Raw genomic sequence first — 115,343 nt, 5'->3', positions numbered from 1 at the left:
GGCTAGGAATGCGATTATTTCGGTGGCCATGCTATCTTTAGCCTACTGGGTAAGGAGCAACAACATCATTCTCATTATTGCTCTATCTGGTATTTTGATACTATTGACTCTGAGAGAGAAACGTTACCGCTATTTGCTTTTGGTTTTGGCTTTCTTTGCCTTTCCTATGAGCTTGCATAAGGCGACGACCAGTTACTATGAGATTACCACCCATCAAAAAATTCCTGGAACACCTCAGATTGCTTGGCTGGCCATGGGCTTACAGGACAAACCCGATTCTAAACGCATGCCAGGATGGTATACCGGCTATGTCCGTGACATATACGCCAAGAAAAAGGGCAATATCGAAAAGATTGAAAAAAGTGCCAATCACCTTTTTGATAAGCGTGTTCAATATCTCCTAGCACATCCTGATGAAGCCAGTTGGTTCTTCAGTACAAAGTTTATCAGTTCTTGGACAGAGGGAAGCTTCCAGTCCATCTGGAATGGCCCAAGTAAAGACAAGTTTCAGCCCTTGTGGAATAGGTTTGCGACTTCTATCTATCACGATGGGACCCTGCATCTCTTTTTTGTAACCTATATGCAAGGCTATCTCCTAGTCCTATATCTTGGTGGTGTGTTCTACTACGCTTTCACTTATAAACGAATGGGAGACGGAGCAATCCTAGGCCTCTATGCCTTCCTCTATCTCTTTGGAGGTATCCTCTTCCACCTCATATCAGAGACTAAGAGCCAGTACACTTTACCTTATATTTACTTACAGATTCCAATGATTGCGGCGGGCTACAACCATATGACACAAATACTTAGTCGCTATCTAAAAAATAGGCGAAAGTCATCCTAGGATGGCTTTTTGTCATTGTTTCACAATTACAATCTTGTTATAATAGTTCTATGAAAAATTCATCGGTTGATCTTTTACGAGGCCCTATTTTGCGGTCTCTTTTAATCTTTGCTCTACCAATTCTGATATCCAATATTTTCCAGCAACTCTACAATACAGCCGATGTCATGATTGTGGGACGCTTTCTAGGGCCAGATGCCTTGGCTGCTGTAGGAGCTTCTTCTGCTATTTTTGACTTGGTTATCGGATTTGCATTAGGTGTTGGAAATGGTATGGGCGTTGTTATCGCACGTTACTACGGTGCTCAAGACTATAGGAAACTTCGTCAGTCTGTGGCGGCCACAGTTGTCATAGGCCTGGGCTTAAGCGCCTTGGTTATGATTCTAGGACATTTCGGGCTCTATCCTTTGCTACGATTTTTAGGAACTCCTGCTTCTATCATCGGGCAATCTTACCAGTATATTTCTATGGTTGTCTCCTGTGTTGGGGTTACTTTGGGTTATAATCTGTGTGCTGGTCTCCTCAGAGCAGTTGGTGATAGTCTGACAGCCCTCTATTTTCTGATTTTTTCAGCTCTGGTCAATATCATTTTAGACCTTTTCTTTATTACACAACTCCATCTTGGTGTTCAATCAGCAGGCTTGGCAACGATTATTTCTCAAGGACTTTCGGCAATTCTCTGTCTTTACTATATCAAGAACAAAGTCTGACTTCCTTCTACCAAGCAAGTCAGACTTTGTTCTTGATTCAAGTCTTTATTTGGACCTTTTTGGACAAGGAATGGCCATGGGACTCATGAATTCCATTGTTTCTATCGGTACCGTGACCTTACAGTATGCCATTAACGGCTTTGGTCCTCTCATCATTAGTGCTCAAGTGGCGGCAAGACGGATTATGTCCTTTGCTGTTCTCCCTTTGACTTCACTTGCTGCTGGGGTGACGACCTTCACCTCTCAGAACTTCGGGGCCAAACAGTTTAAACGCATAGTAGCTGGGTTAAAGCAATCTTGTCTTGTTTCTATAACTTGGTCTGTCATTGCTTGTGCCCTCCTCTATGTAGCAAGCCCCTTCTTGGCTGGTCTTATCTCTGGTTCAGATAATGCTGTGATTATTGATAATGCCAGTCGTTACCTCCGTATCAGTTCTCTCTTTTATCCTATTTTAGGAATGCTCTTCATCTTTAGAAATAGCCTGCAGGGTCTAGGTAAGAAACTGACACCTTTAACCTCTAGTTTCATTGAGCTTTTTGGAAAAATTCTCTTTGTTCTTTTGGTCATTCCTTCTATGGGTTACCTTGGCGTTATCCTATGCGAGCCCTTGATTTGGATTCCCATGACTATTCAGCTCTATTTTGCCTTGAGAAAGCATGTTAAACGCTTGTTTGTCAGTTAAACTTTTTTTGAACATAGAAAAACGACCGTCATGGTCGTTTTTAGTTTAGTTTAATCCCCATTCATCAGAAATCTGTTTCATAATAGCTTCTTGGGAGACAATCCCAAAGCCCAGCATGTAGGTTGAGTAATCAGCATAGATGACCTTGTTATTTTGAACAGCCTTAAGGCTAGTCCAGACAGGGCTATTTTTAAGTTTGTTATCTAGGAGTTCTTGAGAATCTGCTTGAACAATCAAGAGGTCCGGATTAAGATCTTTAAGCTTATCGATATCAATAACTTGGTACATATCCTCTGGATTAAAGGTTTGAGCACGATTGAACTTGTAAGTGTCATAGAGATAACCAAAATGTCCATAAGCATAATAACGAATGTCATTGTCCGTCACGCGCAGATACATGAGTTTTTGGTCACCAAACTTAGCCTTAACATTTTCGGCAAAAACAGCTTCCTTGGCGTCCATTCTATCAAGAGCATCTTTCATTTCATCACGCTTGTCAAATATTTCGGCAACCTTGAGCGAGGTTTCATGGTAATCCCAATTTTCATCTGTGTTTATGCGATAACCAACGGTTGGGGCAATCTCAGACAAATCCTCGTAAAGGTCTTCTTGCTCTACTGTCATAAGGATAAGATCTGGCTTGAGCTCTTTGATTTTTTCCAGGTCAGGAGTCTTTTGCCAGCCGACAGAGACCACATCTGCATCCTTGTAGTGTTTCTTAAAGAGAGTGGAAAACTCTTGACTCCCTTCCTGCTCTGTTGTGGCACCTACAGGTGTGAGGTCAAGTGGTTCTAGGATTTCACCGTATAGGTTGTCAAGGATAACAATACGCTTTGGCGCTTTTTTCAACTCAGTTGTTCCAAAATCATGAACAATAGTCTTAGCCTTAAAAGTATGACTGCTCTTACTATCATGAGCACTTTGGACAAGGTTCATACTCGGCAAGTAGTATAAAAAAAGACCTGAAATAATAGCTAGAATAGCTACTAAATAGAGAAGATTTGTTTTTTTCATTTAAACTCCTTAAATGTAATCAGGACTATCAGTTACCTTTAACGTTATCTTAAAATTTCTTTAATGTCAATGGCTAATATCTTGATTTAGAAGGCTATTTTTGATTTAGCTCCACTACAGAAGTTAACAGTAAACAATTTAGGGATTTACTAGTATTAACAAGGGCAAGTTAGGTCCTGAATCTATGTTATAATGATAAGTAACACTGGAGGGAAATTATGTTACATGAGCTTTCATTTAAGGGACAATGGCGACAGTATCAAAAGCGCATTCTTGCCAAGAGTGATACTTACATGTCTGATGGCAAAATCCACTTAGTAGCTGCACCTGGATCAGGGAAGACGACTTTGGGAATTGAATTTATAAGACGTTTTTGAAATCCTAGCTTAATTCTTGTTCCGACCGTCACCATCAGGCAGCAATGGGTTGATAGTATTAAACAGGCATTTTTAAATGATGTTAGTCAATCTAACCAACTAATATCTCAGGACTTGAAGCAACCCAAGATCATTACCGTTGCAACCTACCAAGCACTGCATAGTGCTATGAATCAACTTGAGGGAGATGCCCTATCTGAAGATACGGACGATACTGCTGACCAAGAACATTATGATTTTCAAGGCTTTGACCTTATAAAGACCTTTAAGGAGTTGGCTTTAGGAACACTCTGTTTAGATGAGTGTCACCACTTACGTAATGAGTGGTGGAAGAGTTTAGAGATCTTTCGTAAGTCATTTCCAAATCTCAAAGTGGTCTCCTTGACTGCGACACCTCCCTACGAAGGGGAGCCAGCCCTTTGGGAGCGTTACATCAGCATGTGCGGTGTTATTGACGAAGAAATCACAGTCCCTGAACTGGTTAAGGAAGGAACACTCTGCCCTCATCAAGACTACGTTTATTTTGCCTTTCCAACTAGGGAAGAACAGAAACACCTAGATCAGTTTGAAAAGCAGAAACACGACTGTTTAAATAGACTCTCGGCGGATGAAAACTCCTCTAGGACCATTCAATCTAGCTTGGCACTGACAAGTCAGATTACTGACGACGACTTATTAACCAATCCCAAATACCTTTCTGCTCTACTGATTTTCTTACGTTTTAAGGGTCTGCCTCTCCCTCAATATTTTCAAGAGCTACTTGGTGCCAAGTATGTTTGAAAGACGAAAGGATGATGCAACCGCCTTTCTTGAACGTATTCAAAAGAGCGTTGGTAAGTATGATCTGATTTATATTCGAAGTGCACAAGGACGTCCTATTCTTCTTGAAGCTCGTATCAAGGCACTTGGAAATAAGCAAGAACGTACGATTACACGTAAAAAAGTCATGTCCAGCTTGGAATGACGATTAGCTCAAAACTTACTATGACATTCTATCATGATATAATAAACAAACAACATTGTATTGGAGAATCATATGACATTTACACACATTTTCTTCGACCTTGATGGTACTCTTGTAGATAGTTCCGAGGGCATCCACAATGGTTTTGTCCAAACCTTTGAAAGACTGGGCCTACCTGTTCCTAGCGACCAAAAAATTCAAAGCTTCATGGGCCCTCCTCTCGAAGTTACCTTTAAAGAAGAAATTAGCGAGGAAGGTGCTGAACAAGCTGTTCAACTATATCGTGATTACTACGGCACTAAAGGACAGTTTGAAGCTCGCCTCTACGACGGTATAAAAGATGTCCTCGAAAAGCTGAGTCAAGATCCAAATAAGAAAATCTATATCACGACTTCCAAAAATGAGCCTACCGCTCTGGAAATGTGCGAGTACCTTGGCATCACTGAGTTTTTTGACGGCATCTATGGGGCCACACCTGCTGCTTTCCACAAGGCTGACGTCTTGCAGCGTGCTATTGCTGAAAATAATGCGAATAAGGACCAGTCTGTCATTGTTGGCGACACCAAGTATGACATGATTGGCGGAAAAACGGTTGGTGTCAAGACCTTGGCTGTTACCTGGGGATTTGGGACAAACGAAACCCTCTTGGCAGAAAATCCTGATTTTGTAGCTGATACTGTCCAAGAACTCTGGGATATTTTGAAATAATAACTAATACATGAAAAGAGCATGACCATACAAGCATGCTCTTTTTGTCGCTGGTCAACAGGGACAATCTCCTGTTGAGTTTTTTAATTCCCTCACCATCGCTTATCAAACTAAATCCCTAATCGGTCGGTTATGTTAAGATAGAAGTAGCTCATAGTTTTTCCTCGGATTCTGTTTGTGTGGTTACTTACAGTTTACACCAATGAAACGCTATGAGTTTTTTATTGCACTTATATTGTATATTCAAGAGATAAAAAATCACCAACATACAATGTATGACTACCTCATTACATATAAAGGATAAGACAAAGGTGGTAAAATGAAAGCGTAATTTTATGGTGATGTACGATTTTTGTGTAAAACATTCTACAGTACAATGAGAATATTTTGGAAAATTTGAACTCAACAAGTCTGATTTTGTGTTCGAAAGGTGGCTATTGTTTTTTAATGTATAGAGTAACAGTCATTATGCACCATACTCAATCACAATTGTATCAAGGTATTGAGAGATTTTAAAAGATTTTCTTTTTTTTTACAAGAAATCTTGTGCAGAAAAGGCAGATTTCTCAAAATTTAGAATCTGTCTTTCTTTTCTTAATATACTGTTCGTGTATGGACCCGCCCGTTTGGAGCTTCAAATTCGTATTCTAAGTAATCCTGATAGGTCCCTGGTGCAATCACTCCACGCACATCTAATACAGCCGTTCCCGCCTGTCCCACAATGGAATCTGCTAACAGGCAGCAATTCGTAGACAGAACAAAGTAAGATTTAAAACGCGAAGAAGTAAATTTATATAGCTCAGCCCCTAAATCATATTTCAATTTGTAAGCGTAGGTCGGCTGACCGTCTTCCAGTAACCTACTAGGTGGATCCCAAGGTTCTAACAACTGATCAATTTCAGCTAGACGCTTCTCTACTGCCTGATTCTCTTCTTCGGTAAGGGATAGGCTGTAGCCAAACAGCGTCTTTTGACTCTCTTTTTTACATAGTTCGATGTATGGTTCCTTATCCACTTTAAACAGTACGCCATCCCCAATCGTCCCAAATAGACGCTCTGAAAAGGGATCGTAACTTCCGTAAGAAATGACCTTCCCCTGATAACAAATATCTACATGCCCAATCGCTCCAAATAAGTTGCTGTCAGAAGTATGAACCAAAATTTCTAATTCCCTTGCCTCTTCTTCTTTTTTCACCAATCGATAAGGGCCTGTGTGTCCCGCCGAGCTCCCTTTTTGAAGAAACTGGTTAAACCGTTTTAACTCCTTAGCAGGGATAAAGGCTGCAAAGATAACCGGTAGGCTAATACGAAAGCGACGTTTTAACTCTTGGCCTTGTTGGTCTTTGTCAAATAAAATACCATCTCGAATATTAGAAATCCCCAACAAGACCAGATAAGCCCCCAAGAGGATAAATTGGAAGTGCCCATCTGAACCAGGTTCCAAGACAGTTGCTAGACCAATCCCACCGTTTAAAAGCGCATCCCATAAATAGAACCAGCCTCCTTTTACCCGATTGGCCTTATAAAGCCAAAATGTGATCCCATAGACAATGGCACTCCCCAACTGATATGCCCCTAAACAAATCACAACTAAGTTTACGGGCAGACTACTCAGTCGATTCAACCAGATCAACGCAAGTGAAAGAAAAATAAACCAAATAGAGTGGCTATAGGAAATAGACTTGCGACGCAACATAAAGCGCAGAAGAAAGCTTCCTAGTCCATCGACTAAAAAATAAACAGCTAATAGATCCAAGGAAAACTTGGTGAAGCCAACACCGTTTCGAAAAATGAGAATTCCAAAAATGACAGCAAGAAACCCAAACAATAAGGTCCGCCTTCTTGCAACTTCTTCAACAGATAATTTTTTCACCATGGCACCCTCCTTCATAGATCAAAGGCCTTAGACAAATACTATTTTATCAAGTATAACAGCAGAAATCATCTACTAGAATTTTTCTCATTAGTCAATCACAATCATAGATTTAATAGACTTGCGTTCATCCATATCTTTATAGGCCTGATTAATATCTTCCAATTTATAACTTGTCGTAAAAACTCGGCCTGGATTGATATCTCCGTCAAGCACTGCTTTTAACAAAACTTGTTTATCATAGGTTGTGACCGAGGCTGGTCCCCCACCAATCGTTGTATTTTGTACAAAGGTTGATCCAATGGCACGGTTTTCATAGTGTGGAACACCAACAAATCCCATGCGACCACCATTGTGAAGGACTCCAAGAGCTTGGTCCACCGCTGCTTCAGTACCGACACATTCGAGAGCTGCATCTGCTCCACCACCAAGGATTTCACGAACCTTGGCAATGCCTTTTTCGCCACGTTCAGCAACAACTGCTGTAGCACCTGACTCCAAAGCCATTTGTTGGCGGTCTTCGTGACGACTCATAAGGACAATTTGTGAAGCACCCCGCATCTTAGCTGCGATGACAGCACATTGACCAACAGCCCCATCTCCAATAACGACCACCTTATCACCTTTTTGCACATTAGCTACACGCGCCGCATGGTAACCCGTCGGCATAACATCTGCTAGCGTCAAAAGTGACTTGAGCATGCCTTCACTATAATCTGAAGGTTGCCCAGGAATTTTGACAAGTGCCCAATTGGCAAAGTGGAATCGAATATACTCAGCCTGAACGCCACCAGACCAGTTATTACCTGGGTGGTTGTCACAAGAGCCGTCAAAACCAGCACGACAGGCATCACACTGTCCACAACCGTGTGTGAAAGGGGCAATGACAAAGTCACCAGCTTTCACCGTAGTAACATCATCACCAACTTCTTCAACAATTCCGATAGCCTCATGACCGCTATTTCTGTGTCCTTCTTCCATTTCCGGATTGCGGTAACTCCAAAGGTCCGATCCACAAACGCAAGTACGGACAATGCGGATAATGGCATCATCTGCTGCCTCGATTTGTGGGCGATCAATTTCTGCCAGACCAACCTGCCCAGCTTTGGTATAAACTGTTGATTTCATTTAATAACCTCTATTCTTTCGTTTCTGATAGTATACACTTTTTAACAAGAAATCGCTCACATCAAACACTCCCTATTACGGTCATATTTAGTTACTTAATCATATTTTTTCCCATACTTCTTTTCAAGCATTTTCTTAACTAGATATGGCATCTTGACATTCTCTCGACCTTTTTTAGCAATCAATTTTTTGACGAAATCAGGCATCTGAATATCTTCTTCCTCTTCTAAAATCTGTCCTGTGTTTGAAGGGGCTTCCAACTCATCAAAAGTCTCTAGTAGAGGTTGATAGTAACGATAGTCACCGTCTATATGAGACTGAATGGTTGAAAGAAGGGCTTTAATCAAACGAGAATCGCTATTTGGCATAGGAGGACGGTGATAGGCCACACCAAGCTCATGACAAAGCTCCTTACACTCCACATCATTATCAAAAAGAACCTCAATATGCTCACTAATAAAACCTATCGGGACAAATATATAGTGGTCAGGGTGTTCCTTCTCATCACGAAGGTATTCTAAGACATCAGGCTTAATCCAAGGAATACCAATATCACTTTCACTCTGCCATGTATTGGTATACTGGTCTTCTTCAAGGCCTAAAATTTCCACAATCAAGCGAGTATTGTCATAAATCTGATCGATATAAGGATCGCCAAAATCAAGTGCCAAAACTGGGACACTATGAGCTGAAAAAATCACCTTATAGCTGTCATCTTCAATTTGATCTAAAATATTTCGAATCTCATCAGCCCAATAGTGAAGAAGTGAAGGTTCTTGGTACCAATCCTTGATAATTTGGAACCTAATCTGCTCACTTTCTAAAAATTTCTCATATCCCATGACAGAATAGTAAGAATAATGAGGCTCTAAAATCAAGCACAAACACTCTTCAATTCCGTCATTCTCCATCTCTTTAATCGCATCAATGATGAAAGGTCGGGAAAATTTATTTGCAAAGTAAACCGACACTTGTTCTCCAAGAGCGGAAGCAACCAAGTCAACTTCTTTTTTTGTTATCCTTTGGAGCGGCGTTCCACCGATTCGTAGGTAATGGTCATATAAGGTCTGAATTTCATGTGGTTCGGGACGAACTCCACGTCGTATATTTGTGAAAAATTCTGCTACTCCTTCATAGGTAATCTCTTCTGGGGACCCAAAAGTCATCATCAATACAGCTCTTTTACTCATAATTACTCCTTGTTCCACGTTAGTTCTATTTTATCATGAAAAGGCTTACTTTAGTTAACTTAGTATCAAAAAAACTCCTAGAGACAAACTCTAAGAGTTTAAATAACGTTTCTTAATGATGATGACCATTTCCTTGATTTTGACCCACTTCCAACTCCTCAATATTACGTTTATGGGCTCGGTGGGTGGCTAGGTCTTCATCTACCTCAATGGTGACGTTTTGAAAGCCACAATCTTTAAGCAAGGTGCGAATCGCTTCTTTACATACCTCCATGTGGTTGACATGCTCCAGACAAACATGGACAATGGCGTTTTTTTCCAGACCATCCATGGTCCAAAGATTAAGCTGATTGATACTAGCCACATAGTCCAACTTCTCCAAATTACTCTTAACCTGCTGGATATCCACTCCTTCTGGCACAGCGTCTAGAAAAATTCTGAGCGTGCTCCAAAAACGTGGAATGGCTTTTGACAGAATAAAGAAGGAAATAGCAAGGGATAAGAGAGGATCCAGGATATACCAGTCGGTAAATCGAAGAACAATGGCCATTAGGATGACAGCCAACCAACCCAAGGTATCTTCTAGAAAATGCAGGCTGAGAATAGATTCATTCTTGGTTTGCCCTTTGCGAATGACGAGACTTGCCAATACATTAATACTGACGGCAATAATTCCAAGCCAGAGAATCCCCTCATCATTGACAGGTTGTGGATGGAAAAGCTTGGATATATTTTCCAAAATCACAAGAACAGATCCTGTCATGAGAATCACAGCTGTTACCATGGCCCCTAAAAGACTAAAGCGCTTGTAGCCCAAGGTATAGTTGCTGTCTTCTTCACGATTGGAAATACTCTCCAGAAAGGCGGAGATCCCAATAGCGATCGCATCCCCCAAGTCATGGACCGAATCCGCAAGGACAGCGCTGGATCCAAAAATCCCTCCTGCAATAAACTCAACAATGGCATAGCCTAAATTCAAGAAAAAAACTAGCCAGACCGCATGTTTTGTCTTCATAATCCTATTTCCTTTGTTATAATAGATTCATGAACATCATGTTCATTATCATTATCTAACATTCACAACAGAAAGGATAGGGGCAAACCGTTTAGGGTGTACGTTACTGAACAGTTTGTTCTAAGTGTCCATATGACTGCTCAGGATCGTCGTATTACTAAGACTCGAAAAGCCATCTATAATGCTTTTTTACAACTACTCAATCAAAAAGACTACGAGGCCATCACGGTTCAGGAAATCATAGACCTTGCTGATGTGGGGCGATCGACCTTTTACAGCCATTACGAGAGTAAGGAGTTACTACTGGATGAACTCTGTCAAAAGCTCTTTCACCATCTCTTTGAGCGTGCTGAACACCTCTCACCACAAGACTATCTGGCCCATATCTTTCAGCATTTCAAGAAAAATCAAGACCATGTGACCAGTCTCTTGCTCTCTAAAAATGATTATTTCATCCGGCAACTACGAAAAGAACTAGAGCATGACGTCTATCCAATGGTAGCTGACGAACTGATTAAGGCCCATCCAACTCTCCCTCACTCCTACCTCAAACACCTGGTCGTCAGCCATTTCATCGAAACTCTCAGCTGGTGGTTGAAGAAAGGTAAAAATTATAGCGAACAAGAAGTGATCCAGTTTTATTTGGAGATTTTAAAAGTGGGTTCCAACTAGAAAGGCGTGTCTTCAATGTCCATCGTGCAATTTTATTTTCTTTTTCCAGCCCTATTCATGCTTCACGAACTTGAAGAAATCGTTTGGATGCCATCCTTTATCAAAAAAATATCACCCCAGTATCCAAACAATCAAATCCTTTCTTATTACACACCTTTTGCTTTCAATACCATTGTCTTGGAGCAATTTCTGATCCTAATGACGTCGCTATATCTTAGTTACCAGTTTAACAACTATAGCATTTACGCAAGCACCATAATCGCTTATATCTACCATGTCTTAGGACATCTGATTCAGACAATCGTTATTCGAAAATATGTGCCTGGATTGTTGACGGGAATTCTAACGAGTTTGTTTACTCTATGCAATATCAAAAATGAATTTCCAATTATACTTTATGGTTACTCTCTATTTACCTTATTGGTTATCGTTTTAAATCTTGTAGTATCATTTATGATTCTTAATAAAATCAGTCATAAAAAATAGCATTCAGGCAATCATATTTAAGAAAGGAAACATCTATGTCGCTTTATCTCATCTTTAGCATCATCACAGTCTTCTTAGCCCTTGATTTTGTCCTGATTCATCTTGCTGCAGCTGTATCAGCTATTCTAAAAGGCAAAAAAGTTTAGGAACTGGATTTATCATAATTGGTGCCATTCTTGGTATCTTAGCCCTTCTCCATGTTATGGTTAATCGTACCTTAGCATTTTATATATGGCTATTTGCTAGCTCGACAATTTGCGGGGGCGCCCTCCTGAATGGTCAAAATAACAAAAATTTCAACAAATCACACCACCAAATTCGTTTTGTGATTGACTTGATTATTACTTTTTTGCTATATGTTTGGCTCTATCTATTCCAATAACATGTAATTCTCATTTCTATAATACAATACAAAAAGGCCTAGAGTACCAATCTAGGTCTTTTTAAGGATTTAGGTAAACGTACATTACTATCTTTATTCTAAATGTGATAAGCATCGTCACTAGCTTCTACATAAGAGAAATAAACTCAAAAAGAGGACCCTACTGGATCCTCTTATTAATTGATAAACATAAGTACTAAGCTTTCTTAGCTGCCTTACTCCATTGGTACCAACCAACGAGACTGTTGATAAGGTAAATGAAACCAAAGGTTAACCACCAAAGTATACTAATTGATAGGTACTTGGTCCATCCAACCGTATCCAATTTACGAGCAACAAATTCCTGCTGTTCTTTTTTGAATTGGGCTTGATAAATCCAAACCAAGAGACCAATCGGCTGCATGATGGTGAAATAGAGAGTTGTCAAAACCTCACCGTAGAAGCCTTTTTGAAGGGCAAGCACAAGATAAATGACGGAATTGATCAAACCAAAGAGATAGTTACTGGCACGACCTTCAGCTTCTCAAAGAGCAGAAAAAAGGTTAGTAAGGCTTGAGAGATGAATCATTTTAAAGGCAAACAATTCCAACAAGACGTCATCATTGTCGCTGTTGGTTATTACCTACGTTACAATCTGAGCTATCGTGAAGTTCAGGAATTGCTTTATGACCGTGGAATAAATGTTTGTCACACTACGATTTATCGGTGGGTTCAAGAATACAGTATAATCCTCTATCATCTCTGGAAAAAGAAAAATAAACAGTCCTTCTATTCGTGGAAAATGGATGAAACCTATATCAAAATTAAGGGGCGTTGGCATTATCTCTATCGAGCGATTGATGCGGACGGTTTAACATTGGATATCTGGTTACAAAAGAAACGAGATACTCAGGCGGCGTATGCTTTCTTAAAGCGACTCCATAAACAATTTGGACAACCTAGAGTCATCGTAACAGATAAAGCACCCCCTATAGGATCTGCATTTAGAAAGTTACAGAGAAACGGATTATACACCAAAACAGAAAATCGAACTGTGAAGTATCTGAACAATTTAATAGAACAAGATCATAGGCCAATTAAGCGACGGAATAAATTTTATCGAAGTCTCCGGACTGCCTCATCCACGATTAAGGGGATGGAGACCATTCGAGGAATATATAAAAAGAACCGAAGAAATGGTATATGATTATGACCATGAAACAAAGTAAAATCAAACCGAGTGATCTGAGGAAGCACCCGATGATCATGAAACGTTATTAAACACAAAAGTCACCCATGTGAGTTCTTGCCAGAAGCTGAAGTTAATCCTTCAACCTGGAAAACCCGCAGAGGTGACTTTTTCTATACATCTCGATTTTTCTGGCAATAATCATTAACCGATAAATATGTCTGTGAATCACCCAGCGACTCCGCTATGTCCATAATCCGCGGTGGTAGTAATCCCACTCGCTGGACAAGTTCGTGATCGCTGAACAATTCCCGTGGACTGCCGGCGAAGCCAAACTTCCCGTGTTCCATAACATACACCGACTCAAACTCGGCGGCGACCCAATCCATGTCATGGGTGATGGTCACAACTTGGTGGCCCGAATCAGCCAACTGATGGAAAATTGCGGTCAACTTGCGCCGGCTTTCCCAATCAAGCGACATCATCGGCTCATCAAATAAATAAATCGCCGGATCCACTGCCAAAACTGTGGCAACGCTCAACAGCTTGCGTTCCGACAATGACAGGTCATATGGACTTTCAGCTGTTTTATCATCCAAGCCAACTCTTTTTAGAGCAGCTAAAGCCCGCCTCGTAATCGTGTCGTGGTCATCCATGACCTGCGCGACACTCCACTCCACCTCTCGTTGAACGGTCGGGTTGAAAAGCTGATCGTCAGGATTCTGAAAAGTAATCCCAACCTTCAGTAACTTTTCGACTGGTTTAAGATCATTAAAATTTTCTCCATCGATCTTAATCACACCGGTTTGTGGTGTCAGCAAGCCCGTCAACAATTTGAAGAGCGTTGATTTGCCGGCACCATTTTGGCCGACAATCGCCACCATCGGATCGGCGAAGTGTTTGTCTTCAACATCCAAGCTAAAGGACCGTTCCGGATAAGTGAACGTCAGGTGGTTCAGTTCAATTGTGGGCATAAAAAACCTCCTTCAGTTCAGCGTCATTCACCGGATACCGGCCATCAGCCAAGTGCCAATCCATTTTTTGAGCAAGTTGCTGGATTGTCGGGGCTGGAATCTGCCAGTCAGCTGCCAAATGATTAAACACCTCACCCGGCCTGCCCTGGGCTACCATTTGACCCTCGTGCAGCACCCACACAACGTCGGCGACTTCGCACAAATCGTCAATTTCACTGGTGACAATGAAGACAGTCGTCTCTTTGACTTGGGCCAGCCATTGGAAAAATTGTCGGCGGCCAAGGGGATCCATCTGACTGGTCGGATCATCCATAATCAAAACAGCCGGGTTAGCCACAATCGCCGTGGCAATTGCCAACCGCTGGCTCTGACCACCGGAAAGGCTCTCGGGACGCAAATTCAGCTGTTCAATCAGCCCCATTTGCATGGCAACTTCTTCAACCCGTTTTTGAATCAGTCCTTCAGCCATTCCCTGATTAATCAAGTCAAAGGCAATTTCATCGGCAACCGTGTCTGCCAACCCGCTTAGTTGGCCAGCTGGATTTTGCAGTACAACTCCATTCATGGCATTATAAACGGGCCATTTGTCGGACACTCGCTGGCCAAAAATGTGCCAGTCGCCCTCAATCTCAGCAGACACAATTTTGGGAATGACCCCTGCCAGCACACGGCACAAAGTCGATTTGCCGGAGTGGCTATTCCCGATAATCCCAACCACCTGGCCGGTATGAACCTCCGCGTTAATCTGACGCAGTTGTGGTTGCTCAGTACCCGGATAACGGGTAGTCAAATTTTCAATTACAATCCGTTTATCTTCGTCCATATCTTCCACCCAATCAATAAAATTGCCAATCCAGTCAGACCAATGTGCAGCGTCCGCGACAGGCGATACACGCGCTGGGAGGTTCTGACAGTCCGGTTGAGATTATCAAAACCTCTCAGTTGGAGAGAAATCGACCGCGCCATCGATTGATCCAAGGTCTTAATCACCAATGGAATTAGAACCGGCAGGACTGACTTTAATTTCTGAATCAACGTTTTTTGCGGATTGGTTCCGCGAACTTTTTGTGCCTGCTGGATTTTCCGCATATTTCGCATCATTTCCGGCAAAATATAACACACCGACATCAGAACGTAGACGGTTTTATAAGACAATCCGGACAGTTCCAAATAGGCCGCGTTTTCTGAAATACTCGTGGTCACCATAAAAAAGCCACTGGTCAAAATAATCACCAATACTCGACAACCCAGAGTGGTGGCGTAAATCAGGCCTTCTTTGTAGAACGACACCCCAAGCACAGAAAACAGCACAGTTTGATTCCGACTGTAAAATAACCCTTGGATGATCAGCATGGTGCAAATCAGAAACAGGCTGAATCCCAGCGCCTTAAAGATGGTAGAACTCAATTTGGAAAATAACAATAGCAGTGTTGCGACAAGAATTAATCCGGCCTGAAGCAATAAATTCATACTGGTAAAGCTCAACAACGTCATGTCCAAGATGAACAAGAGCTTAGTAATCGGATCGATCACCTGGTACCACTTGAGCTTGACCCGTGGCGCTCCAGAAATCAATGTTTGATCAGTCATCATTTATCACCGCTAAAGAAGTGCACCATCCGCTTCGGCAGCTGACGATAGATGAAGAATGCCAGGTAGGCCACGCAGACTTTATCCAAAATATCCAAGACAAACTCATCGGTAAATGAGGCCAGCCACACTGGTACATGATTGGCGACCATTACCGCAAACAATGAGTCACCCCAAGCGATACCGGTCTGACCACCCCAAAAGATGACGTTGAGTGGCGTTGAAATGACAGCTGAAACGAAGGCAATAATAATAGCAGAAACAAATATTCGTCGCGCTGACGAGAACCACCCATTGGCGTGCAAAACTCCGACAGCAATCCCAATTCCGATGCTGGTAATCGCATACACGGTTGAAATTGGCGATAAGGTCAGCCCATAAATCACGTTGTTGATGAAACCACTGATGGCACCGGCAACCGGCCCAGCCAACATGCTGGCAAGAAAGGTTCCCAAAGACCCCAGCCAAACGGGTAACTTTAACCCCTCCGCCAAGGCTTTGGCAACATAGTTAATCCCCACGGCAGCGGGAATCAAAGTCATGGTGGCAGCACTTAACTTAAATTTCCACATACTGGTACGATGAATCGGTTCTGTTTTCATAATCTTCTCCTTTTGTTTTTAAAGAGCCGTGTCAGGAATGACTTTCGGACGCAACGCTCTATAGAATAGTTATTAGAACCATATAGTCACTTTACCATACCATCCGTAGTCGACATGAGTTAATATAGTAAAATTACTATTTTTAAAAGTTCATAGTCTTATAATACGCTTATTTTCAAAATTGTCAAGTCTTTTCTGAAAATTCTTTAAAAAATGTTGTGAAATTTAAAATGCCTAGCTGAGCTAGACATCTTTCGACTGAGATTTTGTTTTCATTACTGTCACTAATACTTCTACGTTTTCGTAATCGACAGAAATTTAGTCCATGACATAAATTTCACCACGACTATAAAGGGCAGCTTTACCTGCAAGGTAAATCCTATCTCCTGCTAGACGACAAAAGAGCAGTCCACTCCTTTCAGAGGCTTGGTAGGCCCTAAATTCTGCTTGTGCCAACTTATTAGCCCACAAAGGAATGACATGACAGTGTCCTGATCCACAGACTGGATCTTCCTTAATTGATAATTTTGGAGCGAAACTTCGTGTGACTGTATCGTATTTTTCTCCTCTAGCAGTAATATTCAGGAGGAGCCCATCTAAAGCTTTTACTTTATCAAAATCTGGATTTGCATTAATGACATCATTTTCATGAGGTAAGACACAGACTAGATCTCTTCCAAGCCATGCTTCAAGCGGATGGACACCGATTGCTTCTTCCATCTCACTTGTGACTGCAACCTGTTGCATGGAGTATGCTGGAAAATTCAGCTCATAGTACTCATCTTTTTTTGGTAACTAAAAGTTCCCCACTCTGTGTTGCAAAAGTTAAACTTTCAACATCCTTTTCAATAAATCGAAAGAGAACAAAGGCTGTTGCCAAGGTAGCATGACCACACAAATCGATTTCCCCACCGGGAGTAAACCAACGTAATTCATAGTGGTCACCATTTTTAACCGTAAAAGCTGTCTCTGAAAGATTATTTTCTTTAGCAATATTCTGTAAAGTATCATCTGACAACCATTTATCTAGAAGACAAACAGCCGCCGGGTTCCATTTGAAAACAGAATCTGTAAAAGCATCGACGATAAATTGTGAAATCGTATATTGACTAATTGGCATGAAGGGCTCCTTAATTTGTTATCTTTATTATATCTGAAAATAGGATAGAAAACAGACAAATAGTAACTAGAAAAGTTAATTGAAAAAGTTACTTTTTGTGCAAATTTTTCATTATTTCTTGATAACACCTTCTTTTACCAAGAAATCATGTGCGACTTGGGCAGCCGGTTTACCTTCTACTCCCACTTGGTAGTTCATCTGGCTCATTTGCTCTGCTGTGATTTTACCAGCTAACTTGTTTAGAATGCCTTCCAATTCTGGATGTTTCTTAAGAAGAGCTTCTTTCATGAGGGGAGCTCCTTGATAAGGTGGGAAGAGTTGTTTGTCATCCTCTAGGGTCACAAGGTCATAGCGAGCAAGCTCGGCATCCGTTGAGTAGGCATCTGTTATCTGGATTTCACCAGACTGGATCGCCTGGTAGCGAAGGGCTGGCTCCATGGTGGAGACTTGTAGATTAAGACCATAGACTTTCTGCAAGCCCTTGTTCCCATCCTCTCGATCATTAAACTCTAGCGTAAATCCCGCCTTGAGTTGTCCTTCCACCTTTTTCAAATCTGAAATGGTCTTAAGTCCATACTCTTTGGCAATTTTCTTAGGCACCGCGACAGCATAGGTATTCTGATAAGCCATGGGTTTGAGCAAGGCCAGGTTGTCTTGTTTCTTGATCCCATCTCGAGCCGCTTGATAGACTGCTTCTGGATCATGGTCGACTTGCGGCGCCGGCTTGAGGAGACTTTCGGTCACGGTCCCTGTAAACTCTGGATAGATCTCAATATCCCCTTTTTTCAGAGCTTCATAGAGGAAAGTGGTCTTGCCAAAATTTGGTTTAACAGTCACTGCCATGTCCGTGTTTTCTTCGATCAAAATCTTGTACATATTGGCTAGAATTTCCGGTTCAGGACCCAACTTCCCAGCGATGACCAGATTTTCTTTTTCAGGTTTAGGAAGAAGACTTGGCGTATAAGATACTCCCAATCCGATAACCATTACCGCAAAAGCTACAAAGATGGTCCGCAATTTGGCCTTTTCCATCCATTTGAGAAGAAGGTTAAAGGCGATGGCTAAGAAGGCTGAAGACAGGGCACCGATCAAAATCAGACTGGCATTATTGCGGTCAATCCCCAGAAGGATAAAGGAACCGAGTCCCCCAGCTCCAATCAAAGCAGCTAGAGTAGCCGTCCCGATAATCATCACAGCTGCTGTCCGAATCCCAGACATGATGACGGGCATGGCCAAGGGAATCTCAAACTTCTTCAAGCGCTCCCACTTGGTCATCCCAAAGGCGATTCCCGCTTCTTCAAGGCTTGGGTCAATCCCTTGTAAACCGGTGATGGTATTTTGAAGGATGGGGAAAATAGCATAGATGACGAGAGCTGTCAAGGCCGGAAGTGTTCCAATTCCCATGATGGGAATGAAGAGCCCCAAAAGGGCCATGGAAGGAATGGTCTGGAAGATCCCAGCTACCTGTAAAACCCAGTTGCTGGCTCTCTTACGTGTACTTAAATAAATAGCCAGAGGGACCGCTAGAAAAATAGCAAGGAGCAAGGTCAGTAACGACAGTTGCAAGTGTTGGCCAAGGGCTGTGAGCCAGTCTCCAAAACGCTCTTGAAAGGTTGTAAGTAGTTTAGACATGGTGAGCACCTCCAAACAAATCTGCCACAAAGTCGTTGGCTGGTTGGGCTAGAATGGTATCAGAATCCGCCACCTGCACAATCTCTCCTTCTTGCAACACTGCAATCCGGTCCCCTAATTTTAAGGCTTCGTCTGTGTCATGGGTCACGAAAATAGTCGTCATACCAAATTCTTTGTGCAAGCCTTTGGTGAGAGCCTGTAGCTGTTTGCGAGAAATGGCATCCAAGGCTGAAAAGGGCTCGTCCATCAATAGAATCTTTGGTTCTCCAATGATGGCACGCACAATTCCAATCCGTTGTTGCTCCCCACCAGATAACTCACTTGGCTTGCGATTTGCATACTCTGCAGCAGGCAGACCTACCTTGTCCAAGAGTTCTTCTGTTTTAGAGGCTATTTGGCTTTTAGTCCACCCTTTCATCTCTGGAATTAAAGCAATATTCTCAGCGACAGTTAGATTTGGAAAGAGAGCAATGGCCTGCAAAACATAACCAGTAGAAAGACGTAACTCTCGCTCATCATAGTCCTTGATGCGTTTTCCGTCCATATAAATATTGCCATCTGTCGGCTCCAAAAGACGATTGATCATCTTGAGCATGGTGGTTTTTCCAGATCCTGAAGGTCCCACAAGGACCATAAATTCTCCATCTTCAATACGGAGATTGACATCTTTTAAAATATCTGTATCCGTGTAGCGCAGGACTACATTTTTATATTCAATCATATTATTCCTCAATTTTCACAATTACTTTCCCGAAGGACTGGCTACTTTCAAGATAGGTGTGCGCTTCTTGTATCTCTTCTAGCCTATAAACCTTCTCAGGCCGGACATCCACTTGATACAATTCCACAAAATCGATCAACTCTTGGAGCTTTTCATTTGAAACATTCCCCGAATAAAAGGTCGTTAAATAAACATTCTTCGACAATTCAACAATTGGATCAAAATCAGCCAAGGTCCACTGGCCACCTAATTGACCACAAGAGCAGATAATTCCTCCTTCACTTAAGTGATGGATACTATCTTTGATATGGCGAGGTCCCACTAGATCTAGAATTTTTGTGAAAGACTCCTCACTTTGCAAGACGCCATCCTTCTCCAAAATCACCTGATCAAATCCGACCGCCTTCAATTGGTCTTCCTTAGCTAAATTTCGGCTAGTTCCTACCAAGTGAATCTCAGGAAATTTTCCTTTAAGCAGTCTAGCAAAGGCAATTCCTACACCACTAGTTGCCCCGCGAACTAACACGCAATCTTTCTCCTCAATTTTGAGATTAAGAAAAGAGCCAAAAGCTGTGTAATAGGTCTCAGGAAGGGCAATCAAGCTTTCCAAATCAAGTTCTGTCTTGATTGGATAAATTTGCTCATTTGGGAGAAGTGTATACTCTGCATAACCTCCATCAAAAGCTCGCCCCATCTCCCCCATAATAGAAATGATTTGCTGTCCAAACTTCAAATCCGGTCGTGTCGTTTCTTCCACAAGACCGACACATTCAATCCCCAAAACTCGTGGAAATTGAACTGACGTCGATAGCCCCTGACGGGTAAAAATTTCACTGTGATTGATACCAAATCCTTGAATTTTCACCAAGGTCCAACCGGCCTTCAAAATTGGTTTTTGTCGTTCGACAACTTCTAATACCTCTGGTCCACCTGGACTGCTCACAACAACTGCTTTCATAAGGTACTCCCTATTTTTTTAAAGTTCTTTCTCTTTAGCTTTTAGATTTGAGATTATACGCTCTTGATACTCCTCAAATTCTTGGATTTCGTTATCCGAAAAGCCTTGGTAGAATATCTCTCCCAGTTCCTGACTAACGCGATCTCCAATTTCTTTTTGCGCCCAACCTAATTCCGTCAAGACTACAAACTTCTTGCGCTTGTCCTGGTCACTCTGTTCAATCTTAACCAAGCCTTGCTCGACCAATTTCTTTATCATGCTGGTCAATGTGTTATTAGCTAGTCCCGTCGCTAAAGCAATATCAGTTGCAGTTGCCCTGCCTTGCTCTTTTTGCCATAAGACTGTTAAAATTTTCCCTTGTTCACTTCTGTATTGAGCATCTGGTTCCTTGCTCAAGAGTTTTTGAAAGATACGCCCGTTCAACAAACGTATCTGTAAAGCTTGGTAGCCCCCTTGCATCTTGTCCATTTTGTCTCCTTTTTATTTCTATATCGAAATATCACAGTCATTGTATCACTGTTCGTTACATCCGTCAACTACTTCGATATATAAGTACCTTAAAAAACAAAAAAACTTCCCTAATCATCTAGGAAAGTTCTTTCTATGATTTTTGATGTCTTAAAAAATTTTATTCAGCCTTAGTAATATCTTCACGCATCTCATCGACATTGAATTTAGCAAAAAGATACTGACGGTCTTGAACTGGGAAACGTTGATCGAGTTGGTCAACTGGTCCAACTTCGATAATACCATTTTCAATAACAAAGTCCATAACGTGACCACCGAATGTCAAGTCGTCTGAAATAAAATGAAGGTGATAACCAGCAACACTCACACCGTGAAACATTTCTGGCGTCCAAATACCAACGATGGTACCTGAAATATCATCTACCTCGTACTCAGGTTGGCGAGTGGCAACATCAGCAAACTTAATATCCGCATTTGATTTAGGAATCATGCGGACATGCATGTGTTTAAAATGACCCTTAATTTTGATAGAACGGAAGAGATTAACCCCATCATAGTAAGATTCAATACGATCCTCAAGTTCTTTATCAGTCATTTCATAACGTTGACGGAAGATAACTTCAGCTTGGTGAGGTACGACTGCTGCATAGGGAACTTTTTCATCTGGAGAAACTTCTACCACTTCGACTTTACCTTCAGAGCCTTTAGCTTGATAGGCTTTACCATCAAGAACAATCAACTCCCCATCAATAGAATCTAATGTTCCAAGACCCAAGTCTCCATGCTCCAACAATTCACCAACTGTTAAAGTACCTCCATAAAGCCCAGCCATCAAGGCTCCCAAAGTATTATATTGAAATAATTTTATGGCTTCAGACATGTCTACACCCTCTTTTTAGTAAAATTCATCTGGCAAAATAGTTTCGCCGAGTTTAATATTATCTTTATAGTCGATTGGAACATCAATAAGGACTGGTCCATCTACAGCTTGAGCCAAGGCTTCTTGGAGCAAGCTAGAAAACTCCTCTTTACTTGTTGCACGATAACCTTTCGCTCCAAAGCTCTCAGCATATTTTACAAAATCTACAGGACCAAAGTCAACCCCTGAAGAGCGACCATACTTCATTTCTTCCTGGAATTCCACCATATTGTAATGGCCATCGTTCCAGATAATATGAACAATTGGCAATTTCAATCGAACTGCTGTCTCCAATTCTTGTGCTGAGAAGAGGAAACCACCGTCACCAGAAACAGAAATGACTTTTGTCTTAGGACGAACCAAAGCTGCAGAGATGGCCCACGGAAGAGCAACCCCCAAAGTTTGCATCCCATTTGAGAAAAGCAAATGACGTGGTTCATAAGATTTGAAATAACGAGCCATCCAGATATAGTGACTACCAACGTCAACGGTAACTGTCATATCATCATCCGTTTGTTCTTGTAAAACTTCAATTAAATCGAGTGGATGGACGGTACCTTCTTCAGGCTGACGGTCAAATTTAACATCTTCGACGACTGTATTTTTTAACCCTTTTAGATATTCAACTGATCCTTCAGGTAATTTGTAGCCTTGAATAGCTGGCAAGAGTAAGTCTAAGGTTGCTTCTACATTGCCAATCAATTCACGTTCTGGCTGGAAGTAAGTATCCACCTCAGCAGGTTCAACATCAATTACGATAATACGTGCTGAAATTTCAGCATTCCAGTTACGTGCTTCATACTCAATTGGGTCATAACCAATGGCAATAATCAAGTCCGACTTCTTAAGCAACATGTCCCCCGGTTGGTTACGGAAAAGACCTACACGACCAAAGAAAGTATCCTCTTCAAGGTCACGTGACACGATACCAGCACCTTGGAAAGTTTCAACAACTGGTAATTTAACATGTTTCAAAATCTGGCGAATAGAGTAAGTTACAGCTTCTGATGAAGCACCGTTCCCTAAAAGTAAGACCGGCAATACAGCATTTTTTATCGCCTGTGCGAGATAGTTAATATCAGAAACAGATGCTGAACCAAGTTTTGGATCTGTCATAGGCTTGATAGCCTTAACACTGACCGGAGCATCGGTCACGTCTTGAGGAATTGAAATAAAGCTTGCACCCGGTTTCCCTGACTTAGCATGGCGATAGGCATTAGCAACCGTTTCAGAAAGGGTATTAGCATCATGTACTTCAGCAGCATACTTGGTAATCGGTTCAAGCATAGCAACGTTATTCATTGATTGATGGGCACGTTTCAAAAGATCTGCACGCTTAACCTGACCACCAATAGCAAGAACAGGATCTCCTTCATCTGTCGCTGTTACCAAACCAGTAGCCAAATTTGAGACACCTGGACCAGATGTTACCAATACTACACCGGGTTTCCCTGTGATACGTCCAACACCTTGAGCCATAAAAGCAGCATTTTGCTCATGACGGGCAACAATCAATTCAGGTCCCTTATCTTCCAAAGTATCAAAAACCCTATCGATTTTTGCACCTGGAATCCCAAAGACATAATCAACATCATGGTTGATCAAACTATCAACCACTAAATCCGCACCATACAATTGCTTTTCTTCTGACATGAACACAGTCCTTCTGGCCCTAAAATGATAGAGCCAATTTTCCTTTCAAGTATAAGTCACAAAGTGTCAAAGTCTGCTCGTTTTTTCACAAACTTTTATCACTTCACAATTCTGTTACCATTATAGCACAGTTTTCAGACAATCTTGTGAAAAAAAGATTGTGAAATTTTGAACTTCTATCACAAAAAGAAACACCTGATTACTATCAGATGTTCATGTATTTTTTACCTTAGCAAACTCTCGATTAAGATAATTTTGCAAGCCTTCAAAATCTCTATTAACTGGAGATAATTAGACAAGCTTGAGCGACCAGGGATATCTACGACATCCAAAGAAATGCGTTCCAAGTCCTTTTCATAGAGAATGCGGAAGGATACCACTGCTTGATTAGAAAAATAATTCTCCCCTGCTAAAATAAAGCACTCATAGATGATGCCAACAGGATTAGCAACCTTCAATTCAATACGAACTGCGCCTAATCCCAAGGCCTCCACTTGCTGAAAACGCTCCAGAATAGCCTGTCGCTGACTGGGGATAAAACTCATGATATCCATAGTGGCCCTCCCAAGATTCCTTTTTGTCTATTATAGCCTAAAGCTGAAAAAAATGCTTGTAATGGGTTTCTTGAAAAGACTAAAAGCCCATGAATCCTTATTTAGCTTCTTTATAATCTCTAAAGTCCGATTTTATAGTGTTATCGTAATCATGTTTATCTACCCACTCCTTAATATCAGCAAACGAATGAATTTCCTTCCTAATACCAGCACCGTCCTCTACAGAAATTACAATTGCTTGCTTTCCATTTGTCCCTAACCAATGTAAAATATCATTTGTTTGCTCTTCAGGAGAAAAATAGATTTGTGATTGTCTTTCGTACTCTCTATCTCTATAAGACTCATATTGAGCTAATTGCTTTTTATAGGCATTATATTCCCTATCGTAATCCTTTTGAACTTTTTGACGTGCTTTTTCGTAAGCCCGATAGTCTTTCTGATAGTCTTGTTGAGCCTTTTTGTTAAGAATCTCACTGAAACTTAAAGTTTTAACAGGAAAAATAGAATCAGGAAAAACATTTAATTCTGAAACTTTCTTTGGTTCACTTGGCTTATCAGGTCCTTTCCTTTTCAATGGCTCAGTTGGACCAGCTGGGAAATCTCCCTCCTTGCCTTGACGGGTCAATACTTTAAATTTCTTTATTGTATTACTATTTGTTGGTGTCTGATTTACAACTACTTGGTAAATATGCTTGACTCCAGGATTGTTATTAAATAGATTAATCTGACTCTCCTCTTTGGCAGTATCCACATTATCAATTTCTATGATAAGGTTTAGCTGAGCAGATAAATAGCTGTCCTTTGGGGCTGGTGACTTACTTAAAAGCTCATCCAAGTTTCCTTCTCTCTTTAAATATCCCCACATGGTGCTATCATTCATCTGATTACGAGCAGAACTCTTATCACCAAAATAAAGCAATTCATCCTTACTATAAGAATAATCTGGTAAATTGCTAGTTAAAAATTGGTTCGTATCCAAATTGTAAGCGAATTGCTTGTCGCTTCGAGTATTCCTCAAGAAAACATAATCATAACCATCAATCGTTCTTAAAGACACAGTCAACTCTTTGATTTCCTTAAAATCCTTGGCTTTCTTCAAATATGGAGTCAAATTAATAATTTTCTTTTTAAAATCTTTGTTAACATCATAAACTACCAAATGAGCTTGATGCAGACTACTCATGGTATCGTAATAGCGAACAAAATGATTTCTACCAATCAACTCAGTCGCTACGTTATCTTCAGAATTATAAAAAGTGGGTTCTTCCTGACTAATGGCAACATACTGATGGCGACTACCGAAAATCTCATTGTCAGTTACCTTATCCGCTTTTAGAGCAGTCTGTAATTCCTCTACAGCTTTTTCATGAAATTTATGTTTGACATAAGCATTTCCTAAAAAGAAAAGTGTGAGTAAAGTCGCAGTATAAATCCTTCCACGCTTCAAGAAGGGAAATTTTAAAATCTTCTTTATCATAACTTTTTTACAAAAATAGCCAGAACATCACATTCTGACTATTACTTTTATTTCTCATCTTCGTCCATTGAAAGAACTGACAAGAAGGCTTCTTGTGGTACTTCAACCGAACCGATGGCTTTCATACGTTTCTTACCGGCTTTTTGTTTTTCGAGAAGTTTACGTTTACGTGAAACGTCACCACCGTAACACTTAGCCAAGACGTTTTTACGAAGGGCTTTGATATCTGTACGGGCAACGATTTTTTGACCGATAGCCGCTTGGATTGGCACTTCGAATTGTTGACGTGGAATGATTTTCTTAAGCTTATCAACGATAAGTTTTCCACGCTCGTAGGCAAATTCCTTGTGAACGATGAAGCTGAGGGCATCGACCTTGTCACCATTAAGGAGAATATCCATTTTCACCAATTGTGAACGACGGTATTCTGACAATTCATAGTCAAAGCTTGCATAACCACGTGTTGATGATTTCAATTTATCAAAGAAATCAAAGACGATTTCGGCAAGTGGAATTTGATAGATAACGTTCACACGATTATCATCGATATATTCCATGGTTTCAAAATCACCACGTTTACGTTGTGCCAACTCCATAACTGCACCTACGTATTCTTGAGGAACCATGATTTGAGCTTTAACATATGGCTCTTCAATAGCATCAATACGTGTAGGATCTGGGAACTCAGAAGGGTTAGACACTTCAAGCATCTCACCGTCAGTAGTGTTAACATGGTAAACTACCGATGGTGCTGTCATAATGAGGTCGATGTTAAACTCACGTTCCAAACGTTCTTGGATAACATCCATGTGAAGAAGACCCAAGAAGCCACAACGGAAACCAAAACCAAGGGCTTGAGACGTTTCAGGCTCAAATTGAAGACTGGCATCGTTCAACTGGAGTTTTTCAAGGGCTTCACGCAAGTCGTTATATTTATTTGACTCAATTGGGTAAAGACCTGCAAACACCATTGGGTTCATTTGCTTATAGCCATGGAGCGGCTCTGCAGCAGGATTGTCTGCAAGTGTTACGGTATCACCGACACGAGTATCCGCAACAGTCTTAATTGAGGCTGCGATATAACCAACATCACCTGTCGCAAGGTAATCACGTCCAACAGCTTTAGGTGTGAAGATACCAACCTCAGTAACATCAAAAGTCTTGCCATTAGACATCATTTGAATCTTATCACCTGGTTTAACCATTCCGTTAACCACACGCACTTGGAGGATAACCCCACGGTAAGCATCGTAAACGGAGTCAAAGATAAGGGCTTGGAGAGGCGCTTCAACATCACCTTGAGGTGCAGGAACTTTCTCAACGATTTGTTCGAGAATCTCTTCGATACCAATACCGGCCTTAGCTGACGCAAGCACAGCCTCAGAAGCATCTAGTCCGATAACATCTTCAACCTCTGTACGAACACGCTCAGGATCTGCAGCTGGAAGGTCGATTTTATTGATAACTGGTAAGATTTCCAAGTCATTATCTAGTGCCAAGTAAACATTGGCAAGTGTTTGCGCTTCAATTCCTTGAGCTGCATCTACCACCAAGATAGCACCCTCACAGGCAGCAAGAGAACGTGACACCTCATAAGTAAAGTCCACGTGTCCCGGGGTGTCGATAAGGTGGAAAATGTATGTTTCACCATCTTTAGCTGTATAGTTAAGCTCAATGGCATTTAGTTTAATAGTGATTCCACGTTCACGCTCAAGGTCCATGCTATCAAGGAGTTGCGCCTGCATCTCACGACTTGACACTGTTTCAGTCTTTTCCAAAATACGGTCAGCAAGGGTTGATTTCCCATGGTCAATATGGGCAATAATAGAGAAGTTACGAATCTTCTCCTGTCGTTGTTTTAATTCTTCAATATTTGGCATTTTTATCTTTCCTAGTTCTTACTTGTGATTATAAAAAAACTAATCGTTACTTTCTATTATACAAAAAAGACAGGCGTTTGCCTATCTCTAATATCTGCTTTCTGACTTCATTTAGTCCTTCTTATTTCTTAAAAGTATCGTTGTAGTGCTTATTAATAATTGCAGAGCGCTTGTTTTCTGTTGAACTACTTGAAAATGGCCCTAAACCACAGGCTAGTACAACAACACCTAATAGAAAGAGGCAATAAAATGGATGCTCAACAATATAGTGTAAAATATCTGACATAGGAAAGCTCCTCTCAAATCATAATTAATTACGATTATATTATCAGAAATATTATGTTTTATCAAGCAAAAAAAGAGAGCCTTTCGCTCTCCCTTTCAATCTTAATGGAATTGCATACCACCATCAACGATGATAGTTTGACCTGTGATGTAGTTTGAGTCAGGTCCAGCAAGGAAGCTAACTGCTGCTGCTACGTCTTCAGGTTCAGACAAACGTTTGAGGGTAATATCTTTAGCAAAAGTTTGCATACCCCATTCATCATCTTTACCAGCATTTTTACCAACTTCGTGGGCAATGTCAAACATCATTGGAGTCTTAACGATACCTGGTGCATAAGCATTGACAGTGATGCCTGAATCAGCCAAATCACGCGCCAAAGTTTGAGTAATACCACGCACTGCAAATTTAGTACCACCATATACAGTCAAGTTAGGGTTACCAACGACACCAGCCTGAGATGTTGCATTGATGATTTTACCACCATGACCGAGTGCTTTAAATTGTGCTTGTGCAGCTTGAGCACCCCAAATAACACCACCGACATTGATGTTAAATGTACGTTGGAACTGTTCTTCAGTAATTGTATCAAGAGGTGTTGTTGGAGCCACACCGGCATTATTAACAACAACATTCAAATCGCCAAAGTGATCAACAACTTTTTGGAAAGCAGCTGCTACTTCAGCTTGTTTAGATACATCAGCTACAACTGCAAATGCTTTATCTGCTGACAATTCAGCAACCGCTTTTTCTGCAGTTTCAGCATTGTAGTCCAATACTCCGACTTTAAAACCATCTTCAACCAAACGTTTTGCAATCGCAAAACCAATACCTTGACCTGCACCTGTAACAATAGCAACTTTTGACATACGAAATCCTCCTCTACCAATTAGAGTCACTAGCTTAATAAGAAGCCTTATCTCAATTGGAATACGCTAAGTTAGTCAAGTTCTGGCAAAGTCATTTTTCATAGGCTTTGTCTTAACTCAATTAAAATTCTACCCCTTTATGAAAACGTTGTCAAGTAATTATCAAACTTTTCTGAAAACAAATAAGACCACCTTGAGGTGACCTTATTTCTATTATTCTTCAAATTCAAAACCTATTGCTTCCATATCGTCCAAGCCACCTAGATTAGTCACCTTAGTATAGCCTCTCTCTTTAAGGACCGATGCAGCAAATTCTGCACGAGGGCCCATTTTACAATAGAGGTAAATGGAAGCGTCTTTTTCAGCTGGAATGTCAGCAGAGAAAAACTGGGTATGAGGTATTAAGAGGGCATCCTTAACATGTCCTTCTGCATACTCTTCTGGACTCCTGACATCAATTAACAGTCCACCCTTGACTAGATCTGATTGAATCTGTGCTAAATCCATCCTACTCACCAAACCAAATCTTAATTTCTCGAGCCGCAGATTCTTCTGAATCAGAGCCATGAACGATATTTGGAATCATGTCACCATCTGGTGCGGTTGCAAAGTCTCCACGAATCGTTCCAGGAACAGCATCGCCTGGATTGGTTGCTCCCATCATATCACGCCATGACTTGATAACACCTGGACCAGAAATAATACCAATAACGGATGGACCACTCATCATAAATTCTGCAATGCTAGGGAAAAAAGGTTTATCAACCAATTGAGCATAATGTTCTTTAAGACGTTCTTCGTCAAGTGTCAGCATTTCCATTCGTTCAATAATGAAGCCACGACGCTCAATACGATCAATCACTTGTCCCATCAAGTGTCGTTTTACAGCATCTGGTTTAATAATAAAAAATGTTTTTTGCATGTTCCCAACCTTCATTGTTTTCTTTTCATTTTACCATAGGAAGTATCATTTTGCAGACCAAAACTTTATATAGTCTTAAACTATACCCACAGAAAGAAATTAACTATTTTTCATTAGTCTAGATAAGAAGTACTATAGACATAAATAGACATTTCGAGGTAAATACAATGACAAAATCTAAATTCCAATTAGTCGGTTCTCTTCTTCGTCCTGCGGATCTCCGTAAATATAAGGACGAAATCGAGCATCGTGACGACATCCAGTATCCTTTCTATGATGCCTTTCCTGGTTATCAAGAAACTGAAACTGCAGATATTAAGCAAATTGTGGCTGACCAAAAAGCTAACGGTATTGACATCCTTACTGATGGTGAGTTTGGACGTTCTATGTGGCATTTAGACTTTGTCTGGGGATTTAAAGGAATTGAACGCTACATTGCTGAGCATGGCTACACTTTTAAAGACCATGATGGTGGTCAATATGAAACACGTAAAGATATCGGTATTCGCATCACTGAGCCGCTCTCAGGTAAGAACCACCATTACCTAGATATCTATAAATTGGTTAAGGCTGAAGCTGGTGATGAAGATACCAAACAAACTATCTGGGGTCCTGCTCATGCCTACACTGAACTTGCTATCTTTGACCGTTTGGCTGGTCCTGGACAAGTCTATGAAACAAATGAAGACCTCAGAAAAGGTATCATTAATGCCTATAAAGAATTCTTGGAAGAATACAAGGCTGTCGGTGGAAAAATCGTTCAATTTGACGACTGTCTCTGGGAACTCTTTGACCCATCAAACCCTGCAAGTTTCTTTGCGGAAGGTAATTCTGATTTGGCAGAATTGGCTGATGAGTTTGTAGCTATCAATAACGAGGTTGTAGACTATGCTCACGAAATTGGTTTAACGGTTTGGACACACAACTGTCGTGGTAACTATGAAAGCCGTTCTGCTGCCGAAGGAACTTACGAAGCCATTGCTAAGAAGTTCTTGGCAGAGCAACACTATGATCGTTTCTTCCTTGAGTGGGATAGCGACACCGCTGGTGATATCAAAGCTCTCGAAGCCCTCAAAGACAGCAAAGCTGAAGTTGTACTAGGACTTTTGTCTTCTAAAACTACTGACCTTGATGACGAAGAACGTGTCCTCGATTTGCTTGAAAAAGCGAGTCAAATCCTTCCAAAAGAACGTCTCTTCCTCTCTCACCAATGTGGTTTCGCCTCATGTGACTCAGGTAATGAGTTGGCAACACCACAACAATGGACTAAAATAAAACAAGGTCAAGAAATCGCTAAGAAATTCTTTGGTTAATTGAATACTTTTAAACATTAAAATCCCTTGCCGTATTCGGTAAGGGATTTTAATGTTGTCTATGCTTGAATAAAAGGTTGTAAATCTTTAAGAGCTCGCTCAGCAATTTTTTCATAGCGCTCTTTCTTGTCACGAATACGTGGCCCTTCCAACTCTTTGATAATACCAAAGTTAACATTCATTGGTTGGAAATGTTTACTTTCAGCATGTGTCACATAATATGGCAGACTCCCGATAGCTGTTGTGTGAGGGAAGATAACCTCATCTTCACCCATAAAGAGACGGGCAGCATTGATGCCGGCAACCAAACCTGAAGCAGCCGATTCAACATAACCTTCAACACCAGTCATTTGTCCCGCAAAGAACAAGTTAGGGTTTGATTTTGATTGGAAGGTCTGTTTAAGCAAGTTTGGCGAATCCATGTAAGAGTTGCGGTGCATTACCCCGTATCGCACAAATTCAGCGTTTTCAAGACCTGGAATCATTTGGAAGACACGCTTTTGCTCTCCCCATTTGAGGTGGGTTTGGAAACCAACAATATTATAGAGACTACCAGCCGCATTGTCCTGACGAAGCTGAACAACCGCATAAGGTGTCTTGAAGTCACCATCACGTGGACCCTTATAATCCTCAGGATACTCCAAACCAACTGGTTTCATAGGACCATAGAGCATTGTCTTGATACCACGTTTAGCCATAACCTCGATAGGCATACAGCCCTCGAAATACTTTTCTTTTTCAAAAGAATTCAAAGGAGCTTCTTCAGCTGTTGTCAAGGCCTCGTGGAATGCCATGAACTCTTCCTTGGTCATTGGACAGTTTAGATAAGCTGCTTCACCCTTGTCATAGCGTGACTTAAGGTAAACCTTGTTCATATCGATAGTCGATTTATCAACGATTGGTGCAGCGGCATCATAGAAATAGAAGCCATCTCCACCGTTAAGCTCATGAATTTTTTCAGCTAGAGCATCAGAAGTCAATGGTCCTGAAGCAATAACTGTAATGGCATCATCAGGAATTTCTGTGATTTCTTCACGGATAACTTCAATTAATGGATGATTTTCAATTTCCGCTGTCACTGCTTCTGCATAACCTTCACGGTCTACCGCCATGGCGCCCCCTGCTGGCACACGGTGAGCTTCTCCATTACGCATAATGATAGAGTCCAAACGTCGCATTTCTTCTTTAAGAAGTCCTACAGCATTGGTTAAGCTATCTCCACGAAAAGAGTTAGAGCAAACCAATTCTGCAAAATTTGTTGTCTTATGCTGTGGAGTTGCTTTAACCCCACGCATTTCATAAAGTTTTACTGGAATACCACGTTTGGCAATCTGATAAGCCGCCTCGGATCCGGCCAAACCAGCTCCAATCACGTTAATATAATCTGCTTTTGATTGAGACATGACACTAATACCTCTTCGAGAACAAGATGAAATCCTGTCCCCACAAATCTTTCTTCATTTTTACTCTTAGTAGTATAGCAAAAAACTCCTCATCTGGCGACTAGGAGTCATCTGTATTTAAAGGGGTAAAATGATAGTCACTTTAGCACCGCCCGTACCATTGTCATTTGAAAGAGAAAGACTACCATGATGTAAGCGAATAATATCATTAGCAATAGTCAGACCAAGTCCACTATGATTGCGGCTCTGTCTACTTTTATCCTCTTGATAAAAGAGCTGAGTGGCCTTTTCAAGTGATTCAAGGGAAAATCCTGGACCAGAATCAAGGCAGATAAACTTGAATTCATCAGATGCGATTTTGGTGAACAAGGTTAACTGACTGCCACTAGGTGTATGCTCCACCGCATTCGAAACGATATTCATAATAGCTCGATTCAACAAGGGCCTATCCCAATTGCCTATGGTTTCTTTCGCAATGTCCTTCTTGTCAAATACCACATTGATTTGTTTCGTTTGAGCTAATGACAAGGTTTGATCGTAAATGTCTTCAACAAATTCCTTAACTGGAACTTCTTCAAGCGTCAAGGTTTTCTTCAAACTCGCTTTGTTGAGTTCGGCCAACTCTTTCACATAAGCATCAACTTGTGCAATACCTTTTTGAAAATGCTCTAACAAATCCGTCTGTTCTGCATTTAAGGGCGTCATAGCTAAGAGCTCAGCATTCCCACGAGCAACTGTTAGGGGTGTCTTTAAATCATGTGTCAGAGCAGAAATTTGATTTTGTTTATCTTGCTCTGCCTTCCAATTTTCCATCAAAGACTCACGAAGTGCTACACGCATATGATCCAAACCACTTAAAACTTGATTGAATTCCTTAATTGTAGACTGAGAAGTTTGAAAATCCAAGTCTTGCTCTGCAATTCTCTCGGTTGCTCTCAGTATAAGTCTAAGCTGCTGGCGTAATCTACTTGCGTATAAGAGTGTTAGAGCCATAAATATAAGGATGACCGACACAATCATTGAACCAATCATCAGAAGGTTAGCATTGGGGAAATGCTGGTTCATCCACTCATTACGATACCGAGGTGATAGTTGGTAATTGACGATGACAATGCCATCTGATCGTTCAAAAGACTGAAAATAGCCGTATCTTCCACCATGAGCATTCTTGAATTGGTAATTTAGTAAGGATTCTTCTTGCAAGTTAACAGGCATGTTAGACTTCTTAAGCTTAAAATCCCTAGTCAAAAAGACATAACTAGTACCATCAGGCAATTTATCTGGATTAAAGACTTTAGAAGTTTCAATTTCATTCCGCACAGCAGACAAATCACTTTCTACCTGATTTGCCGGAATCACAATACCAAAACGATACCCAAAGGTAAAAAGATACAAAATAAGAAGACTACTGATTACCGAAAGAACTGTAAGGCTGACGACATAAGATAATAATATGGTTCTCAAAGAGTGTTCTCGTTTTTTTATTAATGCCACTTGTAACCAATCCCCCAGACTGTTTCAATAGGATTTTGCCCAACATCTTTGAGCTTTGCACGGATATTTTTGATATGTTCAGCCACTGCTGTCGGACTCCCTTTATCCTCATAGCCATACAAATGCGTGTAGATTTGTTCTTTGGAAAAGACTTGGCCCTTATTTTCAGCCAGAAACTGACAAATACTATATTCTGACTTAGTCAAATCTAACAACTGATTCTCAACATAAAGCTCCTGAGCAGACAAATCAAACTGAATATTTCCAATTAATAGCTTATGGTGGCGCTCACGATGTTCACGTCTCAAGTGAGCAGCCACACGCGCTTGAAGTTCTTTAACCCCAAATGGCTTGCAAATATAATCATCAGCACCATAAGTCAAGCCTTGGACAATATCTGCCTCCTGCGTTTTGGCTGTAATAAAGAGTATAGGACAATCCACCTGATCACGAATCTCATGACAAAACTGGAGACCATCAACATCAGGCATCATGATATCCAGTAAAATCAAGTCAAACCGTGGCAACGAGTTCTTATCCAAATCTAAAACACTTGTAAGTCCAGTCACCTTATGATTTTGGATCTCCAAAGCCTTTACAACCAATTGAACAATATCTTCCTGATCATCAACAACAAGTATCTGAGCCATAATCTTTCCTTTCGTACAAAGTTACCCTTATCATATCATCTATAGAAGAGAACTGACAAGGCGTAAAGTAGATAAATATGAGTAGGGTAAAAGACATAGAACAAATATTTTGACCCTTTACCTCTTTGACCGTTATAACAAAGCATTAAGGGAGCTGCAAATATTTCCATCCATTCAATGTATCTAAACATTAAATCCTGAAATGAAGGTCTACTTAGAACAATCCCCATCAGTACCCAAACAAGACTAACAGTCACAAAAGCAAGCACTTCTTTCTTAAGATTCTTGTGACAAAGATACATAGCGATACCAGTCAAAAGCAACCATGTTCCTCCATCGCTAATAGATGTATGAGTTGGCAACACTGTAAAATTGAGTAAATTTAGTAAAAAACCTAACATAGGTTTGTTCACACTTAGCAGATAAAAAGGCACCATTAACCATGGAAGCAACAATGGGAAAAGTAATGTTGGTATCCCTTTAAGGTATTTCTGTTCTTGAATCCAAGCAATGCCTTGAAGAGCAACGAGCAAGATAGCGAATGACGACAACATCATATTTTGTGGAAAGAAACCATCTGGCCTTACAAGAGGATGTAGAAAATTATAGAATCCAAACTGAATCAATCCCATCAAAATCGCTAAAGCATAAATCTTTAGGAAGTATTTTTTTCGATTGTGTGTATGGACGAAACCTTCAATCACAGCAAATAGGAACAAGGGAGCCGCTAATCTCCCAATCATAGTAAACCAAATAGGTATTTTCCCTGTATAGTCAAAAAAGTAATGAATATGGTCAAATACCATAGTAATAAGGGCTATATATTTGAGTTGGAAACCTGATAGACTTAAACGTTTCATAATAACTCTCCTTTCTTTTCATCCTTAGTATAAAAAACAAATTTAAGGAAAGTATCAGTTTTTTGGATAAAATACAAAAAACTATCCCAAGTCTTAACTTGAGATAGCTATGTCTTTATTTAACAACAGATTCTTTGTAATCACACTCTTCGTTACTACAGATGACTTGTTTGCCACCACCACGTACTTTCTTCTCGACGAGGTAATCGCCTGATTTAGGACAGTTACGTCCAACAGGAATATCCCACGACGTAAATTCACAGTCAGGATAGCGATCACAACCATAGAAGACACGATTACGTTTTGTCTTGCGTTCGATGACCTGACCTTTACCACAGGTTGGACAAGTAACGCCAATTTCTTTAGTAATGGCCTTGGTGTTATGACAGTCTGGGAAATTACTACATGCGTAGAACTTACCGTAGCGACCAAGTTTGATAACCATTGGGTGACCACAGATGTCACAATCAAAACCAGCAGGCTCATCCTTAATTTGGATTTTTTCAATACCTTCTTCAGCTTTTTCCAATTCTTTTTGGAAAGGTTTGAAGAATTCATCAATTACCTTCTGCCATTGTTCCTTACCAATTTCAACCTTATCGAGTTTACCCTCCATTTCAGCGGTGAATTTAACATCCACAATATCTGGGAAGAATTCGACGATCAAGCTATTGACGATTTCACCAAGTTCAGTTGGTTCAAAACGTTTTGCCACCAATTTGACATAGTAACGACGTTGGATAACATCAAGTGTTGGCGCATATGTTGACGGACGACCAACACCATTTTCTTCCAGCGTCTTAATCAGTGTCGCTTCAGAATAGCGTGCAGGTGGTTGCGTAAAGTGTTGTTCAGGCGTTGTCACAACCTTCTTAACCGTATCACCTTCAGCCATATCAGGAAGCATTTTATTTTTATCAGAGTCGTTGTAAACGGCCATATAACCGTCAAACTTGATTTGGCTACCATTTGCTGTGAAAATGACTCCGTTTTGAGACAAGGTCACCTTCATCGTATCAAATACAGCAGCTGTCATTTGACTGGCCACAAAACGATTCCAAATAAGGGTATAGAGCTTGAGCTGATCCTTATCCAAATACTTGGCAATGCTTTCTGGTGTTTGGAAAACATTTGAAGGACGAATAGCCTCGTGGGCATCTTGCGCCGCTGAGCTATTTTTCACCTTACTACCATGCTTAGAATACTTAGAACCAAAGCGTTCTGTAATAAATTCAGCAGCTTGGTTTTGAGCAACCGGACTGATACGTGTAGAGTCCGTACGCATATAGGTAATCAAACCTTGAGCTCCTGAACCCAGATTAATCCCTTCGTACAACTGTTGGGCAACCATCATGGTCTTACGTGTACGGAAGTTAATCTTATTGGCAGCATCCTGTTGGAGAGAGGAGGTAGTGTATGGCAATGGTGCATTACGACGACGTTCTTTTTTCTCTACTTTATCTACGTTGAAGTCGTCACTTGTAATACGAGAAAGAACAGCTTGAACATCGTCATTATTGTTGAGCTTAAGCTTTTTACCATCCAAGCCATAGAAGCTAGCTTGAAACTTCTTAGCCCCCTTCTTAAAGGCACCATCAATAGTCCAATATTCTTCTGGTTTAAAAGCCTTGATTTCATTCTCACGGTCTATAATAAGCTTAAGAGCTACCGATTGCACCCGACCTGCAGAAAGACCTTTCTTAACCTTCTTCCAAAGAAGTGGAGAGATTGAGTAACCCACAATACGGTCCAAGACACGACGAGCTTGCTGCGCATCTACCAAGTCCATGTCAATGGCGCGTGGCTCCACAAAGGCATTCTTCACCGCGTCTTTAGTAATTTCGTTAAAGACGACACGATTTTTTTCCTCTGGCTCTAATCCAAGAATATGTGACAAATGCCATGAAATGGCTTCCCCTTCACGGTCCGGGTCACTTGCGAGAAAGACTTGCTTGGCTTTTTTAGCCTCTTTCTTCAATTCATTGATAAGAGGTCCTTTACCACGAATATTAATGTACTGAGGTTCGTAGTTGTTTTCAAAATCAATAGACATACTTGATTTTTTCAAATCACGGATATGTCCAACAGAGGCTACAACTTTATAATTGCGCCCAAGGTACTTTTCAATGGTTTTTGCTTTGGCAGGAGACTCCACGATAACCAAATTTTTCTTTGGTGTCGCCCTCTTTTTAGTCGTCTTTTTAGCCGTTGTTTTCTTTGTTGTTTTAGTTTTTGTTGTCGTTGCTGTCGCCATAGACTATTTCCTTATAATGTTATAAACTGGCTGCGCCACTAATCTGTCTAAAATCTAGTCACAAGACATTAAAAAATGTAACATCTTGGACCGAGCAACTAACATGATACCGTCCTTTTCTTTAACTGTCAATAAAAAACTTTTTCTCTATAGGAGAAGTTTGATTTTCAAGAAAACTCTGAAAGGATGTCAAACCCTGTCGTAATGCACTTTGCACCCTCTTGAATCAAGTGATGACATCCATCCGATTTTCCGTCTAAAATATTTCCAGGTATGGCGAAAACATCTCTTCCTTCTTCCATTGCACGCTCACAAGTAATAAGACTTCCCGAGCGAAGCTTAGCTTCAACCACCATAACCCCTTGACACAATCCAGAAATTATCCGATTTCGTTCAGGGAAATGGTATTTAAGTGGCTGTTCACCCGGTCCATATTCTGAAAGAACTAAATGATTTTTGGCCATATAGTCCTGCAAAGCTTTATTTTTTTTTGGATAATAAACATCAAGTCCTGTCCCGATAACTGCAATGGTCTTACCTTTATTTTTCAAGGCCTCCATATGAGCACAAGTATCAATCCCACGCGCCAAACCACTCACAATAGTAAAGTGATTCCCAAGTTCACTAACAATTTTTCGAACAGACTGTTTGCCTATTTCGGAGCACTTTCTTGCCCCAACAACAGCTAGCTTTGGTTTACTTAGCAAATCAATATTCCCTTGATAAAAGAGGAGGACAGGTGGATTATAGCTATGCTTCAGCTCAATGGGATACTCCTTATCAAAAATTGATAAGGTAGGAAAACGTTGAAAATCTTCCTTAAGCTGCTTAATATCTAAATTCTTGTATTTTTCCATAAAGAGAACTGCATTTTTAGACTTAGATACCACTGCCATATCACGTAAGCTCAGTTTTTTATCTTGATTTTTTTGATAGTCTAAAATATTAAGAATATTTAAATTTGTCAATCCAGCTGCTTTTAGTTTAAAAAGTTCAAAGTTATTCATGTAACTACCTCCATTTCATTATTCGCAAGAGAAATAGAAAAAAAGCCCCTTCATGGAACTTTTGTTAATTATAAGGCATTTTCAGAAGTAAAATATGATGCCGCTCCTAAGAGGTTACTGTCGTTATGGAAATGACAAGCTTGAATTGTTATCGGCTCAAAACCTAATTCTGGCTTTTCGTTAAATAACTCCTCATAGGCATCGCATATTCCTTCAATTAAAGTACCTTGCCTACTGATACCACCGCCGATAACAACTCTGTCCAACTTGAATAAACTCTGCAAATTAAGAATCAGAACAGCAATTTCATGACAATAGTCCTTAAATAGACATTTTAGTTGTTCAGAGTGATTTTCATCTAAAGCCGAGAAAACTACTAAACTATCATCCTGTTCTAAACCAAGTATTTGACTAGCTTCATGAACGAAACCTACCGCAGAACCTTTATTATCGACAAGACTAATCAGTGCTTGCTTAAACAAGGTCCACTGGAAAGGGAGAGTCGTTTGACTCTTGCTTTGGGGACTTGGAGAACGCAAATATCGGGTAACCGACAGAGGAGTTAACAAATCTCCCTGTGAGACAATGCCTAAGCCAACTCCGGTACCTAAAACCAAGGCAGCACCACAATCCAAATCCTGTAAGCTACCATATCTTGCTTCAGCTAAAGCTGCCGCATCAGCATCATTGATAACCTTTACAGGCAGTTGAAATGTTTTGGACAAGCGTGTCCCAAGAGGAATGGCTGTCAAATAAGGAATAAGACCACCCTTGAAAACAAAACCTCGTTTACTATTAATTTCGCCCGGGCATGCAATGGCAATACCAGAAATACCATTCTTAAATGATGAAATAATACTCTCTAAAGTTATCCAGAAATTATCTAGGGACGATGGTGTCGGCACTTTAGATTGGTTGCTAATTCTAAAATCATTATCAACTAATCCAAATTTGATAAAGGTCCCTCCAATATCAATAGCTAAAATCACGCCACTTCACCTATTTTTTTATGATTGACTTTATTGGTTCGAAGCTTCTTCTATGAATTGGTGTAACACCAAATTTATCTATGCCAGACAGATGCTCCTTGGTACCATAGCCTGCATTTTTGGCGAATGCATATCCAGGAAACTCCTGATCATAGTCAGCCATCATCTTATCACGGGTTACCTTTGCTACGATCGAAGCTGCTGCGATAGATAAAGAATTAGCATCCCCTTTTATGATTGATGTTTGTCCTATTGGTAGATCCAAGCTCAGGGCATCAATTAACAAATGTTCTGGTTTGGGACTCAGTTTTTCAATAGCTTCAGCCATAGCAAGCTTGGTTGCTTCATAAATATTGACGTCATCAATCACATGATTATCCTTAATACCAATACCGACAGCTACTGCTTCCTCCATTACCTGCTTATAGATAGCTTCATGTTTAGATTTTGGAATCTTTTTACTGTCATTGAGACCCTTTATTTTGCAAAGCTTTGGTAAGATAACCGCTGCAGCTACAACTGGGCCAGCCAAAGGGCCACGTCCAACTTCATCAACACCTGCAATAAGTTCAACTCCCCGAGCATAAAGCAATTTTTCGTAACTGAGCATCATTTCTAAGCGTTCTTCCTCAGCAATCTCAGCAAGGATAGCTTTGCGACGTTGCTTGATGGCAGTCTGTACACCAGATCGACTATCTTCCTCAAAACTTGCCCATCGGTAGTCATCAAGATCTGTCAATGCTGCCAATTGCTCCTTGACTTCTTTAATTGTCGCCATCAGTATCGACCCCAACAATATCAAGTGTGTAACGGCCTAGTTTTCCATCACGAACTTCTTTGACAAATAGATTATAAAAACGGTCATAATCTTCACGGAAGCCAAGTTTTCGAGTCATTTCCATAATGATTTCTGGTGCCTCTTCTTCAAGGTCAATCCCTTTGAAGCGTTCCTCTAAACGTTCAGGATAGTAAGTTTTAAAATAGTTGAGTCCAAATATCGTCACTTCATCCATTGGCAATAGCTGGTCCTTGATGGCACCAGTCAAAGCGAGTTTCAATCCAACCAATTCATCTTCAAACTTAGGCCACAAAATACCTGGAGTATCAAGAATTTCCAAGTCTTTATTAGACTTCAACCACTGTTGACCTTTTGTAACTCCGGGTTTATTTCCTACAACAGCAATCTTTTTACCAGCTAAGCGGTTCATCAAGGTAGATTTCCCTGCATTTGGAATCCCAATAATCATGGTTCGTAAGGTCTCTTTCTGAATACCGCGTTCACGTAGCCGTTGAATCTTGTCAGCCATAAGACTCTTAGCAGCATCTGTTACCAATTTAACTGTAGATTGTTCCTTGGAATTGATGGCCAAGGTTTTAATCCCTTGACTCTTAAAATAGGTACGCCATTCTTTCGTACGATTACTGTCAGCGAGGTCAGCCTTATTGAGAATTAGAAGCTTAGGTTTATCGCCAACAATTTTGGTCAACATAGGGTTCTGACTCGAAAGTGGCAAACGTGCATCCACTAAAATTGTAACAAAATCAACATGTTTAAGGTTCTCCTGAACCTGTCGACGGGCCTTAGACATGTGGCCTGGAAACCATTGAATAGTAGCCATATATGTTTCTCCTTTTGTATTCTTAGCAAAATATCATTTAAAATCTTTAAAAAAAGCCAAATCATTGGCTTTGCTTTACTTATTATTATAACAGATTTAATTTGAGATGCCCAATTGATAAAAGTTGCCTACCCCTCAACAGGCATAAAGTTACCAACAATCTTACCAATGATTCGAGGATCTTCGTCATAGGGTGCAAACTTATCACCATAACGTTTATTGAGAGAAACTAAACGAAGGCCCTCTTCCTCACGATAGACCTTTTTGATATAGGTTTGACCATCCCAGTCTACAGCATAAACAGCTCCATCATAATCAAAGCCCGTTTGTTTGATTAGTACTACTTCTCCATTTAGGTAGGTAGGTTCCATAGAGTCTCCAAATACCCATGACGCAAAATCATGATCTAATTCTTCATCATAGAAAACTTCATCGTAATTGCCATCACCAAAGTAAGTATAACCTGTTCCGGCTGACAAACGCTCGAAAACTTTGTAAGAATATAACGGAATAACAGGTGCCTTCTGCTTTTCTGCTTCTTGCTCCTCCAAGAGAGCCTTAGTGAGTCGCAAAGCTTCCTGACGATTTTCCTCATTTAATTCCAAGTACACTTCTACAATCTCATGTTCAGATAGAAAATATGTCTCAGCTACACCAAAAAGTTCAGCCAATACCGATAGATTCTTTTGATTTGGTTTCGTCTTACCATTTTCCCAGTTAAAATAAGAGGAGCGAGAAATTCCTAGATGCTTAGCCACTGCTGCCTGACTCATTCCTTGTGCTTCTCGAATTTCCTTAAGTCGTTGTCCTGAAAACATAGCTACCTCCGTAAGTTAATAAACTAACATAAGTTTATCAAAAAAAGCAGTTAACTTCAAGTGAAACTAACTACTTTTACAATTCTCTTTTGTATTATTCTTTAACTAAAAATCCTAGATGGTTTAGTGCCTCTTCTATATAAGCCATATCCTGTTCACTATCTGCTTCGACAAGATGGTAATGAACGCCATTTGTTAAATCAGATAAGGGGCAAAAGTCATTTGACGATGATTGATCTAAAAAATGACTAACATCTCGACGACAAGTCAATTTCAACAAAGTCTGAATTTCTCCGTAAACTGGATGATCTATCATGATATTTTGAATACGTCCTCCATTATCAACAATAGCCAAAAGCTCATCTTCCATATCTGACACAGTATGATTCACCTTAAACAGTCTACGTATATAACAATTGTCATCGCTACTTTTATAGATATAGCCCCTATTAGTTGAAATAATCTGGGCACCATCTGCACGTAAGAGGGCAATATCTTGAACAATGATTTGACGTGTCACACCAAAATGCTCCGCCAAACTTTGTCCATTCATTGCTTCTTTAGCTCCCTTTAAGAGTGCCAATAATTCTTCTTTTCGATTTGAAGCCATAGACAAACCCTCCCTCTTTCAACTAGCGTATTTTTCGAATACTTTTGAAAATCGTTAATGCTATAACATAGTCTATCATACTATGGACAATAGTGCCAAAACCAACTAAAACAAAGAGAACATAGAACAGTTTTTGGAAATCCTCTCCTGTTACGGAATAAAAAATCACGCAAGCAAGAACTTCACCTATGGCATGGATAAGTCCTAAAACAAAGTTGAAAAGTAATGATGATTTATGGTTTTCTATCGTTTGTGGAAATTTTTTCAAATAGAGTGCGCCTAAAAAACCAAATATAATATGAGAAAAGGCTCTAAAAACAACCACAATCGGATAGCCAGCCATAAAGTATCCCAAACTAGAAGCTAAGATAACAAAAGCAGTTACCCAGGGAGATATAAACATAGCTAGAAATATTGGAACATGACTCCCCAAAGTATACGAAGCCGGTGGGATGATTAGTTTAATTGGCATAATACTTGGGATAAGGATAGCAATTGCAGTTAATAAAGCTGCAAAGGTCATTTCTTGAATTCTCTTTTTAGGTTTCATTATTTACTCCTTTTACTGTATATACATTAGTATATTACAGTGTATAGTTATATAAGTCAATAATTTTCAGAAAAAAACACTAGAGCAAAGTGCCCTAGCGTTCTAAGTTTCTTATTTACGTTTTTTCTTAGCTTTTTTCATCTTGTTAGCTTGACGCTTCATCGCGTGTTTCATGGCAAAGGAACCGACCTTACCTTTAAGACCACCACCAAGCATTTGACTAAGGTCCATATTACCAAGGTCTGGCATACCTGCGCCACCCATCATGCCTTCAAGAGCAGACATGTCCATATTCCCCATATCAGGCATATTTGGCATGTTTTTTGGCAGATTATTTGGGTTCAGACCCATTTGACGCATCATTTGCTCCATATCACCAGACATAACACCTTGCATCATTTGTTTGGCTTGGTTGAAGTCTTTAATAAACTTGTTTACTTCAATAAAGGTATTCCCTGAACCATTTGCAATACGGCGACGACGACTTGGTGTCAAAAGATCTGGATTTTCACGCTCTTCCGGTGTCATCGATGATACAATGGCACGCTTGCGTGCAATCTGTTTCTCATCTACTTTAACATTAGCCAAGGCTGGATTGTTAGCCATACCTGGCAACATCTTAAGCAAATCCTCCATAGGACCCATATTTTGCACTTGGTCTAATTGGTCGATGAAGTCATTGAAGTCAAAGGTATTTTCACGCATCTTTTCAGCCAACTCAAGAGATTTTTTCTCGTCGTACTCTTGAGAAGCTTTTTCAATAAGGGTAAGAAGGTCACCCATACCTAAGATACGACTTGACATACGGTCTGGGTGGAAAGTCTCAATATCTGTGATTTTCTCACCAGTACCTGTGAATTTAATTGGCTTGCCGGTAATCTCACGAATAGAAAGAGCCGCACCACCACGTGTGTCACCGTCAATTTTAGTAAGAACGACACCTGTGATATCTAGTTGTTCATTGAACTCCTTGGCAACGTTAGCAGCTTCCTGACCAATCATGCTATCTACAACCAAGAGAATTTCATTTGGATGAGCAAAATCCTTAATATCATGCAACTCTTGCATGAGAGTCTCATCAATCTGCAAACGACCAGCCGTATCAATCAAGACATAGTCATTCTTATTGGCACGTGCTTGTTCCAAACCATTTCTGACAATCTCAACCGCCGGTGTCTCTGTACCCATATCAAAAACAGGAACATTGATTTGTTGTCCCAAAGTCTTCAACTGGTCAATGGCTGCTGGACGATAGATATCCGCAGCAATCATCATTGGACGGGCTTCTTGTTCTTTAATCAGCTTATTAGCCAATTTACCAGCAAAGGTTGTTTTACCAGCCCCTTGGAGACCAACCATCATTATGATAGTTGGAATCTTTGGAGATTTCTCAATTTCAGATGTTTCAGACCCAAGAATATCTGTCAATTCTTCATTAACAATCTTGATGATTTGTTGCGAAGCATCAAGAGTATCAATGATTTCGTGACCTACAGCACGTTCACGAACACGTTTAATGAATGTCTTAACAACTGGTAGGGCTACGTCTGCTTCAAGAAGTGCCAGACGAATCTCTTTAGTGACTTCTTGAACTTCTTTCTCTGAAAGTTTTCCTTTACGTCTTAAATTTTTGAAAACGCCTTGCAAGCGTTCCGTTAAGCTTTCAAAAGCCATATATCATTTCCTCTCTTACTTTCTGCTTGGGTCTAATCTCTATTATCGATACTGCTGAGCACAGCAATTTGTTCCTGAAGATAGCTATCGTCTGGGTATTTTTCCATGATATCATCAAATATTTGGCTACGAACAATGTAATCTGAATACATATGTAGTTTCATCTCGTAAGCTTCTAAAATCTTCTCAGTACGCTTGATGTTATCATATACAGCCTGACGACTCACACCAAATTCCTCGGCAATTTCTGCCAAACTATAATCATCTGCATAATATAGCTCAATATAGTTCATCTGCTTATCTGTTAACAAGGCTGCATAGAACTCAAACAAGGCATTCATGCGATTGGTTTTTTCAATTTCCATAAGCTCCATTTTACCATAAAATCATGGTGTTAGCACGATTCTTGTGCAGAAAAAAGCCGTGACTGTTAATTGTTCTCCAAATAAAATTCAAAACGGTCGCCAACATAGTAACTTCGTACATATTCGAAAGCCTGCCCGTCTTGGAGGAAGGAAATTTGTGTCAGACTCAAGAGAGCATCGCCAGTCTTAACCTTGAGGTGCTTGGCCAAACTACTATTGGCCAAACTAGCTGATATGGTCTGCTGACTTTTCCCTATTTCATAACCGTTATCAGTCAGTGTCTTGAAGAAATGTTCCGTAATTTCTGACTCCTTAAAACCTCGGATAATTTTCTCAGGGATACTGGCAATCTCATAGGCAACTGGAAGATCGTCCGCAAAACGAACACGTTCCATACGAATCACATAGGACTGTGGTAAGACACCTAAATTTTTGATTTCAAATTCATTGGGATGCACACGTTTATATGAAATAAGCTCACTAGACGGTTTCTTGCCTTGGGATTTAACAATCTCTGTGAAACTCGTGGTTCCACGCATCTTTTCCTTAACTCGACTGCTAGCCACAAAAGTACCGCTACCTGGTTTACGCTCTAAAATTCCCTCGTCTACTAAAAGTGTTATAGCCTGACGCACAGTCATACGACTCACATCAAAAGTCTCGCAAAGATCCCGCTCGCTAGGGAGACGTTGCCCGATTTTCCAAGTGCCGTCATCAACATCTGCCTTAATCTTATCATGTATGCGAATATATGCTGGTAGCATCTAATACCCCCTTCTTTACCCCTATTTTACAAAAAAACTAATAGAATTGTAAAGGTGACGACAAGTCTTACAGTTTATCGTATAAATCTAGGTGCTAAGTCCTTAAAATTGTGATACAATGATTGCATAAGAGTCCATGTGTGACGTAAAAAGAAAGGGTAATAATGACTGACATTTCTACTTTGAATGATGTGCAGAAAATCATTGTTCTAGACTATGGTAGCCAATACAATCAGCTGATTGCACGTCGTATTCGTGAATTCGGCGTTTTCTCTGAATTGAAAAGCCATAAAATTACCGCTGATGAAGTCCGTGCCATCGATCCTATCGGTATCGTACTTTCAGGTGGTCCTAACTCTGTTTATGCCGAAGATGCATTTGGTATTGACGAAGAAATTTTTGAACTTGGTATTCCAATTCTTGGTATCTGTTACGGAATGCAACTGTTGACCCACAAACTTGGTGGTAAAGTTGTTCCTGCTGGTGAAGCTGGTAACCGTGAGTATGGCCAATCAACACTTCGCCTTCGTGCCCAATCAGAACTCTTTGCAGGAACTCCTGAAGAACAAGTCGTTCTTATGAGCCACGGTGATGCTGTTACAGAAATTCCAGAAGGTTTCCATCTTGTTGGTGACTCAGTAGATTGCCCATTCGCCGCAATGGAAAATACTGAGAAAAACTTCTACGGTATCCAATTCCACCCAGAAGTTCGTCACTCTGTATATGGTAACGATATTTTGAAAAACTTTGCTTTTGGTATCTGTGGTGCCAAAGGTGACTGGTCAATGGCTAACTTCGTAGATATGCAAATTGCACAAATCCGTGAAACAGTTGGTGACCGAAAAGTCCTTCTTGGACTCTCAGGTGGGGTTGACTCATCTGTTGTTGGTGTCCTTTTGCAAAAAGCAATCGGAGATCAATTGACATGTATCTTCGTTGACCACGGTCTTCTCCGTAAAGGTGAAGGCGATCAAGTTATGGAGATGCTCGGAGGAAAATTTGGCCTTAACATTATCCGTGTTGATGCCTCTAAACGCTTCCTAGACCTCTTGGCTGGAGTTGATGATCCTGAGAAAAAACGTAAAATCATTGGTAACGAGTTTGTTTACGTCTTTGATGACGAAGCAAGCAAACTTAAAGGTGTAGACTTCCTAGCTCAAGGGACACTTTACACTGATATTATTGAATCAGGTACTGAGACAGCTCAAACAATCAAATCTCACCACAACGTTGGTGGTCTTCCAGAAGACATGCAATTTGAATTGATTGAACCACTTAATACCCTCTTTAAAGATGAAGTTCGTGCCCTTGGTACTGAAATGGGAATGCCTGATGAAGTCGTTTGGCGTCAACCTTTCCCAGGACCAGGACTTGCCATCCGTGTTATGGGTGAAATCACTGAAGAGAAACTTGAAACCGTTCGTGAGTCTGATGCTATCCTTCGTGAAGAAATTGCCAAAGCTGGTCTTGATCGTGATGTATGGCAATACTTCACTGTTAACACAGGCGTTCGTTCTGTCGGTGTTATGGGTGATGGCCGTACTTACGACTACACTATCGCTATCCGTGCTATCACTTCAATCGACGGTATGACAGCTGACTTTGCGAAACTTCCATGGGAAGTTCTTCAAAAGATTTCTGTTCGAATCGTTAACGAAGTTGACCACGTCAACCGTATCGTCTACGATATTACAAGTAAACCACCTGCAACAGTAGAGTGGGAATAAAATATAAACCTAATTTAAAGTGACTTGATTGTTTTAACAGCATTTTAAATTGTTTTAAAACGCTAAAATCTAATTACTTATATTTGGTTCCCCACCAAATACCCCACCAGAATTTCTTTCTGGTGGGGATTTTTTATATCTTAATTACAAAAATAGAGCAATAAGCAATGATATGGGGTCAGAAAAATTTTTCCTTTTCTGATGTTCAGTACTAACTCTTACATCATACCTAGATAATGGGGTAAAATCAAAACTCTCTGATTATTATTTATTTGTAAAAAAAATTCACTTTAATCATTTGCTATATTTCCTTCGTTCACATTTAGTCCATAAATTTCAAAATCATGATAGAATCCATTATAGAACTCGAATTGGGAGATTTCGCTTTCCTTTTTAAAACCTAAACTGATTGGTATAAACTTACTTTTAACATTATCAACATCTATATAAATCAGAAGCTTATCAATTTTAAATTTGGATGGAATGATTGTTATTAATTCTTTTAATCCCTGCTTTACAAAACCTTGATTTTCATATCTTTCTGATATCCAATATCCAATTTCGGCTTGATGTTTTTGTAAATCAATATTATGTATATCTATCATCCCTACTGGTTTCTGATTGACGCAAATTGTTAACATAAATAACTCATTATGCTCCATTTTTTCACGTGCATACTTTATAAACGCTCTTTCATTTTCAATACTTTTCATCTCATCCACCCAAGGAAGCCACTTAGCAAGACGTTCTCGTTCAGTAGAAACAGTCTCATATAACCCTTCACTATGGCTATCGGATATATAAAAAAGTTGGCATCGTTTCCCACGTGATTTAAACTCTATGAATAGTTCCGAGTCCAAGTTGGTAGAATCCATTTCATACTCCTTGTTATAAATGATAATATTCTTTAACTCTTTATTTACGAAATCATTATATAACTTTTTTACTACTTTTCATATGAATTAAATTTTGTCTATCTTTTTAAGGTCAGAGCCTATTACAACAACAAACGATTTAAGGTAAAACAAAAGGACTTAGTCCTATACAGTAGAAAACTAAATCCTTCACTAAATTATTTGTCTAACTTTCTGGTATCAGTACAAGTTTACATCACTCGAGTCTCCACATAGTCAGGATAGCATAGATAGATGCTTTCTTACTTAGTGAAATCAAGTACTTTACGTCCTTGAATTTCACCTTTTTCCATTTGATCAAATACTTCCACCGCTGTATCAACAGGAACAGTTTCAACAACCGGTACTACCAATCCTTGTGCACCAAAGTCGAAGGCTTCTTCCAAGTCTTTACGTGTACCTACAAGAGATCCAACAACACGGATACCATCTAGAACTGTTTTGACAATTGAGAGCTCCATATATTCAGATGGGAGACCAACCGCAACGACTGTTCCACCAGCACGTACACTATCGATAGCCTGATTGAAAGCAACCTTAGAAACAGCGGTTACAACAGCACTGTGTGTACCACCAGTTTTTTCTTGGATATAGCCTGCTACATCTTCAACTTCTTTACCGTTCACCACTAAATCAGCACCAGATTCTTTAGCCAAATCAAGTTTATCTTGGTTGATATCAACAGCCACTACTCGTGCATTGAAAACTTTCTTAGCATATTGAATAGCCAAGTTACCTAGTCCTCCGGCACCATAAATAGCTACCCATTGACCAGGTTCAACTTTAGCTTCTTTAATAGCTTTATATGTTGTAACTCCCGCACAGGTAATAGATGAAGCTTGAGCAGGATTAAGTCCTTCTGGAACTTTCACAGCATAGTCAGCGGTAACCAAAGCATAGTCACTCATACCACCATCAACACTATAACCAGCATTTTTTACAGAACGACAGAGTGTTTCACGACCAGTTGTACAGTATTCACAATAACCACATCCTTCGAAGAACCAAGCGATTGATACACGGTCACCTTTTTTAAGTGTTTCAACCCCTTCGCCAACTTCTTCGACAATACCAATACCTTCGTGGCCCAGTATACGACCTGGTACTTGACCAAAGTCTCCATGAGATACGTGAAGGTCAGTATGACAAACGCCACAGTACTCAACTTTAACCAAAGCTTGGCCATGACCTACTACTGCTGGTTTTTCATGATCAACAACTTCAACACCTGTGCTTGCTTGATTAACAACAACTGCTCTCATCTTAATTACCTCCATATGATAACTTTTAACACCTTCATTATAGCACTTACAGAGGTAATATCAACGCTTACATAAAGTTTTTCTTAGCTTGCGAAAACTTTCTTGAAAAGTCTCTATACAAATTCGATAAGTACTATTTTTTCTGCTGATATAGCTATATTTCAATCATTCCCAAGATATCTATACTGTCTCACAAGTGTCTTGGAATCCGGTAGGCTGACTTCAAAATGGAAATAATGATTGCGTCCATCTCTGGCATTCTCTTTATTTAATAAAAAATAATTCTTTTGACTGATGGCCATCTCCCTTATAATATCATCCGTCAAAAAGGTTAAGGGAATATCCATAGCAGAATAGCGATAAAAGTCCTCTTCAAATTTTAAATAGCTAGCAGAAAAATAATCAATTTGAAGTTTATCATCATAAATTTTTCTCTTCCTCATCTATGTTTTCAACCCCCAAACTAATTTCTAATATATCCTTTGTTAGAATACATTTATGTCGCTTGCAAGATTTTATAGTAACTTGATTAAAATCCAAGTCAACCACATAGCCACTACATCTACAGCACCTACCTTGATCCTTTATCTGGAAATTTCCCAATAATTGACCTGAATAAAGCTGGTTTAATAAAGTAAACTTCTCTAAATCATCCAAATGACTCGTAAGATTTTCTTTAGTCTTATCTTCATGTAGGGAACTTGTGTGTTCCGACAAGAAAAAGCCCATCCACTTCATCATTCCCCTATCTTTATGTTCCCTAGCTGATTGAAAGGGAAGGTAACTACGGTCTATCATTTTAAGCCATCTAATCCCCCAGCCGAGTGTCCACCAATAAGCTTACTTCGAGCAAGACTCCTAGATGCCTCCTGTAAAGAAGTTGCTTTTTGAATGGTCGTAAAGCCAAATTCCTGACGAATACTATCTATAGCTGCTTGAAGCCTTTCTTCTTTATCAATGTCATCTGGATTATCAAATAAAGAAAGAATTTGAAGCCCTTCATCTACAAAATTTGCATAAGAGACACTCACACTTCGAACAGCCCCTCCTTGATATTTCTTCCTAAAGAGTGCAATGACATGTCCTATTAATATCCTTGTGTTATTAGCAGGTTCAATCTTCATCTGTGCTTGTAGTGAACGCTTGCCCTCTAACTTTGAAAATCCAATGCTAATGGAAACTTGACAAGCTTTCTTATGAGCTCGTCTTAACCTAATGGCTACCTGTTCCGCCATCTCTCTTAGAATCAATTCAATATCAGCTTGACGCTCATAGTCTCGTGGTAAGATTTGAGAATTTCCTAAGCCATGTGACTTTGGTTTATAAGGTTTATGAACATTACTCTCATCAATACCGTTAGCATGAAAAAAGAGGTCTAAACCTACAATACCTAACTCCTTTTTAAGAATATCAGGATTGCTATTAGCAAGTTCTCGAATGGAGCAAATTCCCAACTTGTTTAGCCGCTTCTCCATCCGCTTACCAATTCCCCAGAAATCAGTCATATGGGGAATACTCCAAACCTTAGTCTCGACATCTTCATAGGACCAGTTGGCTCTCATAGTAGCCGTATGTTTAGCCTCATTATCAAGAGCTAACTTAGCCAATAAGGGATTGCTGTTAGACATTCCAACTGTCGAGTAAATACCTGTCTCCCTCCAAATATCTCTTTGAATACGCCCTGAAATCATATCTAACTTATCTTTTCTAGTAACAGTCCTATCGGGAATAAAGTAATTCAGTGACGACGTGAGATCAATGAAACCCTCATCAATGGAATAGGGAAGAATATCTTCAACACTGGCATAATTCTGGAAAATGTGTTGAATCTGGATATTCTTTTTTATATAGAGATCCATTCTAGGAGGAACGATAAAGGTAACCTTGGCCCAAGATTCGATGTAATCTACAAAATCTCTATCCGTTGGAAGTCCCTGCTTTTTGGCATTATAATAATGAAACTTACGAGAATGAATGTCAAAAGGTAAGTCATAAGAACGACTAACATTTGACTTGCCAAAAACTTGCTTAAATATAGGGGAAGAGGCTAGTATCAAACCATTCGCATTTTCAGCCCTACTCATCACACATAGAGAGGTCTTAAGAGGGTGCAGTCCACGTTCAACACACTCCACACTTGCATAGAAAGATTTCATATCTACAAAAGCAATATCACTTTGCGGTTCTCTTGAATAATCAAAATATCCCATGCTTGTCCTTTCGTTAGTTTATAAACTAACACTAGTATAAATTATAACTTCTTATATTTCAAGTATTTTCCATAAAAAAATAACAACATCCCTTCTAGAATGTTGTTATCCTTCTATTTTTTCCCTTTAACTTGGTCTGTGGCAACATCTTCGCCAAACCACTTGTTAGATATCTTTTGGAATTCTCCTTTTTTATAAAGGGTTCTAAATCCTTGATTGATTTTTTTGATCAGTGTCTTATCTGCTTTACGAGCACCTACAGCAAAGCTTTCACCTTCATAACCAGCAGGCATAACATTATACTGATCCAGAACCCCTGATTTTTCTAAGTAGTAATTAGCATACACACGGTCAATCAATAGACCGTCAATACGTCCACTATCAAGGTCAATCAAGGCTTGAGTAAAGGTCGAATATTGGACTGCTTTTTGGTTGGCAACGATATCCTTCAAAATCTTCGGAGAAGCATTGAAAGCATCATAACCGGAAGACCCTGCTTGGGCACCTAAGGTCTTACCTGACATTCCAGCAACAGAATCAATTCCCGAAGACTTTTTGGTTACCAGTACTTGTTCATTGACCATATAAGGTTCCGTGAAGTCCGCAGACTGCTTACGCTCATCCGTGACCGAGTAACCATTCCAAATGAGGTCAATTGTCCCATTCTTCAGTTCTGTTTCTTTCATATCCCAGTCAATAGCCTGCCATTCGACATCGATACCATACAATTTAAAGACTGCAGTTGCAAGATCAATATCAAAACCAACATAGCTACCATCCTTTTCCTCATATCCCATAGGAACAAAGGTTGCATCAAAACCAATTTTGATTTTCTTTTCTTTGGTATAGGTTTGCCACTGATCTTTCTGAGTTGCAAAATGTGAGCGCGAGCTACAAGCTGATAGCGCAAACAAAGGCAAAATGACAAGACAGCCTAGCAAAATCGTTTTTACTATTTTTTTCATGGAAAATCCTCACTATTTTGGATTGATAGTGACAATCTCATCGGCGATGTGCTGTGCAAACTGCATATCGTGAGTGATAACGATTTGCGTAATCCCAGTCTCACGATTCTGCAAAATCAATTTCTCCACTTCTTGACGCAACTCAGGGTCAAGAGCTGATGTTGGTTCATCATAGCCGACAATTTTCGGATCAATCATCATAGCACGCGCAAATGCAACACGTTGTTTTTGTCCCCCAGAAAGAGAGTAAGGATAAGCATTTCCATGAGCTCCAAGGCCTAAACGGTCAAGCAGAGCTTGAGCTTTTTTCTGAGCATCCTCCTTAGACATTCCCATCGTCTTAATTGGCGAAAGCGTTAGATTGTCTAAGACTGTTAAATGTGGAAACAGTTGGAAATCTTGGAAGACAAAACCGAGCAAATTACGGCTTTCCATCTGATCCAAAGGAATCTCTTCATTTTCATAAATAATTTGTCCTGAATCAATGGTTTCAAGTCCTGCTAGCATACGCAAGAGAGTCGTTTTACCACCACCAGATGGTCCGACAATAGCCAAGATTTTTCCTTCTTCTACTGTCAGATTATACTTATCAAAAATTTTGTGTTGACCAAATTGCTTGGAAATATTTTTTAATTCTAACATAAGGTCTCCTATTTATAATAGTTGAATTTCTTTTCGATGTTTTTCGAAGCCACAGTCACAACACCCACAAGGATAAGATAGATAGCTCCGGCCACAAACATCGGTGCTAAGGTCGCATCACGGTTCGCAGCGGTACGACTTTCCAAAAGAAGGTCTCCAACCCCAAGCACATAAACCAATGATGAATCCTTAACCAAGTTAATAATCTCGTTAAAGATACTTGGCAAGACAATCTTGACCACCTGAGGAAGGATAATGTAGCGGATGGTTTGGAAAGGACTAAGTTTAAGCATTTTTGCTGCTTCGTATTGTCCTTTCGGAATAGCCAAGATTCCACCACGGAAAATCTCTGCGAAATAAGCTGCATAATTAAGCGTAAAAGCAAGAATAGCAGCTGGCAGACGGTCAAAGACAATCCCAACACTTGGAAGAACGTAATAAACGAAGATCAATTGTAAAAGGAGAGGCGTTCCACGCATAATCCAAACGTAAAGGGTTAATAACCAATTTAAAGGTTTGAATTTAATCTGCATTAAGAAAGCAAGTACAATCCCTAATGGAATCGACAGTACGATAACAATGAAAAATACTTGAAGTGTGACTACCGCACCGTTCAAAAGGGCTGGTAATACTTCCAAAACGTATGACATATAAACTCCTATAATTATTTAGTATTATTGAATATTATACCAATTTTTTTGAAAAAATGATATAAGATTTTGAAAATAGTAAAAAGGAGTGCGACTAGACCCAATTTTCAAAATGAGTTCATAATCACACTCCTGGGAGACTTAAATAGTCTGTCCTGAGAAACAAACAATACTTAAGTCTAGCATCCCTAAAGCTTATTTTAGATTTTCTTAACAAATTCAGATTTAAGTTTCATAGCGCCAAAACCATCAATCTTACAATCAATGTTATGGTCACCTTCAACCAAACGAATATTTTTAACACGTGTGCCTTGTTTAATATCTTTTGGCGCACCTTTCACTTTCAAATCTTTAATAACTGTAACAGTATCACCGTCAGCAAGACGTGTTCCATTGCTATCAAGAACCACAAGTCCTTCTTCTTCTGCAACTTCGTTTGGATCCCACTCATAGGCACATTCAGGACATACAAGCAAGATTCCATCTTCATAAACATACTCTGAGTTACATTTTGGACAATTTGGTAATGACATAATTCTCTCCTAAGATTGTGATATAGATATTATTCTACTTTAGATTCTCCAATTAAGCAAGGGTAAAAAGGATAAAAACAAACAACATCTCTTACACTGTAAGAGATGTTAGTATTTTTATTCAACAGTAACTGATTTAGCCAAGTTACGTGGTTTATCGACGTCAAGTCCACGATGAAGTGTTGCAAAGTAAGCAATCAATTGTGTCGGTACAACCATTGAAATTGGTGACAAGTAAGGGTGAACATTATTAAGAACGATGTCATCACCTTCTTTAGCAACATTTTCCTCAGCAATAGTCAACACTTTAGCACCACGAGCAGCTACCTCTTGAATATTACCACGAGTGTGGCTAGCAAGAACAGCGTCAGACAAGAGCGCAATAACAGGTGTACCATCTTCGATCAAAGCAATCGTTCCGTGTTTCAACTCACCTGCTGCAAAACCTTCACATTGGATATATGAGATTTCTTTCAATTTAAGACTGGCTTCCATAGCAACATAGTAATCTTGACCACGACCAATATAGAAAGCGTTACGTGTTTCTGCAAGAAGAGCTGCCACTTTCTCGTCAATGACTTCTTTTTCAGAGAGTGTTGATTCGATAGATTGTGCTACAAGTGACAATTCATGTACCAAGTCGAAAGCTTTAGCTTTTTCATTACCATTAGCCTCACCGACTGCTTTAGCCAAGAAGGCAAGAGCCGCAATCTGAGCAGTGTAAGCTTTAGTAGAAGCTACGGCAATTTCTGGGCCAGCATGAAGAAGCATTGTATGGTCAGCTTCACGAGAAAGGGTAGATCCTGGAACGTTTGTCACTGTCAAACTTGGAATACCCAACTCGTTAGCTTTAACAAGAACCTGACGGCTATCTGCTGTTTCACCTGATTGGCTAATAAAGACAAAGAGAGGTTTCTTGCTAAGGAGTGGCATACCATAACCCCACTCAGAAGAAATACCAAGCTCAACTGGTGTATCTGTCAACTCTTCGAGCATCTTCTTAGAAGCAAAACCAGCATGATATGATGTTCCTGCCGCAAGGATATAGATACGATCAGCCTCTTGAACAGCCTTGATAATATCAGCATCTACAGTCACTTGTCCCTTGTCATCTGTGTAGGCTTGGATAAGCTTACGCATCACTGTTGGTTGCTCATCGATTTCTTTGAGCATGTAGTAAGGGTATGTGCCTTTACCAATATCAGAAAGGTCAAGTTCAGCTGTATAGCTATCACGTTCTTTAACAGTACCATCATAATCTTGGACTTCGACACTATCAGCTTTCACGATAACTAACTCTTGATCGTGAATTTCCATGTACTGATTAGTTTCGCGAATCATAGCCATGGCATCTGAGCAGACCATGTTATAGCCATCACCAAGACCAATCAAAAGTGGTGATTTGTTTTTTGCCACGTAAATTGTTGAGGCATCTTCAGAATCCATAAGAGCGAAGGCATATGATCCACGGATAATATGAAGAGCTTTCTTGAATGCTTCAAGAGTTGACAAACCATCTTCTTCAACAAATTTTCCAATCAAGTGAACTGCAATTTCAGTATCAGTTTGGCCTTTGAAATGGTGACCAGAAAGGTATTCTTCCTTAATTTCAAGATAGTTTTCAATAACACCATTGTGAACCAAAACAAAACGTTCTGTTTCTGAGCGGTGTGGGTGAGCATTATCCTCTGTTGGTTTACCGTGAGTTGCCCAACGAGTATGTCCGATACCTGCTGTTCCTTCTACTCCTTCAGTTTTAGCAGCAAGTTCCGCAATACGGCCAACAGCCTTAACCAATTGACTAGATGCATCGCCAGCTACAAAGATACCAGCTGAATCATAACCACGGTATTCTAGCTTTTCAAGTCCTTGAATCAAGATATCAGTTGCATTTGTGTTACCTACAACACCAACAATTCCACACATATTTTTAATAATAACCTCTGATCAAAGAGGTCATGTCTCCTTCATTTAAAATTGGTATAGTCAATAAGCTCTTTAAAAAGCTTAACGAGGACAGTATATTCGATATATTTGACATTGTCAAGCATAAAAATTGGTATAGTCCTAAAAAGACCTTTTACTTGCCTCTTATCCTAAGGAATAATCCTTAAAATATGCTATAATAAGGCTATGCGAATTCAACAATTACATTATATTATCAAAATCGTCGAAACCGGCTCAATGAATGAAGCTGCAAAACAACTTTTCATTACGCAACCAAGTCTTTCAAATGCTGTTCGTGACTTGGAAAGAGAAATGGGAATTGATATCTTTATCCGTAACCCCAAGGGAATCACTTTAACCAAGGATGGAGTTGAATTTCTCTCTTATGCACGTCAGGTAGTGGAACAAACGAATCTCTTGGAAGAACGCTACAAGAGTCACACAGAAACACGTGAATTGTTTAGTGTTTCCTCTCAACACTACGCTTTTGTTGTCAATGCCTTCGTCTCACTTCTCAAGAGAGCTGATATGACACGTTACGAGCTCTTCTTACGCGAAACACGTACTTATGAAATCATTGAGGACGTTAAGAACTTCCGTTCAGAGATCGGCGTTCTCTTCCTTAACAGCTATAATCGAGATGTCTTAACTAAGATGTTTGATGACAACCGCCTCACATATACCAGTCTCTTCAAAGCTAGACCCCATATCTTTGTCAGCAAGTCAAACCCATTGGCTAAGCATGAAGTTGTCTCTTTGGAAGATTTAGAAGAATTTCCATACCTTAGCTATGATCAGGGGATTCATAATTCCTTCTACTATTCTGAAGAGATTCTCTCTCAGATTCCCCATAAAAAGTCTATCGTAGTTTCAGACCGAGCGACACTCTTCAACCTATTAATCGGCTTGGATGGTTACACCATTGCTACAGGTATTTTAAATAGTAATTTGAATGGTGATAATATTGTCTCTATCCCACTTGATATTGATGATGAAATTGATATTGTTTACTTGAAGCATGAAAAGGCAACCCTCTCTAAAATGGGGGAAAAATTCCTTGATAACCTCGTTAAAGAAGTCACTTTTGACAACTAATAGATGTTAGTCCCCAGCACATAATGTTGGGGACTTTTTATTGCCAAAACTATCCAATTCAAAGCACAAAAAAGAGCCTTTCGACTCTCATCATTATTTATAATTTTTATAGCTTGCCCAGGCCTCATCTATAGATAAGGTCTCAGCATCTGTGTATGAGCCTCTATAGCTGTTCCAAACAAGGCCACTTGTTGAACCAGTTGCTTGGGTAACTGGAGCTTGATCGTAGGCAGTCAAACCATAGTATGCAATAATGCTATTTAATTTAGAAGCGTAAAGACTATCTGTAGCATAAGTCCCTGTCAGTGCCTGAGTGGCATCTGCATAACTACTTGTATTTGATTTCCAAGTACCTGCATAAGTAGATGACGTCATCAAAGCAGCATAATCTGCTAGGGAATCACTCAGACTTCCATAAGAACGGAAAGGTTCATCAATCTCATAAGTCTTCCCTGTACCATCGTCTTCCCAAGTACGCATAGTAACGGAGTTTCCATTATAAGAGCCCTTAATCCCAAAGAAGTTGTAATAAGGAGCTTGACTCAAACCTGACTGACCTGAATTTGATTCCAGAATAGCTTGAGCAATTAGAACAGAAGCATAGATATTGTAATCTTGACCAATCTGTCTCGCAGTCTCTCCGATACTATCAATAAAAGCCGTCGTAGTTTGATTGTAGGCAGCTTCAGCTTTAGCATTAACACTGTTATCATTTTTTCTATCTGTTGTAAAAGCTAGAACCAAAAAGAGCGAACAAACAAAAGCTCCCACGATAAAAATCATATACTTCTTTAAATGACGATACATACAACCCTTCCTTCATAAAATTTTCAATTATAATATTTTAATACTATTCTATCAGAAATAACACTCCTTAGCAAGTTATAGGGATAGTTTCTCCTCAGAACTATCCCTAACAACACCTTTACATATCCTAAATAATAAGATACAATGTGGGTAATTTTTAAGGAGATGAAAAATGAAAATCAAATCATTCTTACCTGGTATAAGTATTGCAATACTTATTTCGCTTGTAGCCTGGACTCTTGGAGTCTTATTTCCTATTATTGGAGGACCTGTCATTGGTCTTTTCATTGGCCTCTTATTTGGCATTGTAGTGACAGACTCTGAAAAGCTCAAAACTGGGATGCAGTTTACATCAAAAAAAGTATTACAATACGCTGTTATTCTTCTTGGATTTGGACTAAATCTTTCTCAAGTCTTTAAGGTTGGCGTAACGTCACTTCCCATTATTCTACTGACTATTACTACGGCACTGCTTACTGCTTATGTCGTCCATCGTGTGTTCAAGCTAGATAGTGAAATTGCTACTTTAGTAGGTGTTGGTTCTTCTATTTGTGGGGGATCTGCTATTGCTGCAACTGCTCCTGTAATCAAGGCTAAAGATGAATCTATTGCAACAGCAATCTCGGTAATTTTCTTTTTTAACATCTTAGCGGCTTTAATCTTTCCTCACTTGGGATCTTGGTTGGGACTTAGTAATCAAGGCTTTGCCATATTTGCTGGAACAGCTGTCAACGATACTTCTTCTGTAACTGCTACAGCTAGTTCTTGGGATAGCTTACATGGAACATCTATCCTAGAGCAAGCAACAATTGTTAAATTGACTCGAACACTTGCTATCATCCCTATAACTCTTGGTCTATCTGTATGGCAGTCACGAAAGGATAATACAAAGGAAGCATTCTCGCTAAGCAAAGCAGTGCCTAACTTTATCCTTTGGTTCCTTTTGGCCTCACTGATTACAACTGTTGCAATGTCACTCGGTGTAACACCTGCCGTCTTTTCACCATTAAAAGACCTTTCAAAATTTATGATTATTATGGCAATGACAGCTATCGGTTTCCAAACAAATCTCAAAAAACTAATCACTAAAGGAGGCTCAGCACTTCTAGTGGGAGGAGTCTGTTGGTTATTAATTAGTCTTGCTTCTCTTCTCATGCAAAAGATATTAGGACTTTGGTAAAAGACATCTAAAAAACTCACAATCTGGCTAAGACTGTGAGTTTTTATTATAGAATCATTTTTTATACTCAAAGACATAGGTTTGGATAACCTTATCCCCATCGTTTGTTACTTTCAAATCTACATTGTAGCTCTTAGTTTCACCACTAATATCCTGAACCTTATAATCACCATCTTTTTTTACAGAAGAGGTGGTCTGTCCTGAATAATGCCTAACTTCAAGGCCTGAAGCTCCATCTAGAGAAAAAGGAATGAGCCCGTTTAAAGAATATAGCCCATACAAAATAAGACATAAAAAGCTCAGCGACACAAGGCTCACCAAATAATATTTAACAAAATCCCCCAATTTAAACCCCTGCTTACTCACTTAGTTATTATTTTCCTTTAACTTAACGTTATTTTTATTAGAGTATTTTCAAATTTTATTTTACACACATTTGGGTATTTTGTCAAATTATTTGATATTTAAAATAGAGCCTAATTTTTCTATATACTAAAAGCCGTTAGTCATCTAACGGCAATTTTTTATTTCTGAAATAACGTATTCAAGACGGCTATAGAGACCAAGTAATAAGTCGTAACTTCGATTTTCATTTTCTTTCAAAACAGTGAAAACTGTTGTACTATAGGTAAATTCAAAGAAGTCATCTAATTCCTTGAGCCAGTCATCAATAACCCCTAAATTTTGATCAATGATTGCAAACAAACTTGGCTGATACCAGATTGTACCTTCGATATAAAGGTTTTTGTCAGATAATTTAGATAGGGATACTTTCAAGTCAGCAAGCTCTCTTTTAGCAAGATTTGGTTCAATCTTTAAATCAAAAAGCAAGCGTGCATCATGATTTAGAATATCGAGTTCTGCTTGAAGCAGTTGAATATAATGTATCGCTACTAAATACTGGTTCATGGGTCTCTCCTGATCATCTGAAAATCGTACTATTATTGTACCACTAAAGAATGAAAAAATGTAGTAATTATTTAATTTTTTACAGGATTTTTTTAGAAAAAATACGATGCTTTAAATTTCTGTTTAAAACTAATGACACTAGAAATTTTCTAAGAGTTTAAGAAATGAAAGATTTTTTTAAAAAAGAAAAAACACTCACGAATGAGTGCATTTCTAGTATTAATGGCTAACCATTTCTTGTGCAATTTCAAAGCCACTAAGTTTTCCAGGATAGTAAGTTGGCCAATTATCCATTTCTTTTAGAATCTCATCTTGGCTACTATTTCCAAAGAAAATATGGAAATGTGCTGAAGTTGTTGGATCTATTTGATGATCTGAAAATTGGACATACTGGTAAGGGTTATCTGCTGCTTGACTATCAGTTGCTGTAAAGAGATAACGAACACCTTTTTTACCAGAAGCATAGGTTAGAATCTTATAACCATCATAACGATAAGTGTGTGTCACACTACTTCCATCATTCTTTATGAAAGTCATGGTCATCTTTTTACCATCAATGGCAATTTTAGAAACATCTGTTTGATAGCCCTTAGTGTAGTATTCTTTGTACTCTTGTGCAGTTTTATCTTTATTTAATAGAGATTTGTATTCAAATACTTGATCTAAAGTACCATCTTGAAGATAAGGATAAACCGATTGCCACTCACCAGACCAATCCGAAAGTTCTCTATCTTTAACATCTTTGTCATCGAAGTAACCATTTTGAACCGTTTTCTTGTCATCACTTCCCGTTTCAGGTTGAATAGCTTTACCTTCAACGTCCGTTGTTAAACGAAGATTTTTTAGGTTCTCAGTCATAACACTGATATAGTCTTCACCTTTTTTCAACTGTTCCTTAGTTAGTGATTCAATTGGATTTAAAACTGCTGTCTTAACTCCTACTTCGTTAGCTAAGGTTTTAGCAACACTACTTGAAGCATTTTCCTCAAAATAGATATAGTTAATATCATATTCTTTGACATACTTAGAAAGGCTAGCGATACGTTTTGCAGAAGGGTCGGACTCAGCTGAAACACCTAAAATTGGTACCTGTGTCAAACCGTAATCTAAGGCAAGGTAGGCAAAAGCTGCGTGCTGAGTAACAAAACTTTTCTGTTTTGCTTGACTAAAGGCTTCAGTATACTCCTTATCCAAAGTCTTTAATTTTTTAAGGTATTTCTCGGCATTGGTTGTAAAGACTGCTTTTTTATCTGGATGCTGAGCAATCAAACCGTCTCTAATAGTTTCAACTAATTTTTGAGAACGTTTAGGTGAGAGCCAAACATGGGGATCATATTCGTGGTGATGTTCTTCTCCACCATGATCATGATCTTCTTCCTCTGTTCCAGGTAAAAGAACCATGCCTTGACTTGCCTTAATGACTTTTGTATTTTTTGTGTTGATAGACTTTTCAACTTTTGGAACCCAGGTTTCCATATTTTCATTTAGGTAGACAAAAGTGTCTGCTTTTTCAATGTCAGCGACATTCTTAGTAGATGGTTGGAAATCGTGGGCTTCACTTCCAGCAGGAATGAGATAAGACACCTCTCCCTCATCTCCTACAACCTGCTTGGTAAATTCATAAACAGGGTAAAAGCTCGTCACAACTTTCAAATCACCATTTCCTTTTGAACCGTGGTGACTAGTCGTATAATAAATACCTGCACCAGCAGCTAAAACAACTGCTGCTAATCCTGCTAGGCCAAAAATGCGTTTCTTTTTCATGATATTCCTTTCAAAATACTTAACCAGTTAATAGTTTACTGGTTAAGTATATCACACTTCATTTATTTTGCAAGTCCTAAAATAAAAAAAAATGAAATATTTCGACGAGAAAGAATTATTTGATATACTGGAAATATCATTTGGAAAGTAGGTTATACATGTTTCGAAAATTAATCCTATATCTTTTTTTATTGCTTTCAGCCATAGGCCTGACTTATGATACGCAATCATACACTTCAGGCGCTTTGTCTGGTTCGGCATACGGTATTATTGGACTATCAACACTGATTGCCTTATGTTATATCGTACCAGGAATATTTCTGATTCTGTACTTAGGCAAGAGATGGCAGGTGAAACCACTTGTTCTCATATTTGCTCTAATTGGTGGAGTCTTTATCACAGGATGGATAGCTGGTTATGCCAATACCATTTCTCACGACTGGGTGACTGCTCATCTTTCTTCAAAGAGTTTCTTCTACCGCTTTGAGGATGCTCTTATGGCTCCCCTAGTTGAGGAACCCCTAAAACTAGCAGCTTTTCTCTTTGCTATCTATATGGTGCCAACGAAAAGTTACAAGGGGCTCTTGCTTGTCGCTATTACGGCGGGTCTGGGCTTCCAGATTAGTGAAGACTTCTCCTATATTCTTTCAGATTTGCCTGATGGTTTTTCTTATACGATTTCAGGTATTCTTGGTCGAACTATTGGTGCTGTATCGTCTCACTGGCTTTACACATCCTTCCTTGCTATGGGGCTAGTCCTTATATGGCGTTCCCGTCAAAAACTCATTAATTCTAAATACAGTCTTATTGGTATACTTTATGCTTGTGGTGCTTTTGCTGCACACTTTGCTTGGAATTCACCTCTTCGAAATTTAGAAAGCGATTTGCCATGGGCATCAGGCCTTCTCATTTCACTCAATCTTTTCTTCTTTATTACGCTTTATCAGCTCCTCTCGAAACTGGATAAAGAAAACAAGTAATGTTTACAATACTAAAAAACCTTTCCAATTTTATGGAAAGGCTTTTTTGATGACTTTAATCACTCATAGAAAAACGATTGGTCATCAAATTACTTGCATCATCTAAGACTTTTGCCAATAGTTTATCTGTTTCTGACTGAATCTGGTCACTAATCTTTTGATTTTCAGCTTTAAAATCAATACTCTCACCATTTGCTAAAGCAGTATCTACATGATTAATCATAGCATGGCCAAGAGCCATAGTTGTTTCTACATAAGCATCCAAATCAGATTCATGCTGTTGGAAATGAGGATCACAGATAGCAGCAATCAAGCGATTACTCCAGTAGAAATTACCTGTATCCACTTTATCAGTTGTTTGACGGAAATAAGCAGGTGTTGTTCCGACTTGAGTCCAGAATGGCACCATTGTACCAAATGGCATTGATCCATAGGCTAACCACTGAATTCCTGTCGTTTCTGATGGTTTGTTAGGACGCATTTGCAAGAGAGCTGTTTGACTAGTACGGTTGATACCGATTGGACGGAATTGGCGTTGACTCACCGCATCTCCTTGAGGTCCATAAGGATCGTAAGGTGTATCTTGGTAATGAAGACTCAAGACATATTTAACATCTTCAACTGTAATTTTGCGGTATGGTTTTTGACACCATGGAATAAAGAATGATTTTGGATCATAATCTTTTTCTGGGTTCAAGAATTTCTGGATTGCCCAGGCACGTGGTGTATTATAATGACGATCCTTATCTCGTTGGCTACCAAAAGCATAACGTGGATTAAAGTGTTCATTAGAATAAGTCAAATCCAAGTGATGTTTATTAATAAAATCTCGAATGTCTGGTGAGGCTAAATAGTCGTCTGGATTTTCAAACTCATAGTGATCGATGCCAAGTTGGTTTGGGTTAGTGACATAGGCATCATCTGGAACACGTCTTGCAATCCAATGGTGACCACCAATGGTCTCTAGCCACCAAATTTCTTCAGTATCTGAGAAAGCAATACCATTAGATTCGTAAGTTCCGTAAGTTTCAAGAAGTTGCCCCAAACGAAGGACACCTTCACGCGCCGTCTTGATATATGGCAAGACCAATGTTAACATATCCTCTTCTCCAATACCATCTTTAACAAGAGGGTCTGCACCGAGTACACGCGCATTGGTGGTGATTGTTTCTGTTGCACTCATGGCAACATTAGCTGAGTTAATACCAGCTTCACCCCAGATACCGTCTTTACCAAGTGCATCTGGAACAGAAGTATAACGTAGAGGATTATCTGGCAAATCAATTGAAAAATTGCTAAGCACAGACTGGTAGTGACGCGGTTGGTCTTCAGGGGTCACGACGAGAAATTCTTTGGGCGTAAAAACGCCAGATTGAGAATCCTCAGTACGTGCAATCATGGTAGAGCCATCATATGAGGCTTTCTTACCTACTAAAATCGTTGTACAAGCCATAAAAGCTTCCTTTCTACTTACAAATCGTCCGCAATTTTATTGATTTTTCTGAGACGATGATTGACACCACTCTTGGTCAGAGGAGGTTCTATACTATCTGCGATTTGCTGGATAGAGTAATCTGGATTGGCAATACGGAGTTGGGCAATTTGGCGCAGCTCCACAGGTAAAATCTCCAAGCCAACTGTATCCATAATCTTGATAATATTATTAATTGTTTTCATACTAGCACTAATCGTTCTAGCAATATTAGCTGTTTCCGCATTATTGGCACGATTCAGATCATTTCTGGTCTCTCGCATAATTTTGACCTCTTCGAAGGTATCCTTAGAGTTCATTGCACCAATAACAAGGAGGAAATCCATAATATCCTCAGCTTTTTGAAGATAGGTCACAAAACCATTTTTATGACTCAAAACCTTGGCATCGAGCATAAATTTTTTCATTAGAGAAGCCAAGTCCTCTGCGTGGTCTTGGTAAACGGAAAAAATCTCTAATTGATAACGGCCTTTTTCAGGATCACGAACTGTTCCAGTCGCCAAAAAAGCACCTCTTAAATAGGATCTTCCAGCTTCGTCATCTTCCATTACTGATGTTTCAATGCCTGTTTCAAAGCCAAAGAAAGAATCCGCCAATTGTAAATCGGACAAAATATCATTGACATGGTCAGCTACAAAAACCGTGTAAACACGATTTTTCTTGAGATTAGTCTTGTTGTGATGTCTCAATTCAGGATTACTCTGATAACGACTTTCCATTAATTGGTAGATATGTCGCGCAATCTTTGCATTTTCTGTTGAGATGGAAAGAGTCAATCCTTGGTTGGTCAATCCAACAGAACCAGACATCTTAATAAATGCCGACAATTCAGCCTTGTCTTTGCTTGAAGCTGCAATTATCTCTTCTTTAACCTTAATTGTGAAACTCATGACTTATTCCTCACTAGATGCATGAGCTCATCCACTACCAAGTCACCATGGTGGAAGGCACCACCATTTTCAAGTCGCAAAAAATTAGAAGACACAACTGTCTTTGCTTCACGACGTAAGCCCTCAAAATCATGCTCAACCTGAACAAGGTATTCATCAAATTTATTACTTGCCATGTATTCCTTAGGCACTTTCTTGATATTAACTAAGACATTGTCAATCACATCGGAGCCAAGATGACGATTAAGAACAGCCACATGGTCGGCATCTGAGAATTGCTCAGTTTCTCCGTACTGCGTCATAATATTACAAATGTATGTGACATCAGCCTTGGTCTCAATAAGAGCCTGACGAATCTCTGGTATCACCAGGTTGGGCAAAATCGATGTATAGAGAGACCCAGGACCTAAAACAATCATATCACTATTCATAATAGCATCAACAACCTTACGACTGGCCTTAGGCTCTTCATCATTATAGGTATTGGTCACATAAACGCGCTCAATCATGCCATCGTACTGAGCAATACTACTCTCACCTGCTACTTCATGACCATCTTGAAAAACAGCATGAAGCGTCAAGGCAGTCTCACTGGCAGGATAAATCTTACCTGTGACGTGGAAAAACTTCGTCAGAAGCTGCATGGCATTATAGGTAGATCCCTGCATTTCAGAAATTCCAGCGATGATTAGATTTCCAAGTGGATGACCGGCCAAAGCGCCATCGGTTTTATCAAAACGATATTGAAAAACTCTTTCATAAAGTTTAGGCATATCACTCATAGCAACCAAAACATTACGCAAATCCCCTGGAGGTGTCAGTTGCATGATATCACGCAAATCTCCTGAAGAACCGCCATCATCAGCTACAGTTACCACAGCAGTGATATCAACATCCTTATGACGTAAACTACGAAGAATGACTGGAATACCAGTTCCCCCACCTATTACTGTAATTCTTGGTTTTTTCATGAACGATTCACCGTCTCCTTACGTCGATCCTTATCACGATGTGTTTCATTGACTGTCCAATCATTTTTTAAATCTTGGGCTAGACGATGTGCAAAAGCTACACTACGGTGTTGACCACCCGTACACCCAACAGCAATAGTAAGAACAGACTTACCTTCTTTTTTGTAGCCAGGTAAGATTGGTTTAATAAGCTGTGTCAAATGATTGTAAAAGTCTTCTGATTCCGTATGCTTCATGACGTAATCAAAAACCTCTTTATCCAAACCTGTGAGGTTACGAAGGGCAGGATCATAATAAGGGTTTGGCAAAAAACGGACATCAAAAACCAGATCTGCATCCAATGGCAGTCCATATTTAAAACCAAAGCTCAAAACTTCAATACGGAAAGAAGATTGGTCTTGCTCAGATGAAAACTGTTCAGAAATAGCCTTACGAAGTTGGCGCGGAGTCAATTCTGTCGTATCAACTACGTTTTGACTCAAACTCTTAAGCGGTGACAAAAGCTCACGCTCTAACTTGATGCCATCCAAAACACGGCCATCTGCCGCCAGTGGGTGACTACGACGTGTCTCTTTGTAACGAGAAACCAATTCACCATCCGTAGCGTCCAAGAAAAGAATCTTGAAATTAAGTTCCTCATTGCTTTCTAATTTATCCAAAATATCGTTGATTTCATCGAAGAACAAGCGACTTCGCATATCAACGACAAGAGCAATCTTATCTGTCTCTTCACTATGTTTTACCAATTCGATAACCTTTGGTACCAAAGAAGGTGGCATATTATCAATAGTGAAGTATCCAATATCCTCAAAGGATTGAATCGCTACAGTCTTACCTGCTCCGCTCATCCCTGTTACAACAACTAAATTAATTTTTTTCGTTCCCATGAGACTCCCTTTCTAGTCTTTCTTCTTTCAAGACACGAATATCGTCTGACATTTTTTCAACTTGTTGGCTAACCCCCATAATCATTTCTGTCTGCAATTTTTGAATAGTAAGCAAATCTGATTGGTCTTGTTGCACCAAGTGATCAATTTTTTCATGTAAAAGTCGGATTTCTTCCTTTGATTGTTTATTGACGTTATAGTCATTTCGTGCTTGCAATCGATCGTAATCCGATGCCCGATTCTGACTCATCATAATCAATGGTGCCTGAACGGCAGCTAGAGTGGACAAGGCCAGATTCAACAGAATAAAAGGATACTTATCAAAGGCAATCCCAAAGGGTTGGATGACATTTAGCCCCATCCAAATAGCCATGAAAGCAATGAATGACAAGATAAAAGTCCAAGATCCACCAAATCTGGCCACTTCATCCGCCACTTTCTGTCCAAAAGTAATTCGACTATCCAATTGTTTCTGGACATCCTGGTCCTCGTAGAGCAAACTCTTGGTCACATCATGAACTGTTTCACGCACGTGCTCATTTTTCTCATTAGCATTTGCGATAATCTCGTCGAGAAAAACTAACCTATAATCCAAAAGGCTAATATTACTAATGAAATCATGTCCTTGTAAATCAGGGTAATCTTTTTTCAAAAGCACCTGCAAACGACTATTTAGTCGTTCAAAATAGGAGCCATCGGTTTCATCGAACCACTCTTTAGAGATATAATCCTGAACTCTCTTAACCTGCATATTTTCGCCTTCTTTCTAGGCTCTATTATACCATATTGAAAGCTTAAACGTTCAATAGATAAAGGAAAAGAGTCCAAGACTAACCTCAGACTCCTCCATTATTGGGACAATTAATTTAACATCTTCTTATTGGTAATTCAAAGTCCAGTAGTAAGTACCATCACCTGCGACAACACAAGCCACTGCAGCTTGAGTAGCATCTGGACTCATGAGAAGTTCACGAATACCACTGCTCAACCATTTATTTGCAACAACTGAACCATCAGATTCACGACGGTAAACAATACCGTCACTGTTGTAAGTATGTGAAATATCTTTGGCATGTGGAAGAGTTGTGCTATTGTAAAGATCATCAGACCATGTAAGCGCTGGTAAACCGGCAGCTGTACGTTGAGCATTGATTTCATTAAAGGCAGCCTTAGCTGAATCAACTTCAACATAATCAGAATTTTCAGTTGGTTCTACATGATAAACAAATTTAACATAACCAAATTCAACATCACTATATTTTTTGTCGTCAACACCGCTCTTGAGATTAGCTGTAATCACATAGTCACGTGCCCAAGCACTGCCCTTAGAAGCGTTGAAGTTGTCAACATCTTCAATTTCCCAAGTTACATTACAATCCCAGCCAGCATTGTCTATGAATTTTGGAGCAAGATTATTAATGACATAGTCTTTGAATTCATCCACATTTTGGAATGGAAGAGCTTCTCCCGCTTTACCAGTACCAACTACATTTTCAGAATACAACTTAACACTTGATGCGTTGTCATCGTACATGTATTCGTCGTTTCCTGCTGGTTTATGGAAATCTGGATCAAGCTCAGGGTCATCATTGGCAGTACCATTGTAGAGTTTCCACTTACCATCAACCCATTTGTAATAACCATCGATACCACGCGCATTTTCCTCATCAGTCATTGCGACACGGTAGTAATACGTACCGTTGTCATCTACAAATCGTGGGTCTGAGTGCATGCGATAATCTGTTGGTGGCAATGTTGGTTTTGGCAACTTATCATAGTCAATGTTTGTTTCAGGCGCATATGGTGGTTTTTCAAGTTCAGGAGCTTCAGAACTTGTTTCTGATGTTGAACCTGTCTCTGAAGTTGCTGTTGAAGAAGATTCAGAAGTTACAGTCGAACTTGAGTTACCAGTTGAAGCTACTTCTGAACTTGCAGACGAAGTTGAATCTACAGTTGACGCTGCTTCTGAACTTGCAGACGAAGTTGAATCTACAGTTGAAGCTACTTCTGAACTTGCAGACGAAGTTGAATCTACAGTTGACGCTGCTTCTGAACTTGCAGACGAAGTTGAGTCAACAGTTGAAGCTACTTCTGAGCTTGCAGACGAAGTTGAATCAACTGTTGATGGTGCTTCTGAAGTTGCTGATGACGTTGAATCTACAGTTGAAGTTGTTGGAGCTTCAGAATCTGTGCTTGAAGCCTTAACAAGCACCCACTTACCATTTGAATAATAGTAATAATCGCCATTATCTTTCAAATAATAGTGAGTACCATTTTCATAACGGTAGTGAGGGTCATTTCTCAAAACCTCATAACCTGTCGTTGGTGTATTGTTAGAACCACTATTGTTGTTATTATAGTCACCACCACGAACCCAACGACCGTTATAGTTAACATAGTAGCTACCATCACTCAAAATGTAGTACAAATAACCATTGCTATAGCGGTAAGTACCTGATTCGTTGTAGTTGTTGTAACCAGGATTATAGTTGTTATAGCCATAATTATAGTTATAATTATAGCCATAGTTATAGTTTGGATAGTAATTATTGTAACCGTAGTTATAGCCATAATTGTAAGTATAGCCTGGATAATAGCCATTGTAGCCGTAGTTATAACCATAGTTTGGATAATAGTTGTTATACCATGAGTTATAACTATAGTTATTAGAATAACCACGTCCATAATAACTATCGGCCTGTGCATGATTGTTGCCAACTACCGTTGGTGCTAAAATAGCTGCCCCTAGGACAGCACATGAAAATAATCGTAAACTCTTTCTCATTGTCTTTTCCCCTTTTAAAAAAATATACCTTTTATAAGCAATCGCTTACATTTCCATTTACACTTTAATTGTAAGAAATAAAACTTCTATTGTCAAATTATTTTAATAATAGAAGTTTCTCAGACTAAACCAATAGAAGACTAACAAAGACCTAACTTTCTTTGTGAAAAACGGTTAGGCGGACCTCTTTTAGGGCTTAAAGGCAAGTGTTTAAACAAAAAAGCCCTCTATTTGTATAAGGACTTTTAGCGTAACATTAACGATTATCAATATTTTCTGGGTAAAGATCGTGATTAAAGAGACGTTGCTCGGCCATCTTCTCATACTTTGTTTCAGGACGACCGTAATTATAATAAGGGTCAATCGAAATACCACCACGAGGTGTAAATTTACCCCAAACTTCTAAGTAACGAGGGTTCAAAAGTTTCACTAAATCTTTACCAATGGTATTAATACAGTTTTCATGGAAGTCTCCGTGATTACGGTAACTAAAGAGATAAAGCTTTAGAGATTTAGACTCAACGCAGAGCTGGTCTGGAATATAAGAAATATAAATACTTGCAAAATCAGGTTGCCCAGTAATAGGACAAAGTGATGTAAATTCTGGACAGTTGAATTTGATAAAGTAATCATTATCAGTATGACGATTATCAAAAGACTCCAAGACTTGTGGAGAGTATTCAAAAATATAAGGTGTCTCCTTATTACCAAGGAGAGTGAGGTTTTTCATTTCTTCTTGTTGTGACATTTTTCTTCCTTTGTTGTTAATTTTTCTAGACCTTTATATGGTCAATTTTTAATCTAAATTTCTAATGTTAATCATTAAAAAAGTAAAAATACTATCAATTCTAAGCTTATAGAATGTGAAGATTAGACACCGCGCTCATTATCGTAGAGTAGGGTATGAAGCTGAGGGAGAACACGCACATTTCCCCACGAGTCATCAGCAGCTACTGTCTCCCAGAGCTCTTTGAGGCGATCTAATTGATGTTGGACAATATTACCTTCTGCTTTCGGTTCAGGATTACCAGCCGAAAGAAACATGACATCTGGCTGATAACGTTCCTGAATCATTTTAGCAAAGGCTAAATCATCATCGTCAAAAACAGGAACTTTGAAGGTAACTTTATCAGGATCAAGTTGTGAAACAATAAAGTCAAGGGTTTCCATATTGACTTCCATCTTGGATGATGGTGGTTTAGGACTTAAGGTTACTTGATCAATATCCTTGAGCCACTCCTGCCAGCGAGAACCCTGAGTTTCAACGGCCAAAGTCACTCCTCTAGCCTTGAGTTTTGAAACGAGTTCAGCCATATTTGCCGCTAAAAGAGCTGGGTTTCCTCCAGACAGAGTAACATAGTCATAAGTTCCTAGCGCATCTAAAGCCTCAATAACTTCATCAGCTGTCATACGTGTTGGCTTCTCTGACCCATCCCAAGTAAAGGCAGAATCACACCAATCACAATGGTAATCACATCCTGCTGTCCTTACAAACATGGTCTTTTGACCGATAGCTCGGCCTTCCCCTTGAAAAGTCGGTCCGAAAATTTCAAGCACTGGCAGTTTGAGTACACGTTCTCTAGTCATCCAACCACTCCCGTCTAAACTCTGCGAAGGCTGTTGGTGTTTCATAAAGACGCACATATTCCAAACGAAGTCCTCTCTCCTCTGGCAGATGTTGACTCGTCGTCTGGAAAATCCAGAAAACCATATTTTCCGCAGTTGTATTCATATAAGGCAGAGTCTCATTGAGATAACGGTGATCTAACTGAGGTTCCAAATGATCCTTATAAATGCGCTTAAGGTCACCAAAATCGTAGGTCATGCCACGCTCATCCAAGTAGCCACTAACTGCAATTTGAAGATGATAGGTATGGCCATGAAGTGACTTGCATTTTCCTTCGTAATTAAAGAGATGGTGGGCAGCATCAAAAGTAAACTCTTTAGAAACCATTGTACGGTGAGGATTATAAACCAAGGACTCACCTGTTTCTTTCTTGATTTCTTTCGGTGCAAAGAACATTAAGCTTCTCCTCTTTCTGCTAGATATTTTTCAAGACCTTTTTGACGCAAGTGACAGGCAGGGCATTCCCCGCAACCAGTTCCAATAATACCGTTATAGCAAGTTAGCGTTTTTTCACGAACATAGTCAAAAGCTCCAAGTTGGTCAGCCAAAGCCCAAGTCTCAGCCTTATCTAACCACATGAGAGGGGTTTGGATAACAAAATCATAGGCCATGGCAAGATTAAGTGTGACATTAAGCGATTTGACAAAAACATCACGACAGTCTGGATAACCAGAAAAGTCTGTCTCACAAACACCCGTAACAATATCAGTAATACCACGTTGCTTAGCTAGAATAGCTGCAAAAGAAAGGAAAAGATGATTACGCCCGTCCACAAAGGTATTAGGAACTTCACCTTCTTCTGCCTCAATCTCAATATCAGATGTTAACGCATTTTCAGTGATTTGACCAAGCAAAGACATATCCAAAACATGGTGTTTAAGCCCTTGCTCTTGCGCAATCTCTTTAGCTACTTCAATTTCCAAGCTATGACGTTGGCCATAAGCAAAAGTAACTAATTCAACTGTTTCATAATGTTTAAGAGCCCAAAATAGGCAAGTAGTAGAATCTTGACCGCCACTAAAGACGACCAAAGCTGATTGACGTTTCATAATATTCCTCTTTATTCGTGATGTCTGAGACACATAAAAAGGCCCCTTGGGGGAGCCAAAAAACGCCAGTAATGGTTTTTTTTAGCGATGGTGTCTCCCAAACATCGAAAATGATTTATCCTTAATAGTCTATCATAGTTGAGAAAAAAAGAAAAGAGCCAAGGCTCTCTTCATTAATCAATCTCAGCGATAACTTCGATTTCAATTTTAACATCTTTTGGCAAACGTGCCACTTCTACCGCAGAACGTGCAGGGAAATCAGATGTAAAGGCAGTTGCATACACTTCATTAAATGGAACGAAATCGTTAATGTCACTTAGGAAGCAAGTTGTTTTAACAACGTGATCAAAGTCTGTACCTGCTTCTGCCAAAATAGCACCAACATTTTTAAGAACTTGTTCTGTTTGTTCTTGAATTGTTTCACCAATGATTTCACCTGTTTCTGGTGACAATGGCACTTGACCAGAAGCAAACAAAAGATTGCCTACGATTTTACCTTGAACATAAGGTCCGATTGCTGCTGGTGCTTTATCAGTATGAATAGTTTTTGCCATGATAGTTCTCCTTTGACTAATATGTTGCTATTATAACAAAATATTCTGAAAATTGAAACATATAATTCCAAAAAGAAAAGAATCAGCGCTAGGCTAATTCTTCTCCTACTATTTCAGATACTTTTTGACATAGCTATAATAGTCTGGTTTGTCTTTTTTATTAAGTGCAAAGAGCATTTGACCCTTAATGGGTTCTTTCTCATCATTTGGTTGTAGAAAAAGAGCAACCTCTTTGGATTTAGTTGGGAAAAATAATGTATAAGACGTTTCTTTTCCCTGATCTTTTACTTTTAGCGAATAATAGGTAAAGTCATCTTTAGACTTGGGACCATCCACTGTATAGTTATAATCCTGCTCACCAATCTTGACCTTATCTTTCTTGAAGACAATCGTATAATCCTTCTTTAAGGCATCTTGTGCCTGCCATTCACCCTCTAGTGAGGGAGCAGACTTGCTGCAAGCTACCATTGAAACCATACAAAGCAAGACCAACAGACCAAGTAACCATCTTTTCATACTTTTGCACTCCTAAAGAATTTTTCTTATGGTTTGATACGGTGCAACATACGTGGGAATGGAATAGCTTCACGGATGTGTTTTGTTCCAGCTACGAAAGTAACCATACGTTCAATACCGATACCAAAACCACCGTGTGGTACTGAACCATATTTACGAAGGTCAAGGTAGAATTCGTATTCTGAACGATCCATTCCGAGTTCATCCATTTTAGCTACAAGAGCATCGTAGTCATCTTCACGCATTGAACCACCGATGATTTCACCATAACCTTCTGGAGCCAAAAGGTCTGCACAAAGAACGCGCTCAGGATTACCAGGAACTGGTTTCATGTAGAAGGCCTTGAAGCTTGCTGGATAATTAACAACGAATGTTGGAACACCAAAATAGTTTGAAATCCAAGTTTCGTGTGGTGAACCAAAGTCATCTCCATGTTCGAGGTGCTCGTAATCAGTATCTTCATCATTTTCATGTGCTTGAAGAAGATCGATAGCTTCATCATATGACACGCGCTTGAATGGCTCAGCAATGTATTTCTTAAGAAGATCTACATCACGTTCAAGGATTTCAAGAGCTTGTGGCGCACGATCAATAACACCTTGAATAAGAGCTTTAACATAAGCTTCTTGCAAATCAAGTGACTCATCATGTGACAAGAATGAATACTCAGCATCCATCATCCAGAACTCAGTCAAGTGACGACGAGTTTTAGATTTTTCGGCACGGAAAACAGGACCAAAGTCAAAGACACGACCAAGAGCCATGGCACCAGCTTCAAGGTAAAGCTGGCCAGATTGGCTTAGGTAAGCAGGTGTACCAAAGTAATCCGTTTCAAACAATTCTGTTGAATCTTCAGCTGCATTTCCTGACAAAATTGGACTATCAAATTTGATGAAACCATTTTTATCAAAGAATTCGTAAGTTGCGTAAATAATCGCATTACGAATTTGTTGGACAGCCATTTGTTTACGTGAACGCAACCAAAGGTGACGATTATCCATCAAGAAGTCAGTTCCGTGTTCTTTTGGTGTGATTGGATAATCATGTGATTCACCGATGACTTCTACTGCTGTCACATCCAACTCGTAACCAAATTTTGAACGTTCGTCTTCTTTGACCACACCAGTCACATAAACTGATGTTTCTTGGCTAAGGCGTTTAACAGTATCAAATTTTTCAGTACCTTCTTCTTCACCGTATTTTTCGATGAAGTTAGGTTTGAAAGCTACCGCTTGGAAGAAGGCAGTTCCATCACGCAATTGAAGAAAGGCCAATTTCCCTTTACCTGATTTGTTAGCTACCCATGCACCGATAGTGATTTCTTCGCCCACGTGTTTAGGCACATCAATAATTGAAACTAATTGTTTAGACATGTAATTACTTCTCTTTTCTTTTGATCTATATTAATTCTATTTTTCCATAAAGGCTTTGATTCGGCGGACTGCTTCTTTCAAAGTATCCAAGTCTGTTGCATAGCTAAGTCGAATATTTTCAGGCGCGCCGAATCCTGCACCTGTTACCAAAGCGACTTCAGCCTCCTCAAGAATAGCGTTTGTAAAATCATTAACATTTGTGTAGCCTTTGATTTCCATCGCTTTTTTAACATTAGGGAAGAGGTAAAAGGCACCTTGAGGTTTGATGACTTCAAAGCCAGGCACTTCAGCTAGGAGTGGATAAATCGTATTCAAACGTTCCTCAAAGGCCTGACGCATTTCTTCGATAGAAGATTGATCACCTGTTAAGCCTTCAATAGCAGCATATTGAGAAACTGCTGTAAGATTTGATGTCGTTTGACTGATAATCTTAGCCATACCTGAAATAATTTCTGGATCTCCGACAGCAAAACCAACACGCCAACCTGTCATAGCATAGGTCTTGGAAACACCATTAATCACAATTGTTTGCTTACGAATGGCATCTGAAAGACTTGAAATTGGAGTAAAGGTATTGCCATTATAGACCAAACGGCCATAGATATCATCTGCTAAAATCAAAATATCGTGCTCAACCGCCCAGTCACCGATTGCTTGCAATTCTTCCTTGCTGTAAATCATTCCTGTTGGATTTGATGGAGAATTAAGCAAAACAACTTTTGTTTTTTCAGTACGAGCAGCTTCAAGTTGTTCAACTGTTGCTTTAAAGTGATTAGCTTCAGTCGTTTGGAAAGTGACCGGAACACCTTCAACCATTTTAACTTGGTCTACGTAAGAAACCCAGCAAGGTGTTGGAATAATGACTTCATCACCAGGATTAATAACCGTAGCAAAGAAAGCATATAAGATAAACTTCGCACCAGTGCCGACAACAACCTCATTAGGTTTCACAGCATAGCCATAGAAATTTTGCATGTAGGTGCTAATCGCATCCTTGAGTTCTGGAAGTCCAGAAGCCACGGTATAAAAACTTGCTTTACCATTTTCGATAGAGGCAATGGCCGCATCTTGAATGTTCTTAGGTGTTACAAAATCTGGTTCACCAAGTGTCAAACTCAAGATATCACGTCCTTGAGCTTTAAGAGCTTTAGCACGCGCACTGGCAGCTAAAGTAACACTTTCTTCCATTTGTAATACACGATTTGATAATTTTGTCATTTCATTATAGTCCTTCCACTTTAATAACCTGACCTGAGATAAAATCAACCAGATAATACTGGGTTCCTGACTTCACTTCCCAAATAGGAGTTTTGCCATATTTCCCTAGGTGGACATAGGATATCTCCTTAGCACCATAGGCTTTAGCAGCTTTCTTAGCCACTGACTTACTAATGCCATCAGCTTGCTTGTAGATATCAACCTCACCTGAATCATGACTCACGATAACAGCTAGTTTCTCACCTTGACCAGACTTTCCAAGAAGTCCGTAATAGGTAGACTCACCATGGTAGATATCAAATTCAGTAACAGTCCTTATGTCTGCTTTGCTCTCTGCTATGGCAATAACCTTCTTTTCAGCGTCTACGTAAGGCTTAGTCGCTACAATAAGAATAGCAGTCACAGAGGCAATTAAGGTCACAACGATTACAATTATTCCAAAAATGAGCTGTTGCTTTTTTGTCCAAGGTGAACGTTGTTTACGCATAATGCCTCCTAAAAAAGTTTCTGAATTTATTATATCAGAAAATGATAAATCTTTACATAGCAATATAGCTAGTATTGAGCAATTAAGTCTATCTTTTTTATAACTCAGTAAAATTCATAAAGCCTGAGTAATCTTAGAAAAGGTTTGTTTTAAAAAGTTAACTTTCTTTTTCTAAGAAATCCTTAATATCCTCTTTGACTTGCTCAAACTTAGCATACTTAAGCGCCACTTCTTGTGTGACTTCTTTTAGAAATAGTTTTCCATAGCTCTTAACGAGTGGGCGATTATCCATAAGAAGAATAGCTGAACGCTGTTCTGGGCGTCTTTGGGCACGTCCGATAGCTTGTTTGAAACGTAAAACCGTCATTGGAAGACTGTAACTCTCAAAGGTACTCTTTCCTTGCTTAGAAAACCAAGATTCAATCTTTTGATAGAAAGGATCCTTAGGATTGTCAAACGGCAGACGTGCAATAACCTCAATTACCCTATCTTGTTGAGCAAAGTCAACACCTTCCCAGAATGACCCCATACCAAGAAGGAGATTGGTCTCACCTCTATCAAAACGTTTTTTGACATTAAAAGCTGTCCCATTTTTCTCTTGAGTTAGGTGACGAACTTCCCTATGATCCAATAAATCCGAAACAGCCATCATACTCTTTCGAGACGTGAATAGTACTAAAATTGGATATTCCATTTCAGATAGCTTCTGGAGACGCTTTGCAAGAGCAACTTCATACTCCTCCTCAGAAGAAACTCCAATCATAGGCATGCTTTGATCAATCCAAATAGCTTGATTGGGTAAAGTGTCCATTGGAAGGCTAACCTTACGTACCTGTTTTAAGCCCAACAAACCAGCCACATCAACATCAGGTCCTACATCAATAGTTGCTGAAACAATTATCACTTTTTGAGCACTTGGTAGATAAGCTGAAAGTTCTAAGAGTTCTTGACGTGACGCCTTTAAATAAGTCACACGATGTTCCTGATAATAGTCTGTTTCAAGCCAAAAATGGCTGTAAAGGGGTGTCTTCAGTGGAGACAACATCTCCATCAAATCACTTTCACCTTCCAGTTCAGAAATGGTTTGTAGCAAACGATCTAATTGCTGGCGATTATACTGCTTCTGAGGAAATTGTTGGTGTTCTTGGATTAGATGGCTAACTTCAAACTGCAAATTTTCGAGCAAGCGTTGTTGAAGTAAGGTTTGATTACCACTATCAAGAATACGATGGATATGTTGCAAAAGCACTGTAAGATTGACTTGATGACGTGAAAATTGTTCCAAAGCCAGAACCATCTTTTGTCCCTCATCAATCACAAGATTTTTTCCTCGAACAAAATCATGATCATCTTCCATACGCGTCAAAAGATAAGCATGATTGGTCACAACTACCCTAGCTTCTTGGGCTTTTTGGTAGGACTGTTGCCAAAAATCATATTCAGCAAAAAGACTATCCACCTTTAACTTACCATCGTGCTTAATCTCATCAAAATAGGCCATATAGCGCTGTTTTTGTCTGATTTCATCGAGATCCCCTGTCTTCGTTTCAGTCAACCAAACTAAGAGTTGCATTTTGTAACGATTAATCAAACGGTTACTGTCCTGACGAAGTAAGGTCTGGTAAAAGGCATCTAACTTGATATAATTCTGAGGTCCTTTGAGACTATGGAAGTTAATATTAAAGACATCCGATAAGGCTTTGGCTTCCTGATTCATAATCTGATTTTGAAGGAGCTTGGTCGGAACAGCCACCACCACTTTATCTACATCAGACTGTGCCAACAAGGGAAGCAAATAGCCATAGGTTTTCCCGATTCCAGTCTGAGCCTGAATCATGGAAATATCAGTATTATCAAGCTCCCTTCTTACTGCCTCAGCAAACTCTCTTTGTTTAGGTCTTGATTCCAAATCTAAGAGAGCAATATTGGTATCAAAATCTTGAGACAGTTTTCGTTCTGCCTTATAAGTCAAAGGTCTACGAAGAACAATTCCAGATTCTTCAAGCGTGACATATTCTTTTGATAGACCTAAATTTTGACCTCTTATAGCATCACGAATAACCAACTCAGTTTCAAAAAGAAGATTATCTGAAAAGGTCAAAAGCATCTCAATTGTCTGTCTAGGTAAGCTAGCAATCTTATCCATCAAATGAAACAAAAGCTGTCCGGTCGCTCTCGCATCTTCAATAGCGGTATGGGCCTGAGCTAGGTCAAGATTAAGAACCTTGGATAAATGAGATAGCTTATATTGTTCTAGCGTCGGATAAAAAACCTGAGCCAATTCGACAGTATCCACACGAGGAGCCCTTAGTTCGAAGCCCTCCATGAAAAGTGCCTCTGCAAGCAAATTGGCGTCAAATTTAACATTATGGGCAACAAAAATACAGTCCTCAATCAGTTCAAAAATGGTTCTAGCAATTTCCGAGAAATCTGGGGCTTGAGCCAACTGCTGATCGGTAATCCCTGTTAAATGAATAATGTGATCATCTAGTTCTTGGTGTGGGTTAACATCACTCGCAAATTCGTCAATCACCTGACCATTTTGCATGATGACAATTCCCACCTGTATAATACTAGCCGTTGACGAAGCGGAGGTTGCTTCCAAGTCAACAATGGCATATTTATTCGTGTTTTTTTCACTCATAGTGACCTTATTATAGCATATCCAAAGCCCCAAAAAAAGACAAAGCCATCATTCTGATATTGGAAAAAGCCTGAAATTCGTGCTACACTAGAGCTATGAAAATAAGACGAATTTTAAATCCTGTTGCTCAGGAAAATACCTATATTTTAGAAAACGATACAGCCTGTCTAGTCATTGATCCAGGAAGTGATACTTCTGCTATCTTAGCTGAGCTTAAAGCAAGTGATAAACCTGTTGCTGCTATCCTCTTGACACATACACACTACGATCACATTATGAGTGTTGAGGCAGTCCGTCAAGCTTATAATTACCCTCCTGTTTATGTTGCAGAGGCTGAAAAAGACTGGTTGATGAATCCTATTGATAATTTATCGGGACTTCCACGTCATGACGATATGGAAGACGTTATTGTCAATCCAGCAGAATACTACTTCGATTTCACTCAGGACTATAACATCGAGGATTTCCAGTTTAAAGTTGTTCCAACCCCAGGACATTCTATCGGAGGCATTTCTTTAATTTTCGATGAAGAAGAAATCGTCTTTTCTGGTGATGCCCTCTTTAAAGAAACAATTGGACGCTGGGACCTCCCAACAGGAAACCACGATCAGTTACTCACTAGTATTCGAGAGCAACTCTTCACCCTTCCTAACCACTACAAGGTATTCCCCGGACACGGTTGGGACACTACTATAGGCCACGAAAAAAACTTTAACCCACATTTTTCATAAAAATAAAAGCTCAGCAAACTATAAAGCTGGGCTTTTTACATGCATAAAAAAGAAGGTCTAAAGACCTTCTTACTTGAAATACTAGATTGTATTTATTTAGATTTGATATAGTTAACACCATCAGCTTTTGGTGCTACTGCTTTACCAAAGAATGCAGCCAAGACAATAATTGTCAAGACATATGGTGCAATTTGCAAGTAGACGTTTGGTACATGTGAAATAAGCGGAAGTTGTTTCCCGATAATTGCCAATGATTGTGACAAACCGAAGAATAAACTTGAGAGCATAGCTCCAACTGGATTCCAACGACCAAAAATCATAGCAGCCAAGGCGATGAAACCAGGACCTGCAATCGTCGTAATAGCAAAGTTGTTAGAGATGGATTGAGCATAAACTGCACCACCAACACCACCAAGGAATCCTGAAATCATGACACCATAGTAGCGCATACGGTAAACATTAATACCAAGTGTATCCGCTGCCTGTGGGTGCTCACCTACTGAGCGAAGACGCAAACCAAAGCGAGTCTTGAAGATAACCCACCAAGACACAACTGAAACCAAAATCGCTACATATGCAATCAAGGAAACGTTCGTAAAGAAGACTTTACCCAAGACTGGAATGTGGCTCAAAATTGGAAATGATACAGTTTTAAAGTTATGGCTAATAGCTGGTGTTTGGCCGGCACCAAAGATAACACGTGTCAGAAAGACTGCTAAAGATGGAGCAATCAAGTTCAATACCGTACCAGAGACAACATGATCCGCACGGAAATTAATGGTCGCAACCGCGTGGAGCAATGAGTAAACAAGACCAATAAGACCTGCTACAATTGCGGTAATCCAAGGAGTTGCATCACCAAAACTATCTGCAAAATTCAAGTTAAAGAGAACACCTGCGAAGGCTCCAATAACCATGATTCCCTCAAGACCGACATTTACGATACCGCCTCGTTCAGAGAAAGTACCACCGATACTTGTGAAAATCAATGGTGCTGAGTATTTCAGCATAGAGGCAACAATCAAGGCTAAAATTGTAATGAAGTCCATATTAGTTTTGTCCTCCTTTAGCTTTCACTGACTTTTGACGAGGGCGAACCCAATATCTAATAATATAGTTAGCACCGACAAAGAAGATAATCAAAGCAGATACAACGTCGATAACTTCAGGAGGCACACCAATCATACCACTCTTACCTACAGACAAGACACCATAAAGAAGGGCAGCAAACGGAATACCAATAGGTGAATTAGTAGCCAAAAGAGCAACCGCCATACCGTTCCAACCAATTGCCAATGAAGAGTTTTGAACAAAGGCATTTTGGAAGGTACCAAGTCCTTCTACTGTTCCTCCAAGTCCACAAAGGGCACCTGAAATAATCATAGACATGATAATAACACGTTTTGATGACATCCCTGCATATTCAGATGCATGAGGGTTAAGACCTACAGATGTAATTTCAAAACCAGTTGTTGTTTTCTTGAGCATGAACCAAACAAGGAAAACTGCTGCAAGAGCAAGGAAGAAACCAATATTAAAACGTGAGCCACCGGTTAGAGAGGATAAGAATTCTGTTTGATAGCTTGCAGAGGCTGCGACCTTATTAGATGCTTCTGATGAACGTAACATGTCGGCTGTAAAACCAAATCGAACAATATTGTTTGCTACATACAAAATGATGTAGTTCATCATGATGGTAACAATGACCTCACTAGTTCCCAAGTAAGCACGAAGAATACCCGGAATTGCACCAGCGATACCACCAGCTACTAGACCGATGATTACTGTACAGAAAACTGAAACTACTTTTGGTAATTCTGGAAATGATAATGCAAACCATACAGCCGAAGTCCAACCTGCTAAAGCCTGACCAGGCAAACCAACGTTAAAGAAACCAGCTTTAGATGCTACAGAAAATCCGAGTGCGATAAGAATCAAGGGACTCATGGCACGAAGAATTTCACCAATATTTTTCAAAGAACCGAAGGCTGTACTGAAGAGATCATAGTAAGCCCAGAATGGATCGTAACCAAAGATTAACATCAATACAGCCCCGATCAACATTCCCAAGAGGACAGCAATCAAAGGAACTGCCCAATTTTGTGTTTTCTTAGACATTTGCTTCCTCCTTATTCAATTGTCCACCAGCCATTAGGATACCAAGATCTTGCTTATTCGTTTCAGCAGGATCTAGGATACCTTGAATTGCACCATCGTAGATAACTGCAATTCTGTCTGACATATCAAGAATTTCATCCAATTCAAAGCTGACTACAATAACAGCCTTACCTTTATCACGCTCTGCGATAATACGTTTACGAATGTATTCAATGGCACCTACGTCAAGACCACGAGTTGGTTGACTGACAATAAGAAGCTCTGGGTCACGGTCAATTTCACGGGCGATAACAGCTTTTTGTTGGTTACCACCAGACAAGTCACCACCAGCAATCAACTCTCCAGCACCACGAACGTCAAATTCTTCCATCAATTCTCGAGCTTTAGCATTGATAACATTATAGTTCAAGATACCATTTTTCGAATTTGGCTCCTTGTAGTAGGTTTGAAGGGCAATATTTTCAGCTACTGTCATTTCAAGAACCATACCGTCACGGTGACGGTCTTCAGGAATATGACCAACACTCATCTCTGTAATCTGACGAGTTGTCTTATGAATAATAGATTCACCCTTGATAGTAATGTCACCAGACTTAACTTTACGTAGTCCAGTAATCGCTTGAACAAGCTCTGTTTGACCGTTACCATCAATACCGGCAATACCGATGATTTCACCCGCACGAACATCTAAAGATAAGTTCTTAACGGCAGGAACACCACGGTTCTCATTAACCACCAAATCTTTAATAGAAAGAACAACTTCTTTTGGATTTGAAGGAATTTTTTCTGTTTTAAAGGAGACATGACGACCAACCATCATTTCAGCCAAGTCAGCATTTGTTGATCCTTCAATTGTCACTGTATCAATTGATTTACCACGACGGATAACTGTGACACGGTCAGAAACCGCACGAATCTCATCCAATTTATGGGTGATAAGGATAATTGACTTGCCTTCTTTGACCAAGGTTTTCATGATGTTTAGAAGTTCAGTAATTTCAGACGGAGTCAATACCGCAGTCGGTTCATCGAAAATCAAAATATCAGCACCACGATACAGAGTCTTAAGGATTTCAACACGCTGTTGAGCACCAACAGAAATATCTGCCACCTTAGCTGTTGGATCTACCGCAAGACCATATCTTTCAGAGAGCTCAGTAATTTCCTTAATAGCCTTCTTCATATCAAGGACACCACCAGCTTTGGTTACCTCACTACCCAGGATGATATTCTCAGCAACTGTAAAAGCTTCAACCAACATAAAGTGTTGGTGAACCATCCCAATCCCCAATTTCGTTGCTTTCGAAGGTGAATCAATCGTCACCTCTTGTCCATTAACCTTAATAATCCCGCTTGTTGGCTGTAAAAGACCTGCAAGCATGTTCATTAAGGTTGACTTACCAGCACCATTTTCACCGAGGAGGGCATGAATTTCTCCTGGTCTCACATCAAGATTGATATGATCATTTGCCACAAATTCACCAAATTTTTTGGTAATATCGTGCATCTCAATGACATTTGGCTTCGTCATACAATCTCCTTTCAAGAATTATTTTTATATCAGCAAAGGGAAATATAAACTGCTTCCCTTTGCTGAGACAAAAATTGTCCCAGTTTAGATATTATGGATTATTTGCTAAGACCATCAGTTGGTTTCAATTCACCATTCTTGATTTGTTCTTTAGCTTTTTCTACTGCATCCTTGATATCAGAAGGAAGCTTAGATGTTACGATGTCAACACCACCATCTTTGATACCATAAGTCTTAGTAGAACCACCTTCAAATTTATCGCCTTTAAGTTGTCCGTTAGCGATATCTTTAACAACTGTACCAACTTTTTTGATTGTTGAAGTCAAAACAAAGTTAGATTTTTTCTTGTCTGAAGATGTATAGTTACCTTCTGCATTTTGGTCACGGTCAACACCGATTACCCAAACTTTCTTATCGCTGTCAGCATCAAGTTTTTCGTTAACTTCTTTAGCTGCTGTGAAGACACCAGTACCAGTACCACCAGCTGCTTGATAGATTACGTCAACGCCTGAAGCGTACATAGTTGAAGCAATTGTTGTACCTTTAGCAGCGTCTGAGAATGATTCAGCATATTGAACTTGTACATCGATGTCTGGTTTTACAGATTTAGCACCTGCTGTGAAACCAGCTTCAAAACGTGTAATTGTATCTGATGTTTGACCACCAATGAAACCAACTTTATTTGTTTTTGATTGCATTGCTGCTGCGATACCTGCAAGGTAAGCACCTTCGTTATCAGCAAACAAAACGCTCTCAACATTCTTTTGGTCTTTGATGACATCATCAATGATTACGTAGTTAACATCTTCATGTTCCTTAGCAGCATCTGAAACAGCATCATGAAGGGCAAAACCAACACCAAAGATGAGGTTGTAACCTTGGCTTTGAGCAGCTGACATATTGTTTGCAAAGTCAGACTCTGAGTTTGATTGGAAGTAAGTAAAGCCAGAATCTTTTTTAAGTTTGTTAGCTTTACCCCACTCTTGGAGTCCTTCCCATGCTGATTGGTTAAATGATTTATCATCTACCCCACCAGTATCTGTAACGATAGCAGCTTTAACTTTAGAATCAGCTGATGATCCACCGCGTCCGCCACGAGCACATGCTGCAAGACCAAGTGCTGCTACGGCAACAAGGCCAAGACCGATAATTTTCTTGTTCAATTTCATCTTGAACACTCCTCCTATAACTTGCAAGAAAACTTGCTTAATAAAGAATAAAACAACTAGACTATTGTAAGTCTGTAAAAGAGTATGGTAACAACTCTCCGACTGTCATCTCGACTGTCGATTTATCTTCAGCGATAAGAATCACTTTAGAATCGGATTTAAAAAACTCAGCCATCACTTGGCGACATGCACCGCATGGTGATATAGGCTCTTTGGTATCACCGTAAACAGCGAGACACTCAAAATCACGGTGTCCTTCAGATACCGCTTTAAAAATAGCCGTTCTTTCTGCACAATTGGTCAATCCAAAAGAGGCATTTTCTATATTGCAGCCTTGAAAGATTTCTCCATTTTTTGTAATCAAAGCCGCACCAACTCTAAACTTAGAGTAGGGAACATAGGCATTTTCTGCTGCCAATCGAGCTGCTTCTATCACTTTCTCTTTGTTAGTAACTGTCATGGCTTTCTTGACCTTTCATAATGGCCACTCCTGACGAAGTACCAATACGGGTTGCACCAGCTTTGATAAAGGCTTTAGCCGCCTCAAGTGTACGTGCTCCACCAGATGCCTTGACTCCCATAATAGGACCAACAGCTTCTCGCATAAGTTCAATATCTTCAATGGTAGCACCACCAGTAGAAAACCCTGTAGATGTCTTCACAAAATCTGCACCTGCCAGTTTTGCTAATTGGCAAGCTTCGACCTTTTCTTCATCAGTCAATAGACAAGTTTCAATAATAACCTTCACAAGTTTTCTTCCACTAGCTTCAACAACAGCTTTAATATCGTCTTCAACTAATTTAAGATTTCTAGATTTAAGAGCACCGATATTGATTACCATATCAATTTCATCCGCCCCATTGGCAATAGCATCCTTGGCTTCAAAAGCCTTAACTGCAGAAGTCGATGCTCCCAAAGGAAAACCGATAACCGTACAAACTTTAACAGAACTATCTTTTAGCAATTCAGCTGCCGTTTTGACCCAAGTTGGATTAACACAGACGCTGGCAAACTCATACTTCTTAGCCTCATCAATTAAGGAAAGAATCTGTTCTTTATTAGCATCAGCTTTTAGTAAGGTATGGTCAATATAGCTATTAACATACATAAACAAACTCCTTGATTAGAATTAAATTAAGGGTTAGTGAATTATCTTTAATATTTCTGTCGTTTCTTTACATTCACTACCCATAATAACATTTTTTTCGAATTCAGTCAGCATTTTTTCAGATAAAATTTCTTGGCTATAGACCTTGGCAATAAGGTCTCCCTGAGTCACAGAATCGCCAACTTTCTTTTCAAATACAATTCCTGTTTCATAATTAAGACTATCTGACTTCGTAGCTCGACCTGCTCCTAATTGCATAGCAAATTTTCCAAATGCCATTGCAGGTAACTCTTTAATGTAACCTGTTTCATGAGCATGAATATCTGTCACGACAGGAGCACTGCTATGACGATAAAGATCAGTCAAATCACCACCTTGAGCTTGAATGAGTTCTTCAAACTTAGCAAGGGCTTTTCCACCCACTAAGTGCTGACGAATCTCTTCCTGACTAGCTTCAACCTGAGCCAAATCTAATAGAATCTCAGCCAACTCACAGATAAAGTCAGTGATATCTTCACGTCCCTTACCTTGCATAATTTCAATAGCCTCTGTGATTTCTAAACGGTTACCAATAGCCTTACCTAGTGGCTGGCTCATATCTGTAATAACTGCAATCGTTTCACGATTGACCTCATGACCTAGTGCAACCATGGTTTCAGACAACTTCTCAGCGTCAGACATATTTTTCATAAAAGCGCCTTGACCAACAGTAACATCCAGTAAAATCTTATCAGCGCCTGCTGCAATCTTTTTGGACATAACAGAGCTTGCGATTAGAGGAATGGAATCTACTGTTGCAGTGACATCACGCAAGGCATAAAGAAGTTTATCAGCCTTAACCAAATGCTCAGACTGACCAATAAGGGAAATCCCAATGTCTTTAACTTGCTGAATGAATTCTTCCTTACTACGCTCAACCTGATAGCCTTTGATAGACTCTAATTTGTCAATCGTTCCACCTGTGTGTCCGAGACCACGACCACTCATCTTAGCCACTGGAACACCAAAGCTAGCTACAAGCGGCATCAGAATGATGGTTACCTTATCACCAACGCCTCCGGTCGAATGTTTATCTACCTTAACACCTGGAATTTCTGACAAATCATATTGTTCACCTGAAGCAACCATATCAGTGGTCAAATCATGGATTTCACGAATAGACATACCTTGATAATAAATCGCCATCGCCAAAGCAGCTATCTGATAGTCTGGTATTTCCCCAGACACATAGCCATTAATGAGATATGAAATTTCCTCTGTGCTTAACTCGCCACCATCTCTTTTCTTTTCAATTAAATCAACTGTTCTCATAATTTCTCACTTCTAAGGATATAATATCCTTTAGCCTTTTTAACGACTTCAGCATTACCAAACACATCCTCCATCTTAGCCTTAGCTGACGGAGCACCTTGTTTTTTCTGAATAACAATAGTTAGGTTACCACCTTGATTGAGATAATCATATGCCTCCTCGATAACTTGATGAACCACCTTCTTGCCCGCACGGATAGGTGGATTAGAAATAATATAGTCAAAACTTCCAGTGACATTTTCATAGATATTTGATTGGAAGATAGTAGCTTCAACCTTATTTCGTTGAGCATTTTGTCTAGCTAAATCAATCGCCCTACTATTGATGTCAATCATAGTGACTTTAACTCCTTGGACCTTGGCTAAACTGATACCGAGAGGACCATAGCCACAACCCACATCTAAAAGCGTTTTGCCAGCTTCCAAATCTAATGCACTCAAAAGCACTTGACTCCCAAAATCAATCATTTTTTTAGAGAAAACCCCAGCATCTGTATAAAACTGAAAACTTTCTCCTAATAAATTAACCTTTAAATCATGAATATCATGAGCCGCATCTGGCGTCTCAGCATAATACATTTTTGACATTATTTTTTCCTTCTAGATAGTACTTTTTCTTTATCGTATCATAAATACTAAAGTAAGGCTAGTGAAATGACAAGGCTTACATTCGACCTTTTTTTCTGCTATAATGTTATTTATGCTAAATGAATTTATCAATTTCGAAACGATATCACGCAAGGAATGGCAACGCCTTCATAAAGAGGACAATGCCCCATTGACTTCAGAAGAACTGGATTCCATTCGCAGCCTTAATGATAAGATTGATGTGCAAGAAGTTAGTGACATTTATCTTCCCCTTATCAATCTCATTCGTATCTATCAGAAAACTGCCAACGATCTAACCTTTTCTAAGAGTATCTTTTTACAAAAATCACAGACTAACCGTCCATTTATTATTGGGGTATCTGGTTCAGTTGCTGTTGGCAAATCCACTACCAGTCGTTTGCTTCAACTCTTGTTGCAGCGTACCTTTCCCCAATCTAATGTTGAACTTGTGACAACTGATGGCTTTCTCTATCCTAACCAAACCTTGAAAGAAAAAGGCATCCTTAATCGTAAGGGCTTCCCTGAGTCCTACGATATGCCACTTCTTCTCAACTTTTTAGATACTATAAAAAATGGTGGTGATGTCAATATTCCTGTTTACTCTCATGAAATTTATGATATTGTACCAGGACTTACCCAAGAAATCAGACAGCCCAATTTTCTAATTGTCGAAGGGATTAATGTTTTCCAGAACCCTATTAACCAACGACTTTACATGAGTGACTATTTTGATTTTTCTCTCTACATTGACGCTGAAGTTAATAATATCGAATCCTGGTATCTCGAACGTTTTCAAACCCTTCTTGAGCTCGCCAAAAAAGATGAAAATAACTACTACCATCGTTTCACTAAATTTAGTAAGGATGAAGCTTTATCTTTAGCACAAAAAACCTGGCGTGATATCAATTTGGTTAACCTGGAAAATTATATCGAACCTACACGAAGTCGAGCTGAACTGATTCTTCACAAGGGAGACAATCATAAAATCGACTTCATCCACTTAAAAAAATAGAAAAAGCTTGCCAAGGGGCCTAAAATAACGTATAATGACATAGTTAGATAAATTTTGGAGGTGAAAACATTGGCAAATATTAAATCAGCTATCAAACGCGCTGAACTTAACGTTAAACAAAACGAAAAAAACTCAGCTCAAAAATCAGCTTTGCGTACTGCTATTAAAGCATTCAACGCTAACCCAACTGAAGAAGCTTACCGTGCTGCATCAGCTAGCATCGATAAAGCCGCTTCTAAAGGTTTGATTCATAAAAACAAAGCAAGCCGCGATAAATCACGTCTTGCAGCTAAATTGGCTAACTAATTGAAAGCTCCATTTAGGAGTTTTTTTATTACCCAAAAAACCTGCTAGCTTATCGCCTAGCAGGTTTTCTTTATTAATTAAACTCCAGTAATCTTAACTTCAAAAATCGTTCCCTTTGGTTGATTATCTTTAACAACAATTGTTCCTTTTAGGGCTAAAACAATTTGTTGCGCTAGGGATAAGCCAAGTCCAAACCCACCTTTTTGTCTGGTTCTAGCCTTATCTACGCGATAAAAGCGATCAAAGATTTTTTTCTTATCACTATCTGATATTCCAGGACCATTATCAGCTACAGAAATATAAAGATGGCGGTCATTAGTGCGAACAGTAAAGGTAACATGTCCATCATCTTCCGTATATTTAATAGCATTATCAAATAAGATGGTCATTAACTGTTTCAATAACGTTTTATCAGTCTGGATTGGACGACCAACTTGGTTTTGAGCCGTGAAACCTTTCTCATTTTCTTCTGCAATCATGGCATAGTTGGTAAAGACTGTATCAAAGAAAGCAGGTTCTAAGGTTTCGATTTCTGGTTTAATACCATCGTCACGACGAGCCAAGTTCAAAAGATTAGTCGTCAAAAGACGCATGTTGCGTACTTCATCAAGGCTTGAAGCAATATTCTCTGAATTATCTAGAATGGTGCTCTCAGGCTTGCGGAAAAGAACTTCTAATCTGTTTTGAATCACAGCAAGCGGTGTCCGTAACTCATGGCTAGCATTCTCAACAAAAGCCTTCTGCTTCTCCAAGCTTTCCTGGATAGGACGTCTTGACCACTTAGCCAAATACATACTAGCCGCAACAGATAAAAGCCAGAAGAAACTCATCATGATGACAATTAGCTTAACATAACGTTCAGTGGCTTCTTCCAATTGAGTTGTATTAATCGCAATAACAAGGTACTTAGCATCAGGATAGAGGCTATTATCTACTTTTTCAGTAATCAGACGGTACTTTTCCGTTTGATCGAAATAATTCTGAGCACTTCCCTTGCTGATAACATCAATGTTATTTTTGTCTATTGGTAAATTGGATAAGCTTGAAAATTTATCAACGACATTGAGGACTTTTCCACTCTTATCAAGTACCAAGACACTGGTATTTGCCGCAACTGATAAATCGTGAGGAGCATCTTCTATCTTTGATTTCTTCTTAGGCTCTTTCTTAGAGTCACTCGAGTCAGATGTTTCAGCTGTCGACTCATTAGTATCATAGGCTTGGTAAATGGTTGTCGTATTATTTTGATCTACCTCAGAAGTCAGAAAAAGTTCCCGTTTTAGCATTTCCATTTCTAAATAAGAATTGGTTTTAGTGGCTGCCATTTTCAGACTAGAGTCCACATTGGAATAAACGCCGTAACTCAGAATCTGTAAAATCATGACAGTCATGATAAGGAAAATACCAGAAAAAGTGGCAAAGAAATGAATGAACGACTTAAATCCGTCTGACTTGATTCTCCTAAAGAGATAATTGAAAAATTTAGTCAGCATTCTTCAAAATATACCCCACACTTCTCAAGGTTTGGAGATTGGCAGCAAAGTCTGTTCCTTTAAGTTTCTTACGAATTTTAGAAACATAAACCTCAACAACTGATACTGTGGTATCACTATCAAATCCCCAAAGACGGTCAAAAATTTGTGACTTAGGCAAAATCACGTTTTGATTTTGTAAGAAGTAAACTAATAAATCAAACTCTTTACCAAGAAGTTCTACTTCTTTATCCCCCACAAAGATTGAATTTGTAGCAAGATTGACACGAACATCACCAAAAGAAAGTGTGTTTTGGTCAAATTTACCAGATCGTTTCAAAAGTGCTTGAATACGCATCTTCAACTCTTCTAAATAGAAAGGTTTGGTTAGATAGTCGTCTGCACCCAGTTCAAAGCCATGACCCTTATCATCTAGACTTTCCTTAGCCGTCATGATAAGTACAGGAGTTGTTACACCTTTTTCACGTAATTCTCTAAGAACCGTGAAACCATCTTTTTCAGGTAACATAAGGTCTAAAAGAATCAAATCATAGACGCCACTTTCAGCTTCGTAGAGACCTTCATCTCCATCAAAGACTTGCATCACATCAGCAAAGTCATCTAAAAAATCAAAAACTGAGTTCGACAAACTCAAATCATCTTCTACTAGTAGTATTTTAATCATAGTTATCCCCCTTGTTAGGTGTCAAAGATACAAATAACACTTTGACTAAGTTTTATCATTATATCTAAAATAGACGTAATCATCTAGTGCTTTGATCTTCTTTTATTTAGATTTAGTCTACTAAACTTTCCTTAAGTTTTTCATAACTCAAACAAAAAACAGCACCAATAGGTACTGTTTTATATCGATATTTCTTCTTAGAACAAACCAACAGCTGTTCCGTCTTCAGCTACGTCCATCTTGAGGGCTGCTGGTGCTTTTGGAAGACCAGGCATTGTCATGACGTCACCTGTAAGAGCTACGATAAATCCAGCACCTGTTTTAGGAACAAATTCACGAATAGTGATATCAAAACCTTCTGGTGCTCCAAGTAAGAATTGGTTATCTGAGAAGCTATATTGTGTTTTGGCCATACATACTGGCAATTTATCCCAACCGAATTCTGCAAATTGTTTGAGTTGGTTCTTAGCTTTTTTCTCGAAGACAACTGATTTACCACCATAGATTTCAGTAACAATCTTAGTGATTTTTTCTTCCAAGCTATCATCATCAGAATAAAGACGTTTATAGTTGGCATTACCATTTTCAACAGCATCAACTACTGCGTTGGCAAGGTCAATACCACCATCAGCACCATTAGCCCAAACGCTAGCCAATTCAACAGGAACATCGATTTCTGCACAAAGTTCTTTAAGGGCTGCAATTTCAGCTTCAGTATCAGCAACAAATTCGTTAATAGCAACGACTGCTGGAAGACCAAATTTACGAACGTTTTCCACATGACGTTTCAAGTTTGCGAAGCCATCACGAACGGCCTGAACATTTTCTTCAGAGAGGTCAGTTTTGGCTACCCCACCGTGCATTTTGAGGGCACGAAGTGTCGCAACAATAACAACGGCATCAGGAGTTGTTGGGAGGTTTGGAGTCTTGATATCAAGGAATTTTTCAGCACCAAGGTCAGCACCGAAACCTGCTTCAGTAATCGTATAATCAGCCAAACGAAGAGCTGTAGCTGTAGCTAGAACTGAGTTACATCCGTGAGCGATATTGGCAAATGGACCACCGTGTACCAAGGCTGGTGTTCCATAAATTGTCTGTACCAAATTAGGTTTGATGGCATCTTTAAGAATAAGGGTAAGCGCACCTTCAATTTCAAGATCACGTACATAAACTGGTGTACGGTCATAACGGTAGGCAACTACAATATTAGCCAAACGTTCTTTAAGGTCATTAATATCAGTAGCCAAGCAAAGAATCGCCATGATTTCAGACGCAACAGTAATATCAAAACCATCTTCACGTGGAATACCATTAAGTGGTCCGCCAAGACCAACATTTACATGACGAAGTGCACGGTCATTAAGGTCAACCACACGTTTCCAAATGATACGACGTTGGTCAATGCCGAGAGCATTTCCTTGATGAATATGGTTGTCAAGAAGGGCTGACAAAGCATTATTTGCTGTAGTAATAGCGTGCATATCCCCTGTGAAGTGGAGGTTGATATCTTCCATCGGAAGCACTTGAGCGTAACCACCACCTGCAGCACCACCTTTGATTCCCATAACCGGACCAAGAGATGGTTCACGAAGGGCAATCATTGTTTTCTTACCAATTTTGTTAAGAGCGTCTGCAAGACCAATTGACATGGTTGATTTCCCTTCACCAGCTGGTGTTGGGTTGATAGCTGTCACCAAAATCAATTTTCCTGGCTTATTGTCTTTGACTGCATTGATTTTATCAAATGACAATTTTGCCTTATATTTTCCGTAGAGTTCCAAATCGTCAAAGCCGATTCCAACTTTTTCAACTACTTCTGTGATTGGTTTTAATTCTACACTTTGAGCAATTTCGATATCTGTTTTCATGAGACACTCCTCTATATTTTTCTAGAATCTATTATATCAGAGTTTGATAAAAAACGCATTATTTTTGGTTAATTACTTTTCAATGTTCGGTTTTTGTTTTGTTATAAATCGTTATAACTTTAATTTATAGGGGTACACCCCAAAAATACCTACTATTATTTACAAAAGACTCAATTTTTAGTACAATACTACTATGAAAATTTTGATTACATCGGGTGGTACCACTGAAAAGATTGATGCTGTACGTGGAATCACAAACCATTCAACAGGTTATCTAGGAAAGGAAATCGCTGAACTTTTCTTAGCTAAGGGTCACCAAGTAACCTTAGTAACGACCAAGACAGCGGTTAAACCAGAACCGAAAGAAAATCTAAAGATTACAGAAATTACGAACGTAGAAAGTCTTCTCAGAAAGATGGAGCCACTCGTCAAAGAGCACGATGTTCTTATACATAGTATGGCAGTCTCTGATTATACTCCTATTTATATGACGGATTTTGCTGAACTGGAGGACACCGAAGATCTCGCTCAATTCTTGCATAAATCTAACACTGAAAGCAAGATATCATCGGCTTCTGATTATCAGGTTCTTTTTCTAAAAAAAACACCGAAGATCATTAGCCTCGTCAAACAATGGAATCCTGATATTCAATTGATTGGCTTCAAACTTTTGGTTAATGTAAGAAAAGAAGAGCTTTTTGAGGTTGCTCGTGCAAGTCTGAAACGCAACAAAGCTGATATTATTGTTGCCAACGACTTGAGTGATATTACTCCAGATCAGCATATTGCCTATCTTGTTGACGAAAAAAACGAGGAGAAAGTTACGACTAAATCTGCAATTGCTCAAGCTTTATTTGAAAGGATATGCCATGACTAAACGTATCATCCTTGCTGTTTCAGGATCAATATCCGCCTATAAAGCAGCTGATCTAACAAGTAGGTTAAAGAAAAAAGGTTATGACGTTCACGTCATTATGACTGAAGCTGCTCAAGCCTTTATCACCCCTCTGACACTTCAAGTCCTTTCGAAGAATCCTGTTCACACTGATGTCATGGAAGAAAAATTGGCTGAACGTATTAATCATATTGACTTAGGTAAAGAAGCTGACCTCTTTGTTGTAGCTCCATCTTCAGCAAATACCATTGCCAAATTAGCACACGGCCTAGCTGATAATATGCTTACTGCTACTGCTTTAGCTTTACCTAGCACCACACCTAAACTAATTGCCCCTGCAATGAATACGAAAATGTATGAAAATCCACTGACTAAGAAGAATCTAGATACTTTGCATGACCTTGGCTACCAAGAAATTCTTCCAAAATCAGGTTTACTGGCTTGTGGAGATACAGGACGTGGTGCCTTAGCTGATATTGATGACATTATTGAATCCATTGACAATGCTTTAACAAAATAGCCTTGCAGAGAATAAAAAGGAGTTTATGATGAATAAGAAAAATAAAGCAAACCAAACGGCTCAGTTATCCCTCTTGATAGCTACAATGGTTGTAATCGAAGTACTCAGTCAAACCATCTTTGCTGCTTTTGTACTTCCAATCAAACCAACCCTAACCCATATCCCAGTTATTATCGCTAGCATCGTCTACGGTCCTAAGATTGGAGCTTATTTGGGTGGCTTCATGGGAATTATGAGTATTATTCGCAACACTGTTATCTATACGGTTAGTAGCTATCTCTTTAGTCCTTTTGTTGAAGGGGGAACTTGGGCATCAGCAGTCATTGCCATCGTCCCTCGTATCCTAATCGGTATTTTCCCATACTTTGTCTACAAGTTACTTCAAAACCGTCTAGGTCTGGCTCTATCTGGGGTTTTAGGTGCTTTCACAAATACATTTTTTGTACTTCTTGGTATCTACTTCCTAATTCCTAACTTCTACACAGCAGGTGGCAAAACACTAATGGCAACTATTTTCACAACAAATTCGATTGCTGAAATGATTATCGCCGGTCTGTTAACTCTAAGTATCACACCAGTGTTACTGCGATTGAAAAAATAAAGAAAAAACATGGTAATTACCATGTTTTTTTTCTTTAATTATGGTATAATGTAAGCGTTTAAAAATATAAAGGAGATTGCTATGTCTTACACTGAAAATTATCAAAAATGGCTCGACTTCGCTGAATTGCCTGCTTACCTTCGTGATGAGTTGGTCGCAATGGATGAAAAAACGAAAGAAGATGCCTTCTATACCAACCTTGAATTCGGTACAGCTGGTATGCGTGGATTGATTGGTGCTGGTACTAACCGCATTAACATTTACGTTGTTCGCCAAGCAACTGAAGGTTTGGCCCAATTGATTGACTCAAAAGGGGAAGAAGCTAAAAAACGTGGTGTTGCTATTGCTTACGATAGCCGTCACTTCTCTCCTGAGTTTGCTTTTGAATCTGCTCAAGTTTTGGCTGCTCATGGTATCAAATCTTATGTATTTGAAAGCCTACGTCCAACACCTGAATTGTCATTTGCTGTTCGTCATCTCCACACATTTGCTGGTATCATGGTAACAGCTAGCCACAACCCTGCTCCGTTTAATGGATACAAGGTTTATGGTGAAGACGGTGGACAAATGCCACCTGCAGATGCCGATGCTTTGACAGATTACATCCGCGCTATCGAAAATCCTTTCACTGTACAATTGGCTGATCTTGAAGAAAGCAAAGCTAACGGCTTGATTGAAGTTATCGGTGAAAACGTCGACGCTGAATACTTGAAAGAAGTGAAAGGCGTTAACATCAACCAAGACTTGATCAATGAATACGGTCGTGACATGAAGATTGTCTACACTCCACTTCATGGTACTGGTGAAATGTTGGCACGTCGTGCTCTTGCGCAAGCTGGATTTGAAGCTGTACAAGTTGTTGAAGCGCAAGCTGTACCAGACCCTGACTTCTCAACTGTTAAATCTCCAAACCCTGAAAACCAAGAAGCATTTGCTCTTGCTGAAGAACTTGGTCGCAAAGTAGACGCTGATGTATTGGTTGCAACTGACCCAGATGCTGACCGCCTTGGTGTTGAAATCCGCCAACCAGATGGTTCTTACCTCAACCTTTCTGGTAACCAAATCGGAGCTATCATTGCTAAATATATTCTTGAAGCTCACAAAACAGCTGGTACCCTTCCTGCCAATGCTGCCCTCTGTAAATCAATCGTATCAACTGAGTTGGTTACTAAGATTGCAGAAAGCTACGGCGCAACTATGTTTAACGTCTTGACTGGTTTCAAATTTATCGGTGAAAAAATTCATGAATTTGAAACACAACACAACCACACTTACATGCTTGGTTTCGAAGAAAGCTTCGGTTACCTCATCAAACCATTCGTACGTGACAAAGACGCTATCCAAGCTGTTCTTATCGTTGCTGAAATCGCTGCTTACTACCGTTCACGTGGCATGACTTTGGCAGACGGTATCGAAGAAATCTACAAACAATATGGTTACTTCGCAGAAAAAACTATCTCTGTTACCCTTTCAGGTGTTGACGGAGCTGCTGAAATCAAGAAAATCATGGATAAATTCCGTGACAATGCTCCTAAACAATTCAACAACACAGACATTGCTAAGACAGAAGACTTCTTGGAACAAACAGCAACTACTGCTGATGGCGTTGAAAAATTAACAACTCCTCCAAGTAACGTGCTTAAATACATCTTGGCTGATGATTCATGGTTTGCCGTTCGTCCTTCAGGTACAGAACCAAAAATCAAATTCTACATCGCTACAGTTGGTGAATCTGAAGCAGATGCTAAAGAAAAAATTGCGAATATCGAAGCAGAAATCAATGCTTTCGTAGGCGAATAATATTTAAGACTTAGAGCTAAGCTCTAAGTCTTTTTTATACCGACAAAACTTGGATTACGGAAGCAAGCTATCTTTTTTGCTACTAGAACCAATAAACCACCTATAGATTAAACTATAGGTGGTAATTTTATGATTCAATTATAGAGCACTAACTTGTGAATGATGCTTAAATAAGGAATGAGTCGCTTCGTGAATATGACGAGCAGTTTCTGCATTATTCATGGTGTAGAGGTGAACGCCTGCAACATCTTGCGTAACAAGGTCGACAATCTGGTCAATAGCATAGGCAAGACCTGCCGCTCTAAGTGACTCAGGATCATGTTCATACTTATCCAAAATGGCACGGAACTTACGTGGTAAATGGATATTTTCACAAGTCTCAAGCAAACGTAGAGCTTGGTTACGATTCAAGATAGGCATAATTCCAGCATGAATTGGTACGTCAATACCTGCCAAGGTACATTTATCTTGAAAATCATAGAAACGTTCATTGTCAAAGAAGAGTTGGGTTACAAGGCTAGAACAACCTGCATCAACCTTTTTCTTGAGGTTTTGGATATCAGAGATTTGATTTGCTGAATCGGGATGCCCTTCAGGATAGCAGGCACCGATGATATCAAATTGAGGAGCTTGGTCCTTGATAAACTCAATCAAATCAGTGGCATATCTAAAATCTTTAAGAGGTTCCACACCTGGGATAATATCGCCACGTAGAGCTAAGATACGGTGTACACCAACAGCATCCAAGTCACGTAAGGTATCAGCAACCTTTTCTTTACTCAAATAGATAGCTGGAAGGTGGGCAATCGTTGGGATGGCTAGGTCATTTTGAATATGATCTGCCAAAGGAACCGTCGTCTCTTTGATATTATATTTGTTATTACTTGCTGTCACACTGATAAAGTGTGGGGCCAATCCTTGCATATCCTCGAGGGCACGTAGAATTTTTTCATTACCCACTGCTGGGTTGGGTGGAAATACTTCAAAAGAGAGTGATGGTGTTTGGCTTGTCATATTTTATACCTTCTTATTTTAGATTTTTGTTAAGACAAAAGCAGTTTTAAGTGCCTACTGACTTCATAAGTAGCGTACACTTGTTAATCATAGCCTGCTTGCAAAAATCTTTAGAATATTATTAGCTATTGAAAACCTTCTACACTTAAGGAAGAAGGTCTTCAACGTATGATAACTTCTGCTTACAAGTTTTCGCGAGCTGCTTTTGCAGCTTCTACAAGCTTGATCAAGCTTTCTTTAGTTTCTTTGATTCCGCGAGTCTTCAAACCACAGTCAGGGTTAATCCAGACTTTACCACTTGGTACTTTAGCCAAGATTGCTTCGATAGTGTGGTCAATTTCACCGTCTTGTGGGACACGTGGTGAGTGGATATCGTAAACCCCAGGTCCAACTTCTGTTTGGAAGTTTTGTGCTTTAAGTTCATCCAAAATTTCAAGATTTGAACGACTAGCTTCAAATGAGATAACGTCAGCATCCAAGTTGTCGATGGCTGGGATGATATCTGTAAATTCTGAGTAACACATGTGAGTGTGGATTTGTGTGTCTGGTGCTACAGTTGAGTGTACCAAACGGAAAGCTGGAATTGCCCAGTCGAGGTAATCCTCATACCAGTCACTACGACGGAGTGGCAATTTTTCACGAAGAGCAGCTTCGTCAATTTGGATAATTTTCACACCTGCAGCTTCAAGGTCAAGCACTTCGTCTTTGATTGCAAGAGCAATTTGAAGAGTTGAATCCTTAATAGAGATGTCCTCACGTGGGAATGACCAGTTAAGGATAGTTACAGGTCCAGTCAACATACCTTTAACAGGTTTGTCTGTACGGCTTTGAGCGTAGCTAGACCATTTAACAGTGATTGGGTTAAGACGAGTGACATCACCCCAAATGATTGGTGGTTTAACCCCACGCATACCGTATGATTGAACCCAACCATTTTTAGAGAAGAGGTAACCTGACAAGTTCTGACCGAAGTACTCAACCATGTCATTACGTTCAAACTCTCCATGAACAAGAACGTCAAATCCAACTTCTTCTTGCCATTTAATCCATTCATCAGTGATTTCAGCAAGGAAAGCATCGTATTCTTCTTGTGACAATTCATTCTTACGGAAAGCCAAACGTTTAGCACGAACTTCCTTAGTTTGAGGGAATGAACCGATAGTTGTTGTTGGAAGCAATGGAAGTTTGAAAGCATCCTTTTGAATCGCTTCACGTTCTGCAAACGCTGGCAAACGAGTGTAATCGGCTTCAGTCAAACCTGCAATACGAGCACGAAGCTCAGCATTTTCACCAACACGCTCAGTCGCAAAGAGTTCTTTGTTAGCAGCAAGTGCTTCTGCACCTTGACCATTGCGGATGGCATCCAAGTCACGCAATTCACCCAATTTTTCAACCGCAAAGGCGAAGTGGTCCAAAATAGCTGGTTCAAAATCTTCATTAGCAGTTGTAAATGGTACGTGGAGAAGTGAGCAAGAGGTTGTCAAAACAACATTTTCAGCTGGAACTTGTTCAAGAATTGCGAGGCTCTTCTCGTAGTTGTTACGCCAGATGTTTTTACCATTGACGATACCGGCATAGAGAATCTTATCAGCTGGGAAACCACCTTTAACCAATTCAAGTGTTTTCTTACCTTCAACAAAGTCAAGACCAATACCATCAACTGGCAAGTTCACAAGGTCATTGTAGACATCACGAACATCACCAAAGTAAGTTTGAATCAAAACTTCAAGGCCTTTCTTATCAGCCAAGAGCTTGTTGTAGAGGTTCAAGAAGAGAGCTTTTTCTTCAGATGTCAAATCTTTAACAAGAGCTGGCTCATCAAGTTGAATACGAGTAGCACCAAGCTCTGCCAATTTTGCAAAAACATCTTGGTATGCAGAAACAAAGCTATCTACGAAGTCTTCAGCTTTTACACCATCTTCAAAGTCAGACAATTGAAGGAAAGTGAATGGTCCAACCACAACTGGACGTGTATTAAGACCCAATTCTTTTGCTTCTTGGTACTCATCAAAAATCTTGTGACCAGCAAGTTTAACTTCTGTTGTTTTTTCAAATTTAGGAACGATGTAATGGTAGTTAGTATTAAACCATTTTTTCATAGGAAGGGCACGAACATCCCCTTTTTCACCTTGGTAACCACGCGCCAAAGCAAAGTAACGTTCAAGATCTGTCAAATCCAAGTTTTGAACAGATTCAGGTAGGACGTTGAAAAGGAAAGCTGCATCAAGGAAGTTATCGTAATGTGAAAAATCATTTGAAGGAATTTCAGTGATACCCTTCTCTTTAACAATATTCCAGTGTTTTGCACGCAAGTCTTTGGCTGCTGCTAAAAGTTCATCTGCAGTAATTTCATTTCTAAAGTATTTTTCTGTTGTAAATTTTAATTCGCGGAATTCACCCAAACGTGGGAAACCAATGATAGTAGTTGACATCTTGTGTCCTCCTCTTTGTTGTTGAACTTATCTTACCAAAGAAATGGGTAGCTGTATAATTGCTATTAGTTTTCTCTATATATAGTTTTAGACTATATCCTATAAAATAAAGGGTTTCCGACTTCTGTTATCTCCTTTTGCTTAGATATCATTATAGCTAATAACTATATATCGACTTACTAAATCCCTTTTTATATCAAAAAATCCCTAGACTTTTGTCTAGAGACTCTATTATTTACTAGGATTAGAACACTAAGCTCTATAAGTGCTCAGTACCCTCTCTTGAAGCCAAGATGATGTATAAGACATATTCTCACTATTGTAACTATTCCAAATAAAATAACCAAAAATAGCCAATACTAATAAGAAACAAATTCCCAAGACGGCTAACCATATGATTTGTTTCTTTAAGCTATCATACTCACTCATATAGCCATTATGAAGTTTAATGAGTTCATTTCTTTTTTTGTTACTTGACTCTTTAGCAATAGCTATTTCTAGCTCGTACATCTGGTGCTTCCATGAATTCTTAGAAGTGCCTTTTTTCATTTTATTGTTTGAAAGGGTGCTGTTGCCTTTCTCAAAGTTATTTTTTTCAGTCATATTTCTCTCTAAAATCTTCTTTTAGTCCCTATCATTATAACATATGTAAAACTATCTGAAAAGTTCATTTGTGATTAAAATTTTGAGAAAGATAATTAAAACATGAAAAAGAACCAGAGGGAAACTTCTTATGTTATACTCTAAGTATGCATAAGAAAACTGTTATTGATTTTAAAGAACTTGGTGTCAGACAAATCTTTACAGACGCCATTAAAGAACTAAAAACAAAGGACATTAAGGAAGTCAAACCCCTTTTAGATGAACTCGAAGCCTATCAAAATGAAGGTTATTATGCAGTAGGTTATATTTCCTATGAAGCAGCCCCTGCCTTCGAGACAAAATTTCAGGTTATTGATGGTCCATTAATGTCTGAGTATCTCCTCTACTTCACTGTCCATGAAACTGTTCAAACAGAGCCTATTCCACTTACTTATGACCTTATTACCTTACCAAAATCTTGGCAAGAGCTAACTTCTGCTGAGGAATACAAGGCTGCTATTGAGCATATACACCACCATATTCGACAAGGTGATACTTATCAGGTCAATTATACTGTTCAACTTCAACAGAACCTGACAGCTGATCCCTTTGCCATCTACAATCGATTGGTTGTTGAGCAAAATGCCCATTACAATGCCTTTATTCAGCACGATGATGTTTCTATCATTTCTATAAGTCCAGAACTCTTCTTTAAAAAAGATGGCGATAAGTTGACTACTCGTCCTATGAAAGGTACTACCAATCGAGGTTTAACAACTGAAACTGACCTTGCACAAGCAAGATGGCTAGCTCAGGACCAGAAAAATCGCTCTGAAAATATGATGATTGTCGATCTTCTTAGAAATGACATGAATCGTATTTCTAAAATAGGAAGTGAAGATGTCAAGAGCCTTTGCCAAGTTGAACAATACTCTACAGTTTGGCAAATGACTTCGACAATTGAAACGCAACTCCTGACAAATAGAAGTTTATGCGATGTCTTCCAAGCACTTTTTCCATGCGGATCGATTACAGGTGCCCCCAAAATAGCAACCATGGAGATTATTAAGAAGGTTGAAAAACAGCCTCGAGGTGTTTATTGTGGAGCTATTGGAATCTTGGTGCCACAGGGACCTAGTATTTTCAACGTAGCCATTCGGACACTACAAATGGAAGAAACCAAGGCTATCTATGGTGTCGGAGGGGGGATTACCTGGGACAGTAACTGGGAATCCGAATACGAAGAAACCAAGCAAAAAGCTGCTGTTCTATACCGTCAGGACCCAAAATTCGATCTCATTTCTACCGGTCGTATTCATCAAGGAAAACTTCTCTTTCTGGAGGAGCATATAAAACGTTTACAAGAAAGTAGCCAATACTTTGACTATCCTTTCAATGCAGAAAAAGCGCACTATCAAGTCGAAGCTATGTGTCAATCACTAGACCTTAACACAGACTACCGTCTTAAAATATCCCTTGCAAAAGATGGTGAACTGAAGTTTGAACATAGCCAATTAACAAACTTATCTGATGACTTTTGCCAAGCAAGGTTAGTTGAGCAAAGACATCCGTTGGATAGCCCCTATACCTTCTTTAAAACAAGTTACCGTCCTCGCCTTAGTATCGAACCTCACGAACAAATCTATTATAATCACGAGGGACAACTCCTAGAAACCTCTATCGGTAACATCGTTCTTAAAATCGAAGACCAACTCTACACACCACCAGTTCACCTCGGCCTCTTAAATGGCATCTACAGACAAAGTCTTATAGCTGTAAATAAGCTGAAAGAAAAAGTCCTGACTGTAAAAGATCTGAAACAGGCTCAGGCCATCTACGGATGTAATGCGGTGAGAGGGTTGTATGAATTGAAGGTGGAGGGAAATAATTATATCTAAACAAAAAAAGCGAGTTCTTTGTTCTCTCCTACTCTTACTAAAGAAACTTCAATATTCTATTGGTAAAAAAATCAACCATTTAGTAGTAAAATAAAGTATAATACTTACTGATAGTTATTCCAGTTATCTTGACTGAAATGACGAACTATTTGGCTTTAAATTTATTAGCCTTAAAACCGAGTAACAATATAGAAAGGATACAAACCCTAAATGAAAAAATTTAAAGGCTTGACTTCTGCTGAAGTTCAAGCAAGTAAAAACGCTCATGGCGATAATAGGCTCTCTAGTAAAGAGGCTAACTCGCTCCTCTCAATCTTTATCGAAGCCTTCCAAGATCAATGGATTCTTATCCTCTTGGCTGCCTTAGGATTAAAAATCATTTTCAACTTTGTTGGAATGATTTTCCCTGCTATTGGTGAAGCTAATTGGTATGAGGCTATCTCACTAATTTTCGCCATTTTGATGTCTACAGGATTCTCAGCAGTTTCACAATACCGCAATGAGCAAAAGTTCAACACTCTTCAAGAAGAGGCTTCGAAAACTAATGCTAAAGTTTATCGTGATGGTAAACTTAAAGAGGTTCTCGTTGATGATATTGTAAAAGGTGATCAGATTCTCCTTCAATCAGGGGACAAGATTCCAGTTGATGGTATCATCTTGGAAGGTGAGTTAAAAGTCAACCAAGCTGTCCTTAATGGTGAAAGTGAAGATGCTAAAAAACTTCCTCTTGGTGATCAAAAAGAGCCAGACTCTTCGGATCTCTTTACAGAGCTCAAAGTCTTCCGTGGTACAGTTGTTACTTCGGGTGAAGGTGTTATGGAAGCTACACAAATTGGTGATAACACCGTTCTTGGAAGCATCAATACTTCTCTTCAAGAAGATAGTAAAGATTCACCATCTAAAGAGAAACTTAACAAGCTTGCTGGTAATATCGGTGTCCTCGGTTATAGTGCAGGTGCTGCATACTCAGTAATCAACCTTGTATTAGGCTTTATTGCACTTAATAAGGCTAATAACCTCAATGGTGGTTCAATCTTCCTTCTTATCATTGAAACAATTCTCTTTGCGGTTACAATCATCATCATGGCCGTTCCAGAAGGTCTTCCAATGATGTTGGCACTCGTTTCTTCAATGAACTCAGGACGACTTTTAGCTCAAAATATCCTGGTTCGCCATCCTGATACCATTGAAACAGCCGGATACATGAATATCCTCTTCAGTGATAAGACTGGTACTATCACTGAAGGTAAACTATCTGTAGTTGACTTCTTCCTTGCTGATGGAACACTTTATGCAGCTACTGGTGAAACTGACGCTCCTGATTTTGACACAATGTCAGATAGCCTTAAAGCTGAAATGATTAATGGTATCGGTCTTAATAACGACGCCATGGTAGCTGATGGCAGTGCTGTTGGTAGTAACGCCACTGACCGTGCACTTCTTGATTTCCTTATCGGACGTTCTCAACTTGATTTTGATACAAATACAATTACTGAGAAACAACAATTCAACTCAGCAACAAAATTCGCAAGTGTAACGACTAAGGACGGAAAAACTTACATCAAGGGTGCTCCAGAATTCATCCTAAATGACTGCTACTACTATCTTGATAAAGATGGTAATAAACAAAACTTTACAGATGATATTAAAGCTCGCTTCCAAGATTTATCATTGGAACAAGCTAACCGTTCAATGCGTTTGCTTGCTATCCTAAATACAGATGGTAATGATAAAGTCTTGATTGGTATCGTATGTATCCGTGATAACGTTCGTTCTTCAATTAAACAAACTGTTGAAACAATGAATTGTGCAGGTGTTCAAGTAGTTATGGTAACTGGTGACCGTAAAGAAACCGCTGTTGCTATCGCTAAAGAAGCCGGTATCGTTACTGGAGAAAATGACCTTGTTCTTACTCACGATGAACTTTCTGCCCTCTCAGATCAAGAACTTAAACAACAATTACCTCACTTAAAAGTGGTCAGTCGTGCCCTTCCAATGGATAAAAAACGTCTTATTGAAGCAGCTCAAGACCTCGATATGGTCGCTGGTATGACAGGTGATGGGGTCAATGACTCACCTGCCCTCAAATCAGCTGATGTCGGATTCTCAATGGGTGATGGTACTGAAGTCGCACGTGAAGCCTCAGATATCGTTATCTTGAATAACTCATTGACTTCGATTGAGAAAGCCGTCCTCTATGGACGTACTATGAGTAAGTCAGTAAGTAAATTCATTATCTTCCAGTTAACCGTAAACGTGACTACAATTGCTATGTCACTTCTCTCACCACTCTTGGGCCTCAAAGAACCATTTACAATTATCCAAATTCTCTGGATTAACCTTATCATGGACACACTTGCTGCCCTTGCCTTTGGTGAAGAGCCTACCCTAGATCGTTACATGAATGAAAAGCCAGTTGCTAAGAAGGCAAATATTCTTACTGGCTATATGAAATCTGCTATTGGTGTAGCTAGCGTCTTCATTACTCTTGTATGTTTAGCTATTCTTAAAAATGTTGGTGGTATCCAAGACTTTATCACAAATGGAACTGGCAACTTTGAAATGGTAACAACATTCACCTTTACAGTATTTATCTATGCTGTCATTTTCAACTCACTTAATACACGTAGTAATGGATTCAATGTTTTTGAACATATCGGCGAAAACAAGAAATTCTCAATTGTAATGATTTCTATTGCTGTCGTTCAAACCTTGATCATCCAATTCGGTGGTAAAGTATTTAGTACCGTTCCAATGGACGTTCAACACTATATTGTTGCACTTCTTATCGCAGTTTTAATCATCCCTGCAGATTTAATTCGAAAAGCTCTAACTAAAAACAAATAACTATCTGTTTAACGTATTATAAAACTTAAAAGGATAAAAAGGATTGGGAGTTATCCCAATCCTTTTTAATAATTTCCGAAGGTAATACCGTGGAAAGATCATAACATAAAAAGACTTTAACAAGCCTTTTTGATTTATTAAGTAATGCTACTTAAACTGACTAGGAGCCCCTGTATAACCTGCCCAATCCTTACTATAAAAGCGGTCGTTCAAGTTATAGCTAGGTGCAGGTGTTGGATTACTTACAAATGGATCAACAGCCTTGTCAAAGGCTACCCAACCTTTCCATCCCATATGAATGGTATCTTGCATGAAGTAAGGTTGATCTCCATCTTTTGAAAAATCGGCAATATTGGTAAAGCCTTGACTTTCCAATTGATAACGGATTTTAGAAACCGTAGCATCATACATTTCCTGACTTAGTCCCGTATAAGCCATCCACTTGCTATTAACAGGTGGGATGACAAAGATGACGTTAGTATTTGACTTAGCAAATTGATTTAGCACCAACTGCAGATCACCGTATTCTTGTGAAACTTCATACGAAAGATTCTTTTGGAAACCTTTAAGTTTACCAATCTTTTTAGCCAAACGTTTCTTATAGAAACGGTCATCGATACCAAAGTCGTTTGACTTGGTATGGGCTTCTGCATCTCTTACGGCAACCTGGTCAAGTGCCTCATAAGAGAGAGTATCTGGCAACTCTTTAAGATAAGGAAGAACCTTCTTGTCGTAATTTGCATTATTTGATGCTGCAAAAGGACTGAACAAGGCATCTTCTCGCTTATTAAGCTCTGCCATAAATTGAATATAAGTCTTATCAAGAGAATTTAAATCTTGCCCATTAGCCACTTTAGAAAGTTGAGATTTCATAGTAATCTCAGGTTTCATCTCTAAGATACGCTGAGCGGCATATTGAGAATTTGCATCCGTCTGATTTTGACTTAAGAAACTACTAAGTTGGTCGTTATTGTAGAACTGCTGGAAAGCCGCAGAATTGTAACCTTTTTTAGTAAACCACTGTGGTGACAAGACGTAGACTGCTGTCCCATTTTTCAATTCGGGAAGCATTTGTTGCATTCCCAAATATTGGTTTAGAGAGGCAGCCCCACGTTGTCCAATAAAATATGGGCGATAGTTACGGTCGTATTTTTCAGCTAAAACAGCTGGATGAAGGGCATCAAAACGCAACCACTCACTAGACCCAAAGAAAGGGACAAATCGATGATTCTTATCAGAAAGAGCTGTCGTCTTATTAATACGGCTCTTAAAGTTCTCATTTGTCAAGGTTACTGCGCTACGTTTTTCAACCTCATAACTATGTTTTCTGCCTTGAGGGTAGGAAAAAATAACTACTACTACCAAGACTAAGGCACAGATTATAGGGCCAAAAATTTGCCATAAACGCTTAAGCATTGCGAAGCTCCGTTACCCCTTCAACAATCTTATTAGCTGTGTTCCAGTCATCACGACCAAATTCTGAAACTGGCACACGAATATCGAAACGTGATTCCAATTCAACGATAAGCTCAACTGTTCCCATAGAATCGAGAACACCAGCATCGAAAAGATCTTCATCCATCATGTCTGAAACATCTTCCATGAAGAGTTCATCAATAATTTCAATAACTTCTGATTTTACATCCATTTTTATAATTCCTTTACTTATTTTTTAGTGAACCAGAGATCATTCAAGAATCCAGAGAAAATCAAGAATGACAACATAACAGTGTTAAATGTAATAAAGATTCCCAAAGCCTTCGTCCATTTATTATCAGGAAGTGGCTCAAGACCAGCTTTCTTACGTTCTTTATTAATGGTCTTCTTCTTACGTAACCAGGCATCATTAATTCCTAGACCAATACCATGGAAAATACCATAAGCAATATAGTACCAAGTAACTCCATGCCAGAATCCCATAACCATCATATTAATGACATAGGCCACATTTGATGTCGTGTTACGGTTTTTAAAAACTTTGTTACGCATCAAAACCATAACCAAACGCATAAAAACAAAGTCACGGAACCAGAAAGACAAGCTCATATGCCAACGATTCCAAAATTCTTTCAAGTCTCGTGAGATGAAAGGTTTGTCAAAGTTGATTGGGCTCTTAATCCCCATAAGGTATGATGCTGCCAAGGCAAACATCGAGTAACCCGCAAAGTCAAAGAAGAGATCAAAACCGAAAACATACATGACACCAAGTGTTGGTAAATTAAAGATACCACCCTGAGCCAAAGCTTGTGCTTTCAGTGAAGGCAAGAGCATACTTCCGAAAATCTGAGCCAAAACAAACTTATAGAGGAAACCAAGCATGATATATTTGACAGCTTGCTCCAACATATTCATCAGCTCGTCTCGCTCAGGAATCGCTTGGTAATCTTCGTTAAAGCGTTTGAAGCGATCAATAGGACCACTCGTAAAGGTTGGCATAAAGAGCATGAATCGGAGGAATTCTCCAAGTGTAAACTCTTTTAAGACACCATCCCGCATCTCGATAATCATACCAACTGATCGGAAGGTCAAGTAAGAAATGCCAAGAAAGTTTAAGAGTGACTGAGTACCATTTATCGCAGGCTCTACCTTAACAAAAATCAAGGGAAGGACTACAAGAAATGAGTGTAAATAGAAAACCCATTTATTGTCCTTTTTACTACGGTAATGTTTGTAGGAATAAACCCAGATGATTTGCCAAACGATATAGAAAAGTAAGGCTAGTAATTGGCTAGCATGTGTTCCTGTCAGAGCGAGAACAATAAAGGCTAGACTGACCAAACATTCATAAATCGCAAAACGCTTTTTAAAGAAGAGACCCACAAAGATTGGCAATAGAGCTAATCCAAGATAGATAAAATAGAAGGGATTACCGTAGGCTTCTAAATGGGGGAGCTGTTTCAAGAAGTCAATCATCGGTTGTTAACCTCACTGATAAGACCCTTGATATCGATTTTCCCATTTGGTGTTAAAGGCAAGCTCTCACGATAGAGGAACTTAGTAGGCATCATGTAAGACATCATAATATCTTCTAAGTCAGCCTTAATCGCCTTGGTGATATCAATTTCACGTTCAAACTGCTCACGAACACCATCCTTAAGAATCACATAAGCCAAGAGGTTCTGAACCTTATGGTCTTTATTGTAACGTGGCACAGCTACTGCTGAATCAATATACTTAGACTTATTAAGGTTTTGTGAAACATCCTCTAACTCAATACGGAAACCATTAAATTTAATCTGGAAGTCCATGCGTCCACCGTAAAGAAGGAGACCTTCATCAGTCATCGTTCCCACATCACCAGTATGGTAGGCAGGAAGGCCATTAAACTCGAAGAAGGCTTCAGCAGTCTTTTCAGGATTATTCATATAGCCTTTTGAAACTGCTGGTCCTGATACGATGATTTCACCCTGTTGACCATTTGGAAGGATATTGCCATCCTCATCGATAATATAAGTTGGTGAATCTTCCTTGGTATAACCAATCGGCAAACGCTTAAGGTTAGCCAGCATCTCATCAGTTACTGCTACTGCTGATAAGGCTACAGTTGCTTCAGTTGGTCCGTAAGCATTAATAATACGTGCTTCTGGGAAACGTTGGCGAAGCTTTTGAGCAGTCTTGACAGTCAACTCTTCTCCATCAAAATAGAAATGCGTAATTTCTGGCATCTTCTCTGCATTGAAGTCTTCAGACAACATTGCCATATCTGCAAAAGATGGTGTTGATGTCCAAATGGCAATTGGAAGTGAGAAGATCGTTTCAAAGAGCTTCTTGAAGTCCTGTGTAATAGCTGAAGGAAGAGCATAAAGTGTTCCTCCAAGTGCCAATGTAGGTGCCCAGTACATTACCGATAAGTCAAATGAATAAGGCGGTTGAGCCAGCATTTGTGGACGTGTTGGAGTCGCAAATTCCTTGTCCGTAATCATCCAGTTAGTGAAACTGAGGAGATTATTGTGTGAAATTTGTACCCCTTTAGGCTTACCTGTAGTTCCTGATGTAAAGATGATGTAATAAGTATCATCCCCCTTAACAGGATGAGTCACTTCGTAGCTAGTCTTGCTTTCAAAAGCTGCTATCACTTGGTCCAATGTTAGGATTGGAGCTTGGACATCCTCAAGTGGGAAGTCATTGATAGCAATAATCAGACTAGGCTCTGCTACTTCAACAATTGCCGTCACGCGCTCAAGAGCTGAGTGACTGTCTATTGGAATATAGGCGTGACCAGATTTAGTCAAAGCGACAAAAGTTGCCAACATTTCATACTCATGACCGCCATAAACCACAACAGGTGATTTTTCTGGAATATCAAGACTATCAATCTTGGCAGCTAGGCTATCCGAATCAGCTTTTAAGTCACCGTAAGTATGAACTTCCCCTAAAATATTGTAAACAGGAAAGTCAGGTTGTGATTGAGCAAACTGCTCAATCGTTTCGATCATATCTTTAATTTTTGTATTCGTCATTATTCTTCCTAAAATTCGTTATAGATAAAATTACCTTGACCTTGTCCTAGGTAATTGTAGAGATAAATTAGGGCCATAAAAATGGCGAAATAAAGCAAGGTTTGTCCTAAAAATACCAGGACGTTTTTATGTTTTAACATTCTAATTTTCGATACCTTTTTTTATATAATATCCTCTTTAGTTTACCATCTTATCAGTATTTTTTCCAATAAAAAAGAAAAAATAACTAAATTTCATTTCTTTTTCATTAATAAGTTTCCGTGATAAATGATTGGCTAAAATCATAAAAAAACAGAGCTTAAAAGCTCTGTCGGATTTAACTATTTTGTGTCTTTTGGGCCGTCTGCATACGATAGTACATTCCCTTAGCTTGCATCAGTTGTTCATGGGTTCCGTGTTCAACGATATCTCCATTATTCATGACCAAAATAAGGTCCGCATTTTCGATGGTAGACAATCGATGGGCAATGATGAAACTTGTTCGACCTTTCATTAATTTAGCGAAGGCCTCTTGAATGAGGAGCTCTGTACGGGTATCGATACTAGAAGTGGCTTCATCCAAGATTAAGATTTTAGGCACATTGACAAATATGCGAGCAATGGTCAAAAGCTGACGTTGTCCCTGAGAAAGGGATTGCCCAGCGTCATTCAAGTAGGTGTCATAGCCTTGAGGCAACTGCTGAATAAAGAAATCTGCGTTGGCAGCCTTGGCCGCTGCTATAACTTCTTCACGACTGGCTTCTGGATTACCATAGGCAATATTATCATGAATAGTGCCAACCTCAAGCCAAGTTTCCTGCAAGACCATCCCAATCTGTTTCCGAAGACTCTCACGAGTATAATCGGTAATAGGTCTACCGTCCAGTAGAATGTTCCCCTTATCCAAATCATAGAAACGCATAAGTAGGTTTATCAAGGTAGATTTTCCCGCTCCTGTAGGGCCAACAATGGCAACAGTACTTGCTTCAGGGATTTCAATGCTCAAATCCTTGATAAGAGGTTTATTAGGCAAATAGCCAAATTGGACATGATCAAATTGAAAACGTCCCTGCACATCTGCTTCTTCCAAGACCGCCTTACCTGTTTCTGTTATTTCCTCTTCATCCAATATCATATAAAGGCGATCAGCACAGGCCAAAGCACTTTGAAGTTCAGATAGAACAGATGAGATATCATTAAAAGGTTTCGTATACTGAGTCACATAATTTAGGAAGGTAGTCAATTGTCCCACTGTGAAAGCACCACCCGACATGATTCGATAGGCCCCAACACCTGCAATAAGAGCATAGATCAGACTATTAACAAAACGTGTAGCTGGGTTAACTGCTGACGAATAAAAGATAGCACCCTGTGAATAATCAGCATACTTACCATTGACGTCTTTAAAACTCCTAACCATCTGGTCTTGAGCATTTAGACTCTGTACTAAAGCTTCTTGAGTCAGACTTTCCTCAATCAACTGAGTCTGCATGCCTCGCCATTTAGTTTGATTGCGATAGAGTTGATAGCTCTTCTTTGCGATAAAACGTGCCACAAGCATTGACAGAGGCGTCATCACTAGAACTAAGAGCATCATGAACCAGTCTAAGCGAGCCATGGTAATGATTATGACAAAGATAGTCAAAAGCCCAACGAAAAATTGGTTAAAGACCATGAGAAGTCCGTTGTTTAACTGATCGCTATCTGTAGTCACACGGCTAACCATGTCTCCAGTTCCTTGACGATCAAGATAACTAAGTGGCATAGCATGAATTTTCATCATGACTCGTTCACGTAAACTTTCGCTATATGAATAAATTAATCGATTATAAATCAAAGGGTTAAGCCACTGGATTGCACTATTAGCTAAGATAACTACAAGCATCTGCCAAATTAAACGTGACATCAATAGAACGGCGTTCATCTTAAGAACAGCGTCCACTGCATCACCAATTAAGATAGGTAAGTAAACCGTTAAGGCAACTTGAATAATGGTCCCAACAGTTGCTAAGGCAAAGAGGTAACGCTGACTTAAGATATCTCTACTTAAACGTTTAAGCGTTGATTTATTATTTCTAGCCTTCATCAGCGACCTCCTTTTGATGTTGAGAATAATGAATGTCTTGATAGAGTTTATTTGTGGCAAGCAATTCTTCATGATTACCTAAGCCAACTTGATGTCCCTTATCAAGCACCAAAATTTGATCAACAGCTTTTAGACTATTTGTTCTTTGCGAAATAATAATCAAACTCGTTGATTTAAGATTGTCTCTGATAGCCGCTAGTAGACGACTTTCAGTCAAGTAATCTAGGGCTGAAGTGGAGTCGTCCAAAATCAAGAATGGTGCTGGTCTCATCAGCGCACGCGCAATAGTCAAACGTTGACGTTGACCCCCCGAAAAATTACGGCCAAATGACTCAACTGGCTCATCTAAACCAAGATCTTTGTCTTTAACAAAATCAGCAGCCTGAGCCATGTCAAGAGCATGCCAGAGTTCTTGCTCACTCGGTTCGTGGTCAAGTCCTAATGACAAGTTTGAACGAATAGTTCCTCTAAATAGCTCAGCTTTTTGCGGGACGTAGGCAACCCAAGAACGCCACTCTTTAAGGTTTTTTGGTGATTTTTGATCTTTGAAAATAGCTAATGAACCAATCTGAGGCTGATATAAGTTCATGATTAAGTTCACCAATGTCGATTTACCCGAACCAGTACCACCAATAATACCCAGTGACTCACCTCTAGCAATCTTTAAATCAATCTCTTGTAGTGACGGTTGACTAGCTGTCGGATAGGTAAAGGTCATGTGGTCAATAGCAAGTCCTGTTTCCGACTGATCTGGTTTTCTTATTGTTAAAGGTGCCTCAATGTCCTCATCTTGGAGTTCAAAAATAGCTTGTACCCTTTTCGCCGAAATAAAGCTCTGGTTAAGATTGGTCAACATCATAGCCAATTTAAGAAGCTCCGTCAAAATTTGCAAGAGATAGTTGACCAGAGCAATCAGCATCCCTTGAGACAAGAGCCCACCTTGAATTTGCAGATTTCCTTGCCAAAGGACAGCAATCAAAGTCATATTAACAACTAGGAAAGTCAAAGGACCAATGAGACTTGCTATCACGCCTGTTTTGAGTTGCCACTTCTTCAGGTCTTTATTAACAGTCGTGAAGTTATCTAATTCACGCTCACTCTGACCAAAGGCACGAATAACCCTCATACCTTCAAGTTGTTGACGCGTATTAGTAACAATTGACTCATTAATCACTCGAATCTTGGCATATAAAGGATTGACGATGCGACTAGCTAGTACAATAATAAGGGTCAATACCAAGACCATACCAAGAAACCAGAGGGTCAAGCGTGGACTGATTCGGAATGCCATAATAATGGCTCCTGTCACAATAATTGGTGCCCTCAAAAAGAGCCTCAAAAATTGATTTATCCCCGTTTGGATTTGAAAGGTATCACCAGTCAAGCGTGTTACCAAACTTGAAGTTCCAATCTCATCCCGCTTTTCCTTTGATAAACGCATGATTTTCGCATAGAGGTCATTAGTCAACACTCGTGCATAACCAACTGCTGCTCTTGATGAAAAATACTGTGCTGAAATAGCAACGACAACACCAATAACGGCAAGTCCAAACAAGACAAAAATCATCAAAAAGAGATGATTTTTGTCTTTATTTGGAATAGTTGTGTCGACAATTCCAGCAATGACTAGTGGGACCAAAAGTTCGAAACTGGCTTCGATTAATTTAAAAACGGGTCCCAGGATGCTGTCTTTGACATATCCTTTAAAATAAACTAATAATGCTTTCATTTGTCTTTCCTTAAGAATGAGGCGTATCCTCTTAGAGACGAGAGAACATACGCATCAAAAAGAGGTTAAACTGCACTTCTTTGGCGTAATAAATATTTCCGCCATTCGTATAAAGTTTTCCGCCACCATAGTACATGGCAACCGGTTGGTAATAGGTGTAAGTTTCTCCACTGATATTTCCTAGACTCGGAGCAACGACATTTTTTGAATAAGCTTTTGCTAATTCGACGGTGTTAACTCCACCATTATCAGCCACATAATCGATATAGGCCTTACCAAAATTATAAGCTTGTACTGC

At 39.5% G+C, this 115,343-nt stretch carries 108 protein-coding genes and 5 pseudogenes (1 of these 113 running past the window's edge); 22 read left to right on the top strand and 91 right to left on the bottom strand.

The window, feature by feature from the left end:
- Nucleotides 1-844: the 3' portion of a glycosyltransferase family protein gene (locus O3670_RS02065; RefSeq protein WP_048790282.1), read on the top strand. It extends 701 nt beyond the left edge of the window; the window shows 844 of its 1,545 coding nt (coding positions 702-1,545); its start codon lies beyond the left edge, outside the window; it ends in the stop codon at nt 842-844.
- Nucleotides 845-894: 50 nt separating this feature from the next.
- Nucleotides 895-2,236: pseudogene (locus O3670_RS02060) on the top strand (MATE family efflux transporter).
- Between the two features lie 45 nt (nt 2,237-2,281).
- On the opposite strand, the gene O3670_RS02055 reads toward O3670_RS02060, so the two are convergent.
- Nucleotides 2,282-3,250, bottom strand: coding sequence for an ABC transporter substrate-binding protein (locus tag O3670_RS02055; RefSeq protein WP_048790280.1), 969 nt, complete (start codon nt 3,248-3,250; stop codon nt 2,282-2,284).
- Between the two features lie 218 nt (nt 3,251-3,468).
- Between O3670_RS02055 and O3670_RS02050 the strand changes: the two are divergent.
- The 3 genes and pseudogenes from O3670_RS02050 to O3670_RS02040 all read left to right on the top strand — a co-directional run.
- A pseudogene (locus tag O3670_RS02050) lies at nt 3,469-4,398 on the top strand (DEAD/DEAH box helicase); the annotation flags it as partial.
- Nucleotide 4,399: 1 nt separating this feature from the next.
- The gene (locus O3670_RS02045; protein WP_048790279.1) at nt 4,400-4,591 is read left to right on the top strand and encodes a hypothetical protein; all 192 of its coding nucleotides are present in this window, start codon (nt 4,400-4,402) and stop codon (nt 4,589-4,591) included.
- 72 nt (nt 4,592-4,663) lie between these two features.
- On the top strand, nt 4,664-5,299 hold the full coding sequence (locus O3670_RS02040; protein WP_048790278.1) for an HAD-IA family hydrolase: 636 nt from the start codon (nt 4,664-4,666) through the stop codon (nt 5,297-5,299).
- A 594-nt stretch (nt 5,300-5,893) separates the two neighbouring features.
- On the opposite strand, the gene O3670_RS02035 is transcribed toward O3670_RS02040, so the two are convergent.
- From O3670_RS02035 to O3670_RS02020, 4 genes are all read right to left on the bottom strand, one after another.
- Nucleotides 5,894-7,174, bottom strand: coding sequence for a DUF308 domain-containing protein (locus tag O3670_RS02035; RefSeq protein WP_183137201.1), 1,281 nt, complete (start codon nt 7,172-7,174; stop codon nt 5,894-5,896).
- Nucleotides 7,175-7,261: 87 nt separating this feature from the next.
- Nucleotides 7,262-8,299: a zinc-binding dehydrogenase gene (locus tag O3670_RS02030; protein WP_155164450.1), complete on the bottom strand. Its 1,038-nt coding sequence runs from the start codon at nt 8,297-8,299 to the stop codon at nt 7,262-7,264.
- 95 nt (nt 8,300-8,394) lie between these two features.
- Entirely contained in the window at nt 8,395-9,489 is a 1,095-nt protein-coding gene (gene hemH, locus O3670_RS02025) for a ferrochelatase (RefSeq protein ID WP_155212060.1), read from the bottom strand.
- 112 nt (nt 9,490-9,601) lie between these two features.
- Nucleotides 9,602-10,504 carry a cation diffusion facilitator family transporter gene (locus O3670_RS02020; protein ID WP_155222368.1) on the bottom strand — a complete coding sequence of 301 codons (903 nt, stop codon included), beginning with the start codon at nt 10,502-10,504 and terminating at the stop codon, nt 9,602-9,604.
- A 132-nt stretch (nt 10,505-10,636) separates the two neighbouring features.
- On the opposite strand from O3670_RS02020, the gene O3670_RS02015 reads away from it, so the two are divergent.
- Together O3670_RS02015 and O3670_RS02010 are read left to right on the top strand one after the other, a co-directional pair.
- Nucleotides 10,637-11,176 carry a TetR/AcrR family transcriptional regulator gene (locus O3670_RS02015; protein ID WP_155222369.1) on the top strand — a complete coding sequence of 180 codons (540 nt, stop codon included), beginning with the start codon at nt 10,637-10,639 and terminating at the stop codon, nt 11,174-11,176.
- Between the two features lie 15 nt (nt 11,177-11,191).
- Nucleotides 11,192-11,662: an HXXEE domain-containing protein gene (locus O3670_RS02010; protein WP_049527176.1), complete on the top strand. Its 471-nt coding sequence runs from the start codon at nt 11,192-11,194 to the stop codon at nt 11,660-11,662.
- 578 nt (nt 11,663-12,240) lie between these two features.
- On the opposite strand, the pseudogene pnuC reads toward O3670_RS02010, so the two are convergent.
- Nucleotides 12,241-12,564: pseudogene (gene pnuC, locus O3670_RS02005) on the bottom strand (nicotinamide riboside transporter PnuC); the annotation flags it as partial.
- Nucleotides 12,565-12,603: 39 nt separating this feature from the next.
- Here pnuC and O3670_RS02000 point away from each other — a divergent pair.
- Complete coding sequence (locus O3670_RS02000) at nt 12,604-13,230, top strand: IS6 family transposase (protein ID WP_049554290.1); 627 nt, start codon at nt 12,604-12,606, stop codon at nt 13,228-13,230.
- A 155-nt stretch (nt 13,231-13,385) separates the two neighbouring features.
- Here the strand turns inward: O3670_RS02000 and O3670_RS01995 are convergent, their stop codons facing one another.
- From O3670_RS01995 to ndk, 18 genes and pseudogenes are all read right to left on the bottom strand, one after another.
- The gene (locus O3670_RS01995; protein ID WP_049527185.1) at nt 13,386-14,186 is read right to left on the bottom strand and encodes an energy-coupling factor ABC transporter ATP-binding protein; all 801 of its coding nucleotides are present in this window, start codon (nt 14,184-14,186) and stop codon (nt 13,386-13,388) included.
- On the bottom strand, nt 14,173-15,009 hold the full coding sequence (locus O3670_RS01990) for an ABC transporter ATP-binding protein (RefSeq protein WP_155222370.1): 837 nt from the start codon (nt 15,007-15,009) through the stop codon (nt 14,173-14,175). The genes O3670_RS01995 and O3670_RS01990 overlap by 14 nt, the downstream gene beginning before the upstream one ends.
- A complete protein-coding gene (locus tag O3670_RS01985) occupies nt 14,985-15,776 on the bottom strand; it encodes an energy-coupling factor transporter transmembrane component T (protein ID WP_173014509.1) in 792 nt (263 codons plus the stop codon). Before O3670_RS01985 ends, O3670_RS01990 begins: the two co-directional genes overlap by 25 nt.
- Nucleotides 15,776-16,378: an ECF transporter S component gene (locus tag O3670_RS01980; protein WP_155222371.1), complete on the bottom strand. Its 603-nt coding sequence runs from the start codon at nt 16,376-16,378 to the stop codon at nt 15,776-15,778. The genes O3670_RS01985 and O3670_RS01980 overlap by 1 nt, the downstream gene beginning before the upstream one ends.
- A 318-nt stretch (nt 16,379-16,696) precedes the next feature.
- A pseudogene (locus O3670_RS01975) lies at nt 16,697-17,498 on the bottom strand (PhzF family protein).
- A 111-nt stretch (nt 17,499-17,609) separates the two neighbouring features.
- Nucleotides 17,610-19,130, bottom strand: a complete 1,521-nt coding sequence (locus tag O3670_RS01970) for an ABC transporter permease/substrate-binding protein (protein ID WP_371595743.1) — start codon at nt 19,128-19,130, stop codon at nt 17,610-17,612.
- Complete coding sequence (locus O3670_RS01965; RefSeq protein WP_201061671.1) at nt 19,123-19,851, bottom strand: ABC transporter ATP-binding protein; 729 nt, start codon at nt 19,849-19,851, stop codon at nt 19,123-19,125. The genes O3670_RS01970 and O3670_RS01965 overlap by 8 nt, the downstream gene beginning before the upstream one ends.
- A 1-nt stretch (nt 19,852) precedes the next feature.
- Nucleotides 19,853-20,809, bottom strand: a complete 957-nt coding sequence (locus O3670_RS01960; protein WP_201061673.1) for a zinc-binding dehydrogenase — start codon at nt 20,807-20,809, stop codon at nt 19,853-19,855.
- Nucleotides 20,810-20,827: 18 nt separating this feature from the next.
- Entirely contained in the window at nt 20,828-21,277 is a 450-nt protein-coding gene (locus O3670_RS01955) for a MarR family winged helix-turn-helix transcriptional regulator (RefSeq protein WP_175062914.1), read from the bottom strand.
- Nucleotides 21,278-21,437: 160 nt separating this feature from the next.
- The gene (budA, locus tag O3670_RS01950) at nt 21,438-22,157 is read right to left on the bottom strand and encodes an acetolactate decarboxylase (protein WP_002891043.1); all 720 of its coding nucleotides are present in this window, start codon (nt 22,155-22,157) and stop codon (nt 21,438-21,440) included.
- Between the two features lie 15 nt (nt 22,158-22,172).
- Nucleotides 22,173-23,849: an acetolactate synthase AlsS gene (gene alsS, locus O3670_RS01945; protein ID WP_021146813.1), complete on the bottom strand. Its 1,677-nt coding sequence runs from the start codon at nt 23,847-23,849 to the stop codon at nt 22,173-22,175.
- A 213-nt stretch (nt 23,850-24,062) separates the two neighbouring features.
- Nucleotides 24,063-24,403: pseudogene (locus O3670_RS01940) on the bottom strand (hypothetical protein).
- A gap of 97 nt (nt 24,404-24,500) precedes the next feature.
- Nucleotides 24,501-25,880, bottom strand: coding sequence for a hypothetical protein (locus O3670_RS01935; RefSeq protein WP_371595742.1), 1,380 nt, complete (start codon nt 25,878-25,880; stop codon nt 24,501-24,503).
- A 47-nt stretch (nt 25,881-25,927) separates the two neighbouring features.
- Nucleotides 25,928-27,760, bottom strand: a complete 1,833-nt coding sequence (gene lepA / locus O3670_RS01930) for a translation elongation factor 4 (protein WP_003092624.1) — start codon at nt 27,758-27,760, stop codon at nt 25,928-25,930.
- A 121-nt stretch (nt 27,761-27,881) separates the two neighbouring features.
- The gene (locus O3670_RS01925; protein ID WP_186821187.1) at nt 27,882-28,046 is read right to left on the bottom strand and encodes a hypothetical protein; all 165 of its coding nucleotides are present in this window, start codon (nt 28,044-28,046) and stop codon (nt 27,882-27,884) included.
- Between the two features lie 101 nt (nt 28,047-28,147).
- Nucleotides 28,148-28,912 carry a (S)-acetoin forming diacetyl reductase gene (locus O3670_RS01920; RefSeq protein ID WP_002883902.1) on the bottom strand — a complete coding sequence of 255 codons (765 nt, stop codon included), beginning with the start codon at nt 28,910-28,912 and terminating at the stop codon, nt 28,148-28,150.
- Nucleotides 28,913-29,125: 213 nt separating this feature from the next.
- Nucleotides 29,126-29,419 carry a rhodanese-like domain-containing protein gene (locus O3670_RS01915; RefSeq protein ID WP_371595741.1) on the bottom strand — a complete coding sequence of 98 codons (294 nt, stop codon included), beginning with the start codon at nt 29,417-29,419 and terminating at the stop codon, nt 29,126-29,128.
- A gap of 1 nt (nt 29,420) precedes the next feature.
- Nucleotides 29,421-29,834: a nucleoside-diphosphate kinase gene (ndk, locus tag O3670_RS01910; protein WP_197016865.1), complete on the bottom strand. Its 414-nt coding sequence runs from the start codon at nt 29,832-29,834 to the stop codon at nt 29,421-29,423.
- 167 nt (nt 29,835-30,001) lie between these two features.
- On the opposite strand from ndk, the gene O3670_RS01905 reads away from it, so the two are divergent.
- Nucleotides 30,002-31,147 carry a cobalamin-independent methionine synthase II family protein gene (locus O3670_RS01905; protein WP_175057609.1) on the top strand — a complete coding sequence of 382 codons (1,146 nt, stop codon included), beginning with the start codon at nt 30,002-30,004 and terminating at the stop codon, nt 31,145-31,147.
- Between the two features lie 59 nt (nt 31,148-31,206).
- On the opposite strand, the gene trmFO is transcribed toward O3670_RS01905, so the two are convergent.
- The 15 genes from trmFO to O3670_RS01830 all read right to left on the bottom strand — a co-directional run bounded on the left by trmFO (nt 31,207) and on the right by O3670_RS01830 (nt 46,204).
- Nucleotides 31,207-32,550, bottom strand: a complete 1,344-nt coding sequence (gene trmFO, locus O3670_RS01900) for a methylenetetrahydrofolate--tRNA-(uracil(54)-C(5))-methyltransferase (FADH(2)-oxidizing) TrmFO (RefSeq protein ID WP_175057610.1) — start codon at nt 32,548-32,550, stop codon at nt 31,207-31,209.
- A gap of 117 nt (nt 32,551-32,667) precedes the next feature.
- Nucleotides 32,668-34,044, bottom strand: a complete 1,377-nt coding sequence (locus tag O3670_RS01895) for a sensor histidine kinase (protein WP_371595740.1) — start codon at nt 34,042-34,044, stop codon at nt 32,668-32,670.
- The gene (locus tag O3670_RS01890; protein ID WP_151404660.1) at nt 34,035-34,694 is read right to left on the bottom strand and encodes a response regulator transcription factor; all 660 of its coding nucleotides are present in this window, start codon (nt 34,692-34,694) and stop codon (nt 34,035-34,037) included. The genes O3670_RS01895 and O3670_RS01890 overlap by 10 nt, the downstream gene beginning before the upstream one ends.
- Nucleotides 34,695-34,729: 35 nt before the next feature.
- A complete protein-coding gene (locus tag O3670_RS01885) occupies nt 34,730-35,554 on the bottom strand; it encodes a TraX family protein (RefSeq protein ID WP_175062919.1) in 825 nt (274 codons plus the stop codon).
- Between the two features lie 115 nt (nt 35,555-35,669).
- Nucleotides 35,670-37,808, bottom strand: a complete 2,139-nt coding sequence (topA, locus tag O3670_RS01880) for a type I DNA topoisomerase (protein ID WP_175062920.1) — start codon at nt 37,806-37,808, stop codon at nt 35,670-35,672.
- A gap of 167 nt (nt 37,809-37,975) precedes the next feature.
- Complete coding sequence (gene dprA / locus O3670_RS01875) at nt 37,976-38,815, bottom strand: DNA-processing protein DprA (protein WP_371595739.1); 840 nt, start codon at nt 38,813-38,815, stop codon at nt 37,976-37,978.
- Nucleotides 38,816-38,883: 68 nt separating this feature from the next.
- Nucleotides 38,884-39,804 (bottom strand): ROK family protein, encoded by a 921-nt coding sequence (locus O3670_RS01870; protein ID WP_371595738.1) that lies wholly within the window; start codon nt 39,802-39,804, stop codon nt 38,884-38,886.
- A 10-nt stretch (nt 39,805-39,814) separates the two neighbouring features.
- A complete protein-coding gene (rnhB, locus tag O3670_RS01865; protein ID WP_371595737.1) occupies nt 39,815-40,582 on the bottom strand; it encodes a ribonuclease HII in 768 nt (255 codons plus the stop codon).
- On the bottom strand, nt 40,569-41,423 hold the full coding sequence (gene ylqF, locus O3670_RS01860; RefSeq protein ID WP_021144074.1) for a ribosome biogenesis GTPase YlqF: 855 nt from the start codon (nt 41,421-41,423) through the stop codon (nt 40,569-40,571). Before ylqF ends, rnhB begins: the two co-directional genes overlap by 14 nt.
- A gap of 128 nt (nt 41,424-41,551) precedes the next feature.
- Nucleotides 41,552-42,241: an XRE family transcriptional regulator gene (locus O3670_RS01855; RefSeq protein ID WP_002891070.1), complete on the bottom strand. Its 690-nt coding sequence runs from the start codon at nt 42,239-42,241 to the stop codon at nt 41,552-41,554.
- A 94-nt stretch (nt 42,242-42,335) separates the two neighbouring features.
- Entirely contained in the window at nt 42,336-42,851 is a 516-nt protein-coding gene (locus tag O3670_RS01850; RefSeq protein ID WP_037603169.1) for a transcription repressor NadR, read from the bottom strand.
- 22 nt (nt 42,852-42,873) lie between these two features.
- Nucleotides 42,874-43,401 carry an ECF transporter S component gene (locus O3670_RS01845; RefSeq protein WP_002883896.1) on the bottom strand — a complete coding sequence of 176 codons (528 nt, stop codon included), beginning with the start codon at nt 43,399-43,401 and terminating at the stop codon, nt 42,874-42,876.
- 111 nt (nt 43,402-43,512) lie between these two features.
- Complete coding sequence (gene ffh, locus O3670_RS01840; RefSeq protein WP_037603167.1) at nt 43,513-45,075, bottom strand: signal recognition particle protein; 1,563 nt, start codon at nt 45,073-45,075, stop codon at nt 43,513-43,515.
- Between the two features lie 32 nt (nt 45,076-45,107).
- The gene (locus O3670_RS01835; protein ID WP_002883908.1) at nt 45,108-45,440 is read right to left on the bottom strand and encodes a putative DNA-binding protein; all 333 of its coding nucleotides are present in this window, start codon (nt 45,438-45,440) and stop codon (nt 45,108-45,110) included.
- Between the two features lie 65 nt (nt 45,441-45,505).
- Complete coding sequence (locus O3670_RS01830; RefSeq protein WP_021144070.1) at nt 45,506-46,204, bottom strand: GntR family transcriptional regulator; 699 nt, start codon at nt 46,202-46,204, stop codon at nt 45,506-45,508.
- Between the two features lie 164 nt (nt 46,205-46,368).
- On the opposite strand from O3670_RS01830, the gene guaA reads away from it, so the two are divergent.
- Nucleotides 46,369-47,931 carry a glutamine-hydrolyzing GMP synthase gene (guaA, locus tag O3670_RS01825; protein ID WP_002883901.1) on the top strand — a complete coding sequence of 521 codons (1,563 nt, stop codon included), beginning with the start codon at nt 46,369-46,371 and terminating at the stop codon, nt 47,929-47,931.
- Nucleotides 47,932-48,221: 290 nt separating this feature from the next.
- Here the strand turns inward: guaA and O3670_RS01820 are convergent, their stop codons facing one another.
- The 10 genes from O3670_RS01820 to glmS all read right to left on the bottom strand — a co-directional run bounded on the left by O3670_RS01820 (nt 48,222) and on the right by glmS (nt 57,033).
- Nucleotides 48,222-48,806, bottom strand: a complete 585-nt coding sequence (locus O3670_RS01820; RefSeq protein ID WP_371595736.1) for a GNAT family N-acetyltransferase — start codon at nt 48,804-48,806, stop codon at nt 48,222-48,224.
- Nucleotides 48,807-49,087: 281 nt separating this feature from the next.
- On the bottom strand, nt 49,088-50,107 hold the full coding sequence (gene adhP, locus O3670_RS01815) for an alcohol dehydrogenase AdhP (protein WP_048675618.1): 1,020 nt from the start codon (nt 50,105-50,107) through the stop codon (nt 49,088-49,090).
- 161 nt (nt 50,108-50,268) lie between these two features.
- On the bottom strand, nt 50,269-50,550 hold the full coding sequence (locus tag O3670_RS01810; RefSeq protein WP_371595735.1) for a DUF5960 family protein: 282 nt from the start codon (nt 50,548-50,550) through the stop codon (nt 50,269-50,271).
- Nucleotides 50,528-50,905 (bottom strand): hypothetical protein, encoded by a 378-nt coding sequence (locus O3670_RS01805; protein ID WP_048675615.1) that lies wholly within the window; start codon nt 50,903-50,905, stop codon nt 50,528-50,530. Before O3670_RS01805 ends, O3670_RS01810 begins: the two co-directional genes overlap by 23 nt.
- On the bottom strand, nt 50,902-52,317 hold the full coding sequence (locus O3670_RS01800; protein WP_371595734.1) for a Y-family DNA polymerase: 1,416 nt from the start codon (nt 52,315-52,317) through the stop codon (nt 50,902-50,904). The genes O3670_RS01805 and O3670_RS01800 overlap by 4 nt, the downstream gene beginning before the upstream one ends.
- Before the next feature lie 113 nt (nt 52,318-52,430).
- Nucleotides 52,431-53,282, bottom strand: a complete 852-nt coding sequence (locus tag O3670_RS01795) for an amino acid ABC transporter substrate-binding protein (RefSeq protein ID WP_060971242.1) — start codon at nt 53,280-53,282, stop codon at nt 52,431-52,433.
- A gap of 12 nt (nt 53,283-53,294) precedes the next feature.
- A complete protein-coding gene (locus O3670_RS01790) occupies nt 53,295-53,924 on the bottom strand; it encodes an amino acid ABC transporter ATP-binding protein (protein WP_014634575.1) in 630 nt (209 codons plus the stop codon).
- 8 nt (nt 53,925-53,932) lie between these two features.
- Nucleotides 53,933-54,574, bottom strand: a complete 642-nt coding sequence (locus O3670_RS01785; RefSeq protein ID WP_014634576.1) for an amino acid ABC transporter permease — start codon at nt 54,572-54,574, stop codon at nt 53,933-53,935.
- 200 nt (nt 54,575-54,774) lie between these two features.
- A complete protein-coding gene (locus O3670_RS01780; protein WP_002891088.1) occupies nt 54,775-55,107 on the bottom strand; it encodes a zinc ribbon domain-containing protein YjdM in 333 nt (110 codons plus the stop codon).
- Between the two features lie 117 nt (nt 55,108-55,224).
- Nucleotides 55,225-57,033, bottom strand: coding sequence for a glutamine--fructose-6-phosphate transaminase (isomerizing) (gene glmS, locus O3670_RS01775; RefSeq protein WP_049545386.1), 1,809 nt, complete (start codon nt 57,031-57,033; stop codon nt 55,225-55,227).
- Nucleotides 57,034-57,240: 207 nt separating this feature from the next.
- Between glmS and O3670_RS01770 the strand changes: the two genes are divergently transcribed.
- Nucleotides 57,241-58,149, top strand: a complete 909-nt coding sequence (locus O3670_RS01770; protein ID WP_014634578.1) for a LysR family transcriptional regulator — start codon at nt 57,241-57,243, stop codon at nt 58,147-58,149.
- Between the two features lie 93 nt (nt 58,150-58,242).
- On the opposite strand, the gene O3670_RS01765 is transcribed toward O3670_RS01770, so the two are convergent.
- The gene (locus O3670_RS01765; protein WP_037603158.1) at nt 58,243-58,956 is read right to left on the bottom strand and encodes a glycoside hydrolase family 73 protein; all 714 of its coding nucleotides are present in this window, start codon (nt 58,954-58,956) and stop codon (nt 58,243-58,245) included.
- A 172-nt stretch (nt 58,957-59,128) separates the two neighbouring features.
- On the opposite strand from O3670_RS01765, the gene O3670_RS01760 reads away from it, so the two are divergent.
- On the top strand, nt 59,129-60,136 hold the full coding sequence (locus O3670_RS01760; RefSeq protein ID WP_037603156.1) for a YeiH family protein: 1,008 nt from the start codon (nt 59,129-59,131) through the stop codon (nt 60,134-60,136).
- Between the two features lie 54 nt (nt 60,137-60,190).
- Here the strand turns inward: O3670_RS01760 and O3670_RS01755 are convergent, their stop codons facing one another.
- From O3670_RS01755 to O3670_RS01745, 3 genes are all read right to left on the bottom strand, one after another.
- Nucleotides 60,191-60,502, bottom strand: a complete 312-nt coding sequence (locus O3670_RS01755; RefSeq protein ID WP_037603153.1) for a hypothetical protein — start codon at nt 60,500-60,502, stop codon at nt 60,191-60,193.
- A gap of 144 nt (nt 60,503-60,646) precedes the next feature.
- Nucleotides 60,647-61,045, bottom strand: a complete 399-nt coding sequence (locus O3670_RS01750) for a hypothetical protein (RefSeq protein ID WP_004182418.1) — start codon at nt 61,043-61,045, stop codon at nt 60,647-60,649.
- Between the two features lie 219 nt (nt 61,046-61,264).
- Nucleotides 61,265-62,809, bottom strand: a complete 1,545-nt coding sequence (locus O3670_RS01745) for a metal ABC transporter solute-binding protein, Zn/Mn family (RefSeq protein ID WP_148512531.1) — start codon at nt 62,807-62,809, stop codon at nt 61,265-61,267.
- 158 nt (nt 62,810-62,967) lie between these two features.
- Here O3670_RS01745 and O3670_RS01740 point away from each other — a divergent pair, with 158 nt between their 5' ends.
- On the top strand, nt 62,968-63,789 hold the full coding sequence (locus O3670_RS01740; protein WP_156246774.1) for a PrsW family glutamic-type intramembrane protease: 822 nt from the start codon (nt 62,968-62,970) through the stop codon (nt 63,787-63,789).
- Between the two features lie 55 nt (nt 63,790-63,844).
- Here O3670_RS01740 and O3670_RS01735 read toward each other — a convergent pair whose 3' ends face one another.
- The 16 genes from O3670_RS01735 to O3670_RS01660 form a co-directional block, all read right to left on the bottom strand.
- A complete protein-coding gene (locus O3670_RS01735) occupies nt 63,845-65,242 on the bottom strand; it encodes a C69 family dipeptidase (RefSeq protein WP_371595733.1) in 1,398 nt (465 codons plus the stop codon).
- Between the two features lie 17 nt (nt 65,243-65,259).
- Nucleotides 65,260-66,171 (bottom strand): DNA-binding protein WhiA, encoded by a 912-nt coding sequence (gene whiA / locus O3670_RS01730; protein ID WP_037603144.1) that lies wholly within the window; start codon nt 66,169-66,171, stop codon nt 65,260-65,262.
- Nucleotides 66,168-67,142 (bottom strand): YvcK family protein, encoded by a 975-nt coding sequence (locus O3670_RS01725; protein WP_002891102.1) that lies wholly within the window; start codon nt 67,140-67,142, stop codon nt 66,168-66,170. Before O3670_RS01725 ends, whiA begins: the two co-directional genes overlap by 4 nt.
- Nucleotides 67,139-68,029 (bottom strand): RNase adapter RapZ, encoded by an 891-nt coding sequence (rapZ, locus tag O3670_RS01720; protein WP_037603141.1) that lies wholly within the window; start codon nt 68,027-68,029, stop codon nt 67,139-67,141. Before rapZ ends, O3670_RS01725 begins: the two co-directional genes overlap by 4 nt.
- Nucleotides 68,010-68,780, bottom strand: coding sequence for a DUF1003 domain-containing protein (locus O3670_RS01715; RefSeq protein ID WP_371595732.1), 771 nt, complete (start codon nt 68,778-68,780; stop codon nt 68,010-68,012). The genes rapZ and O3670_RS01715 overlap by 20 nt, the downstream gene beginning before the upstream one ends.
- 126 nt (nt 68,781-68,906) lie before the next feature.
- On the bottom strand, nt 68,907-70,814 hold the full coding sequence (locus tag O3670_RS01710; protein WP_371595731.1) for a CAP domain-containing protein: 1,908 nt from the start codon (nt 70,812-70,814) through the stop codon (nt 68,907-68,909).
- A gap of 256 nt (nt 70,815-71,070) precedes the next feature.
- On the bottom strand, nt 71,071-71,562 hold the full coding sequence (gene queF, locus O3670_RS01705) for a preQ(1) synthase (RefSeq protein ID WP_037611386.1): 492 nt from the start codon (nt 71,560-71,562) through the stop codon (nt 71,071-71,073).
- A gap of 122 nt (nt 71,563-71,684) precedes the next feature.
- The gene (gene queE, locus O3670_RS01700) at nt 71,685-72,401 is read right to left on the bottom strand and encodes a 7-carboxy-7-deazaguanine synthase QueE (RefSeq protein WP_004182409.1); all 717 of its coding nucleotides are present in this window, start codon (nt 72,399-72,401) and stop codon (nt 71,685-71,687) included.
- Nucleotides 72,394-72,837, bottom strand: coding sequence for a 6-carboxytetrahydropterin synthase QueD (queD, locus tag O3670_RS01695; RefSeq protein ID WP_037611387.1), 444 nt, complete (start codon nt 72,835-72,837; stop codon nt 72,394-72,396). The genes queE and queD overlap by 8 nt, the downstream gene beginning before the upstream one ends.
- Entirely contained in the window at nt 72,837-73,490 is a 654-nt protein-coding gene (queC, locus tag O3670_RS01690; protein ID WP_037611388.1) for a 7-cyano-7-deazaguanine synthase QueC, read from the bottom strand. The genes queD and queC overlap by 1 nt, the downstream gene beginning before the upstream one ends.
- A 173-nt stretch (nt 73,491-73,663) precedes the next feature.
- Nucleotides 73,664-74,044: a RidA family protein gene (locus O3670_RS01685; RefSeq protein WP_002891112.1), complete on the bottom strand. Its 381-nt coding sequence runs from the start codon at nt 74,042-74,044 to the stop codon at nt 73,664-73,666.
- Nucleotides 74,045-74,152: 108 nt separating this feature from the next.
- Complete coding sequence (locus O3670_RS01680) at nt 74,153-74,560, bottom strand: hypothetical protein (protein ID WP_022496685.1); 408 nt, start codon at nt 74,558-74,560, stop codon at nt 74,153-74,155.
- A gap of 26 nt (nt 74,561-74,586) precedes the next feature.
- On the bottom strand, nt 74,587-75,933 hold the full coding sequence (gene asnS, locus O3670_RS01675; RefSeq protein WP_002891115.1) for an asparagine--tRNA ligase: 1,347 nt from the start codon (nt 75,931-75,933) through the stop codon (nt 74,587-74,589).
- A gap of 36 nt (nt 75,934-75,969) precedes the next feature.
- The gene (locus tag O3670_RS01670) at nt 75,970-77,151 is read right to left on the bottom strand and encodes a pyridoxal phosphate-dependent aminotransferase (protein WP_371595730.1); all 1,182 of its coding nucleotides are present in this window, start codon (nt 77,149-77,151) and stop codon (nt 75,970-75,972) included.
- 4 nt (nt 77,152-77,155) lie between these two features.
- A complete protein-coding gene (locus tag O3670_RS01665) occupies nt 77,156-77,638 on the bottom strand; it encodes a cell wall elongation regulator TseB-like domain-containing protein (protein ID WP_073950996.1) in 483 nt (160 codons plus the stop codon).
- A gap of 157 nt (nt 77,639-77,795) precedes the next feature.
- Nucleotides 77,796-80,282, bottom strand: coding sequence for a bifunctional DnaQ family exonuclease/ATP-dependent helicase (locus tag O3670_RS01660; RefSeq protein WP_073687006.1), 2,487 nt, complete (start codon nt 80,280-80,282; stop codon nt 77,796-77,798).
- A gap of 95 nt (nt 80,283-80,377) precedes the next feature.
- On the opposite strand from O3670_RS01660, the gene O3670_RS01655 reads away from it, so the two are divergent.
- On the top strand, nt 80,378-81,013 hold the full coding sequence (locus tag O3670_RS01655; RefSeq protein ID WP_022496688.1) for an MBL fold metallo-hydrolase: 636 nt from the start codon (nt 80,378-80,380) through the stop codon (nt 81,011-81,013).
- Nucleotides 81,014-81,105: 92 nt separating this feature from the next.
- On the opposite strand, the gene O3670_RS01650 is transcribed toward O3670_RS01655, so the two are convergent.
- From O3670_RS01650 to O3670_RS01615, 8 genes are all read right to left on the bottom strand, one after another.
- Nucleotides 81,106-82,062, bottom strand: coding sequence for an ABC transporter permease (locus O3670_RS01650; protein ID WP_073687007.1), 957 nt, complete (start codon nt 82,060-82,062; stop codon nt 81,106-81,108).
- Between the two features lies 1 nt (nt 82,063).
- Entirely contained in the window at nt 82,064-83,131 is a 1,068-nt protein-coding gene (locus O3670_RS01645; RefSeq protein WP_004182077.1) for an ABC transporter permease, read from the bottom strand.
- Nucleotides 83,124-84,662, bottom strand: a complete 1,539-nt coding sequence (locus tag O3670_RS01640; RefSeq protein ID WP_004182049.1) for an ABC transporter ATP-binding protein — start codon at nt 84,660-84,662, stop codon at nt 83,124-83,126. Before O3670_RS01640 ends, O3670_RS01645 begins: the two co-directional genes overlap by 8 nt.
- A 98-nt stretch (nt 84,663-84,760) precedes the next feature.
- Nucleotides 84,761-85,825 carry a BMP family lipoprotein gene (locus O3670_RS01635; protein WP_277619134.1) on the bottom strand — a complete coding sequence of 355 codons (1,065 nt, stop codon included), beginning with the start codon at nt 85,823-85,825 and terminating at the stop codon, nt 84,761-84,763.
- Nucleotides 85,826-85,892: 67 nt separating this feature from the next.
- Nucleotides 85,893-86,291 carry a cytidine deaminase gene (locus O3670_RS01630; RefSeq protein WP_021144038.1) on the bottom strand — a complete coding sequence of 133 codons (399 nt, stop codon included), beginning with the start codon at nt 86,289-86,291 and terminating at the stop codon, nt 85,893-85,895.
- Nucleotides 86,278-86,940 carry a deoxyribose-phosphate aldolase gene (deoC, locus tag O3670_RS01625; RefSeq protein ID WP_021144037.1) on the bottom strand — a complete coding sequence of 221 codons (663 nt, stop codon included), beginning with the start codon at nt 86,938-86,940 and terminating at the stop codon, nt 86,278-86,280. Before deoC ends, O3670_RS01630 begins: the two co-directional genes overlap by 14 nt.
- A gap of 33 nt (nt 86,941-86,973) precedes the next feature.
- Nucleotides 86,974-88,251: a pyrimidine-nucleoside phosphorylase gene (locus O3670_RS01620; protein ID WP_371595729.1), complete on the bottom strand. Its 1,278-nt coding sequence runs from the start codon at nt 88,249-88,251 to the stop codon at nt 86,974-86,976.
- Complete coding sequence (locus tag O3670_RS01615) at nt 88,248-88,838, bottom strand: class I SAM-dependent methyltransferase (protein WP_014633038.1); 591 nt, start codon at nt 88,836-88,838, stop codon at nt 88,248-88,250. Before O3670_RS01615 ends, O3670_RS01620 begins: the two co-directional genes overlap by 4 nt.
- Before the next feature lie 112 nt (nt 88,839-88,950).
- Between O3670_RS01615 and coaA the strand changes: the two genes are divergently transcribed.
- Entirely contained in the window at nt 88,951-89,871 is a 921-nt protein-coding gene (gene coaA, locus O3670_RS01610) for a type I pantothenate kinase (protein ID WP_059749264.1), read from the top strand.
- A gap of 69 nt (nt 89,872-89,940) precedes the next feature.
- The gene (rpsT, locus tag O3670_RS01605; RefSeq protein ID WP_004182129.1) at nt 89,941-90,177 is read left to right on the top strand and encodes a 30S ribosomal protein S20; all 237 of its coding nucleotides are present in this window, start codon (nt 89,941-89,943) and stop codon (nt 90,175-90,177) included.
- A 77-nt stretch (nt 90,178-90,254) separates the two neighbouring features.
- Here the strand turns inward: rpsT and O3670_RS01600 are convergent, their stop codons facing one another.
- From O3670_RS01600 to O3670_RS01590, 3 genes are all read right to left on the bottom strand, one after another.
- Nucleotides 90,255-91,670, bottom strand: a complete 1,416-nt coding sequence (locus tag O3670_RS01600; RefSeq protein ID WP_037620265.1) for a sensor histidine kinase — start codon at nt 91,668-91,670, stop codon at nt 90,255-90,257.
- Nucleotides 91,660-92,334, bottom strand: coding sequence for a response regulator transcription factor (locus tag O3670_RS01595; RefSeq protein ID WP_021144033.1), 675 nt, complete (start codon nt 92,332-92,334; stop codon nt 91,660-91,662). Before O3670_RS01595 ends, O3670_RS01600 begins: the two co-directional genes overlap by 11 nt.
- 197 nt (nt 92,335-92,531) lie before the next feature.
- A complete protein-coding gene (locus O3670_RS01590) occupies nt 92,532-94,202 on the bottom strand; it encodes a formate--tetrahydrofolate ligase (protein WP_048675542.1) in 1,671 nt (556 codons plus the stop codon).
- Between the two features lie 193 nt (nt 94,203-94,395).
- On the opposite strand from O3670_RS01590, the gene O3670_RS01585 reads away from it, so the two are divergent.
- The 4 genes from O3670_RS01585 (at nt 94,396) to O3670_RS01570 (ending at nt 98,018) form a co-directional block, all read left to right on the top strand.
- Entirely contained in the window at nt 94,396-95,079 is a 684-nt protein-coding gene (locus O3670_RS01585; RefSeq protein ID WP_002891136.1) for a phosphopantothenate--cysteine ligase, read from the top strand.
- A complete protein-coding gene (coaC, locus tag O3670_RS01580; protein ID WP_021144029.1) occupies nt 95,072-95,617 on the top strand; it encodes a phosphopantothenoylcysteine decarboxylase in 546 nt (181 codons plus the stop codon). The genes O3670_RS01585 and coaC overlap by 8 nt, the downstream gene beginning before the upstream one ends.
- Before the next feature lie 28 nt (nt 95,618-95,645).
- Entirely contained in the window at nt 95,646-96,218 is a 573-nt protein-coding gene (locus tag O3670_RS01575) for an ECF transporter S component (RefSeq protein WP_021144028.1), read from the top strand.
- Between the two features lie 81 nt (nt 96,219-96,299).
- Nucleotides 96,300-98,018: a phospho-sugar mutase gene (locus tag O3670_RS01570; RefSeq protein ID WP_175057619.1), complete on the top strand. Its 1,719-nt coding sequence runs from the start codon at nt 96,300-96,302 to the stop codon at nt 98,016-98,018.
- Between the two features lie 138 nt (nt 98,019-98,156).
- On the opposite strand, the gene metF is transcribed toward O3670_RS01570, so the two are convergent.
- From metF to O3670_RS01555, 3 genes are all read right to left on the bottom strand, one after another.
- The gene (gene metF, locus O3670_RS01565; RefSeq protein WP_201061345.1) at nt 98,157-99,032 is read right to left on the bottom strand and encodes a methylenetetrahydrofolate reductase [NAD(P)H]; all 876 of its coding nucleotides are present in this window, start codon (nt 99,030-99,032) and stop codon (nt 98,157-98,159) included.
- A 182-nt stretch (nt 99,033-99,214) separates the two neighbouring features.
- The gene (gene metE, locus O3670_RS01560; protein WP_371595728.1) at nt 99,215-101,464 is read right to left on the bottom strand and encodes a 5-methyltetrahydropteroyltriglutamate--homocysteine S-methyltransferase; all 2,250 of its coding nucleotides are present in this window, start codon (nt 101,462-101,464) and stop codon (nt 99,215-99,217) included.
- A 252-nt stretch (nt 101,465-101,716) separates the two neighbouring features.
- A complete protein-coding gene (locus tag O3670_RS01555; RefSeq protein ID WP_049545684.1) occupies nt 101,717-102,067 on the bottom strand; it encodes a hypothetical protein in 351 nt (116 codons plus the stop codon).
- A gap of 146 nt (nt 102,068-102,213) precedes the next feature.
- Between O3670_RS01555 and pabB the strand changes: the two genes are divergently transcribed.
- Nucleotides 102,214-103,944: an aminodeoxychorismate synthase component I gene (gene pabB / locus O3670_RS01550; protein WP_371595727.1), complete on the top strand. Its 1,731-nt coding sequence runs from the start codon at nt 102,214-102,216 to the stop codon at nt 103,942-103,944.
- 210 nt (nt 103,945-104,154) lie between these two features.
- Nucleotides 104,155-106,791 carry a calcium-translocating P-type ATPase, PMCA-type gene (locus tag O3670_RS01545; RefSeq protein ID WP_371595726.1) on the top strand — a complete coding sequence of 879 codons (2,637 nt, stop codon included), beginning with the start codon at nt 104,155-104,157 and terminating at the stop codon, nt 106,789-106,791.
- Between the two features lie 147 nt (nt 106,792-106,938).
- Here the strand turns inward: O3670_RS01545 and dltD are convergent, their stop codons facing one another.
- The 8 genes from dltD to O3670_RS01505 all read right to left on the bottom strand — a co-directional run.
- Nucleotides 106,939-108,207, bottom strand: coding sequence for a D-alanyl-lipoteichoic acid biosynthesis protein DltD (dltD, locus tag O3670_RS01540; RefSeq protein WP_002885157.1), 1,269 nt, complete (start codon nt 108,205-108,207; stop codon nt 106,939-106,941).
- Nucleotides 108,200-108,439, bottom strand: coding sequence for a D-alanine--poly(phosphoribitol) ligase subunit DltC (dltC, locus tag O3670_RS01535; RefSeq protein ID WP_002891149.1), 240 nt, complete (start codon nt 108,437-108,439; stop codon nt 108,200-108,202). Before dltC ends, dltD begins: the two co-directional genes overlap by 8 nt.
- 17 nt (nt 108,440-108,456) lie before the next feature.
- Nucleotides 108,457-109,704, bottom strand: coding sequence for a D-alanyl-lipoteichoic acid biosynthesis protein DltB (dltB, locus tag O3670_RS01530; RefSeq protein ID WP_004182111.1), 1,248 nt, complete (start codon nt 109,702-109,704; stop codon nt 108,457-108,459).
- On the bottom strand, nt 109,701-111,251 hold the full coding sequence (gene dltA, locus O3670_RS01525) for a D-alanine--poly(phosphoribitol) ligase subunit DltA (RefSeq protein WP_227039397.1): 1,551 nt from the start codon (nt 111,249-111,251) through the stop codon (nt 109,701-109,703). Before dltA ends, dltB begins: the two co-directional genes overlap by 4 nt.
- 8 nt (nt 111,252-111,259) lie before the next feature.
- A complete protein-coding gene (gene dltX / locus O3670_RS01520) occupies nt 111,260-111,391 on the bottom strand; it encodes a teichoic acid D-Ala incorporation-associated protein DltX (RefSeq protein WP_002885174.1) in 132 nt (43 codons plus the stop codon).
- 176 nt (nt 111,392-111,567) lie between these two features.
- Entirely contained in the window at nt 111,568-113,316 is a 1,749-nt protein-coding gene (locus O3670_RS01515; RefSeq protein ID WP_371595725.1) for an ABC transporter ATP-binding protein, read from the bottom strand.
- Entirely contained in the window at nt 113,306-115,045 is a 1,740-nt protein-coding gene (locus O3670_RS01510) for an ABC transporter ATP-binding protein (protein WP_371595724.1), read from the bottom strand. The genes O3670_RS01515 and O3670_RS01510 overlap by 11 nt, the downstream gene beginning before the upstream one ends.
- A 31-nt stretch (nt 115,046-115,076) precedes the next feature.
- A partial coding sequence (locus O3670_RS01505; protein ID WP_371595723.1) for a lysozyme family protein occupies nt 115,077-115,343 on the bottom strand: 267 nt, incomplete at its 5' end.

The sequence above is a fragment of the Streptococcus sp. 27098_8_74 genome (genome assembly GCF_041431705.1).
Taxonomy (GTDB): Bacteria; Bacillota; Bacilli; order Lactobacillales; family Streptococcaceae; genus Streptococcus; species Streptococcus salivarius_E.
This window is presented reverse-complemented; position numbering and strand designations above follow the sequence as displayed.

What these genes read in the sequence shown, in the direction of transcription:
- O3670_RS01515 (WP_371595725.1), bottom strand. Translation starts at nt 113,316, where the DNA reads ATGAAGGCTAGAAATAATAAATCAACGCTTAAACGTTTAAGTAGAGAT.
- lepA (WP_003092624.1), bottom strand. Translation starts at nt 27,760, where the DNA reads ATGCCAAATATTGAAGAATTAAAACAACGACAGGAGAAGATTCGTAAC.
- O3670_RS02010 (WP_049527176.1), top strand. Translation starts at nt 11,192, where the DNA reads ATGTCCATCGTGCAATTTTATTTTCTTTTTCCAGCCCTATTCATGCTT.
- O3670_RS01925 (WP_186821187.1), bottom strand. Translation starts at nt 28,046, where the DNA reads ATGTCAGATATTTTACACTATATTGTTGAGCATCCATTTTATTGCCTC.
- queF (WP_037611386.1), bottom strand. Translation starts at nt 71,562, where the DNA reads ATGTCACAACAAGAAGAAATGAAAAACCTCACTCTCCTTGGTAATAAG.
- O3670_RS01650 (WP_073687007.1), bottom strand. Translation starts at nt 82,062, where the DNA reads ATGGACTTCATTACAATTTTAGCCTTGATTGTTGCCTCTATGCTGAAA.
- O3670_RS02000 (WP_049554290.1), top strand. Translation starts at nt 12,604, where the DNA reads ATGAATCATTTTAAAGGCAAACAATTCCAACAAGACGTCATCATTGTC.
- O3670_RS01920 (WP_002883902.1), bottom strand. Translation starts at nt 28,912, where the DNA reads ATGTCAAAAGTTGCTATTGTTACAGGTGCAGGTCAAGGTATTGGTTTT.
- O3670_RS02035 (WP_183137201.1), bottom strand. Translation starts at nt 7,174, where the DNA reads ATGGTGAAAAAATTATCTGTTGAAGAAGTTGCAAGAAGGCGGACCTTA.
- O3670_RS01760 (WP_037603156.1), top strand. Translation starts at nt 59,129, where the DNA reads ATGAAAATCAAATCATTCTTACCTGGTATAAGTATTGCAATACTTATT.
- O3670_RS01740 (WP_156246774.1), top strand. Translation starts at nt 62,968, where the DNA reads ATGTTTCGAAAATTAATCCTATATCTTTTTTTATTGCTTTCAGCCATA.
- O3670_RS01800 (WP_371595734.1), bottom strand. Translation starts at nt 52,317, where the DNA reads ATGGGATATTTTGATTATTCAAGAGAACCGCAAAGTGATATTGCTTTT.
- deoC (WP_021144037.1), bottom strand. Translation starts at nt 86,940, where the DNA reads ATGTATGTTAATAGCTATATTGACCATACCTTACTAAAAGCTGATGCT.
- dltX (WP_002885174.1), bottom strand. Translation starts at nt 111,391, where the DNA reads ATGTTAAAACATAAAAACGTCCTGGTATTTTTAGGACAAACCTTGCTT.
- O3670_RS01585 (WP_002891136.1), top strand. Translation starts at nt 94,396, where the DNA reads ATGAAAATTTTGATTACATCGGGTGGTACCACTGAAAAGATTGATGCT.
- O3670_RS01830 (WP_021144070.1), bottom strand. Translation starts at nt 46,204, where the DNA reads ATGCTACCAGCATATATTCGCATACATGATAAGATTAAGGCAGATGTT.
- queD (WP_037611387.1), bottom strand. Translation starts at nt 72,837, where the DNA reads ATGTTCTTTGCACCGAAAGAAATCAAGAAAGAAACAGGTGAGTCCTTG.
- glmS (WP_049545386.1), bottom strand. Translation starts at nt 57,033, where the DNA reads ATGTGTGGAATTGTTGGTGTTGTAGGTAACACAAATGCAACTGATATC.
- O3670_RS01990 (WP_155222370.1), bottom strand. Translation starts at nt 15,009, where the DNA reads ATGGACGAAGATAAACGGATTGTAATTGAAAATTTGACTACCCGTTAT.
- O3670_RS01765 (WP_037603158.1), bottom strand. Translation starts at nt 58,956, where the DNA reads ATGTATCGTCATTTAAAGAAGTATATGATTTTTATCGTGGGAGCTTTT.
- budA (WP_002891043.1), bottom strand. Translation starts at nt 22,157, where the DNA reads ATGTCTGAAGCCATAAAATTATTTCAATATAATACTTTGGGAGCCTTG.
- O3670_RS01935 (WP_371595742.1), bottom strand. Translation starts at nt 25,880, where the DNA reads ATGATAAAGAAGATTTTAAAATTTCCCTTCTTGAAGCGTGGAAGGATT.
- alsS (WP_021146813.1), bottom strand. Translation starts at nt 23,849, where the DNA reads ATGTCAGAAGAAAAGCAATTGTATGGTGCGGATTTAGTGGTTGATAGT.
- O3670_RS01985 (WP_173014509.1), bottom strand. Translation starts at nt 15,776, where the DNA reads ATGACTGATCAAACATTGATTTCTGGAGCGCCACGGGTCAAGCTCAAG.
- topA (WP_175062920.1), bottom strand. Translation starts at nt 37,808, where the DNA reads ATGGCGACAGCAACGACAACAAAAACTAAAACAACAAAGAAAACAACG.
- O3670_RS01630 (WP_021144038.1), bottom strand. Translation starts at nt 86,291, where the DNA reads ATGACAGTTACTAACAAAGAGAAAGTGATAGAAGCAGCTCGATTGGCA.
- O3670_RS01890 (WP_151404660.1), bottom strand. Translation starts at nt 34,694, where the DNA reads ATGGCTCAGATACTTGTTGTTGATGATCAGGAAGATATTGTTCAATTG.
- O3670_RS01785 (WP_014634576.1), bottom strand. Translation starts at nt 54,574, where the DNA reads ATGTCATACGTTTTGGAAGTATTACCAGCCCTTTTGAACGGTGCGGTA.
- adhP (WP_048675618.1), bottom strand. Translation starts at nt 50,107, where the DNA reads ATGAGAGCAGTTGTTGTTAATCAAGCAAGCACAGGTGTTGAAGTTGTT.
- O3670_RS02030 (WP_155164450.1), bottom strand. Translation starts at nt 8,299, where the DNA reads ATGAAATCAACAGTTTATACCAAAGCTGGGCAGGTTGGTCTGGCAGAA.
- O3670_RS01710 (WP_371595731.1), bottom strand. Translation starts at nt 70,814, where the DNA reads ATGAGAAAGAGTTTACGATTATTTTCATGTGCTGTCCTAGGGGCAGCT.
- O3670_RS02020 (WP_155222368.1), bottom strand. Translation starts at nt 10,504, where the DNA reads ATGAAGACAAAACATGCGGTCTGGCTAGTTTTTTTCTTGAATTTAGGC.
- O3670_RS01620 (WP_371595729.1), bottom strand. Translation starts at nt 88,251, where the DNA reads ATGAGAACAGTTGATTTAATTGAAAAGAAAAGAGATGGTGGCGAGTTA.
- O3670_RS01795 (WP_060971242.1), bottom strand. Translation starts at nt 53,282, where the DNA reads ATGAAAAAAATAGTAAAAACGATTTTGCTAGGCTGTCTTGTCATTTTG.
- ylqF (WP_021144074.1), bottom strand. Translation starts at nt 41,423, where the DNA reads ATGGCTACTATTCAATGGTTTCCAGGCCACATGTCTAAGGCCCGTCGA.
- O3670_RS01850 (WP_037603169.1), bottom strand. Translation starts at nt 42,851, where the DNA reads ATGGCTTCAAATCGAAAAGAAGAATTATTGGCACTCTTAAAGGGAGCT.
- O3670_RS01655 (WP_022496688.1), top strand. Translation starts at nt 80,378, where the DNA reads ATGAAAATAAGACGAATTTTAAATCCTGTTGCTCAGGAAAATACCTAT.
- dltC (WP_002891149.1), bottom strand. Translation starts at nt 108,439, where the DNA reads ATGGATGTAAAATCAGAAGTTATTGAAATTATTGATGAACTCTTCATG.
- metF (WP_201061345.1), bottom strand. Translation starts at nt 99,032, where the DNA reads ATGACAAGCCAAACACCATCACTCTCTTTTGAAGTATTTCCACCCAAC.
- O3670_RS01640 (WP_004182049.1), bottom strand. Translation starts at nt 84,662, where the DNA reads ATGACGAAGCCAAATGTCATTGAGATGCACGATATTACCAAAAAATTT.
- whiA (WP_037603144.1), bottom strand. Translation starts at nt 66,171, where the DNA reads ATGAGTTTCACAATTAAGGTTAAAGAAGAGATAATTGCAGCTTCAAGC.
- O3670_RS01820 (WP_371595736.1), bottom strand. Translation starts at nt 48,806, where the DNA reads ATGGATTCTACCAACTTGGACTCGGAACTATTCATAGAGTTTAAATCA.
- O3670_RS01745 (WP_148512531.1), bottom strand. Translation starts at nt 62,809, where the DNA reads ATGAAAAAGAAACGCATTTTTGGCCTAGCAGGATTAGCAGCAGTTGTT.
- O3670_RS01970 (WP_371595743.1), bottom strand. Translation starts at nt 19,130, where the DNA reads ATGTCTAAACTACTTACAACCTTTCAAGAGCGTTTTGGAGACTGGCTC.
- O3670_RS01615 (WP_014633038.1), bottom strand. Translation starts at nt 88,838, where the DNA reads ATGTCAAAAATGTATTATGCTGAGACGCCAGATGCGGCTCATGATATT.
- coaC (WP_021144029.1), top strand. Translation starts at nt 95,072, where the DNA reads ATGACTAAACGTATCATCCTTGCTGTTTCAGGATCAATATCCGCCTAT.
- O3670_RS01980 (WP_155222371.1), bottom strand. Translation starts at nt 16,378, where the DNA reads ATGAAAACAGAACCGATTCATCGTACCAGTATGTGGAAATTTAAGTTA.
- O3670_RS01575 (WP_021144028.1), top strand. Translation starts at nt 95,646, where the DNA reads ATGAATAAGAAAAATAAAGCAAACCAAACGGCTCAGTTATCCCTCTTG.
- guaA (WP_002883901.1), top strand. Translation starts at nt 46,369, where the DNA reads ATGACTGACATTTCTACTTTGAATGATGTGCAGAAAATCATTGTTCTA.
- O3670_RS01885 (WP_175062919.1), bottom strand. Translation starts at nt 35,554, where the DNA reads ATGAAACGTTTAAGTCTATCAGGTTTCCAACTCAAATATATAGCCCTT.
- O3670_RS01685 (WP_002891112.1), bottom strand. Translation starts at nt 74,044, where the DNA reads ATGGCAAAAACTATTCATACTGATAAAGCACCAGCAGCAATCGGACCT.
- O3670_RS01660 (WP_073687006.1), bottom strand. Translation starts at nt 80,282, where the DNA reads ATGAGTGAAAAAAACACGAATAAATATGCCATTGTTGACTTGGAAGCA.
- O3670_RS01855 (WP_002891070.1), bottom strand. Translation starts at nt 42,241, where the DNA reads ATGTTTTCAGGACAACGACTTAAGGAAATTCGAGAAGCACAAGGAATG.
- O3670_RS01715 (WP_371595732.1), bottom strand. Translation starts at nt 68,780, where the DNA reads ATGCAGGTTAAGAGAGTTCAGGATTATATCTCTAAAGAGTGGTTCGAT.
- O3670_RS01810 (WP_371595735.1), bottom strand. Translation starts at nt 50,550, where the DNA reads ATGAGGAAGAGAAAAATTTATGATGATAAACTTCAAATTGATTATTTT.
- O3670_RS01780 (WP_002891088.1), bottom strand. Translation starts at nt 55,107, where the DNA reads ATGTCATTACCAAATTGTCCAAAATGTAACTCAGAGTATGTTTATGAA.
- O3670_RS01835 (WP_002883908.1), bottom strand. Translation starts at nt 45,440, where the DNA reads ATGGAAATTGAAAAAACCAATCGCATGAATGCCTTGTTTGAGTTCTAT.
- O3670_RS01590 (WP_048675542.1), bottom strand. Translation starts at nt 94,202, where the DNA reads ATGAAAACAGATATCGAAATTGCTCAAAGTGTAGAATTAAAACCAATC.
- queE (WP_004182409.1), bottom strand. Translation starts at nt 72,401, where the DNA reads ATGACTAGAGAACGTGTACTCAAACTGCCAGTGCTTGAAATTTTCGGA.
- O3670_RS01570 (WP_175057619.1), top strand. Translation starts at nt 96,300, where the DNA reads ATGTCTTACACTGAAAATTATCAAAAATGGCTCGACTTCGCTGAATTG.
- O3670_RS01805 (WP_048675615.1), bottom strand. Translation starts at nt 50,905, where the DNA reads ATGATAGACCGTAGTTACCTTCCCTTTCAATCAGCTAGGGAACATAAA.
- O3670_RS01670 (WP_371595730.1), bottom strand. Translation starts at nt 77,151, where the DNA reads ATGACAAAATTATCAAATCGTGTATTACAAATGGAAGAAAGTGTTACT.
- O3670_RS01725 (WP_002891102.1), bottom strand. Translation starts at nt 67,142, where the DNA reads ATGAAAAAACCAAGAATTACAGTAATAGGTGGGGGAACTGGTATTCCA.
- queC (WP_037611388.1), bottom strand. Translation starts at nt 73,490, where the DNA reads ATGAAACGTCAATCAGCTTTGGTCGTCTTTAGTGGCGGTCAAGATTCT.
- coaA (WP_059749264.1), top strand. Translation starts at nt 88,951, where the DNA reads ATGCTAAATGAATTTATCAATTTCGAAACGATATCACGCAAGGAATGG.
- rnhB (WP_371595737.1), bottom strand. Translation starts at nt 40,582, where the DNA reads ATGGCGACAATTAAAGAAGTCAAGGAGCAATTGGCAGCATTGACAGAT.
- O3670_RS02055 (WP_048790280.1), bottom strand. Translation starts at nt 3,250, where the DNA reads ATGAAAAAAACAAATCTTCTCTATTTAGTAGCTATTCTAGCTATTATT.
- O3670_RS01770 (WP_014634578.1), top strand. Translation starts at nt 57,241, where the DNA reads ATGCGAATTCAACAATTACATTATATTATCAAAATCGTCGAAACCGGC.
- O3670_RS01595 (WP_021144033.1), bottom strand. Translation starts at nt 92,334, where the DNA reads ATGATTAAAATACTACTAGTAGAAGATGATTTGAGTTTGTCGAACTCA.
- O3670_RS01905 (WP_175057609.1), top strand. Translation starts at nt 30,002, where the DNA reads ATGACAAAATCTAAATTCCAATTAGTCGGTTCTCTTCTTCGTCCTGCG.
- O3670_RS01510 (WP_371595724.1), bottom strand. Translation starts at nt 115,045, where the DNA reads ATGAAAGCATTATTAGTTTATTTTAAAGGATATGTCAAAGACAGCATC.
- O3670_RS01845 (WP_002883896.1), bottom strand. Translation starts at nt 43,401, where the DNA reads ATGAAACCTAAAAAGAGAATTCAAGAAATGACCTTTGCAGCTTTATTA.
- O3670_RS01545 (WP_371595726.1), top strand. Translation starts at nt 104,155, where the DNA reads ATGAAAAAATTTAAAGGCTTGACTTCTGCTGAAGTTCAAGCAAGTAAA.
- hemH (WP_155212060.1), bottom strand. Translation starts at nt 9,489, where the DNA reads ATGAGTAAAAGAGCTGTATTGATGATGACTTTTGGGTCCCCAGAAGAG.
- pabB (WP_371595727.1), top strand. Translation starts at nt 102,214, where the DNA reads ATGCATAAGAAAACTGTTATTGATTTTAAAGAACTTGGTGTCAGACAA.
- O3670_RS01915 (WP_371595741.1), bottom strand. Translation starts at nt 29,419, where the DNA reads ATGGATTTAGCACAGATTCAATCAGATCTAGTCAAGGGTGGACTGTTA.
- O3670_RS01680 (WP_022496685.1), bottom strand. Translation starts at nt 74,560, where the DNA reads ATGAAAAGATGGTTACTTGGTCTGTTGGTCTTGCTTTGTATGGTTTCA.
- dltA (WP_227039397.1), bottom strand. Translation starts at nt 111,251, where the DNA reads ATGACGAATACAAAAATTAAAGATATGATCGAAACGATTGAGCAGTTT.
- O3670_RS01965 (WP_201061671.1), bottom strand. Translation starts at nt 19,851, where the DNA reads ATGATTGAATATAAAAATGTAGTCCTGCGCTACACGGATACAGATATT.
- O3670_RS01645 (WP_004182077.1), bottom strand. Translation starts at nt 83,131, where the DNA reads ATGTCTAAGAAAACACAAAATTGGGCAGTTCCTTTGATTGCTGTCCTC.
- trmFO (WP_175057610.1), bottom strand. Translation starts at nt 32,550, where the DNA reads ATGTCTCAATCAAAAGCAGATTATATTAACGTGATTGGAGCTGGTTTG.
- rapZ (WP_037603141.1), bottom strand. Translation starts at nt 68,029, where the DNA reads ATGGGAACGAAAAAAATTAATTTAGTTGTTGTAACAGGGATGAGCGGA.
- O3670_RS01955 (WP_175062914.1), bottom strand. Translation starts at nt 21,277, where the DNA reads ATGGACAAGATGCAAGGGGGCTACCAAGCTTTACAGATACGTTTGTTG.
- O3670_RS01665 (WP_073950996.1), bottom strand. Translation starts at nt 77,638, where the DNA reads ATGCGTAAACAACGTTCACCTTGGACAAAAAAGCAACAGCTCATTTTT.
- O3670_RS01750 (WP_004182418.1), bottom strand. Translation starts at nt 61,045, where the DNA reads ATGAACCAGTATTTAGTAGCGATACATTATATTCAACTGCTTCAAGCA.
- O3670_RS02040 (WP_048790278.1), top strand. Translation starts at nt 4,664, where the DNA reads ATGACATTTACACACATTTTCTTCGACCTTGATGGTACTCTTGTAGAT.
- dprA (WP_371595739.1), bottom strand. Translation starts at nt 38,815, where the DNA reads ATGAATAACTTTGAACTTTTTAAACTAAAAGCAGCTGGATTGACAAAT.
- O3670_RS01960 (WP_201061673.1), bottom strand. Translation starts at nt 20,809, where the DNA reads ATGAAAGCAGTTGTTGTGAGCAGTCCAGGTGGACCAGAGGTATTAGAA.
- O3670_RS01790 (WP_014634575.1), bottom strand. Translation starts at nt 53,924, where the DNA reads ATGTTAGAATTAAAAAATATTTCCAAGCAATTTGGTCAACACAAAATT.
- metE (WP_371595728.1), bottom strand. Translation starts at nt 101,464, where the DNA reads ATGTCAACTACTATCATTGGTTTCCCACGTTTGGGTGAATTCCGCGAA.
- dltD (WP_002885157.1), bottom strand. Translation starts at nt 108,207, where the DNA reads ATGCTTAAGCGTTTATGGCAAATTTTTGGCCCTATAATCTGTGCCTTA.
- O3670_RS02045 (WP_048790279.1), top strand. Translation starts at nt 4,400, where the DNA reads ATGTTTGAAAGACGAAAGGATGATGCAACCGCCTTTCTTGAACGTATT.
- dltB (WP_004182111.1), bottom strand. Translation starts at nt 109,704, where the DNA reads ATGATTGACTTCTTGAAACAGCTCCCCCATTTAGAAGCCTACGGTAAT.
- O3670_RS01995 (WP_049527185.1), bottom strand. Translation starts at nt 14,186, where the DNA reads ATGCCCACAATTGAACTGAACCACCTGACGTTCACTTATCCGGAACGG.
- O3670_RS01600 (WP_037620265.1), bottom strand. Translation starts at nt 91,670, where the DNA reads ATGCTGACTAAATTTTTCAATTATCTCTTTAGGAGAATCAAGTCAGAC.
- asnS (WP_002891115.1), bottom strand. Translation starts at nt 75,933, where the DNA reads ATGTCTAAACAATTAGTTTCAATTATTGATGTGCCTAAACACGTGGGC.
- O3670_RS02015 (WP_155222369.1), top strand. Translation starts at nt 10,637, where the DNA reads ATGACTGCTCAGGATCGTCGTATTACTAAGACTCGAAAAGCCATCTAT.
- O3670_RS01735 (WP_371595733.1), bottom strand. Translation starts at nt 65,242, where the DNA reads ATGGCTTGTACAACGATTTTAGTAGGTAAGAAAGCCTCATATGATGGC.
- ffh (WP_037603167.1), bottom strand. Translation starts at nt 45,075, where the DNA reads ATGGCTTTTGAAAGCTTAACGGAACGCTTGCAAGGCGTTTTCAAAAAT.
- ndk (WP_197016865.1), bottom strand. Translation starts at nt 29,834, where the DNA reads ATGCAAAAAACATTTTTTATTATTAAACCAGATGCTGTAAAACGACAC.
- O3670_RS01555 (WP_049545684.1), bottom strand. Translation starts at nt 102,067, where the DNA reads ATGACTGAAAAAAATAACTTTGAGAAAGGCAACAGCACCCTTTCAAAC.